Raw genomic sequence first — 115,343 nt, forward strand, 5'->3', positions numbered from 1 at the left:
TATATTTTTGCTACCTTAAATATTATTGGATTCAATTGAATTTTTGCTAATTTTAAAAGTTTTGGATTAATTAAAGGCACTACTTTTACTCCTATAAAAATCCCTATCATTGCATTTGAAACATCATTTGGATACAAAGCAAAAATAAGTTTTCTAGAATTAATTAATTTACCAACTAAGTTTTTTTCAATATTTGTCCCTAAAATATACACATCAAAGTCAAGAGGTATTTTTCTATTTACGTTTATAGGAACTACTATATAACTTTTCATAAGTTCTTTAAGTTTATGTGCATATTTTTTTGATTTTGAATCATACAAAACTGCAATTTTTATAGTCTTTTTTTCTTCATATTCTTTATTTAATTTTATAATTTTAGGATAAAGCTTTGACTCTATTAATAACAAAGAGTTCATATCAATAGCTAAAAGAAAATTTAATAATAAAATAACAAATATTACAATCTTCATTACCACTCTTTGGTTAAATTAATATAAAGTTTTCTGTCTGTATATGGAATTTTTGCATGTTCAAACACAAAAAAATATCTATTACCAATAATATCGCTAGGATAAGCTATCATATAGTTTTTATGGTTTGTAATATTTTCAACCCCAATATTTATACTAAAATCATTACTTGGAGAATATCTAATATTTGCATTTAAGGAAAAATACTCATCAATTTTATCAATAAAATTTGGTAATTTAACTTTAGAACCATAAAAAACTGAAGAGAAAAAAGAAAGCTTTTTATTAATGATATATTCTAAATAACCTTTATATTGATGATGTCTAACTCCCTGATATTCAGTTATATTTACATTATTTATAACTTGAGAATATTTAGATTTGTTATTATTATATGCATAAGATAGATAAACTTTTAGTTTTTGCCATAACTTTTTATATGATATTTCAAAACCTTTAATTATATAATCTCCTAGATTTTCATAAATTCTTTTTCCTGAAGAGTCAAAGTTTCTGCCAATAAAGTTCTTATTTAATCCTCTATAAATTACAAACTTTAGTTTATCTTTACCAAAGATTCTTTGCAACCAAATAAATTCAACCATTGCAATACTTTCAGGCTTCAAGTTTTCATTACCATTAAAAGAAGTGGCACTTCTTGCATATAATTCTACCCAAGAAGGAACTCTAAATGATTTATTAAATAATAGTTTAAAAGTTGTTTTTTCATTCAAATTATAAACACCCCCGAGCTTATAAGAATTAGCTCCTCCAAAATCACTATAATTATCATACCTAAAACCATAAACAAAAGATATTTTTTCATTTAAAGTAAACAAATCTTCTATTCCTATTGCTTTTGAAATTCTTTTTATTCCTTCTTTTAACACATTATTATCTCCTGTAAGTTTTTCTTTATTATCAAAAATAGGAATATATTGTAAATAATAGTAATCATAAGGTTTTGCATATTTAGCTTCTAAAATAAAATTTATATTGTGTTTATCTGTTTCATATTTTATTAAATTTTTTGCATAAAACTCTATTTCATTAATTTTAGCACCTATTATAATATCTTTTGAAGGGTCATTATGATCAACACTTTCATTAAAATCATAAGGAAAAGTTCTAAACTCACCATCCCAGATATAATTTTTAACTCCTAAATCAAAACTTACTTTTAGATTATATTTAAGATAATCTGAATAGTTATAATTTAAATATTGATATAAAAAATTAATAAATTTATCCCTTCTAAGAGGTGTAACTCTTTCAATTCCAAAAAAATCACCCTTTTTATAATACTCAGTTCTATAACTTAAAGTACTTTTCTCTTTTGTATATTTTAATCCTATTCCTACATTTTTTTCTAAAGTATTAGCTCTAGTTTCATTTCTAAAAGGAATAGCCTTAAGTTCTTGCAAGTCTATTAAATAACTTTTAGGAGAATATACTTCTGGGTTTGAATAAAGATAATGAAAATCAGCTAATAAATTATTATTTATTTTATCAAATAGAGCAAATGTTGTTTGATTTTTATTACTTAAATAAAAATTAACCATATTATCATCAATATTATTAAGAGTAATTACATTAAGAACTCCTAAAAATGCATTTTCTCCATATAGAACTGAATCAGGTGTTTTTGTGAATTCTATTCTTTTAATTAAAGATGCTGGAAAATTATAATAATAAAATTGATTATTATATAAGTTATTAGTAACTTCAACACCATTTATCATAAGTTTTATTTTATCTCTATAAACAGATTTATTCCCTCTAATAATTAATTGTCTTTTTCCGCTTGAAGTCATTGCAATTTCCACACCGGGAATATATTTTAATAAATCTAGTAATGTCCTAGCTCCGGACCTTATTATAAAATCCCTTCTTATAATATCTACATTTGATGGTGTTTTATCTATATTTAATTTATTTTGAGTGGCAATTTCACTAACTTCATTTAAAGTCTTTAAAAATTCTTCTTCATCTGAAGCAAACAATAATAAGAAACTTAATATTAATAAAATAATCTTTTTCACTTATTTCCTTTTAAAATAAGCTATAATTTTGGCATTATTATAACCAATTTTTTTTTGAAATATTAAAATCATAAAAAGGATAATAAGAAGTTTTAAATGACAGCAACTATTGGTGGATTTGATGGAATGCATATTGCTCATCAAGAATTATTAAAAAAAGCTGAATTTATGATTGTTATTGAAAAAGGGAGCAATTTAACTCCTGGTCTTGATAGATGTGAATATACAACCCTTGAATCTGTTTTTTTTGATTTAAATAATATAAAATATCTAAGTCCATACGAATTTATAAAAATTTTAAAATCATTAAAGGTTTCAAAAATAGTAATAGGAGATGATTTCAGATTTGGAAAAGAAAGAAAAGGTGATATAAATTTATTAAAAAAACATTTCAAAGTTGAGGTAATCAAAGAAATTAAAATTGATGGAATTGGAGTACACTCTCATATTATTAGAGACTTTATAAGAAGTGGCAACATAAAAAAAGCTAATATTTTTTTAGGCCACACATACAAAATTAAAGGTATTCAAATAAAAGGCCAAGGGCTTGGAAGTAAAGAACTTGTCCCAACTATAAATATAGAACTTATAAAAAACTATTTAATCCCTAAAAAAGGAGTTTATATAACAAAAACAAATAATTTACCTTCCATTACATTTATAGGTAACCGCTCAACTGATGGAAAATTCTCTATAGAAACACATATATTAAGTTCTGAGTTCCAAGTTCCAAGTTCCAAGTTGAAAATGTTGAGAATGAAAAGCAATTCCAAGCTCCAAGTTCCAGGTTCCCAGTTAATAAAAATTGAGTTTTTAGAGTTTTTAAGAGAAAATAAAAAGTTTGACAGCTTATCTAAGCTTAAAAAGCAGATCAAAGAAGATATAAAAGTTGCATCAAATATTTTGAAACAGTGCTACACTGATTACTAATATTGTTACAGCAATTGTAATTAGTAAATCAAATTTCATTTGTACTCCTTCTTTTTATTTGTACTGCAAGTATAAATAATTTTAAAAACATTTTAATAACACTTGTAAAGGTTAGTAAAGGTTAGTAAAGGTTAGTAGAGGTAATATAGGTTAGTAAAAGTATTAAAGGTTAGTAGAAGTTATATGGGTTGTAGATGTTATAAAACCTCTAATACCTTTATTACATCTATTACCCCTACAACCTCTAAAACCTCAAAAACTTTAATAATGGTATAATTTCAATAAAAAGGGCTTTAATGGCTTTGATTGATTTGCTTAGTGTTTGCAAAAGTTACGAAGCTCAAAAAATACTTTGTGATGTTGAGTTTCACCTTGATGAGGGTGAGAGAGTAGCCCTTATTGGAAAAAATGGAAGTGGAAAATCCACTTTAATGAAAATAATTGATGGCACAATAGAACCTGATAGTGGCGAAATTATTACAAAAAATGGAATAAAAATAAAAAGACTAAAACAAACTCCAAAGTTTAAAACTGGGCTTACAGTTAGAGTTGCAATTGAAGAAGAATTAGTTGAGTTTAAAGAAGCTTATAAAAAATATCTAAAGCTTACCGAAGAGTTTGCAAAAACCCCTGAAAACAAAGCAATTCAGAGTGAAATGGATAAAGTTAGCAAATTCTTAGATTTTCATAATGCTTGGAATTTAGACGATAGAATTGAGAGAATCTTACAAGAGTTTGATTTAAAAAAGTATGAAAATAAAGATATTAGCCTGCTTAGCGGAGGAGAACAAAGAAGAGTAGCTCTTGCAAGTTTGCTTTTACAAAAACCAGATGTAATACTTCTTGATGAACCAACAAACCACCTAGATGTTTATATGACTGAATTTTTAGAAGAAATATTACTTAAAGACAAATATACTTTTATTGTGATAAGTCACGATAGGTATTTTATTGATAGAATAGCTACAAGAGTAATTGAGCTAGAAAACTGTAAACTTCGCGAGTTTAAAGGTGGATATGCTGATTATATAAGACAAAAAGAAGAACTACTTAAAGCTAAAGAAAAAGGGTATGAAAATGAACTAAGACTACTTAAAAGAGAAGAAGAATGGCTTAGACGTGGAGTTAAAGCAAGACTTAAAAGAAATGAAGGAAGAAAAAAAAGAGTAGAAGAACTTCGAGAAAAAGTAAAAAAAGATAGAAGCGAAATTCGTCAAATTGAAATGCAACTTAAAAGAGAACTTCTAAATAGGCAAGATGAAAAAATAAACAAAAAAAAGGTAATGTTTGAGATTGAAAACATTACTAAATCAATTGGAAACAAACTTTTAATAAAAAACTTCACTACAAGAATATTACAAAAAGATAAAATTGCAATTGTTGGGAAAAACGGAAGTGGAAAATCTACACTTCTAAAAATGCTAACTAATGAAGAAATCCCTGATAGTGGGATTATAAAGATAGGTGAAAACATAAAAATTGGTTACCTAGATCAGCGAAAATCTATGCTTGATGATAATAAAGATTTGATTGAGACTTTTTGTCCACAGGGAGGCAATCATGTAAATGTCAGAGGTCGCAATATGCATGTTTATGGATATCTTAGAGAATTTTTATTTCCACCTGAATATTTAACAAAAAAAATTGGTGTTTTAAGTGGAGGTGAAAAAACTAGAGTTGCATTAGCTTTGCTTTTTACAAAAGATTATGATGTATTAATTCTTGATGAGCCTACAAATGACCTTGATATTCCAACTATTAATATATTAGAAGAGTACTTAATAGATTTTGAAGGAAGTGTAATATTTGTAAGTCACGACAGATATTTTGTTGATAAAATTGCTAAGAAACTATTTATATTTAAAGGAAATGGTGAAATTGAAGAAAGTCACATTCCATATACTGAATATCTTGAAATTGAAAAAGAACTAAAATTAATTGAAAATGTAAAATGGAAAATGGAAAATGAAGAAGAAAAAAAAGAAAAACCTAAACCAAAAAAACAAAAGAAACTCTCTTACAAAGAACAGCGTGAACTAGAAGAATTGCCAAAACTTATTGAAGAGCTTGAAAATACAATTGCTGAAATAGAAGAGTGTTTAGCAAACCCTGATTGTTATCAGAAAAAAGGACTTGTTACACTTTCAAATGAGCTTGAAGAGATAAAAAAAATTTATGATGAAAAGGTAGAAAGATACCTTGAGCTTGAAGAAAAAAAGGAGGTGCTTGAAGAATGAGAATTTTATTAATATTTTTAGTTTTTTTTAATTTAGCTTTTTCTAATCAATTAAAAAATAGTGATAGTGAATATTTACTTGAACATGCAAACAATCCAATTGACTGGTACCCTTGGAGTAAGAAAGCATTTGAAAAAGCAAAAAAAGAAAACAAATTAATTTTTTTAAGTATTGGTTATTCAACCTGTCATTGGTGTCATGTTATGCTCAAAGAATCATTTACTGATAAAAAAGTAGCAGAAATTTTAAATAAATATTATGTTTCAATAAAAGTTGATAAAGAAGAGAGTCCAGAAATTGATAGGTATTATCAATGGGTATATAAAAAAATATATAATCAAACTGCTGGGTGGCCTCTTACAATTATAATGCTACCTGACAAAAAAATAATTTTTATTTCCACTTATGTTCCAAAAAATGATCTCTTTGCAAAAAAAGGACTTTTAACTCTTCTTCCATACTTTGCTAAGCTTTGGAAAAATAATCCTCAAGAACTTATACAAAAAGCTCAAAGTTTTGAAAAAAAATTACATCAAAAAAAAATCATAAAAAAATATAAAGATCCTCTAAAAGTTCTTGAAAAAGAAATAAATGAAAGTTTTGACTTTATATATGGCGGATTTAAAGGACTTCATAAATTTCCTGAATATAATAAATTTCAACTTTTATTAGATATTTATCTTATTACAAAAAATAAAAAATACCTAAAAATGTTAAATTTAACTCTTTCTAATATAGCAAAAAGTGGAATGTATGACCAAATTGAAGGAGGTTTTTTTAGGTATACTGTATATGACGATTTTAGCATTCCTCATTTTGAAAAAATGCTCTATACAAATGCATTAATGATTGATATATACTCTACAACTTACAAATATACAAAAAATCCTCTTTATAAAAAAGTAGTAATTCAAACTATTAGTGAATTCGACAAAAAATACCGTTCATCTAATGGTTTATATTTTGCAGCAAATTCAGCAGACTCTCCAGGCGAAGGAGACTATTTCACATTCTCTAAAGCCGAGATTTACAAAGCTTTAAAAAACATACCCAATAAAAAAGAGATTTTAGAATATATAAATTTTGAAGAAGATGGTAATTTTAATAAAGATAAAAATCACATATATTTTAGTCCAAAACCAGCCCCTAAAAATATTAAAAAGTTTCTAAATAACTTAAAAGAAATAAGAAAAACCCATATATATCCATTTATTAATAAAAAAAAGATTCTTAGTTGGAATGCAATGATGGTTAGTGGGCTTTACAAAGCTTCAATAATAAATGAAAAATATCAAATCAAAGCTACAAAACTACTAAACACTATCCTTAAAACTTACTACAAAGAAGGTATTTTATATCATGGATTTGTAAAAAAAATTACAAAAAAAGCTGATTTAGAAGATTATGCTTATTTAATTAGAGCGCTAATTGACGCATATGAATATACAGGCAATAAAAAATATTTAAAATTTGCTGAAATTTTCATTAAAAAATCTTTAAAATTTAAAAAAGACAATTGGATTATGAGTAATGATTTTCCAGCAACCATTGAAGAAAAATCATATCCAAGTGCACTTAGTATACTTTTTAGTGATTATATTGATTTTGCAAGTTTAAATAATGATTTTAGTTTATACGAGTTTGTTTTAGAAGAACTTAAAAAATATCCTTTATCTTTACATTATGCATATATGGCAATTGCTAAACTCAAAATAAAATATAATGATTATATAATAAAAACAAAAAATGTTAAAATAAATTATCCATTACAATTTCCATTTGTCTTATGGAAATATAAAAGTTATGATTTTTATCAAATATGTACAATTTATGCATGTTTAGTTAATACCAAGGATTTTGATGAAGTTAAAAAATTTTTTGAAAAAATTAAATATTAAAAAAACACAAGATATTATCAATGAAATTACTCTCTATTCTGCAACCCTTAGTTTCTATACAATCTTTTCACTTGTACCAATTATTTTGATAATATTAAGCATCTTCTCATCAAGTCCTTTTTTTGCTGAACTTTATAATAAACTTGAACACTTTATAACATCAAATATTCTTCCTTCAAATCAAGAATTAATAACCGAATATTTAAAAAATTTTCTTTCAAATTCATCAAAAATGGGAATATTAGGAGGTTTTTATATATTAGCTACTTCAATTTTATTTTTCGACAACTACGAAACAATTATTTCTAAAATTTTTCATCAAAAAAAAAGAAATTTGTGGGAGAAAATAAAACTTTATTGGACAATGCTTACACTGTTTCCTGTACTTTTTGCAGGAGCTATGTATTTGTCTATTAAATTTCAATTTTTTTTAAATAAATCTGAACTAACTTCTTGGATAAATTTTATAAAAATAACCCCATTTTTTATTATCTGGCTAACTTTCTTTTTAGCTTATAAGCTAACTATTGAAAACAAAAAAACTATTTCTGCTTTAATTGTTTCACTTTTGACTTCTTTTGTCTTTATAATTTTAAAAAGTATTTTTATATATTACATAATAATAAATACTACATATAAAAATCTATATGGTTCTATCTCTATTTTAATGTTTTTGTTTTTATGGATTTATATCAACTGGATAATTTATCTAAGTGGAATTTATTTAATTAAATGGATTGATGAAAAATTAATCTTTGATTCATTAGATAAAAGCTTAGTCTCAAAATATAGATGGTATAATTCCATAAAAAAGGAGAAAATAATGGACATTACAAAAATAAAACCTGGAAATCCTGAAGAAGCTGTAAATGCAGTAATCGAAATTCCCCAAGGAAGTAATATAAAATATGAAATTGATAAAGAAAGTGGTGCTATTTTTCTTGATAGAATTCTATATGGAAGTCAATTCTATCCAGCAAACTATGGATTTGTACCAAATACATTAGCTGATGATGGAGACCCAATCGATATATTAGTGCTATCTAGTGAGAGTGTAGTACCTGGTACGGTAATCAAAAGTAAAGTAATTGGTGTTCTTATTATGGAAGATGAAAGTGGAAAAGATGAAAAAATTGTAGCAGTTCCTGTTACAAAACTTGATCCAAAAATGGCGAAAATTAATGACTTAAGTGACTTACCTGAAATTGAGCTAAACCAAATTAAACATTTCTTCGAAACATATAAAGATCTTGAACCTGGTAAATGGGTAAAAGTTACTGGATACGCTGGTAGAGAAAAAGCAATTGAACTAATTCAAAAAGCAATCGAAAACTACAAAAACTAAACTTAAACTAAGAATGGAGAATAAATTTATATTAACTCTCCATTCTACATTCTAGACTGCTTTGTTACTTTTCTACACATCCAATCTTAATATCCGACTAAAATTATCTTTTTATTAAATTTTTGTTTTATTATAGAAAAAAGGCACAAGGAGAACTAATGGTAAACGAAGTATATTATCCTAAAAAAGAGTTATTTAATAATCCTGCATTTAAAAATATGTGTGAATATAAAGAATTAGTAGAAGAATTCAAAAAAGATTATGAAGGAACTTGGGCAAAGTTAGCTCGTGAAAAAATTACTTGGTTTGAAAATTTTAAAGAGACTCTTGATGAAAACAATGCCCCATTTTATAGGTGGTTTATTGGTGGAAAATTAAATGTATCTTATCAATGTATTGATAGACATTTAGATAAAAGAAAAAACAAAGCTGCAATTATTTGGGAAGGTGACAATGGAGAAAAAAGAATAATTACCTATTTAGAACTTTTCAAAGAGGTTAATAAATTTGCAAACTTACTAAAAAGACTTGGTGTAAATAGAGGCGATAGAGTTGTTTTATATATGCCTATGATACCAGAAGCAGCTTTTGCTATGCTTGCATGTGCTAGAATTGGTGCAATTCATAGTGTAGTATTTGGAGGGTTTAGTGCAGAGGCACTTAAAGATAGAATAATAGATGCACAAGCAAAAGTAGTAATTACAGCCGATGGTGCCTTTAGAAAAGGCAAACCTTATATGTTAAAACCAACAGTAGACGCGGCACTTGAAGGTATTGATTTTGTAGAAAAAGTTTTAGTTGTTAAAAGAAACCATGAAAAAATTGAATGGGTTGAAGGTAGGGATGTTAGTTATAATGATTTAATTATTCAAGAGTCAAGTAAATGCGAACCTGAAATAATGGATAGTGAAGACCCTCTATTTTTATTATATACATCAGGAAGTACTGGAAAACCAAAAGGAGTACAACACTCTCAAGCTGGATATATTTTATGGGCACAACTAACAATGGAATGGGTATTTGATATAAAAGAAAACGATACATATTGGTGTACAGCTGATATCGGTTGGATTACTGGACATACATATATTGTATATGGTCCACTTGCAGCAGGTGCAACAACGTTAATGTTTGAAGGTGTATTAACTTATCCAGACTCTGGTAGAGCTTGGAAAATGATAGAAGAATATAGAGTTAATCAATTCTACACAGCTCCAACAGCTATTAGACTACTGCACAAAATGGGAGCTGATGAACCTAAAAAATATGATTTAAGTTCTTTACGTATTCTTGGAACTGTTGGTGAACCAATAGACCCAGCTGCTTGGAAATGGTACTATGATGTAGTTGGTAATGGAAGATGTTCTATTGTTGATACTTGGTGGCAAACTGAAACAGGGGGACATATGATAAGTCCACTTCCTGCTGCAACACCAATAAAACCAGCAAGTGCAACATTCCCTCTACCTGGAATTTTTGCAGAAGTTATTGATGAAAATGGAAACAAAATGACACCATACGAAAAAGGACTACTTTGTATTACAAAACCTTGGCCAAGTATGATTAGAACTATCTGGGGGGACCCTGATAGATTTATAAAAAGTTATTTCGGGACAGCTAAAAAACAAGGAAAACCTGTTTATTTCTCAGGTGATGGTGCAATAGTAGATGAAGATGGATATATCTGGATTACAGGAAGAGTTGATGACGTTATTAATGTATCTGGTCATAGACTTGGAACTGCAGAAATAGAAGCAGCAGTTAAAAAACATCCAAATGTAGCTGAAGTTGCAGTTATAGGAAGACCTGATGAAATTACAGGTGAAGCTATTTTTGCTTATATAGTTCTAAAAGAAAATACAGCTGAGGAATCTGAATTTATAAAAGAAGTAAATGATATTGTTTCAAAAGAAATTGGAAACATTGCAAAAATTAAACACTTTGCTTTTGTTCCAGGACTTCCTAAAACAAGAAGTGGAAAAATAATGAGAAGAATTCTCCGTGCTATTGCAAAAGGAGAAGAAATTAAACAAGATACATCAACTTTAGAAGATCCTAAAGTAGTAGAAATGATTATAGAAGTAGTAAAAGGACTTTAGTCCTTTTACACTAAAACTTCCAAATAACCCCTATTCCTAAATATTGATTTTCAGTTATACTCTCTGGTTCAAAAATTAGATATTTCTTGCCATTTAAAATTAATAATTCATTATTAGAACGATTTATATGCCAATATTGATATCTATAAAAAAATTTTAAATAAACATTTTCATATTTTACGAAAATTGGCAATTCTATAAATCCTCCATCAGTACTTCCTAAATCTAAAACAGGCTCATTTCCAAGTTTTACTTTCATTTGCGGATTTATTGCCAATTTGTATCCAGCTTCTGGAATAAATATTATTTTTTGAAAAACAAATGGATAAGAATACTTTATCCCAAAATATCCAAAGTAATATACCTCATCATAATCCCATGCATTTGCACTTTTTCCTCTATTCCACTCTCTATATCCACCAAAAAAATAAAAATATCTACTTCCAAATCCACCTTCTAAAGTTAATAAATAAAGTCCTTTTTGTTTATTCTTTATAGGTTCGCCTCCCCAAGTAGCCCCCTCATAAATACTCTCTCCACCTGCCATTTCAGCTTTTAAATAATAGTTAAAGTAGTTAAATTTATTAAAATGTTTTACTCCTATACCTAAAATATCACCAAAACTACTATAGTCCCTATCAATTACTTTTCCATTCACATACTCTTTATAATCAAGCTTTATTGTATAAGTATAAAAATCTGTAGTAGCATAAGAAAAAACTACAATAAAAAAAATTAAAAACCTACTCATCAAAAAAATCCTTGCTGAAATATTTACCAATATCAATTCCCAAAACAACTTTATTTTTATATTTTTTTTCTAAATAAATAACTGCATTTATAAGCTCAGGTGATTTTATTCCATAGTGTATACTCATAAAAGCCTCCACAAATGCTGCAAAATGATCAGCTACCTTTACTAAACTTCCATCAATTCCTTTCATTCCAAGCAAATCTTCAGCTTCATCAACTTTTTTTACTTTATTGTCAATAATTAATTTATTTGCAAATTCATCAGTTATAAATATTTTTAACTCATCCCTTATATTTTTAGGAACTAATGGTAAAATTTTCTCTTCAATTAAAAAACTTTCATATTCTTTAAGTATTTCATCTAGGCCTTGTACTTGATGTTTAACAGGTGCGATAATATCTCTTGTTAAAGCTTCTGGCAAATCGTGAAAAAGTCCTGTAAAAAAGTTATAATAAATTTTATGAGGATTTCCTCCATACTCTTTTGTTAAAAGAAAAGAAACAATAGCAACAAAAAGCATATGTCCAAGTACACTAGTTTGCGGAATTCTTGGTGTATTAGCCCATCTTTTTTGAAATCTCAAGTTCCCACATAATGACACAAAATTATAACTTTTCTTTTTAAGTGATAATACTTTAACACCTTCTAAATCATAATAATCTTCAAGTTCATTTTCAATATTTTCTTTAATTTCTCTCATTCCATAAATATTTGGTGCAAAATTATAGATTATATCAAACTCCCACTTACTAGCTAAGTAACTTGCGGCAGATAGTATTCTCTTTTCTTTTGAATTATCAGAATTAAAAATCCTAATAAAATGCTCTAACTCCTCATCAACCAAGCCTTTTAATCTACCAATAACAAATTCATCAAGCTCTTTACCTTTTTTCTTTCTTAAATAGTGATAAACTGGTGACTTTAAATCAGTGAGAACTGCTCTATAAAAAACCGAAGCAATTCCTAAATGTATTAACTTATAAAAATCTATATCTTTTTCAAAATGTGCCAAAATATAAGCTATAATCATCCTATGTGCTTGCTTGTCAAGCTCAATAAATCTGACAGGGCGAGGTAAGTCATTCCATCTTTCAATTGAAGCAGTAGTAAATAAAAGTTTTACTAATTTATTTTTCATAGTTTTTATTTTCCCTTTTTAAGGAATTATATAAAAATTTAACTTCTAAATCCTACTACTAATGGAAATTTTAATTTTTTAGCAAATTTTTTCAAATTTCCTATTTCTTCATCAAATATATTTCTATTAATTTTTTTACTAATTTCTATAACTACAGCAGATACACTCAACAATTCAAATTTTCTTTCTATTCCAAATCTATCCATAGCTTTAATATAACCCTTTTCTCTGTCTTTTTTTGAATATAAAGATTCAACCTCTATTTTAAATTTTTTTTGTATTTTTTTTATTATTTTATAAACTTCGTCAAATTCATAATTCTTAAAACCTACAAAAAAATCATCTCCCCCGATATGTCCAATAATAGAAGCATCATTAATATATTTTTTTAATATTTCACTAAATAATAAAATAGCCCTATCACCCTGTCTAAATCCATAGATATCATTAAAAGGTTTAAAATTATCAAAATCAAAATATACTATATAATACTTATTATCGTTATTTTGAAATACTTCAAACATAAAATTATCAATAGATTTATTTCCAGGAAGTCTTGTAAGAGGATTTTTTTCTTCTGCAATTTGTAAATTTTTCTTATAAGATAAATGTAATAAGTTATTCAAATTCAAAAAACCTTTGTATTTATTGTTTTGTGTTACAAAAATTCCATAATTTATTTTTTCTCGATTTATATTATATATCTTTAATATTTTATCTATATCCCAACTAGCTTCAACAGATATTGACTCTTTAATTTTCTTTTTTAGTTTCTTTTTCATAGAATCATTGTAAGCTAAAGACATCCCATAAGGAGAAAATATTAAATCTCTTATATCACTCTCTAAAAGAATTCCTTTTATATCTTTACTTTTATCTATTACAGGAATAAAATATGCATTTTTGTTCTTTTTGAGATAATTAAACACAGTCTTGTAAGAAAGCTCTTCAATAAAAATAGGCTCAACATATTCTACATATTTATTTTTAAGTTCGAATGTATTTTCTCTCAAATCGCTTTTATATAGTTTTTCTATTTCAGGATATTTTTCTTTTATATTTTTATAATCAATATCTGGTTTTTGAATAAAATAGCCTTGTAAAAAGTCAACACCAATTTCTTTGCATGTAAAAAATTCTTCTTTACTTTCAACTCCCTCAGCAATAACTTTCATTCCCATAATATGAGCCATATTTACAATGTGAGAGCAAAAAAGCTTTTTTTTACTGTCATTAGTTATATTTTGAATAAAAAATCTATCTATTTTTATAAAATCACTTTCAGCATAATAAAGCAATTGAAGTCCTGCAATTCCAGTACCAAAATCATCTATTGCTATTTTAAATTCACTTTGTTTATATCTATTAACCATATTTGTAACTAATGATGGATCTTTTATAGTATCTTTTTCACTAAGTTCAAATACCAAAATCTCTTTATTTAAACTAAAATCCTCTAAAATTTTTTCAGTATTTCCTACTTTATAATCAGGCATTAATAAAATTCTATTATCAAGGTTATAAAAAAGCTTTAAATTATCTATTTTTATTTTAGAAAATTTTTCAATTACTTTATACCTTAAAAACAAATCAAGCTGATATAATACTCCATTCCTAAAAGCTTCATCAAATAAATGAAAAATTGAATAAAATCCACAATCTTCTACTTTTCTAAGAAGCGCTTCTACAGCAAAAATTTCACCACTTTTTATATTAACAATAGGCTGAAATGCAAAATCAAGTTTTTTTACAACTTTATCCAATCTATCGCCAAGCATAAATGCCCTTTTTTTAAGGATATTCTAATTTAAAATAATTACAAAATAATAACATTTATTCATTTGATATAATTACATTAAAAAGGTTTATAATGAAACTATGGGGCGGAAGATTTAGAAAAGCTACTTCAAAAATACTTGATGAGTTTAACGCATCAATTCCATTTGATAAAGAGCTATATATTGAAGATATTGAAGGTTCAATTGCTCATTCAAAGATGCTTGCAAAGCAAGGAATTATTACTCAGGATGAAGCTGAAAAAATAAAAGAAGGTCTACTTCAAATCAAAAAAGAAATTGAAAATGACGAGTTTATCTTCGATATTGCCGATGAAGATATTCATATGGCTATTGAAAAAAGACTTATTGAAATTATCGGAGATACTGGAAAAAAACTTCATACTGCAAGAAGCAGAAACGACCAAGTTGCTGTTGACTTTAGAAGATGGGTTTTAAAAAGAAATAAAGAGTTTGCAAAAAAAATAAAAGAGCTAATTGAAGTATTCGTTAATATTGCAAAAGATCACACCGATACCATACTTCCTGGAATGACTCACCTTCAACATGCTCAGCCAATAAGTTTTGCATACCATATGTTAGCATATGCTAGTATGTTTAAAAGAGATTATGACAGATTTATTGAAAGCTACAAAAGAAATAACATTAATCCTCTTGGATGTGCAGCACTTGCAGGAACTCCTCATCCTATTGATAGAAATGAAACTACAAAAGCATTAGGTTTTGATAAACCTTCAATTAACTGTCTTGATACAGTAAGTGATAGAGATTTTGCACTTGAGATACTTTTTAATATTTCAATGCTAATGATGCATGCAAGTAGAATCAGTGAAGAGCTTATTATTTGGTCTACAAGTGAATTTGGTTTTATTACGTTAAGTGATGAATACTCAACCGGTAGCTCTATTATGCCACAAAAGAAAAATCCTGATGTACCAGAGTTAATTAGAGGAAAAACAGGTAGGAGTTATGGTAATTTAATAGCACTTCTAACTGTAATGAAGGGCTTGCCTCTTGCATATAATAAAGACACTCAAGAAGATAAAGAACCAGTCTTTGATAGCGTAAAAAATGCTTTAATTTCAATTGAAATTTTAAAAGAAACTTTAAAAACTATGACAGTAAATAAAGAAAATATGTATAAAGCTTGCAAAAAGGGTCATTTAACTGCTACAGATTTGGCTGATTATTTAGTAAAAAAAGGCATCCCATTTAGAGAAGCTCATCATATTACCGGTCGTGCTGTAGCTTTGGCTGAAAGCAAGGGAATAGATTTAAGTGATTTAAGTCTAGATGAATTAAAAAGTATTGATGATAGAATAGAAAATGATTTAGATTTAAGCCTTGAAAACTCAATGAAATCGAGAAAAAGCTTAGGAGGTAGCGCTCCTGAGAGAGTAAAAGAACAAATTGAATATTTTGAAAAATTTTTAAAGGAGAGTGAATGATTAAAATAAGACACATTGAAGGACATAAATTTGAAGCAACAAATGAAAAAGAAGTTTTAATTATTGACACAGATAAATACTCACCAGTAGAAATGTTTATTACAGGTATGGGGAATTGTTCTCTTTTTGATGTAGTAGAAATGGCAAAACATAAAGGATTTGAAATCAAAAATACAGAAATGGAAATTGAATACAAAAGAAGAGACACTTTTCCAAAAATTTTTACTGAGTTTCATTTTATTTACAAATTTGATTCAAATGCAGACAATATAACAGCAAAAAGATGGGTATTAAGTTCACTTGAAACATATTGTTCGACAATTAATACTGTTAGAAACACAAGTAAAATATTTTATACCATAATTCATAATGGTGAAACAATAGCATATAAAGAGTCTATTATTTCAGGAGGCGAGGCACTTGAAAATTTTCACGACGATGATGATGGATTTGGATGTGCATGTTGTAATTCGTAAGGTTAATAGGGGTTAGTAGAGGTTGTAGGGGTTGTAAGGGTTATAGAGGTTATAAGGGTTATAGAGGTTATAAGGGTTGTAGAGGTTATACCCCCTACTACCTCTAATACGTCTATTACCTCTAATACCTCTAATACCTCTAATACTTATAAAATACACCAAAAGGATAAAAATGAAAAAAATATTGGCTTTATTAGGACTTAGTTTAGCACTGTTTGCTGGTAATCACGGACAAACAAATGACCCAGATTTAAAACTAGCATTAGAGGGAAAATATAAAAAAGCTCTTAAAGGCTTTAAAAAAAGATGTGAAAAAAATGACGGATATGCTTGTGGTATGGTTGGATATTTTTATGATAAAGGCTTTGGTGTAAACAAAAACCACAAACTTGCTATCAGTTTTTATAAAAAAGGATGTGCTTTAAATGACTCTGACAGCTGCACTCTCCTTGGATATGAAGAATATAAAAACGGTAATACAAAAAAAGCAAAAGAATTCCTAAAAAAAGCTTGTAATCTTGGAAATAAAAATGCTTGTGATTATCTAGGGAAGATTTAATATCTTCTCTGCTGTTTCGATAAATAATAACATCAATTTAATAGCAAAAAAAACAAAAACAATAGATGCTACTTTATTAATAAAATTTAGTAATTTCTCTTCTAATTTAATTTTTGAACTAGTTATAGCTGCTAATAAAAATGCTAAGCTTATTCCAAGATATAAGCTCACACAACTTAACATAACATTCTTACTAATAAATGGAGTAACTACTACAGCAAAAAAAATCATAGCCTTTGGATTAGAAAGATTAAGAAGCAATGCTTCTTTAAATATTAAAAAATCATTTTCAACTCCACATTTTTTAGCCTCTAAAGTGACTTTTTCATTAAAAATACTAAATGATATCTTCAAAAGATAAATACTTCCAAAAAGTGCTACGAAAAATAAAAAATATGGATTTTTGCCAATTATTCCAAGCCCTATTGCAACAAGAAAAAGATAAATAATATTCCCAAATAAAATACCACTCACTGCAAATAAAGAAGTTCTTAATCCTTTACACAAGCCTTGCCTTATAACATAAAAAATATCAGGCCCTGGAGTTAGTGCTGCTATAAAACCTATAACCCCAAGCGTAAAATACTCAATCATAAATAACTCTCCAAAATTTGTCTCAGTTCTTTATCTTTTTTTTCTCTTGCTAATTTTACATACTTTCCATCAAAAATATCAGGCTTACCTCCAAAACTCAAAAGCATATCTAAAATATCAAACTTTCTTTTTTCAATTGCCCATTGAATTAGTTCATAATTATTAACATTTGGATCAGCTCCTTTTTCTAAAAGCATTTTAGCAATTTCTAAATGACCATTTTTTATCGCTTTTCTCAAAGGATACTCATCAGTTGTATGATAGTCTGCTCCTAATTTTATTAAATACTCAACAATATCTTTATGTCCATTTGCCGCTGCATATTTTAAAGGAGCTTCAGAGTTTGTATGAATATCTAGTCCCAGCTCATACAAATATTTTAATATTTCTAAATGACCATTTTTTGCTGCAAGCACAATAGCCAAATCAAATCTGGCCCTAACATTTGCACCTTTTTTAACTAAAAATTTTAATACATCTAACTTTCCATTAGCAGCCGCATAAATAAAAGCTGCTGATTTATTTGCATTTACATCAGCTCCTACTTTCAACAAAAATTTAGCAATATCTAAATACCCTACCCCACAAGCATATTGAAAATAAAAGTCCTCAAAAATCCTTAAGTTTATTCCTTTTGAATAAAAATATTTTAAAAGCTCTAAGTTCTTCATCTCAATTACCCAAAAAGCAACTTCAAAAGATAATATAGGCGGTGTTTTAAAGTTTAATTCATAAAAATTTTTTGCTTTTTTATCTTCATTTTTTTTTAATAACTCAATAAGTTCTAGCTCTTTTTCTTCCACAAAAAACCTTTTTGATATAATTTTAACAAAAAGTATATATATGGATCTAAAAGAAATAGAAAAACTAAAAGACACTCTTTTTGAAAATATAGATGAAGAACAGTTCTTAAAAAAGATAACAAAAGAACTACTGAATTCTAAAATAAAAGAAGAAACAATTTCACCATTAATTTTAACACATCAAGAATTTATTGATGTATCTCTTAAAAGAATAATAAAAAAAATAAAACAAAATTTAGTAACATTAGCAGAAAAAAGAAATCGTCCAGTTTTTGATAAAATTTTTGATATTAAATTAGATTATTTAGCCGCATATCTATTTAAAAAAGATATTGCAGGCAAAAAAATCATCCATAAAACAATAGCTAAATATATTCTTAATATTATCAAAAAAAATCATATCTTATTAAATAATTTTGCTTCTACACTTAATAGAACTACTATTCAGACCAAATATGGAAAATTCAAATACCCAGAGTTATATCCATATGATAGGCATAAATTCGCATCTCCTATACCACTTCTAAAACAAGAAATTACTAAAATAGACAATATAAAAAAGATTCTTGACAAATTAAATAAAGACTATGAAAAATTTTCTAAAAGTTTAGAAAAAAAGAAAATACTTTTAACCGATATAAAACTAGCTTTAAAAAGAATAAAGACCAGTATTTTACCTATACTGAAAAAAACAAAAAAAGAAAATGAATATAAAGAAAGAGAATTTATATTTACAATGCAAAAAAAAAGATTTGAAGTTTTATATTTTGAAACCGAAAAAGAAATAAAAAACTTAGAAGTTCAGGTAAAATCTCTAAAGAAAAATATAGAAGGTTTTAAAGAAAAAAATAAAGATATTTTAAATTTAGAAGAAAAAATAATAGACACATTAGCTATAAATTTATCTAAAACTAAAAAAAAGGTAAACTAATGAAACCTTTTATCGTTATGGATATCTTAAAAAAAGCAAGAGAGTTAGAGGATGTTATTCATCTAGAAATTGGTGAGCCTGATTTGCTTCCAAGTGATAAAGTCAAAAAAGCTATAAACTCAGCCATAAATTTTAACAAATTCTTTTATACTGAAGCTAAAGGACTAAAAAACTTAAGAGAGAAAATAGCAAATCATTATAAAGTTTTTTATAATGTAGAAGTAAATCCTGAAAACATTATCATAACAACCGGTACATCAACCGCATTTTTAATAGCTTTTCATTTTGCCAAAATTATTGCTTCGCCATCACCGGGTTATCCGTGTTATGAAAATTTTGCTAAGCTTCTTAATAAAAAGTTTATAAAAATTCCTTTTGACTCTGAGTATAAGATAAATTTAAACAATATTCCAAAGTGTGATACATTAATGATATCTTCTCCTAATAATCCTACAGGAACTATTTATTATACTGATGATATGAAAAAGATTTGCGAATACTCTCAAGAAAACAATATTTTATTAATTTCAGACGAACTATACCACGGACTTGTATATACTGATGACTATACTACTGCACTTAAATATAATAAAAATGCAATTGTTATTAATGGATTTAGCAAGTTTTTTTGTATGCCAGGACTAAGAGTTGGCTGGATGATAGTGCCTGATAATTTAATTAGAACAGCTGAAATAGTTGCTCAAAATATCCTTATCTCAGCCCCTACTCTTTCTCAATACGCTGCCTTAGAAGCTTTCGATTATGAATATTTAGACTCTATAAAAAAAGAATTTCAAAAAAGAAGAGATTTTATTTATAATGAATTAAAAGATATTTTTAAAATTAAAAAACCAGACGGTGCCTTTTATTTATGGTGTGATATAAGTAAATATTCTAACAATTCTCTTGAATTTAGTAATGAACTGCTTCAAAAAGCCAAAGTAGCAGTAACCCCTGGAGTGGATTTTGGTGATTTTACAAATTTTATAAGAATCGCATATACAAAAAATATAAACGAACTAGAAATCGCAGTAACAAAAATAAAAAAATTTATTAAAAATATATGAATTTTTATTGCCTTTTTGTATGTTTTTGCTTATAATTCCATTGCGCTATGTGTTAAGTAGGGACACGCAAGCCGAACGGACATAGCGTAATAGATATTACAAGGAGTAAAAATGAAAAAAATCGTAGCACTTATGGCAATTTTCGCAGCATTTGCATTCGCAGCTGATGGTGACACAATGATTAAAGCATACAGTGTTGTAGCTGCTGTTGTAGGTCTTGGTCTTGCAGCACTTGGTGGTGCAATCGGTATGGGACACGCTTCTGCAGCAACTATCGCTGGTACTGCAAGAAACCCTGGAATGGGTGGTAAACTTATGGGTACAATGTTCATCGCATTAGCGATGATCGAAGCACAAGTTATCTATGCATTAGTTCTTGCACTTATCGCTCTATACGCTAACCCATTCTTAGGATAATTTTTTATCCTTTTTTCTTTTTTATTTTTCTTCATTTTATCTCTGACTCTTTTTTAAAATTAATTTATCAAAAATTTCGTTAATTGGTATATTTGTTATTGGTGTATTCGTTATTGGTATATTGGTAAATTTGTTATTAGTGATGAATGTTGAGTATTGAGCAAATATTATTCTCCATTCTATACTTTATCATTACCAACTAAAGTCGGCGTTACTAAGTCCTATATCTCAAATCCTAAATCCTATAATACTTGGAACTTGGCTACTTGGCTACTACAAAAAGTCCCCTTGAATCGGGTCATTGTTTGTAACCCGAATGTATCAATAGCGATGCATTCGATGAGTCTCAATCCCCTTGAATCGGGTCATTGTTTGTAACTCAGTTTGAAAGAGTTTAAAAAAATCTACCCTGATTGGTCTCAATCCCCTTGAATCGGGTCATTGTTTGTAACGACTCTATTATTCATATTTTAAAAATGCAGACGGAGGTCTCAATCCCCTTGAATCGGGTCATTGTTTGTAACTCTGGTGGGCCGTTGAGTTCAAAGACGGGGAGAAAGTCTCAATCCCCTTGAATCGGGTCATTGTTTGTAACCAAGATGGTTTAATAAGGATAAATGAAATATTAGGAGTCTCAATCCCCTTGAATCGGGTCATTGTTTGTAACTTGTAGCTCCTATTGGGACAAGTCAAGGTTAGCCGAAAGGTTGTCTCAATCCCCTTGAATCGGGTCATTGTTTGTAACACTTCCTTATGAGTATGAAGATAAAGTATATATTAAGTCTCAATCCCCTTGAATCGGGTCATTGTTTGTAACGCTAACTTTGCCTAAATTTTGGACTTTTTTATTTTTTACAAACCTTAAAGTTAGCTTAAAGTATTAATTTTAAGAAAACTTTAAGGTTAAAAGTCCGAAATTTAGGGACATTTAATTTTGAGAAAACCTTAAAAAAAACTTAAACAAAAAATTTTCAATCAACTTTTATCATTATACCAAAATTATAAATATTTATTAGCAATTTTTTTTATTTCTTCATATATTTTATCAAAATCAGCACTATACACTCTTGTATTAAAAACAGTAGTCATCATATTAGTATCTCTTTTAAATCTTGGGACTAAGTGGAGATGTAAATGCTCAGGAATTCCAGCCCCAGCATCAAATCCTATGTTCCAGCCCATATTAATACCACTTGCACCAAACTCTTTTAATATTTTAACTCCTTTTTTTGCAAGTTTTGCTATGTGAGAGACTTCTTCATCACTTAAATCTTCATACTCTCCTACATGTCTATTTGGAATTATCATAAAATGTCCTGGATTATAAGGAAATCTATTCATTACAAAAAAGCAAATATCATCTCTATAAAAAACTTCATTTTCATCATCAAACTCTCTTGAGGAAGCTATATCACAAAAAACACAATCATTTCTTTTATTAGTGTGATACTCTCTTCTCCATGGAGCATATAACCTATCCATTAATCTCACCAATTTTATTTTTTATAGACTCAATTTTCTGTTTCATTCTATTATTTTTATTTTTTCTAATATCCATTTTTATGGTTGTATATACCCTATTACAATCACTCTCTAATAATTTATAAGCCCTATTAATAACTCTCGTAGCTTCTTCAATTTTATCAACCTCAAAAATAGTCCCCATTGGAGTTAATTGATAGTTTATATCACTATCTTTGAACATCTTAATAATTCTACTTACATATTCACTAACACTTTCACCTTTATCTGTTGGAAACATAGCAAATTCTACTAATACACTCATAAACTCTCCTTTTTATAGATATTTTGTGCATTTTTATAAATTTTTAGGGACCCCTTTAGGAGCACTTTTGCGTAATTTTTGCGAAACAATTATATAATAAAAAAAGATGACACAAAAAAATTAATTTCAAGATACTTTTTTTGGATTTGCTTCATAATTTAAAACATCTTCAAACGAATCCTTAGTCCCTTCAATTCTTGAAGAAAAAACTGCTTCTTTTATAGTAAGAGGTGCTAAAAGTAATTCTTTATTTGGAATAATTTGCAAATATCCATCATATTTTGCTAAAGCTCTATTAGCTTTTGAGATATTATCAATCAAATCTACCAAATCAATATTATCCACAGGTAACTTTTAGGAAATATAAGGTTTCATTTTTTTCCTTCATTCATCAATTTCTAAATAATGTCCTTTAGATATTTTAGCATTTTTTAGTTTTTCTAATACCAATACTCCTTAAATCCATCAAAATCTTTTGCAACTACATATTCTACATCACTTAAAACTTCAAAATGTTTTTTAGCACATTTAATTTTATAATTTTCTCTATTCCTTCTCTCCTCTTCTAAAAGACTACCTTTACTTTCAAGCACAAAATATAGCTTCTCTTCTTTATCTACTTCAACTACAATTGCAAAATCTGGATTATAACTTCCAACAGGAGTATTTATTTTAAAATTTGAAGGTAATTTAACAAAAATTTAATATTTTCATTCTTTTCAAACTCTTCTACAAACTCTTTTTCAATTTCACTATCACAAATTACATAATCTGTTATGCTTTTTTGAGATTCTTTTAAATTTTTCATATAAGCAATAATCTCTTCTTTATCAAAAATTTCTTGAATAGCATACTCTAAATTTCTTATTTTTTCATATTTCACACCATCAACAACTAATTTATTTAGCTCTCCTTTAATAATTCTTAAGACTTCTTCAATAAATTTTTGAGGATTATTTTTAAAATGGGCTAATTTTTTAGTAGAAGTTAAAATTTTTATAATATCTTTTCTTTTTAGATTTGTCTCTTTTTGTAAAATATCTATAATATTTGGAAGTTCAAAATCAATCTCTGCTATCTCTTCTATGTTGTTTTTCTCATCTACTGTATCAATTTCACTTCTTTTTACATCAATTTTAGCTTTTTTATATTCATATTTAATATAACTAACTTTCAATTCTTCATCAATTCTTTTAACACACCTTTTTATAAGTAAATCTATATCAAAATCTATTTTATATATTGTTTTATGTTTAATTTTTTCCCATAAATTAATGAATTCTTCACTTAAAATAACCTCTTTTTTTAACTTAACTGCTTTTCTCTCATCTATATTTTTAATCTCAATTTTTCTGCCTATTGATTTTTTTATTGTTTTTATAATTTCTTCTTTTTTGTCTTCAAACTCTTTTGGCAAATCTAAATTATCAATCTCTCTTTTTAATTTTTCTGTAACATCCCCACTTTTATCTATATAGCTATTTTCTTGCAAAAATTTAAACAACTCTTCACTCTTTTCTTCTAAAATAGGATAAAAGATATGCTTTTCAATAATTCCAAATTTAATTCCTAAATCCTCTTCATACTCTCTTTGTAACTTTTTAGCAAACTCTTCATAACTCTCATTTGCAATAACTGTAAGTCTATTTACATCAAATCCATAAACTCTCTCACCATTATTATTTACACAAAGTCTAAGTCCTCTTCCTATCTCTTGTCTCTTTTTCATAACAGATTTTGTCTCATTAAGAGTGCATATTTGAAATACATTAGGATTATCCCACCCCTCTTTTAAAGCAGAGTGAGAAAAGATAAATCTCAAAAGCTCATCTAAACTCAAAAGTTTTTCTTTATTTTTCATAATCTTCTCATAAGTTGATTCATCCGCTTTTGAATCTCCTTTTGTATCTTTCAATTTACCTTTGCTATTTACCGAAAAATATCCATCGTGAATCTCTTTTATATCTAAACTATTATAAACTTTATCTTTTAGCTCTTTATATTTTGGTTTATTTATAAGCTCTTTAAATGCTTTTTCAAAAAATAGTGCAAATTTTCCCTTTTTAGCATTACCATCTTTATCATACTCTCTATAATTTGCAACTTTATCTATAAAAAATAGACTTAAAACTTTAATACCTTTTTTTAAAAGCAATCTCTCTTTTTCTAAATGCTCTTCAATTGTTTTTTTAATCTGTAAATATTGTAGTTTTTCTTTATCAACCTCTCCTATTACCTCACTAAGTCTTAAAATTTTGCCATTTATAAACTCTATATATTCATTTCCCTCTCCTGCATAAATCTCTTTTACAATATATCCCTCATAAATATCTCTATTTGTTATTTCAAATAAATCACTATTTCCTTTAATTGTTTTTGTTTTTCTTTTAACTACCCCTTTTTCTAAAACATCAATTTCAATTTTTGCTCTTATACCTTTTTTATTGTCAACAGAAATAAACTTAATATAAGGAGTGTTTGAATTATCGCTTAATTTAATAGAAGCCACTTCAATCTGTTTTACTAATTTCTTTTCATAAGCATCAACTGCATCAAGCTTATACATTAAATTATATTTCTCTTTATGAGTTGCTGAGTATCTCAAAATAAAAAGTGGATTTAAACTTTTAATAGCTTTTTTAGCCTTTTGAGTAGAATCTACACTTTGAGGTTCATCAATTATTACAATAGGATTAGTGGAAGCTATTAAATCTATTGGTTTTTCTCCAAGAGTTGCTTCTTGTGGATTATTGATTTTATTGATATCTTTATTAAAAGCATCAATATTTATTATCATGATTTGGGTATCATTGCTTCTTGCAAATTCATTAATTTGGTATAGTTTATTTGAATCATAAATAAAATAGTTATAAGGTATGTTATCATAAAGCATTTTAAAATGCTCTTTTGTAATATCTAAATTTTTCTTAACTCCCTCTTTTATAGCAATACTTGGCACTACTATTATAAACTTTTTAAAACCATACTTTTTATTAAGCTCAAAAATAGTTCTTAAAAACACATACGTTTTACCCGTGCCTGTTTCCATCTCTACTGAAAAATTCAAATCATTTTTTTTAATAGATTTTGTAATTTCAAGTGCATTTCTTTTTTGAATTTCTTGAATATTTTTTAAAAGTTCATCTTTACTCAAAGTAAGTCTATTGGCTATTCCTATATCAATTTGAGTATTGCCTAAAATATTTCCTGCTTTTATTTCAAAAAAAGAATCAACTTTTTCTTGACCTTTAAAAATATCTACAATAGAATATATTGCATTAAGTTGATAATCTAAATTATCATAAAATTTTATTTTCACTTTTAGCCTTTATATTTCTAATAAAAGTTTTATTTTATACAAAACATCAACAACTATAAACTCATTAGCTTTTTCAATAAATTGAAAATTCCTTGCTTTAAAATCAAGAGATTTTACTTGGTCTGCTAAAATAGCTCCTTTTATTTTTCCATCAATTATAACTTCAAAAGGATAACCTTTAATTTTTGAAGTAATAGGGCATATAATAGCTAATCCTGTTTTTCTATTATAAAGGAGAGATAACTATTGCTGGTCTATGACCTTTTTGTTCGTGTCCTTTTTGAGGATTAAATTCAACCCAAACAATATCACCTTTTGAAGGTGATATAAATCATAACAACTCTTTTCCTTTATTTTCAAAATCAATACTACTATGCAAGTTATTTTCATTTATGTTATCTAACATATCATCTAATGTTATTTTTGGAGTTAAAATTAATTTATTATCAATAATTGTTAAATTTAATTCATCATTCTCTTTTAAAGAGAGTTTATTTATAATATTTTTACTAAGTCTTATTCCATAACTATTTCCCCATCTACTAACTTTTACATTCATTTTATCTCCTTATAGGATATACAAAATTATACCAAACTCTGAGAATAATCATTATTTTACAAAGTTATAATCTTATCAAACAGATTCATCTGCCTAAAAAACTCAATTATATTTACTTTCTCTTTACTATTTAAAAAGCTATCATCTCTTAAAACTAAACTGCTATATTCACTATCATACTCTTTTGTTAATTCAACTATTTTTTTAGCTATCTCAATATCAACTTCATCTAAATAAATTATTAAAGTGCCTTCTACAATATAAACTTTTTTATTGTTAATCTCTTTTTCTTCAATAGGAGTAGTTAAATCAATTCCATATTTTAAAAGTATTTCACAAATTAAATCCTCTTCACTTCTATCTTCTTTTATAATCTCTTCACTTTCAAGCAATAATTTTTCTAAATTATCTGCATTTTTATCCCACTCTTTAAAGTTTGAAGAATCAAGCTTAAAGACTTTAAAGCCTATATCTAAGTTCTCAATTCCCTCTTTATCTTTAAAATCTTCTTTTATCTTCTCTCCAGATCTTCTAATTCTCTCTTTTCCAATCTCACAAATATTTTTATATCCAGCTTTATATGCTTCACTCTTTTCATCTGTTGGCTCTGGAAGTTGCACCATTATAAATCTTCTATTGCCTCCATCTTCTGCGTTTAACTCCATTACTGCGTGTGCTGTGGTAGCTGAGCCAGAGAAAAAGTCGAGGATTATGTCGTTTTCATCTTCTTTTATCATTTTTATTAATTTTTTTATTAAATTTACAGGTTTTGGATAATCAAAATATCCATTACCCTCAAATAAAGACTTTATCTCCCTTGTTGCTATTCTGTTTCCAAATTCTTCTGACATTAATGTATCACTTGTGAATGGTTTTCCTACTTCTTTTTTTACCAATTTATAACTATTTCCATCTTTTTCAACTTTGAAATTTCTATAATTTTTAGTATAAAGACGATTATTTTTTTCTACAATTAAATTGTTTTTAATGCCCCACTCCACTAAATCTTTACTCCATCTCCAACGCCATACAGTAGAAGGTTTATTTTCTATATGTTGACCGGGCCTAAAAATTTTTCCATTAAATTTTATTTCATAATCAAGAGATTTAATATAACCCAAAGTCCCAGAATCCAAAGGATGTATTAAAGCATATTTACCCATACCATCGTTATCATCATATACAAAGTGCTATTCTGAAATATTTTCATCCATACTAAAAATAGTTCCTAAATTTTTAACATAACACAAAACATAATCATGTCTATTCTGTATTAATTCAGTAGTTTTTGGAACTGTTCCAACCATTCTTGGAAATTCAGCCACAAAATTCTCCTCCCCAAAAATCTCATCCATTATTTTGCGTAAATTATGCACTTCATTATCATCAATTGAAATAAAAATCACTCCATCATCATCTCTAAGTAAATTTCTTGCAAGTTTTAATCTTGGATACATCATATTTAACCAATTACTATGTTTTCTTCCGCTTGTCTCACGATTTGTAGTTAATGCATTTCCCTCTTCATCTATTTGTCCTGTCATTGCAAGGTAGTTTTTTAGATTATCTTTATAATTATCTTTATAAATAAAATCTTTCCCCGTATTGTATGGCGGGTCAATATAAATCATTTTTATTTTTTTATAATAAGCTTTTTGTAAAAGCTTTAAAACTTCTAAATTATCCCCCTCAATATATAGATTTTTAGTAGTATCCCAATTTTTGCTTGAAGTTTTATCTGGCCTTAGTGTTGCATTTGTTGGAGTAAGTGCTAATTGATTAGCTTTACTTTTTCCAAACCAAGTAAAATTATACTTCTCTTCACTCTCATCAACAAACTCCCCTAAATTCTCTTTTAATTTATCAAAATCAATTCTTCCTTCACTAAACACATCTGGAAAAATCTCTTTTAATTTTTCGATATTCTCTTTTACTAAATCTAAACTATTTTATCAAGTTTTTTCATTTAAAATCCTTTGTTAATTAACATTATACCACCAATTGCAAATGCAAATGCTCCAAGCAATGCATATCCATTTATTAACATATTTTATCATTTCTGTGTCCTATTTATTGTAGCCAGATAACTCTCCTTATTTTAAATTTTCTAATACTTTTTCTTCTATTATTTTTCTATTGTTTATAGCATATTTATCATTAAAAAAGAAATAATGCCCTCCATTTAACATAATAAATTTACTCTTAAAGAACTCTCCTTGTTTTTTTAAAGCTTCTGGCACAACAGCTGTATCTTCCTCTCCTCCAAAAATCAGCACTTTCCCCGTGTAATTTGCAAAAATCTCACTAAAATCTTCATCTACTACTCGTTTGAATGTTTCATACATATTTTCACTCATACCACGTGCATCTTTACTTACAAAAAACTTCCTAAATTTACTTAGACCCAGTTTTTTAAATATTTTAAATGTTTTTATTTTAATTCTTACACCAAGCGGCTTTGGCATAACTATACCAGCACTTGCAAGAAGGACTAAGAAGCTTGGTTTTAAAAGCGTAGCAACTTTCCCACCAAAACTATGCCCTATTATAATGTCTTTATTAATATTTATACTTTTTAAAAACTCATCTATTATTTTTGCATAATCAAAGCTATTTAAAACATAAGGATTTGGGCTTTTCCCAAATCCAGGCATATCAATATATATATGTCTAAATTCTTTAAAATTATCACTAAAACATTTCATAATTTCTTTATTACTCCCCCATCCATGCAAAAAGATTATATCTTTTTTACCGGATGGATTAATAATATCATAGCTTATATCAAACTTCTTATTTTCAACTTCAATACTTCTAAGTGCCATTAAGAACCCAGTTTTTGTGAGATTTCAACTATTTTTTCAAGATGTTTAATTGCCTTGCCGCTTTCAATTACCTCAGCTGCTATCTTTATCCCCTCTTCAATTGAATTTGCTTTACCATCCACAAAAAGAGCTGCTGCTGCATTTAAAAGCACTGCATCTCTCTTAGGCCCTTTTATCTCTCCTGATAAAATTCCTCTTGTAATTTTTGCATTTTCTATTGCTCTGCCACCTATTAAATCTTCTTTTTTTCCAACCATTCCAAAACTATCCGGTCTAATCTCCATATCCCTAATTCTCACACCATCATAATAAATAGCTTTTGTAGGTGCTGAAATACTAATCTCATCCATTCCATCTAAACTACTTACTACCATTGCTCTGTTAATATCCATTAGAGTCAATGCATTTGCAATTGGTTCTATAAAATCTGGTGAAAATACACCAAGAAGATACTTCTTTGCCCCTGCCGGATTTGTAAGAGGACCTAAAATATTAAAAATAGTTCTGTGAGGAATGGATTTGCGAATTGGCATTATATGTTTCATTGCAGGATGGTGATTTATTGCAAAAATAAATGTAAACCCTACTTCCTCTAACATCTTTACTTGATTCTTTGGCGATAAATTTAGATTAATTCCAAGAGCTTCAAGCATATCAGCACTTCCTGATTTGCTTGTAATGCTTCTATTTCCGTGTTTTGCCACAAAACTACCTGCAGCTGAGAGTAAAAGTGCAGTAGTTGAAGAAATATTAAAGCTATTACTTTTATCTCCTCCAGTACCCACTATATCTATCAGTTTTTCTCTTAATTCTTCACTTACCGGAAGTTTAATAGAGTGCTCTCTCATAACCTCAGCTGCTGCTGCAATTTCTGCTGAAGTTTCACCTTTTTCATATAGACTCACCAAAAAATCTCTTGCTTCTGCTTCACTCATTTCGTTTTTAAAAAGTTTTTCGAATTTTTCTTTTGCTTGAGTATAGTTCATTTTTTCTCCTTTAACTAACAAATTTTCCGCTTCTTTTTCTATCAGCTTCCATTATTTCTATCTCTCTTGCACCACTAACTACTATTCCCTCATCAGGTCTATAGTCTAAGTCTTTATTTTTATCTGGATAATCAACTACACTTAAAATAACCTTCATAGCATTAAGACGCGCTAAATGTTTATTATCACTTCTAATAACAGTCCAAGGGGCATAATGTGTATGAGTAGCTTTTAGCATTTTATATTTCATTTCTGTAAAATCATCCCATTTATCTTGAGCTTGAAGGTCAATTTCACTAAGTTTCCATTGTCTGAGTGGGTCTTTTCTTCTTTTTTCAAATCTTTTAGCTTGAACTTCCTTTGAGATTGAGAGATAAATTTTAACTAATATTGTCCCTTCCATTACTAAAGATTTCTCAAACATTGGACACTCTTGCATAAAAACTTCATACTGTTCAGGCGTACAAAAACCAAAAACAGGCTCAACCATAGCCCTATTATACCAGCTTCTATCAAAAAACACTATCTCACCGCCTCTTGGGAATTGCTCTACGTATCTTTGAAAATACCATTGTGTTTTTTGAACATCACTTGGTTTTCCAAGAGCCACTACTCTATAATGTTTTTCATTCATATATCTTACAATTCTTCTAATAGTCCCTCCCTTACCAGCCGCATCTCGACCTTCAAAAAGCACTATCATTCTTTTTTGTGTATCTTCAAGATATTTTTGCATTTTTATAAGCTCTGCTTGGTAAGGTTTTAATTCTTGTTCTTGTAAGTATTTTTTAATAGCTTTTTTATTTATTCGTTTTAATTCTATATATTCGTTTATCAAATCATTTAGTTTCATTTTTTTATTTCCAACTAACACATATTCAGGATTATACAGTTCATTTATATTGATTTTTTCCATTTGAAACTCCCAAGAGTTTTTGATATTATACTAAAAAAGGTAATTTATGGTTATATCCGTTTGTAATATAAAAGGTGGTGTTGGAAAAACTACAACCGCCGTAAACTTAGCAACAGCTGCAGCACTAAAAGGTATAAAGACTCTACTTGTAGATATGGATATTCAAAAAGCAACTCCTATATTTTTTGAAACAAAAGAAATAACAAAAAATACATATCAAACAGAATATGAAAAGCTAACAATACTAACCTCAAATAAATTACCTAAAACAAACGAATATGACTTTGTTGTAATTGATACTCCAGCAGGTCTTAATAAGAAAAATAAAAAAGTAATAAACTTAAGTGATTTGGTGATAGTCCCAGTAATCCCAAATATCCTCGCATTAAAAACATATAACGAACTAATAGAAAAAGGATATAAAAACTTAAAACTTTTACTAAATGGTGTAGAAAAAAAAGAAACTCATAAAAAAATAGTAAAAATGATATTAAACTTGCCGTCTTTTCAATATTTCAAAACTTACATCCCAAAAAGCGAATCTATAGAAAATATGCTTTTTATCAAAAAAACATATTTAAACTCGACCAAAAAACAGCAAAAGCATATATTAAACTATTAAATGAAATAATTTAAAATTTCCTATCAATTATCTTATTTGCTATTAACTCAAGCTCTGGCATATTAAATGGCTTTATTACTTCTTTAGCTTCTTCTACCAAACTTTTTGCTTCATTGTAGCATTTTTTAACTATTTCATATTTTTGCATCTTATCCCTAATCCAATTAATCTCATCAGTATCTAATTTTTTCTTATAAAGTGATTTTAATTTTTCTACCTCTTCATTATTCATAGCTTCAAATAAATAAATAAAAGGAAGTGTAGTTTTCCCCTCAAAAAAGTCGTGCATTGCTGGTTTTCCAAGAGTTTTTTGATCCTCAGTTACATCAAGTAAATCGTCAATTATTTGAAAAGCAATTCCTATATTTTTTCCATACTTCATAAAAACTTCTTTATCCAAATTAGCCAAAACTGCACTTGCACCGCAAGACGCTTCAATAAGTGAAGCCGTTTTTTTATAAATCATTTGCATATACTTATTTTTGTCAAAATTAATTGAACGCGAAAGCTTAATATCTTCAAGCTCACCTTGAGAAAGTAAATATACAGCATTTGAAATAATTTTTGCTATCTCCTCACCAAAATCAATTAATTCATAAAATGCTCTAGAATAGACAATATCTCCAAGCATTACAGCAGTATGATCTCCATATTTTGCATTAATTGAAACAGCACCTCGTCTTGTATCTGATCCGTCAATTACATCATCATGTAAAAGACTTGCTAAATGTATAGCTTCTACCACTGCAGCAAGTTTAGTAGCTTTTGGGTTTATTATAGTTATAAGTTTACCTCTTATACCTTTTCCCTTTTTTATATCTCTATATTCTTCAAATTCCCAAAACATCTCATCTAAAATCTTAAAATAGTTCATTTCATTCCTTTAAATCTACCTTTACATCTTTTCCATTAAATAAATATATTTTAAATGTTGCAATTTTATCATTAAAATCTACAAATTCAATCAAAAAATAAGGATAAAAGTTTTTTGGCATTATTTTTACTCTAAAAGTATTTAGTGGAGGGTCTTTATATAATTCTACTTGTCTTGGAAAATTATTATATTTATACAAAACTACCAAAATATCATTTTTGAATAAAGTCCAACGCATTTCAAATGGAAAAGTTGAGCCATCATAATATACAGTAAATTTAGAGAGCTGATCTTTTTTAAGACTTAGAGTATAAGGAAAATTAATAAAAAAAGCAAAAAGAAATAAAGGGAAAAAAAGAATAAAAAGTTTATTCATTTTTTGTAAGAATATTTGCCATAGTATGGATGTAAAAATCCATTTCCGCATTTTCTAAATCATTTGAACGGTTAAAAATCACTTCATTGATTTTTTTCTCTACCTCATCACCATAACAATCTTCTACTAATACCTCAAGAGCTGCTAAGCGCTTAAATACATTCTCAAGCTCTTCTATTACTAAGTTTTTATTAGCATGATACATAATCTCAAAAAACTTGTCTTTTGGGCTTTTATTTTCATCAAATGGATCAAACATTTCATCTCCTTTTTGTTTAGAATTTATCATAAATAATTTATTTTTGCAAGAAAATTTTAGTTGAATTATTTGGAAATTGGTATATTGGTGTATTAGTATATTTGTGTATTTGTATATTAGTTATTGGTAAAATATTATGTTTACTACAAACCAATCAACCAATATACCAATCAACCAATATACCAATCAACCAATATACCAATCAACCAATATACCAATCAACCAATATACCAATCAACCAATATACCAATCAACCAATATACCAATCAACCAATATACCAATCAACCAATATACCAATCAACCAATATACCAATCAACCAATATACCAATCAACCAATATACCAATCAACCAATATACCAATCAACCAATATACCAATCAACCAATATACCAATCAACCAATATACCAATCAACCAATTTTCAATTAATATTATGGTATAATGCACATAAAAAGGCAGTAGATGGTGAAAATTGGTGTCGTTACAATAAGTGATAGAGCTAGTGCTGGAATTTATGAAGATAAAAGTGGAAAAGAGATTGAAAGCTTTTTAAAAGAAAATATAACTAATGATTACGAAATAGTTTACAAACTTATTCCTGATGATTTTGATACTATTGTAAAAACTCTTAAAAATTTAGTAGATGAGAAATGTTCATTAATTCTTACAACTGGCGGCACAGGTCCAGCTAAAAGAGATGTAACTCCTGAAGCTACAAAAGAAGTTTTAGAAAAAGAGCTTCCTGGATTTGGAGAGCTTATGAGAATGCACTCTCTAAAATATGTTCCAACTTCAATCTTAGCAAGAGGTACAGCAGGAGTTGTAAAAAACAGTTTCATTTTAAATCTACCTGGAAGTCCAAAGGCAATTAGAGAAAACCTTGAAGCAGTATGGCCAGCTATTCCATATGCTATTGATTTAATAGAGGGAGATTATATTGAGTCACCAACAGCTTTTAGACCAAAGAAAAAGTAAATTTTATAATTAAAGCAATGCTTCAATTTTATTTTCAAGCTCTCTAATTTTTCTTTTTAATTGTTCATTTTCCACACGAAGTTGAGAGTTCCTATTTTTAATCGCTTTTAAGTCATTTTTAAGTTTATTTACTTCTTCGTTTAAAAGTTCTAGGTTTCCAAGAGAACGTTGAAGTTGTATTTGATATTTTTTTATTAAAATTTCAGCATCAGCCAATGCAGTTTTTAGTTGTTTTCGTCTTTCTTCCGCTTTTTCATATTGATGTTTATAATAATACATCTTAAATAATAGTATTAATATAACTAAAATAGTAAGGGTGAGAAAAATCCAACTAAATATCAATTTTCTCAACCCTTCTTTGGTGTCTTCCACCTTCAAATTCACTATTTAGCCAACCTTCAAGGATTGATTCAATTTCACCTAACCCTACAATCCTTGCACCAAAACATAAAATATTTGCATCGTTATGACGTCTTGCCATTGAAGCAGTGTAATGGTCATGGCAAAGAGCAGCTCTTATACCTTTGTGTTTATTTGCTGCAAGACTCATACCAATACCACTACCACAAATTAAAATACCTTTACTTCCAGGATTCGCTAACACAGCTTCTGCAACTTTATGCGCAAAATCTGGATAATCTACACTTTCACTAGAATAAGTTCCTAAGTCTTCTACTTCAATTCCTTTTTTTTGCAAGTAATCAATTACAAATGCTTTTACTTCAAATCCAGCGTGATCAGTTCCTATAAAGTATTTCATTTACTCCCTTTTTTTATTACAATTATACAAAAAAAGGAAATTTTATGAAACTGGGTGTAAATATTGACCACATTGCAACTCTTAGAAATGCAAGAAGAATAAACGAACCCGACCCACTTATGGCTTTGCATTTTTTAAAAGAAGCAGGCGCTGATCAAGTAACTATTCATTTAAGAGAAGATAGACGTCATATAACAGATTTTGATGCAAAAAGAATAATAGAAAACAGTTTCTTACCTGTAAATATTGAATGTTCTATTAATCCTGAAATCATAGATATCATTTGTAAACTAAAACCTCATAGAGCAACTCTAGTACCAGAGAAAAGAGAAGAAGTTACAACTGAAGGTGGTCTTGATGTAATTAGACTTGAAAAAGAAATAAAAAACGTTATCGAAAAACTCAAAGAAAATGAAATTGAGGTATCTTTATTTATTGACCCAGATTTTGAACAAATTAAAAAATCAGCAGAAATTGGTGTAGAGCTAATAGAACTTCACACTGGAAAATATGCAAACTTACATTTAGCTCTTAATACAAACATAAACCAAACCCCATTTAAAGTATTTGAAAAATTTGATAGAAAAACGTTAAAAAAAGAACTTGAGCTTGAATTAAAATTAATTAAAGATGCTGCAAAACTTGGAGTAGATTTGGGTCTTGAAGTTGCTGCAGGACATGGACTGAACTTCCAAAATGTCAAAGAAATTGCTAATATCAAAGAAATAATTGAACTTAATATTGGTCATAGCATAATTGCAAACTCAGTATTTTTAGGATTAAAGAATGCAATAATAAAAATGAAAGAGTTGATAGGATGATTTATTAGCTTTTTTAAATAAATAATTCATCTTCTTTTTTTCCAATAGTTTCTTCAAGAAAGCTTTCTCTATTTTTGAGTTTGATTATTGTAATGAAATCGAGTTCTTCGTCTATTATGTCTTTTAATTCTTTTTGAAGTTTTAAAAGTTTACTAGGAGTTATTTCTCCGCGAAAAACAGACTTTTGGTGATGAGAGAGATATTTTTTGCAAGTTTTAAAAACTTTATTTACTCTATTTTTTCCAGCTTCACTCTCTTCATCAGCAATATCATACATCAAAAAAACATAATTTATTTTATAATCTTTTTTCATTTTTTTTCCTTCAAACTAAAAGGTCTAAATTCTTTACCCTCTATTAGATATTTTACAAGTTTATATCCGTCAAGTGTTATAGCTCTTTGGTAACTTACTTTTCTTTTTAGTTTAGAGTGGCTAAACTTTTCATTTAATTTTTCTTCAAAAGCTTTTATAAAGATTTTTTTACCATCTTCATTTAAAAGTGCATAATTAAATTTCCGCTCAAAATGTTTTTGTAGTTTTAGTTTTTTCCTATTCACTAATTCAAAAATAACCTTAAACACAACAACTGGTTTAAAAGCTTCGCTTAGATCAAGACTTAGACTAAATCTACTACTGCTTGGTGAATGCAGGAAACTAATAGATTGATCAAGATGAGTCTGATAAATTGCACTGATTGTTTTAGTATAAAGCAATGTATTTCCAAAACTAATCAAAGCATTTATAGGATTGTCCGGTGGTCTTTTTACTCTTTTGTTCATCAAAAAGTCATTTGGCAAAAAATATCTAAAACTTTCATAAAATCCAGCCCAGATTTGCCCTTCAATAAATAAAATTTTATTGATATCCTTTGCTTTTTCTAAAAACATAGGCACCCTAAATTTTAAATAATCCAAAAACTCTTTAATTTCACCCTTACCGTGTCTATAATAATGATACAAAACTTCATAAATATTTTCACTGATTGCTAAAACAATTGCTTTTGCTATTTTTAACCTATCCCTTTCATAAGCTAATGCTTGTTTAATAGTTAGTTCACCACTTATATATTTCCTCCTCGGAAAAAAAGTGCCACTATAATTTCCATAATAGTTAAAAAAATGCAAAACTATCCCAGCTCTACTGCAAAAATCAAAAAATTTTGAATTAAGACTTACTTCATTCATAAAATATAACTCCCTCACCTGCTCTATAGGAATATACTTCCATCCTTTTTCGTTTTTAAAGGCTATTGAATTATCTTTTCTTTTAATCTCGCCAATTGAAAAGATGTATTGAGTTTTCATTTGTTTTCCTCTAATTCAATTAAACTTCCCCATTCTTTTTCAATACTTTCACTAATAAATTCTTTATCAAGAATTAACATAAAAATAAGAAATATCAAAGCTTTTTTTCTCTCAATATTTTTATCTTCATCTTCATAATAGGATATTTTAATATCTTTTAAAAAGTTTATAAAAGCACACTCTAATAATTTTTTGTCTTTTTCATCTAAACCTTGAATTCCTAAATTTTCTGCTACTTTTTTAATATATTTTTCCCATTTTTTTGGTATTTTATCTTGTTTCCATTTTCTAATTAAAGCCGCCAACTTATCTGCATCCTCTTCATCATAAGGCATACCTGCATCAATCAATTCATAAGCTAAATTCTTACTACTTCCTTTAATTTCTAATAATTTTTCCAATGTCTTTTTCACAATTTTTCACACCTCCTTTTTTTATAATTTCAATGCCAACAAAATCATCAAAAAGGAGTAAAAAATGGCAAAAACAAAAAATTGTGCACCAAATATGCCAAGTACAACAGGCAATCCATCAGGAAAAGGAAGAGGAAATTGTGCCCCAAAAGGTGGCAAAAAATAATTTTCCTCTTTCTTATTTACACTTTCCATTTTTCATTTTCAATTTTAAATTTCAAATGTAGCCCATTGTCTGAATTTTGTAGCCTTTTTGCTATTTACCCTATAACCCACCAAGATTATTACACCAAGATTGTAATATTCTATATTTCTTGAAACTTTTCTATTACCTTCCATTCTAACTGTTCGGAATTTCCGAATAGTTGAATCTCTATCCAATTCACCGCTTTGAAAAATGTTTTTTAAATGTTCACTAATGGTCGATTTTGCAGTTCCAAACAACTCACACATCTGCTTTTGTGTAATCCATACCGTTTCGTTTTCCACTTTCGTTTCAATCTCAATTTTACCGTCAATAAATCTAACTATATCGTTCATTTTATTTATCCTTTGCTATGTGCAATTTTTCTTTTTAGTTGTTCATTTTTTGCAACAATTGAATTACAAAAAACAATATTCATAATAAGCACACTTTTTGCATTTATTCTCAAACTTTGGTGTTGGTATTTTTCCTTTTAAAATTATCTCAATATCCTCTAAAATTTCTAAAAGTTTCGTTTCATTTTCATCAGTTAGTTCAACATAATAAATTTTTTTATCAGTTTTTTTCTTTTCAAACACTTCAAGCCGACCCTTTTTTTCAATTCCAATTTGTTTGAGTTTCCATAAATAAAAAATAAGCTGCCATTTTGCAGCTTCTATGTTGCTGTCACTTTTTTTAACTTCCACAATATAATCTTTTGTAATCTTATCTACTTTTATTCCTTCAAAAGCCACCTCATCGACTTTGTTTTCATTTATCTCGTGCAATACCTTACCGATTCTAACATCTTCGCTATTGTCTTCAAGGTTGATTTTATGGTAATGTAGCCACATTTGGGTTTTACAATGAAAGTAATAATTTATAATAGTTCCTGTTACCATAAATTTAACTTTTTAATTAATTCTTTTGGTGAAAACACATCAATTGAAGAAAACCTGAAATCCTTTATATTATTTGTAACAATCATTTCACAATCAGCTTTTAGGGCACAAATATACTGCAATGCATCCTCAAAATCCTTAAATTCATTATTTTTACAAATTTCAATTGCAAATTCTATTTCATTTTTTTCAATACTTACAATTTCAAACATATCTTTGATATTTTCAATTTTTTCAATAGAATCCAAAAAAGAGAGTTTTACTCTGTGCCTTAAAATATAAAAAATATTCGTTAAACTATCGCTATTAATAAAAAGTTCAGTATTATTATCATTTACATAAAAATTTAAAAGCTTTAACGAATCCTTATGCGTCATTCTTTTAGAATCTAATAAATCAATAATAATATTTGTATCAAAATATATTTTATTCATTTTCAGCTTTTTCTTTTAAAATTTCTTTATAATTAAAATCTACTAATTTCCCATTAGCAATTCCTACAATATTTTCTAATGCTTTTTTTCTTTTTTGAATTTTTTTTATAATTTTGTGCCTATTTAAATATTCATTCAAAGCATCAGCAATAACTTGAGATTGCTTTAAATGATTATCTCTAACAAACTCTTCTAATTCAAAAACTATATTTTTAGGAAGTGTAAAAGTTTTTCTAACTGATTTTTGTTTCATAATCATACTATTCCTTTATATAAAAAGTATGAATTATTATAACTCTTAAAATTTTTAATGTCAAATCATAAAAACATATCCTCCTGATATTCATTAAACTTATCTCTTAATAACCTAAAATTTTCATCGACAAACTCTTCAAAATCTTCAATCATATAAATCCCGCAACACTCATCACTAAACTTATTTATTTTAGTGGTATATTTATTAACCTCAAATGTAAAAAACTGCATATAATAATTTATAAAACTTTGTCTGATTTTTCTTTTTGCATAATTTTTTATACTTTTAACCTCTTTTAAAGCCCTCCAAACAAGCATCCCGTCTAAAAATCCATTTTTTACAAATTCACTCTCCCCTATCTCACAATATTTTTCATCTCTCAAATCAATTTTAAAAGGTAAAAATATAGTCAAAGTATAAGTTTTAATAAGTTTCATCTCATTTTGTAGAGCCCTAAAATTAAGTTCTCTTGCAAATGACTTTTGATGCTCTTCTTTTGTTTTGACATCTATAATCTTCTGAGTCTTTTTATATACCCTCTCAAGCACCGCTTCATAATACTTTTCATACTCTTTATTTTCAAAAATTGAAAAACTGTTTTTGATATTAAATTCAAGACGCGGGTCGTTTTTATATATTATAGATGCTTCATCTATATCAAAAAAATATATTTTTGAAGTTTTAAGTCCGTTTCTATTTACCCTACCTGCAAACTGCTCCTCATTTTCAAGAAGCGAAATATCTTTAAATCCCACATCCATATCAATATCCACTCCAGCTTCTATCACCTGAGTAGAAATAAGCAAAATATTTTTATCTTTTTTGCATTCATTTATTACATAATCACGATAAAGCTTATTATCATCTCCCGTAAGCACAAAAGTTTCATATTTTTTATTCTCCTTCATAAACTCATAAAAGCCATTAGCACTCTCTTTTTTTATAAATTCTACAAGTATCTTTCTATCATTTTGTTTTAATATCAGCTCTTCTAAATCTTCAAATTCCACATTTCCAATAAACTTTGCTTTTACTCTCTCTTTAAATACTTTTTCTTTAAAATAATTTTTATTCAATAAATCATAAAAACTATTTTTATTTAAAAGTTTATCAATCTTAGGCAAAGTTGCAGACATAATTATAATTTTCATATTCAAAAGTTTTGAAAACTTCTCAAACCAAAAAGCCATCATTTGCCACAAATCAATATTATAGCTTTGAATTTCATCTATAATCACAACACTATCCACAAGCTGCCACAAAGAAAAATTATCTTCTTTTGAAATTCCAAATAAAATCTCAAAAAAATTCACATGCGTAGTTATCGCAAAATCATAATCAAACATAATCCTCTCAATATATGCAAGTTCATCTGAATATTCATCTCTAATTTCAATAGGAGTAATTGAATTTATAATTTTAGTTTTGATATTTAAAGCATTTTCTATTGAATTTTTGCTTTGATCTACCAATGTATTAAACGGAAAAACATAAATTATTTTTTTAGGATTAAGATTTAATGCAAGATTTAGTGAAATATAAGTTTTTCCTGCACCTGTTGGAGCATTTAGATAAAATACTGATTTTGAAGTATCAAGATTACTAATCGCCTCTTTGAAAATCTCTTTTCTTACAAAATCAATCTCTTTTTGCGGTTTTAAACTTTTGTAAAACTCATTAAAACTTCTCTTTAGACTCTTTACATCCAAACTGCTAAACTCTTTGTATTCAATATCAAGCATATATTCAGTAGTAGCGAAATAATCACTGCTTATAAGCAAAGAAAAAACAAGCTTTGCAAAAATATAAATCTCTTCACTAAATTTAAACTCAACATAAATTTTTTTACCGATTTCATACTCAAAACTCTCAACAAATTCTTTAAAATCATCAAGCTTTGAGTGGTGTTTTGAAATTAAATAACACATCAACAATAATAAAAAATGCTTCTTTTCATATTCTGCGTCATCTTCTTCACTCATTACCTCATAAATATATCTTTCATAAAACATCACAGCTGAAAGCATAGAATGATTCGTATCACTTTTTGAAAAAGCCTTATCTTTAAACTCTTCATTACCCATTACAAAATACTGAAAATTTGGATTAACTTTTCCTTCATCATGCAAAACAACTGCATCTTTTATAATCCTAAATCCAAACTCTTTATCTTTAAGCTCAAAAATCTCAAAAAATCTATCAAAAATCTCTTTTAAATTCTTCTCTTTAACAATCAAATCAAAATACTTTTCAGTCAGTTTCCTATGCTCCCCAAGTTTTTCTGGAGGTTTAATTGGGTGGATGTGGGAGAGAACTAAAATTATTTATCCTTACTCTTAAATAATTCACTTAAATCAATTCCATATCCATTTTTCATATATTCATAATATTTTAATTTAAGTTTTTCTAAAATATTTTTATCCAAATTAACCAAATGTTTCTTTAAAGAAAATTTATCCGTATATGAAACTAGGTTATAACAAAAATCTCTAATAAAAGCAAAGTTTTCTTTATTAAAAAAAAACCTATTATTCAATAATATTTCCAAACTAATAACATCACATAAATATTCACAAGATATAGAAAATTCTTCTTTATTTACTTCAATTATTATTTGTTCATTTTTTACTTCAATAATCTTAATATCATTTTTTAAAAGCTTTATCTTTTCATAACAAGAATTTAACGCCTCTTTTTTATCAATAAAAAATTTATTATTAATACTACCAATATCAGTATACATTAAATAAACCCTTAAAAAATCAATTGAAATAAAATAAATTTGTTTATTACCACCTCTAATGACTAATCCTGTAAAATAAATATTTTCATCTTTATACAAAAAAACAGGTGAACCACTAAAACCACTATAATCTATAAAATCATTATCAAAAAATATTTCAACTCTTTTTATAAATGAAGTAATATTTTCTACAACTTTTCCAAATAAATAATTTCTATTTAAACTCATTTCACTTTTTACAACATTACCTTCATCATCAAATTTTACTGGTATAACTTCATTTTTACTTCTATCATCTAAACAATAACCGGCAATAAACACTATATCATTATTCTCTGCACTTTTACCCATATCTTTTTCTATTCTTAAACCATTAGTATCCAAACTAATTAATTTCCTATTTAAAATAAATTTTTTAGCAAATGTTTTGTTAAAAGTAATTATTGCAATATCATTCAAATCTTCACTACCTAAACCTAACTTTTCCAATTCCTCATTTTTTGGTAAAATTGAATTAAAAAAAATGTTATGAATTTCTTCTTTAATTATATTTTCAGTATTTTTTAAATCTATACCTTTTCTTAAACTTCTTATTATGAAAAAGCTATCAATGTTTTTTTGTACATTATCAAAACTCTCATTTATAAATAAATCTTTTCTTATAAAATTATGTCTTGCAGTTAAAAAATATAAATCTTCTCCATGTAAAATAAAAAAACCTGTACCAAAAATCCCATAATATCCATCATAATTAAATGTTATTGGTCTTATGGAATCTTCAATAACTTTATTAAATTCACTATACCAAATATTATTTATAATTCTTGTAATAATACATTTTTCACTTTCTTTACACACACCAAACCCCTTTCCCATCAATCTCCCACATCTCATCCCCTTCCACAATCCAACTACTCAAAACCATCTTTTCAAACTCATAAATAAGATATTTTTCTTTTAGTCTAATAGGCAAATATTCTTCATAATAAAAAATTTTTGTCCGGCTTGGTTTAATAAATTTGATTTTATCTCTTGGCACAAGGCTTATACATTGCATAGGTTTAGTGGCTTTTTGAAGAGTGATTTCTTCAACATTATCGATAATAGCTGGAAAGTCGTTTTTGCCAAGGTATGGAATATAATAAAATTCTTTCTCAAAAAGCCTTTTTTTAAGTTCCACAAACTCATCACTCTCATTTTCCATTATCAATATATCCCAGCTTGGATTTTCAAGGAGCTGTTCTCTAATGATTAAATTACCGCCCTTTTCATCGCTTGCGTATCCTACGCTATTATTGAATACATGGATTTTTTTTGTAAAATAAGGTTTTTTTGGAATGATTGAGACTTTAAAATCTTTTAGTCTTTCATAAAATTCAGGTAAATTACCCTCACTGTTTCTATATCCTCTAAGTCCTAAGATTGCACCAAAAATTCCAAGAAGTGCTACTTTATGAATATGAGAATATGTAAAATAGGCATAGCTATTGACTTCTGGAATTTTAAAATGTGCAAACTTTCCTCTTAAATTAAATTTTATTGCTTTCATTCAAAAATACTTTTTACTTTCCATTTTGTTTTTACTTTAAGTTTAAAAGGATCTATAAAAACTTCTACTTTTGCATCTTCATCCACTAATTTTTCAATTTCACTAAGATCAATTTCTCTATTTTCACTATTAAAAATTATATATTCACTAAGATCCGGCAAATACTTCTCACTCTCATACTCCACAAACAAAGCAAACTCATTATCACATCCAAATTTTGAATTTGTTGCAAATCTTGTAACCGCTAACCTTACAACTCTTTTAAAGTTTTCAAAATCTTCATCAGTGTAACCTTCAAAATCTTCAAGCAAACTTTCATACTCTTTATAATTATTCGGATTTACACTAAATCCATAAAAATAATGAGCTTCATCCACCATAATTTTTGTCCCAAGTGTTGATTGATTTACATCTTCTCCCTCTTTTACTTTTTTAGCATCACTAAATGGGCTTAAAATGTCTTGAATTTCTACATTTGTATCTTCAAATTTATTAAATCCCTGTCCAAACTGCACTGTACCTGTGATTGAGAGGTTTTGTCCCTCTTCTGCAAAAGTAGCACCGAAATTTTTTACATCACGACATTTAAAAAGATTACTTAAAACCTCTTTTGAAGGTGTTTTTTTAGTTAGCTTACCAAATAATTCTTCATATCTCTCTTTAAGTGTTTTAGGACGCAAGCTGCCATCTTTATCTTCAATATAACTTTTAATATACATTACCTTTTCACCCTCAGCTTCCCACATTTTCTTTATAGGATATTTAAGTGCCTTATCACTCCCAAAAATCTCCCCATTACTTGTAGTTTTCGGTCTACCTGTAAAATCAGCATTCCAATTACTCATTATTGCTCTAATTCCTATAACTCCGTAAGCTCTTTTCATCTTTCATCCTTTAATATATTTTTTTACTAATTCACTAATAATATAACTTTTTCTTTTTTGTTTTTCTAATATTTTTTCTAGTTCTAATTGATATTCATTATTTATCATATATTTCTTATCTTTTCTTTTTTCCTTAGTAGTTTCAAAAATTTCTACAATTATTTCTTCGCTTAATAAAAAATCAAATAATTTTTCATTTATTCCTTTCACTTTTTCTTTCTTTATACTTTTAAAATTACCTGACTTATAAAATTTTTTAATTATTTTTAATATTTCTTTTTCTAATTTAATTTCTTTGTCAAGATTTTTCTCCATTCTAGATTTAATAGTTTCAGAAATATGACAATCAGAATCAAATTGATTTTTAGAAAAAGAAAATTTCTCTTTATTTTTATCATTACAAAACTTTTCCAAAATAGACTTCTCAAAAAAAGTATTCTCATTAAAAATAGATTCAACAAAATATGGATAATTTATATAGGAATTTTTTATTCTATAATTTGAAAAATCAAATTTATACTTTTTATTTATCTTCCTATTTAAAACCAATTTTTCCAAAACACCATTTTGTGTAGAAAATATATTTTCAAGTAAACAAGTATTATCGTTTATATCTTTTAAATTATCTTTACTTAATAAAAGTATTAAATAAAATATTATAGATATTAGATCTAAAAAATTTTTCAATTTCTCTGTTCTATTCCCTCTTAATAAATCATAAAAGATACTATTCATATAATCAGATTGTAAAAATTCGTTTAATAAAACAGAAATTATATCTTTATCTAATTTATATTTAATACATCTTTTATTTATTTCATTTTCATCAATAATTATTTTTTTTATTTTATGTAAATAAATACTAAAATACTCAAAACTTTCTATATTCTCACATTGACTTAAAGAATATAAAAAATCTATTACAAGAAAATAATTTTCTAAGAAATCATATTTTAAATAAAGCTTACCTCTTTCATAATCAAATAAAGGATGTTGTTGTAAAAACTTTAACTTTTTACCATAAATATCAATCTCTTTTAATTGAGTATCAATAACTTCCACTCCAAATTTTTTTATTATTTTAACAATCAATTTAATTTGTTCATCCACAGATAATACTTCAGACTTTAAATATTCTCTATCTAATATAAGAGACAAAAGTTTATCTAAACTAATATCTTTACACAAAAAATCACTATTTATATCAATTTCTTCTTTAAATTTATCATTAATTTCAAATTCACTTACTATCATTTCTATAATAAAAGGAGAAAAAATTTCTTCACAAGAAGAGATTTTATTTAATAAAGAAAAAACTTTTTCACTTTTATTCTCTAATTTTTTTTCTCTTAAAAAATCAATTACCTTTTGCTTATCAAAACCTAATAATTTTAATTTCTTATATCCTAAAACTTCATCCCAATCATTAAAAATATTACTTCTAATAGTTAATATAATTTTAGTCTTCGCTAAATCACCATTCATTTCTACGAAAATATTATTTAAAAAATCCTTAAAATTAAACAAGTCAGATTTTAAAATTATCTCGTCAATTCCATCAATTATAACTAATAAGTCTCCATTATCTAATAATAAATTTAATAACTCTTCTTCTAAAGGTGTATCAATTTCCTTGTTAAAATATTCTTTCAAAAATGAAGCAACATTATTCAAATTATTACTATCAACTAAATCTGAAGAATCAATAAAAACAACATCTCTCTCTTCTACATCAGACATAAATTTTTTTACCAATGTAGTTTTTCCAACTCCTCCACTTCCTTCTACAACTAAAATAGGATCTTTAGAAATTAAAAGCCATTCAGTCATATATGAAATAACATCGTCTACTTTTTCTCCTTGGAATACTTCTACTAAAGGATTAATAAAAATTTTTCTATAACTTTTTTTTTCAGCTAAGGCATCTTTTATTTTTTCTTTAATAGGAGAATAAATATATTTTTTTATAAAATCTTCTAAAGAAAAAAATTTAGCATTCTTCTTTAAATTTTCAAAACTTGAATCTATATTTAATTTATTTATCTGTGTTTCTTCTTGAAATAGAATATAAAATTTTTTATTTTTTAATTTTTCACCATACTCTCTAAATATTTTATTTATCATTTTTGCTTTAGCTGAATACCTCGATAAATAAATAAATATCTCAGAAATTTCATCGTCTTTTTTTAAAAATATTATTTCAAAGAAATTACTACTACTAAAAGATTCTTCAGACTTTTCAATTTCTAAATAATGATAAGGATAAAAAGTTTTCTTATAAATCTCTAAAATATTTGCAATAGTTTTATTAGATTTTAAATATATAAATTGAAAATATAACTCTTTAATTTTTTTTCTATAAAAACTTTCTTTTTCTCTATTTAATTTTATTATACCAACCTCATTATTATTAGTAATACCTCTAATAGGAATATCGCCATTATTAAGAATTTTCATATCTCTTTTAGTTTTTAACACAAAAGGAACATTCAAAAATTCTATTATGAGAATTTTTTTCCCTCAATCTCTTCTTCTATAAAATTCATACTTTCTTCCAAAATACTAATAACTTCCTTCTCTTTAAATTCAATAAAAGAATCAATTTCTTTGTTAATATCTAAATAATCTATATCAAAATTATTTAACAATTTCTTAATCAAATCTTTTTTTATTTTATAAAAATCATTCTCCATAAAATATTTAATTCCTTTATTTTCTCTATCTAAGTAATAATCGTGAAGTTTAAATTCTTTATCTGCTCTTCCAATAATAAGATATTTATTCCCATACAATTTTAAATTTAACAACGATGCTATATCTTTTAATAATTCATCCATTTTTTTAAATTGTTTTTTTTCTTCTTCTTTGTGAGACCAATACCAATATTCCTTAAATTCTATATTTTCTTTTTCTTCCTTTAATAATTCATTAATATCAATCATTTCTCATCCTTTCTATAAAAAATATTCTCACTCAAAATTCCAAGCAAAAGCTTATCTTTGTAATCTTTTAGTTTTAACTCTTTTTCAAATGCCATTAAAAGAGCTATCCCATTATTTAATTTTTGAAAATTTAGAGGAATTGCGTGCTTGTATTTGAAATAAAGTACCTCAATTTCATCTTTAAGTTTTTTACTCTTACCAGCTCTTAAAAAAGGTTCTATCATATCTGCTTTTTTATCTTTTTTTTCACTTTTTTGTAATAAATACATAATAACTTGCCCCGCTAAAATAAAAAACTCATCTTCATTAAGTTCAGTTAAATTTAAAACCTTCTCTTCAATTCCATCAAGTGTTTTTAAAATATTCATACTCTCTCCTTCATATTCCTTAACTGAAAAATAGAAATTAGCAACCTCTTTTGCCTTAAAAACATCTCCCTTTCTTAAATAATAATCTACAAAATCAAAACTAAACTTATTTAATGTTTTTAAATCAACAAAACCTTTTTTAATGTTTTTAGCGATATCCCTTGTAAGATATATTAACTGCTGAAATCTATTAGAAAGTTTTGAATATACTTCATCGTAAAGATTGTTTTTTAATTGTCCATTATACAACACATCATCTAAAAACATAAAAAGTTCATTAGTATTAAAAATTTTCCTGTCTTTAACAACCTGTCCGTCTTTTTTTAGATTCAAATAATTTTTATAAACAAAAGGCTTTTTAAGCTCATTTCCTAAAACCAAAATATCAAAATCAGTAATAACTTCTTGAGATACATCTTTACTGAATGTGTGCCTTAGATAAAGCCCTGATTTATCTTTTGTGGGAAAAAACTCATATTCTTTTTTAGGATTATAAAGTAAAAAGTCAAAAAAATCTTTTTGAATAAAAACTTCATTTCTATCCACTAAAAAAGGAAGTTCAAATCCTCTTGTTTTATGCTTCAAAAACGGTTTTTTATCTGCAACACTAAGATTAAATCCACTCATTCCATAAATTTTATTATCAATAAGATAGATATATTTGTTTTTATTGTAAATTTTTAAAGCATAATAAATCTCGGACTCTTTTTGATAATCATCAAGTTCAGTATCAAAAAACACCTTAATATAAAAAATTTCAAACTCACTTTTTTTGAGGTTCAATTCATCAGCAACAGATTTTATTTTATCGAAGAGTTTAAATATTTTATCTCTGTTTTGCTCTATTGTTTCTTCTCTTTTTGCTGAGAAAATGTAATCTTTATAAGGTTTAAAAATCTCTCTTTCAATTTTACTTTTTAGAAATTTTTCATAAGTTTTAAGAGTTTCAAAATAATTTTCAAAAATTTCGAAATTCTCTTTTTTCCACTCTTTAAATTTCACAAAAAAGGAATAAATGTTATTTGAATGAACTTTTTTCTTAGAATCAACAGGTTTATCCATTGTAAGCAAATTACTGTAATAATCCCTCTTTACAAACCACTCATATTCATCTGACTTGATATTGCCATCTAAATCTTTAAAACCCAGACTTAGTTCTTCTTTTTTATCATATTTATAAATGAAATATTGAGTATTTTTGCCAAACTTTATATAAAGACCGTTTTTTAGTCTGTAATTATTAAAAATTGCTTTTTTAAAATCTACTTCAATATTTTCAATAACTTCCCTTATCATCCCTCTCCCTCACAAACACAGCAACTTGAATATCAAGTTCGTCTCTATCAATTTTTTGAATATATGCATCAAATATATTCCATCCGGCATTTAGCAAAACAGAAATAGAATAGTTTGCATTTCTTGGAATGTATCCAAGTTTAAAGTCTTTATAATAAACTTCCACTGCATTTTCATCGTGAATATTACTTTTCTCTGCTTTTAATTGCACTTTATCTCCTGCTTTTATCTCATCCATTACAAACAATGCTTCGTAATATTCTATTCCTGCTATTTTAAAACTTTTATATACCTTTTTCATTTTTTTCTTTTATCTATTTTAGTAGTAATTTTACATCTTTTATCTGCCATTTTGTGTTGTTTTTATATTTTTTTACATTTTCCATTGTCCCCGACCACCATACATCGATTAGTTTTAAGGTATTAGAGGTTGTAGAGGTATTAGAAGTATTAGAGGTAATAAAGGTTCTATTATATACTTCTACTAACCTCTACAACCCCTACTAACCTTTACTAACCTCTATTAACCTTTTTTCATTTTCAATTTTCCATTTCAAAAACCCTCCTCCTACACTACTGTTTTTATGTCCAAGCCCACTGCCTATAGCCATAAATGCTAACTTTTGAGACACCTCATCACTTCTTGGGACTATAAAAAACTTAAATCCAAAAAATTTAGCCCCTTTATAAAAAAATGTCTGAGGTTTATCATTTTTTATTTGTAAATACTCCATAAAATTGTTGCTTGGATTTAACTTTTCATTACATATCATTTCATATTTTCTAAGAAGATTATCTTGAAGAGCATTCATAACTACCAGCAAATCCCCACTTTCAAAAAAACTCCAAAACTTGCCACTTTTCATTACAATAAACACAGGATTTAAAGTAAGCATTGATTTTATTTTTTTATACTTTATCTTTTCAAACCCAACTCCTTCTACCTTAAAAATATTATCTTCATATAAAAATAGCGAATTTATTAATTTTTCAGCTAAATCTTTTTTAAATGTCCTAAAAATAATTCTTCCTTCTTTTTCAAAAATACCATCTTTATTTGCCTTTCCAAGATTTGAAAAAACATAATTTTTTGGTTTGTTTTGCTTATGTTCATTAAACCCGCTCTTTATCAAGGCAGTTGATATCATTTTAGAGATAGCTTCAGGAGATCTTTGAAAGTGAATGGATGATTTTAAACTAACTTTAATATCTAATTGATAAAACTTCATAACTTCCCCCTTATAAAATTTTAACAAAAAAATAAATTTTTTTCTACTTTTCCAATATAAATTTTATTGACACACTATAATAATCCCGATATAATAACAAAAAATAAAGCTGATTGATAATTTTTTGTTTAAAGTAACTTTAGTTGGAAAAAACCTAATTTTAGGATATAATTTTTTAAAAACGCCTAAATCTAATGTATTTAACCGATACAATTGGAGTATTGAAACCTGACATTAGCAAATAACGGTACAGGAAATACTACTATTTAACCGATACAATTGGAGTATTGAAACCTGACATTAGCAAATAACGGTACAGGAAATACTACTATTTAACCGATACAATTGGAGTATTGAAACAGTAGTAGTTAATGTAGATTTAAGCTTAATTAAAGATTTAACCGATACAATTGGAGTATTGAAACTTGTCTTTAATTATATACAATTTGCCCTCGTCTATAATTTAACCGATACAATTGGAGTATTGAAACATGATAAGTTTTGAAGATGAAAAATATGAAGAACTAATTTAACCGATACAATTGGAGTATTGAAACTCTTTTGTCTCTACTTTTATATCTCCAAAGTTAAATTTAACCGATACAATTGGAGTATTGAAACAAATGAGTTAGAACGATACAAATCTTTTATTTTTATTTAACCGATACAATTGGAGTATTGAAACCGAAATGTCGATTTTATGGGGGTTTGATGCACTTTTATTTAACCGATACAATTGGAGTATTGAAACTTATCAACAATTTTACATACTGCTATTGCATTTTATTTAACCGATACAATTGGAGTATTGAAACATGTTTACACCCGTTTCCCTGCTTAATTGCACCATATTTAACCGATACAATTGGAGTATTGAAACATGTCGAATACCCTTTAAGCAGACACGCAGGATATAATTTAACCGATACAATTGGAGTATTGAAACCAGTTGGATAATATTCCTGGTGTAGGTTCTATTAATTTAACCGATACAATTGGAGTATTGAAACAGATTTTTACAAGTTTATTGATTTAGATAACATTAAATTTAACCGATACAATTGGAGTATTGAAACTGTTAAATTCTATGCACTAATTGAGTTTGATACAATGATTTAACCGATACAATTGGAGTATTGAAACATCCCTGCTTTAAAAGGTGCGACAATAGTAGCCCCAATTTAACCGATACAATTGGAGTATTGAAACATACCTATCCATCTTCTATTAGGAAACTTATCTTTCATTTAACCGATACAATTGGAGTATTGAAACGTTAATTCTTATTGGCGGGGGACATATAAAAACGATTTAACCGATACAATTGGAGTATTGAAACTTTTGTGTTTGAGGATTTTGATTTGCATCTTTAAATATTTAACCGATACAATTGGAGTATTGAAACACATCTATATCCACATCAATGTCCAACTCTTCACAGATTTAACCGATACAATTGGAGTATTGAAACCTGATGAAGAGTTAACTATACTAAATAGTTTAACAAATTTAACCGATACAATTGGAGTATTGAAACTTGTGGGTGTTTTAGTAATTGTAAAGTGTGCTTCCCCATTTAACCGATACAATTGGAGTATTGAAACACCCATTCGGCAGTTTTTGATAGCCGTTTGAAGCGATTTAACCGATACAATTGGAGTATTGAAACTATAAAACTACTGTTTCATCAGCACCACAAGTTGTAAATTTAACCGATACAATTGGAGTATTGAAACAACAAATTAGCAAAGTTATAAACATTTTCCAGCTCTATTTAACCGATACAATTGGAGTATTGAAACGTATATGTCTGGGGGGCACAGCTTGAATAGTTGCCTATTTAACCGATACAATTGGAGTATTGAAACCATTCAATAGTATATTCTACTTGGAAATTGCCATCTATTTAACCGATACAATTGGAGTATTGAAACTCGTAAAATCCTTTTAAAATATCTTCAATTATTTGATTTAACCGATACAATTGGAGTATTGAAACTCAATAAGATTTCTTAATATATCACTTGCACTAATATTTAACCGATACAATTGGAGTATTGAAACAGTTTTTACTTTAGTTAATGTTTTTAATCAATTCATTTAACCGATACAATTGGAGTATTGAAACTTATCTAGGAATTAAATAAATGAGGAAGTTATTAAATTTAACCGATACAATTGGAGTATTGAAACACAAAGAGCTGATAAAGATGTTTATACGCTTAAATTATTTAACCGATACAATTGGAGTATTGAAACATTGTTAAATTATGCACTATATTATCATAATCTCTAATTTAACCGATACAATTGGAGTATTGAAACACAAAGAGCTGATAAAGATGTTTATACGCTTAAATTATTTAACCGATACAATTGGAGTATTGAAACATACTTACACCCGTTTCCCTGCTTAATTGCACCATTATTTAACCGATACAATTGGAGTATTGAAACGCATTTTGATAAACGAGTTGAATTTTGAATGTTTGTATTTAACCGATACAATTGGAGTATTGAAACGGTATATTGTCTTGAGCGGTAAATCTTGCAAAATCATTTAACCGATACAATTGGAGTATTGAAACATTATAGGCTCAGGCTGGTCTAATAACTCCCTTGCAGATTTAACCGATACAATTGGAGTATTGAAACAAGCCACCATTAACAAAGTCAAACTTGCCCTCGCTCATTTAACCGATACAATTGGAGTATTGAAACATACTACCAGCTATACCACCTAACACTTGGAAGTCTAATTTAACCGATACAATTGGAGTATTGAAACCGATAAATAGTTCCATTAAACAATTCTCCAAATCTATATTTAACCGATACAATTGGAGTATTGAAACAATAAAACTTCATTAGCTCTTTTTACTACCACTTTAATTTAACCGATACAATTGGAGTATTGAAACTCGAATGTCCTATCTCTAAGTAAATATAAATCACATTTAACCGATACAATTGGAGTATTGAAACCTCCCTTACTTTTCTTTTTTATTTTTTTATACTTTTCATTTAACCGATACAATTGGAGTATTGAAACCAGTTGGATAATATTCCTGGTGTAGGTTCTATTACAATTTAACCGATACAATTGGAGTATTGAAACGAATAAGATTATTGTTAATATTATAGTTGTTTTATATTTAACCGATACAATTGGAGTATTGAAATAAAAAGAAAAAAGTTTCTAATAATTTTTAAAACTTAAACTTTTTAATTTCCAATTCTTCATTAAAATCAATATAATAAAAAATCTCTTCTTGTTTTCCTATTAATGTTTTAAGTCCAAGCATTGAAGAAATAGAGCCTATCAAATTTACCATTGGTGGAAGTTGACCTTTTACTTGAAGAGAGTTTGTAGCAAATATTTCAAAAGATGTAGTTTTAAAAACTCCCACTTGTCCCCTAAATTCCTCAACACTTGCATAAATCCAAGGAATACCTAGTTTTTTTGCAAACTTATCAATTTTTTTTCTCACTTCAAAATTATCTGTTGCATCAAAAACTAAATCAACATCAACTTCCAAGTTCTCATCAAAATATCCATCGATCGCAACAATTTCAGTAGCCTTACATCTTTTTATTTTATTACATAAAACTTTGCTTTTATTCCCTCCAACATCATCTTCACTAAATTGAAACTGACGATGTATATTATGAACTTCTATTCTGTCAAAATCAATTAAATAAATTTTTTTTAACCCTATACAACTAATAGTAGTTGAAATAATATTGCCAAGACCTCCACACCCAACTACTAAAACTGTTTTATTTCTTAATTTTTCTTGGTTTTCTTTTCCTATTATCATAATTTGTCTATTAAATAAATTTTCCATTTTTACTCTCCATTATATATCAAATTGTCTAATCTCTTCATATACTCTTAAAGCCTGAAAATGCTCTTTTACATCATGACATCTAACAATACTCGCTCCATTTCTAACTGCTTGGGCATGCAATATCAATGTCCCAGGAAGTCTCTCACTTGGATCAGTTGAAATATTTTCTTTTTTCATAATCATATCAATCATAGATTTTCTACTAGCTCCAATTAATAGTTCATATCCAAAATGCAAAAAGTGCTCAAGGTGTTTTATTAGCGCTAAATTATCTTCTAGTCTTTTCCCAAAACCTATTCCAACATCAAGTATAATTTCTTTTATACCAAAATTTTTAGCTTTTTCAATTCTTTCACTAAAAAATTCATCAACTTCCAAAACTACATTCTCATAAAATGGATTAACTTGCATATCCTTAGGAGTTCCTTTTTTATGCATAATTACAACATTAGCACAATATTTACTAACAACTTTAGCATATTCATCACTTTCAAGTCCAGTAATATCATTTGCTATTTTAAAACCTCTATCAAGCGCATATTCTAAAACTTTTGCTTCAAATGTATCGATACTAAAGATTACTTTTTCATATAACTTATTTTTATAAATTTCGTCTATTATAGGTTTTACTCTGTTTAGTTCTTCCTCAACTCCTACATATTCGCTTCCTGGTCTAGATGAAACTCCCCCTATATCAATTATTTTAGCTCCATTTTCTATCATATTTTCTATTTGTGTAATAGCTTTTTTCCCTTTAAACCTACTTCCTTCAAAAAAAGAGTCATCATTTGCATTAATAACACCCATAATTTTAAGAGGATATTTTGGCAAACTAGTAAATTCTTTCAACTCATTTGCTAGTTCTTTTAGTTTAAATGGCTGAGCTAACTCTTTTTTAGTCAAAATCTCAAGCTGTTTTTTATTACACATTAAAAGAGCATCAAATATTTTATTTTGACAATTTGGTACACCTTTTGGAACTGCAAGTTCAGCCCCAATACTTAATGCATCTTGCTTTAAAATATTTGCCGCACCACACGTAATATCTTTTATAAAAAAACAAAATTCACTTTTTTTCTTTTTCATTATTTCTATTCCAGGCTTATCAACACCAATTTTTTGCAAAAGTTTACCTAAATCTACATCGCAGTTCATTTTATATATTTTCATTTTCTCTCCTTAAACTCAAGCATAACCATAGAAAGAACTGCTTTGAGGTCGATATTTAGCTCAATCATTAAAATTGCATCGTTTATTATTTTTAGTTCATCTTCATTTTTAGCTAGTTTTAACAGAGATTTTAAAATACTTTTTACATCTTCTTTTTCTAAATCTTTTTTTAAGAGTTCAAAAATAAATGAATTGGAAATATTTTTAACCTCTATTTCTTTTATTTCTTTTTCAAAAAATCTCCTCTCTAAGATAAGCCTAGAAAGTATAGTGTCAAGTAAAGCATATTTTGATTTCGCTAGTAGTATGAATTCAATATTTTTTGGAGATTCTTCAAGGAGTTTAAGCAGCGCATTTTGAGCATAAACATTATACTTCTCTGCTACAATAAGTATAACTTTTTTTTCTTTTTCTGCAATATAAGCTGACTTTTTTATAACTCTTACATCTTCTATTTTTAGTTCATCTCTTAAAACAATTTCGTCATATAAAGTATCTTTAATTACTTTTTCAAAATCATTTGTTATTATAACTTTATTCAAAGTTCAATTTCTCCAAAAATAGAAGCTTTAATAGATTCATTTACAATTTCTGCTAAATCGAGAAGTTTTTTATCAAGTTTTTCATCAATTGATTTTAAATAAAAGTTTTTTGAAAGGTCTGTATCCATTATCCAGAAAAAAGATTGGGGTTTTCTTCTCACAAATTTTAAAAATGGTGTTTCTTTTCCAATATACCAAAAAATAAAATCTCCAAAAGAAATATTTAGCATATCCTCTATCATATCAAAGTGTTCAGGATGTCTTGCAATTTTAATTTGAGGTACTATTTTTACTAGACTATAAAAAGGTATAAATGAAGGCTTGAATTCATTAAAGTTATTGATTTTATTTATTAAGTATTCAGCATACCATTCTCTCTCTCCATCAGTAACAATTAAAACACTTTTACCCTCAATTATATGCGAAAGAAAATCGGATAGAAGAGGAACAAAATCAAGTCTTCGCTCTTCCATCCACTTCATACTTTTTTTACGAATTAAATCGATTATAAAACGATTTAAATCCATTATTTATCCAATTCATAAGCTTTATGTAGTGCTCTAACAGCCAACTCTCCATATTTTTCATCTATTACCATAGATATCTTAATTTCACTTGTAGAAATCATTATAATATTAATGTTTTCTTCAGCTAAAGTTTTAAAAGCAGTAGCTGCAACTCCGCTATGAGACTTCATTCCAACCCCAACAACACTAACTTTTGCTATAGATGTATCATATTCTATATTATCAGCTTTTTCTTGATACTCTTTAAGCACCTCTTTTGTAAGTTCTAGTTCTGTTTCTGGTACTGTAAAAGTTAAACTTGCTTTATTGTCTTTACCTACATTTTGAACAATCATATCAACATTTATATTTTTATTAGCTAGTTTTTCAAAAATTTCCGCACTAATTCCAGGTCTATCTTCTACTCCAAAAATGCTAACTCTTGCTTGATTCTTATCAAGTGCAACTCCACTAACTAATACTTTTTCCATTGCTTCATTCTCCTTTGTTATTAATGTTCCTTTAACTTCTGGTTTAAATGAAGATTTAACTTCAATATCTACATTTAGTTTTTTCGCTAGCTCAACTGAACGACTTTGCATAACTTTAGCTCCAAGAGAAGCAAGTTCAAGCATTTCATCATAACTTATTACATCAATTTTTTTGGCTTTTGGTTCAATTCTTGGGTCAGTTGTATAAATACCATCAACATCTGTATAAATTTCACATTTATCAGCATTAAGTGCACCTGCAATAGCAACAGCTGTTAAATCACTACCACCTCGTCCTAAAGTTGTAACATCACCTTTTTCATTAATTCCCTGAAATCCTGCAACTATTACAACTTTTCCTTCATTTAAATATTTTTGCATTTTTTCTGGATCTATATCCATAATTCTAGCTTTTGTATGATCACTTGTTGTTTTAATTCCAGCTTGTCTACCTGTTAGGGCAATTGCATCTATCCCCATTGCTTGAAGAGCAATACTAAGAAGCGCACTTGTAACTCTCTCTCCACTACTAACTAATAAATCTACTTCTCTTTGAGGTGGGGTTTTACTAAAATGATTTGCATATTCAAGAAGTTTATTTGTCTCTCCTGCCATTGCAGAAACTACAACTACAACATCATTACCTTTTTCTTTATAACTTTTAACTATATTTGCCACATTTTGAATTCTATCTAGATTTCCAACACTTGTACCACCAAATTTTTGAACTACCAACATCCACTTCCTTTCACTTTCCATTTTTTATTATATTTTCCACTTTTCACTTTCCATTTTCCATTGTTAAAGGTATCCTTCTTTTTTAAAATAATCTATTACTGTTTTATATACAGGTCTTTTAAATGACTTTACATATTTAAACACATCGTTTACTGGCACAAATTTATATTCTCTAAACTCTGGAACTTCAGTATTTAAATTTATTTTAGCTTCTGGTTTGAGTCTTACTAAAAAATATTTTTGAGCTTGTCCATCATATGGATACATTTTTTCAGCTATTTTTTTTGGAAAATCATATTTGAGCCATTCTGGCATTTCTGATATTATTTCAACTTTGTCTGTTCCTATTTCCTCTTTTAATTCTCTTAAAAGAGCTTGTTTACAACTCTCACCTTTGTCAATACCTCCTTGAGGAAATTGCCATGCATCAATATCGGTTCTTTTAGCTATTAATATTTCAACCTTTTCCGGATATTTAGGTGAAAGTATTATAGCTGCAACATTTGGTCTATATTTTTTCAACACTTCACCTTTTTTTAGTAAAATTATATCTAAAAATGGAAAATGTAAAATGAAAAATGAAAAATTATTATATATTCATATTCCTTTTTGCGATAGTAAATGCAACTATTGTGCTTTTAACTCTTATACAAATCTAAATCACTTAAAAAAAGAGTATTTTGAAGCTTTAAAAACTCAGTTTTTAAATGATATAGAAAGTTTAAAAGTAAAAGAGTTTGAGACTATTTTTATAGGAGGGGGTACTCCATCTACAATGAATATAGAATTTTATGAAAAGCTTATGAAGTTACTTTTTCCATATATAAAGAATGCACTAGAACTAACTATTGAGTGTAATCCAAATGTATCTTTTGAGTGGCTAAAAGAAATTAAAAATTTGAGTTTTAATCGTATAAGTTTTGGTGTTCAAAGCTTTAATGAAGAAAAGCTAAAATTTCTAAATAGAAATCACTCAAAAACTCTTGCAATAAAATCAATAGAAAATGCTAAAAAGGCTGGTTTTGAAAATATAAATATTGATTTGATTTATTCAACTGCAATTGATTCAAAAGAACTTCTTAAAAATGATTTAGATATTGCCTTTTTCTTACCAATAAACCATATAAGTGCATATTCTTTAACTATTGAAGAAAATACAAAATTTGAAGGTGATTACAGCAAGAGAAAAGAAGATGAAGAATTAGAAGTTTGGTTTATAGAGAAAATAAAGAAAAGATTTTCTCAATATGAAATATCTAATTTTGGAAAACCTTGTATTCATAATCTAGGCTATTGGCAAGGAAAAGAATATATTGGCATAGGAGCAGGAGCGGTGGGATTTATTAAGTTGCCAAGTTATAAGTTCCAAGTTCCAAGTAATAAAGAATGGAGAATTTTTAGGTATTATACGCAAAATAATGTTTATGAATATATTAAAAATCCTATAAAATATAAAATTGAAAATCTAAAAAACGAAGACATAAAAAAAGAGAAAGTATTTTTAGGATTACGTTCAATTGTAGGGTTTGATGAAAATATTTTAAATCAGGAAGAAAAGAAAAGAGTTGAAATTTTAATATCAGAAAATAAACTCTTCAAAAAAGAAAATAAAATCTATTCTTATGATTTTTTACTAGCCGATGCTTTAACGGAATATATTTTAGATTAATTTTTCACTTTTAATTTTACATTTTTCACTTCGTTTTTACCAAGGAGCGATTGCACTCCAAAATTTAGAAAACCAGTTTTGTTCAGTATATCTTTTTAAATCTCCTTGAGTTTCATAAGCAATTTTTGCATCTGCTATATACTTACTATCAATTGTATTATCAGGACTAATATCCTCAGGTCTAATTACTCCACTAATTTTAATGATCTGTTTTTGTCCATCTACAAAAATTTCTCTTGTACCATATATATAATAATTACCATTTGCTAAAATTTTTACAATTCTTGCACTAATAGTTGTCTCAAACTTCTCATTTCTTTGTTGAGTACCACTTCCTTGAAAAGTTCTACTTGAATTCATTGAAGGCAAATTCAAACTAAGGCCTGTTTTACCAATATTTTTAGTATCTCCTCTCCAATTTAAAGCCCCACTTACACTCATATCAAAAAGTCCACCAGCATCAGTGTTTGCTTCATTTAATTTTTTACTAGCTTGTGAAGATTGTGTGATTTGTTCTGTAATTACTACAGTTACAACATCATTTACTTGCTTTGCTTTTGTATCTGAAAATAGATTATCACCATTTGTAAAAAGTGAGCCCGGATTACTGAGAGTTTCTTTTTCTTTACTTGGCATCTCTTCTACATATTTAGGAGGAGTCATTGAAACTGTTGGGTCCATAGGATGAGATGCACATCCTAAAAAGAATAACATAGGAGTAATTAGAATTAAGGATTTCTTCACTTTTTATCCTTTTTTACTCAAAAAGCAAAAAGTGTTCCAAATAATCTACCCTATTTCCTCCTTTTTGTTTTGCAAGAATTAATGCCTCTTCTGCTCTTTTTATCAAATCTGATAGACTGTCTCCTTTTTGTAATTCTGCAATACCAATACTTGTAGAGATACAAATTTTTTGATTATCAAATGCCACTTCATTCAACACTTTATTAATACGGTCTGCTAGTTTTAAAAACTCCTCTTTGTTTGAAAAGCTTAAAATTACAAATTCATCTCCTCCAAATCTCCCAAGAATATCCATTCCTCTAATCTGAGTTTTTAACTTTTGTGCAACCTCATTTAAAATTTTATCTGAAAGTTTATGACCATATTTTTTATTAATATCCTTAAAATCATCAATATCTATAATCATTAAAGATACAGGCATATTTTTTCTTTTTGAAATATCAAAATATTTTTGAGCAATTTCAAAAAAATAACCTCTTTTATATACATCTGTTATTTCATCAAATTGAGTCAGTTTTGAAATTTTTGAATTTAACAAATCTATTTTTAGTTTAAGTTTTGACATAAAAAATGACATTGAAACTGAGAATATAAAAATAAGACCAAATACAACACTTAAAATATAAGGAATAATATCATTTTGAACAAATAAAATACATTTTAAAAATACAAATAAAACAACAACAAAAAACGTTGATAACAACAAATCTTTTAAAATCATTTTAAAAAAAGTTGTTTTTGTCAACTAAGTACCTCCTTTTAATCCCTTTACTCCCTGTTTTATATTATCCATTCTCATAAAATATTCCCCAACTAAAAACGCATCAACTCCATTTTTATGAAGCTTTTTTACAGTATCAAAACTATTAATTCCACTCTCTGCAACTATTATAACATCTTTAGGTAAACTAGGTATTAATTTTTTACTAAGGTCCATATCCATTTCAAAAGTTTTTAAATCTCTATGATTAAAACCAATAATATCAGCTCCAATTTCCAAAGCTTTTTGCAAATCATCCTCATCATGAATTTCAAATAAAACTTCCAGCCCTATATTTTTAGCAAAACTATATAACTTTTGTAATTGACTTAAATCAAGTGCTTTTGCAATTAACAAAATAAAATCAGCACCAGCCCAGTAGCTTTCGGCAATTTGAAACTCATCTATAATAAAGTCTTTTCTAAGAAGTGGGATTTTACTAAATTTATTAATCTCTTTTAAACACTCCAAACTTCCTTGAAAAAAGAAAGGTTCTGTTAAAATACTCATAGCATCAGCTACTTGTATATAATCTTTTGCAATTGATATTGGATCAAAATCCTCTCTTATAACACCCTTACTAGGACTTGCTTTTTTTACCTCCGCTATTATTCTATAAGGATTATCAGGTGTTGATTTTAAAGCTTCCTTAACATCTCTAAAATCTCTTTTAATTTTTAAAAATTTATCAAAGTCTTCTTTATTTTTTCTTTTCTCTAGGTAAACTTTTGTTTTGTTTATAATCTTTTCTAAAATCATTATCTTCCTTTTTTAAGTTTTTTTGTAAACATTCTTTTATCATTTTTTTGTGATATTCAATTTCTTTGTCTTTTATTTTTATATATTTAATTATTTCATAAGCCTTCTTACATTTATGTAATTTATAATATCCCCAAGCAAGTGAATCAATATACTCTTCATTATCAGGATTTTTTAAAAGAGCTTTTTGCACAAATTTTATTCCCTCTTTTGGATTTATATTAAACTTTATTAAAAGATAACCAATAAAATTATATAAATAATCACTTGGATAAATTGTTGATAAAAACTTAAGTTTATTTACAATATCTTTTATCTCATTTTTTGTAGGATGGTCTTTATATAAAAGCTCACAATATTTAAGTAAAAATTTAGGACTCGCTGTTTTTTCGTACAAATTAAGCGAAATAAAGGCTGCTTTTCTATACTCTTTCATTTTTGAATACAAAAATATCAAATATTCTTTATCAAGATTATATTTTAAAATAAGTTTTTTTGCTTTTTGATACTCATTATTTTGAATATAAACATTAAGAGCCAAAATATAGTATTTTTCATCAAACTGCCCCATTTTTTCATATATATTAGCTAAATTATCATAATCATATAAACTCTTATAAATATTAGCAAGTCTATTACAAATATCAAAGTCACATCCGTACAAATTCAAATGAGTTCTAAGATAAGCTAATGCTTCATTATATTTCTTAAGCTTTATCAAAACATCTACTAAATCAAGCAATACATTTTTAGAAGAATTTAGTGCATATAAAGACTTTAAATAGTGTAATGCCTCTTCATATTTTCCTTCTGTAAGTAATATATAACTCATCATCGAATAAAAAAATTCTTTTTTCTCATTCATTTTTGTAAGTAAAATCTCTTTTGCTTTATTAATTTTATTCTGATTTATTAAGGCAAAAATTTCATATTCAAGTATCCTATAGTTACATTTTTCTTCACAATTTTGGGCTATTTTTATAACCTCATTATATTTTTTTTGTCTAAATAAATTTTCTACCTTTTTTTCTAAATATATAGGCTTTTTTGTTTTTTCATATAAAAACTGATAAATTAAAACAGCCTCTTTATAATTTCCATTTTCTTCATTTACAAGAGCTTTGATAATATATTCATCTTCATTTGGAATAACCTTTTTCCCAATAGGCGGCTGCTTTACACTACATCCTGCCATTAATAATAAAACAATAAAAATAATAATTTTACATTTTACATTTTTCATTTTTCACTTTCCATAATTATTCCCGGACATTCTTTTTTTAATTCATTTAGATGTGTTTTAAAATAATCCCAAAAAGGAAATGTCCTACATTGTTTTGGACGTACTGGATAAATTTTGCAACCATTTTCAAAAAATATACAAGCAAATCCGTCTTTATAAGGCTTCTCTTTTAAAGAAAATTTATATCCTACTTTTATTAAAAATCTATCAATAAATAGATTTTTATCAATTTTTAAAAAATTTGCAATATCTTCAATTTCTTTTATATTAACCCAAATATACCCACTCTCTCCCGTGCAGCAATTTCCATCACACCTATTGCAGGCATCTTGATCAAACTTATAAGGAAAACCTTCTTTTTCAATAATTCTCAATTTCTTCTCTCCCTAAGTTTAATTTTATGCTATTTGTATTTGCTTTTTTATAAATATTACTTGCTTCCTGTGAATACTCACTCCCTTCAAACCCTATTAATGGTGAGTGTATTTTTACCATAGATTTTGCATGCCTTTTAGCTCTTATCATTACTAAACTAGCATTTTTTTTAAGTCTTGGATGCATAAATCTTATATCTACAACCTTTAAAGGCTTAGGCAAGTTTTTTATAATATCATCAATTCTCTTTGCATCATAACAAAAAATAAACTCACCTCTTTCTTTAAGTGATTCATTTACTTTTTTAAAGAATTCTCTCATAGGTAAATACTCTTCATATCTTGCTATACGCTTTATTTCATTGTCACTTTTTAACGTACCTTGATAAAAAGGAGGATTTGAGATAATAAAATCAAACTCTCTTTTAAAATTTGTACTTAAAAAATCATCAACAATCAAATCTGCTTCTAAATTATTCTCTTTTAAATTTTTTTTAATAAACTCTCCCATAATTTTTTGTTTTTCTATTATAGTTAAATTAATTTCAGGAAAATCCCTTTTGACAAGAAGTCCTAAAACACCACAACCCCCACCAACTTCAAGGACTCTTCCTTTTATATTAAATTTACCTATAAAATCATATAAAAACATAGTATCACTATTGTAGCAATACCCATCTTTTGGTTGAAAAAGCTTTAATTCACTATTGTTTTTAAACTTCTCCATTATTCTGTAAATCCTAATTCATCTAAAATAGATTTAATATCTTCTTGATAAATTCTTTCTTCATCAATATGCTTTGCATTTTTTACTTTTTCTTTAATTTCATTAACCACAAAATGTCCTTTTTTTGTAAAATTATAACTAAAAAGGCGATAAATGATAATAATTCCGGCAAGACTATCTTCTTCTAGACTTCCAAATAAAGTTTTAGCTGAAATTAATGATAAACCGATGATAATTTGGTGCGCTGAAGTTGCAAGCACGGTTGATGATGTATGTATAGCAACAGACTCAGAGGAAGTTATAGATGTATGTAAAAAATATGGATTTAACGGAGTATTAACTGATAAAAATCACCAAAGCGGAAGTGATAGAATAAAAGAAGCAGCTGATATTTTGGGATTAAAAGATACAGACACAGTTATAAATATGCAAGGAGATGAACCTTTTTTAGAACCTGAGATTTTACAAAAAGTAAAAGAAAAACTAATAGAAATAAAAAATAGAGATTTTGCGATGGTCAGCTGTTATAAAGAAATAGATGAATTAAGTGCAGAAGATCCAAATTTAGTAAAGGTAATTCTTGATAAAAATAATGATGCAATATATTTTTCAAGAAGTAAAATCCCATATAACCGTGATAATATTCCTCATATATATTTTGGACACATTGGAATTTATGGGTTTATTAAAAAAAGCCTTGATGAGTTTGTAAAAATGAAAGGAAACTTAGAACACATCGAAAAGCTAGAACAATTAAGAGTAATTGAAAACGGCAAAAAAATTGCCATGATTAAAGTAGAAACCAAAAGTTTTGGGATTGATACGAAAGATGATTTAGAAAAGGCAAGAGAATATGCAAAAAAAATGTAGAATGAATAATAAAAAATTAAAATTAGCTATAAGTATTGGTGACTTAAATGGTATTGGAATTGAAATAGCTCTAAAATCACACAATACTATTAAAGAATTTGTGAGACCAATTTATTGCATAAATGAAAAAATGTTAATTCAAGCTGCTAATCTACTTAATATAAACATTCCAAATGATTTTGAAATAGCAGAGGTTGATGGAGATTTTGAAATAAAACCGGGAGTTGTCGATAAAGATGCAGGAGAATATTCATATAAAAGTTTTATAAAAGCTATTGAATTAGCAAAAGTTAAAAAAGTAGAAGCTATTACAACTCTGCCTATCCATAAAGAAGCTTGGAGTAAAGCTGGAATAAAATATAGGGGACATACTGAAGTTTTAAGAGATATATTCAAAAAAGATGCAATAATGATGCTTGGATGTCCTAAAATGTATGTAGCACTTTTCACTGAACATATCCCATTAAAAGAAGTTCCTAAAAAAATAAAAAAAGAAAAACTTACTAAATTTTTCATAGATTTTTATAACTCTACTAAGTTTGAAAAAGTGGGAGTCCTTGGTCTTAATCCTCATGCAGGAGATGGAGGAGTTTTAGGAGATGAAGAGATAAAAGAAATTTTGCCAGCTATAACTAAAGCAAACGAAATATTAAAAAGTAATATCTTCTATGGTCCTCTTGTACCTGATATTGCTTTTACATCAAAAAAAGGCGTATTTATTGCTATGTATCATGACCAAGGCTTAACTCCATTAAAAACTCTTTATTTTGATGAAAGTATAAATGTTAGTTTAAATTTACCTATTTTACGTACATCTGTAGACCACGGTACAGCTTTTGATATAGCATATCAGGGAAAAGCTAAAATTAATAGTTTTATAAATGCCATAAGGTATATAGAAAAAACTCAACTTTGATATATATCAAAACACTTTTATATCTATTTTATTTAGATATAATGGTATAAAATAAAAAAGGAACAAAAATGGATTTTCCAAAATTAATCAAATACCAACATGAAAGCTTTATAAAATTTATTTATGCAAGTGTAATGGTAAAAGAAGCAGATGTAAGACAAAAACTAGAAGATATAGCAATATTTAAATATCGTCATATGGTATGGGCAATGCAAGATACAGTGAATGCAGGGGTTAAATTTAATATGGACTTTGATGAAAAAGAAATCTTAAAAATAAAACAAGAAAGAGAAGAAGATTTACTTGAAGTATTAATTGATGATTTAGACAATAACTTAGCACTTTATGAAGGTATTGATAATCCAACAATTAATAGATTTAGAAGTGATGACACTTATTTTATTGAAGAACTTAGAAAACTTGATATAGAAGGTAAAGTTACTTCATTTAATGAAAGTAAAATGCTGCCTGGAATTGAATTAGATGAAAATGCTAAAGCTGCTCTTGTGTTTTTCTTAATGGAAGAAACTTTTAAAGAATATGAATTAATTACAATTTACAGTTACCTAAAAGTTCATAGTAATAGTGCTATACCTAAATCAGCTTTTACTGATTTAGCATATGACTCTATTTATCATTTAAAAAGATTTGCTACACTAGCAAGCAAAATGGGAATATTAACTCTTCCAAGGCCAATTCCTTATGAAAAATATGAAAACATTGGTATTGTAGAGTTTTTAAAAGAAAATATTGAAGAAGAAATGGATGCTGAAAAGCAATGTTTAATATTAGCTGAAAAAATAGGTAACAAAGAGTTAAGTGATTTCTTACTATTTATTTCTCGTCAAGAAGTATATCATGGAGAGTTACTTCAAAGAGCACTTGATGCTATAAATAATACTACTTCAAAATAATTTATAATAATTATTTTCCTCTCCTATCCTTCTGTTACTTGAAATAAGTGATAAAAAAAATAAAAAAGAATTTATCAAACAATAAAATATAAGGTTTTATCAAAATTTAATGACAGTCACTATAAAGTAAATCAAAAAAAGAGAAAGAGGAAATTATTAAGCGAATTTAGCTAATACTTCCTCTGCTTCTTTGTATCCAAGTTCAAAAGCTTTTTTATTGATTTCAACAGCTTTTGCAGGAACTGTTTCAATCATAGCTTGGAATACTAATTCTTTATCAAGATCAAGCATTTTTGTTGCAATCGCAAGTGCTACAACTGATTGAGTAATAACATTACCTACTTTTTCTTTAGCAATTGTTATAACTTCAATAGGGAACATTTTCCACTTAGCTTTATCATCATCTGTTGGATAAACTAAATTTGGCTCGTATACTATAATACCGCCCTCTTTTACACCATTTTTAAATAAGTTATATGATTTATCTGCAACACTTAGCATAAAATCAATTTCCCCATCTACTGCATAAGGATATAAAATAGCTTTGTCATCTAGAATAATATCAACCTTAGTAGGCCCTCCCCTTACTTGAGAAGTATAAGTACCTACTTGCACTCCATATTTTCCAGCTTTCACATAAGCTCTAGCTAAAATTTCACCAGCTAGAAGAACACCTTGTCCTCCAACTCCTGTAAATCTTAATTGTTTTCTCATTATTAACCCCTTACTCTCTCAACTAGTTTATAATACTCTTCACAATATTCTGGTTCTTCTTTTTGATATAAAATACCTCTTGGGAATTTTCCTTGTTTTTTAAGTTCATATTTTTCATCTTCACTTAATTTATCCCATTTAGCTTTTGGAATTAAGTTCTCTTCAATCCAATCCATATTTTGTTTTGCTTGAGCCATTTTATTTTTTCTACCTAAGTTTACGTGGCAGTTTGAATGAATATCAAAGAAACTAAATCCTTTATGCTCAAAACCTTTAATAAATAGTCTCTCAAGTTTTTGAGCTTCTGATACACTTTCTCTTCCTACGAATGTAGCACCTGCACCAATTGCTAAATCACAAGCATCAAAAGTTGGATCAATATTTCCATATTGAGTTGTAACTGACCACATACCTTTTGGTGTAGTTGGAGATACTTGAGAGTTTGTAAGACCGTAAATAAAGTTATTAATAAGTACAAAATTAATATCTATGTTTCTTCTACATCCATGAATTGTATGGTTACCACCAATTGCAAGTCCATCACCATCACCTGCAACAACAATTACATGTTTATCAGGGTTTGCTAATTTAATCCCTGTTGCATAAGCTACAGTTCTACCATGAGTTGTGTGAACTGTGTTTGCGTCAATATAACTTGAAAATCTTCCACTACATCCAATACCAGAAACTATACAAATATCATTTTTATCCCAACCAAGTTTTGCAAAAGCTCTAATCATAGCTTTCATAATAATACCATCACCACATCCCCAACACCAAAGTGTTGGCATCTTATCAGTTCTTAAATAATAATCATAATTAAATGCCATTGTTACTCCTTATAGTTTATTTGTTTATTTAGATACCATTTCTTTTATTTTTGCTTTTATTTCAGAAGGGCTTATAGGTCTTCCGTTCGCTTTAAATAATGTATCAAATGTCTCAGCTTTTCTACCACTTGCTCTTTGAACTTCTTTAAAATATTGTCCTTTATTCATTTCAGTAACTAATACTTTATCAAATTTTTTACATACTTCATCAATTTTTTCTTCAGGGCTTGGCCATAAAGTAATTGGTCTAAATAGTCCTACTTTAATACCTTCTTCTCTTAAATCTTTTATAGCTTCTTTTACTGCTAAAGAAACGCTTCCATAAGCAATTATTGCAATATCAGCATCATCTAGCATAAATTCTTCATAGCTTTCAAGTTCTTTTCTCTTAGATAAAATTTTATTAAATAGTCTGTCTATTAATTTTTGACAAGTTTCAGCATCTTCAGTTGGGAATCCAGTTGGACCATGGTGAAGACCAGTTACATGATATCTATATCCCTTAAAGAATGGATTTAGAATCGCTGGCTCATCCTGAGGTACATTATAAGGCTCATATGTTGCAGGATCACCCTCATAAACTCTTCTATTTACAATAGTTTTTTCTACTTCTTCTTTATCTGGTAACACAGCTTTACCAACCATATGACCAAGTGTTTCATCTAGTAACACAAAAACAGGTGTCATAAATTTTTCTGCAATATTAAATGCTCTAACTGTTTCAGTATAACACTCTTCTAAACTACCTGCACAAAGTGTAATTGATTGAAAATCACCATGAGTTGGCGCTTGTGCTTGAAGAATATCACCTTGTTGAGGTCTTGTTGGAAGACCAGTACTAGGTCCACCTCTCATAACGTTAGTAATTACTAGAGGTACTTCTGCCATAAATGCTAAACCAATTTGCTCAGCTTTTAGTGAAATACCAGGTCCTGAAGTATTAGTCATTGCTTTTACACCACTCATACTAGCACCAAGTGCTACTGCAATTCCACCAATTTCATCTTCCATTTGGATAAAAACTCCCCCAACTTTTGGTAAAAGCTTACTCATTTCATGAGCAACTTCGCTTGATGGTGTAATAGGATATCCACCAAAAAACTTACATCCAGCATCAATTGCTGCAAGTGCTGCTAACTCATTCCCTGTAGTTACAATTTCTCTTGGCATTACGCTTCTCCTTTTAACTTTTTAACTTCATTAAGTTTTTTGAATTTGAACTCATCTCTTTCAGCTACAAAAATACAAAAATCTGGACATTCTAGTTCACACTCTTTACACCCAATACACCACTCAGGATGTGTAACTTTTACCATTTGACCTAAAATACTATGTGGATCTGGAACCATTTCAAGAACTCCAGTTGGACAAAAATCTACACATAATTCACAACTTTTGCATTTACTTTCATCAACCCAAACAGGTGTGTTTTCTGGAGCTTTTAATCTGAAATCTATATTCAAAGCCATTTAATCTCCTTTTTTTTATTTATTTTATAATAACAAAAAAGGAAAAGAAAAAAGCCGATTTCCAAAGTATAGAAGCTATTTTGAGTAAAAATGTAACACTTTGAATATTTACTATTGTGTCTGTCACTATATATTACAAACAAAAAAACCCAAAAAATTGGGCTTATTTTTTTCTTTCTTGAAGAGCTTTTGCTACAGTAGCACCAATATCAGCTGGTGATTCTACAACGTACACTCCAGCTTCTCTTAGTGCTTCCATTTTTTCTTGTGCAGTACCTTTACTTCCACTTACAATTGCACCCGCATGCCCCATTCTTTTACCTTTAGGAGCAGTTTGTCCTGCTATAAACGCAATAACTGGCTTAGTGATTTTTTCTTTGATAAGCTTTGCTGCTTGAATTTCAAGATCCCCTCCAATTTCACCTATCATTACGATAGCTTCTGTTTCAGGATCTTCTTCAAACATTGGAAGTAACTGTTTGTAACTTAAACCAATTATTGGGTCACCACCTATACCAACAGCAGTTGTGATTCCATATCCTTGTTTTACAACTTGATTACTAGCTTCATAAGTTAAAGTTCCAGACTTAGAAATTAGCCCAACGTTTCCTTTTTTAAAGATGTGTCCTGGCATAATCCCGATTTTACACTCTTCTGCTGTAATAATACCTGGACAGTTTGGACCTATTGTCATCATACCTTTTTTAACAGCATAATGTTTTGCCATCATCATATCTTTTACAGGAGCACCCTCAGTAATAATTACAGCTAGTTCAATTCCAGCATCTGCCGCTTCCATAACAGCATCTGCAACAAATGCAGGTGGAACAAAAATCATACTAACAGTAGCTCCTGTAGTTTTTACAGCTTCTTCAACTGTATTAAATACAGGCTTTCCAAGGTGAGTCATTCCTCCTTTGTTTGGAGTTACACCTCCAACGATTTGAGTACCATACGCCATACATTGTTCTGCGTGAAAAGTACCTTCTTTTCCTGTAAATCCTTGCACAATTACTTTTGTATCTTTATTTACTAAAATACTCATTATAGCTCTCCTTTCGCAGCTTTTACAGCTTTAACCGCTCCATCTTTTAAATCAGTTGCTGGAATAATATTTTTAATATTTGCATTTCTAAGAATTTCAGCAGCTTCCTCAGCATTTGTTCCATCAAGTCTAACTACAACTGGTACATTTACCTCTACTTTCTCAGTAGCTTGTAAAATACCATTTGCAATTCTGTCACATCTTACTATTCCACCAAAAATATTTACAAAAATAGATTTTACATTTGGATCACTTAAAATAATTTCAAATCCTTTAGCAACTGTATCTGGATTTGCTCCACCACCAACATCTAAGAAGTTAGCTGGTTCTCCACCTTCGTGTTTAATAATATCCATTGTAGCCATAGCTAGACCTGCACCATTTACCATACATCCAACATTTCCATCAAGTTTAATATAGCTTAGGCCGTATTTTTTAGCTTCAACTTCAGTTGATTCTTCCTCATCTAAGTCTCTCATTTCAGCAATTTCAGGATGTCTATATAAAGCATTATCATCAAATCCCATTTTAGCATCAAGTGCTAAAAATCTTCCATCACCAGTTTTAATTAATGGGTTAATTTCAATTAACTCTGCATCGTTATCTACGTAAACATTATAAAGTGCAGTTGCAAATTTAATAAATTCTTTTTGTTCTTCTTTAGATAGTCCTAATCCAAAAGCTAATTTTCTTGCATGAAAAGGCTGAAAACCAATAGTTGGGTCTATTGCTACTTTAATAATTTTTTCTGGTGTCTTAGCTGCCACTTCTTCAATTTCCATTCCACCTTCAGTAGAAGCCATCATTACAGGCATTTCAAGTGCTCTATCAAGTACCATTCCAAGATAATATTCAGCTTTAATATCTGCGCCTTCTTCTATATAAACTTTTTTTACTACTTTTCCTTCTGGTCCAGTTTGATGAGTTACAAGAGTCATTCCAATCATATCTTCTGCAAGCTTTTCTACTTCGTCAAGACTTCTTGCAAGTTTAACCCCACCAGCTTTTCCTCTACCACCAGCATGGATTTGAGCTTTAACAACCCATAAGTCTCCTCCAAGACTTTCAGCTACTTTTCTAGCTTCAGGGCCACTAAATGCAACACCTCCTCTTGGAGTTGGCACACCATATTTTCTGAAAATCTCTTTTGCTTGATATTCATGTATATTCATTTAATCTCCTTTCATTTTTTTATACTAATAACTTGGAACTTGGCTACTTATTTTCCCACTCTTTTCTACCTTGCTCGTACAAATCATTTCCATAACTATCATTAACTACCACTACAGGAAAATCCTCTACTTCAAGTTTTCTTACTGCTTCAGGTCCAAGCTCAGGATATGCAATAACTTCAGCTGATTTTATTCTCTCTGCTAAAAGTGCTCCTGCTCCTCCAACTGCTCCAAAATAAACAGCTTTATGTTTTTTACAAGCCTCTTTTACTGCTTCGTTTCTCTTACCTTTACCAATCATTCCTTTTTGGCCTTTTTCAATTAAAATTGGAGCAAAAGAATCCATTCTGTAACTTGTTGTAGGACCTGCACTACCAATAGGTTCTCCAGGTTTTGGAGGAGTTGGGCCTACATAATAAATTACCGCTCCTTTAAGCTCAAAAGGAAGCGGTTCTCCTTTTTCAATTAAGTCTACTAATCTTTTATGTGCTGCATCTCTTGCAGTATAAATTGTCCCAGTAAGATAAACTATATCCCCTGCTTTTAATTTTATTACATCTTCATCAGTTAATGGAGTTTTTAATCTATACTCAGCCATTTTTTCCCTTTATATTGTAATATGTGTATGTCTACTGCTATGACATTGAATATTTACAGCAACAGGAAGTGATGCTATATGACACATTCTGTTTTCATATGTTTCGATATGAACAGCAAGAACTGTTTCGGTTCCACCCATTCCCATTGCACCAATTCCTAGTTTATTTAATTCTTCTTTTAATTCAGCTTCAAACTCAGCTAACTCTTTATCTGGGTTAACACTTCCTATATCTCTAAATAGTGCATGTTTACTCATAACCGCTGCCATATCAAAACTTCCTCCTATACCAATACCTACTACTAATGGAGGACAAGGATTTGGACCTGCATCACTTACAACTTTTTTAACAAACTCTTTAATACCTTCTTTTCCTTGAGCAGGTGCTAAAACTGTAGCGCGACTTACATTTTCACTTCCCCCACCTTTTGCAGCAAATTCAATCTCAATTTTATCTCCAGGAACAATGTCAAAATAAATTACTGGTGGAAGATTATAACCTACTTTTTCTTTTAAATTTGCTCTTGTAAAGCAATCACAAGTTGAAGCTCTTAAGTATCCTTCTTTATATCCTTTTTCAGTACCTTCATAAATAGCTTGCTTTAAACTTCCGCCTTCTACTTTAACATCTTCACCAACTTTTACAAAATATATTGCAAGACCAGTGTCTTGACATAAAGGTTTCCATTCTGATTCTGCAATTTTAGCATTCTCTAGAAGTTGTGATAATACTGCACGACTTACTTCACTTTTTTCATTTTTATAAGCTTCTTCTAGTGCTTTTTTCATATCAGGTGAAAGATGAGTTGCTGAATAAACAATCATATCTTTTATTGCTTTCACTATAGTATCATATTTTATTACTCTCATTTGCTTCCTTTAAAGAAATCTTTTTCTAAAATATCTATCATCTGTTTAACAGCAACAGTCGATTTTCTAAATTGCTCTTTTTCACAAGGATTAAGTGTAACTTCTATTACTTTTTCAGCTCCATCACGCCCTAGCATTACAGGAACACCATTTACAACATTATCAACTTCATATTCTCCTTTAAGTAACACTGCACATGGAAAAATCTGTTTTGAATCTCTAAGGATTGCTTCTACCATAATAGCTGTTGACTTTCCTGGAGCAAAATATGCACTTCCTGTCTTAAGATATCCAACAATTTCTGCTCCTGCGTGACGAGTACGTTCCACTACGTCATCAATCTCTTTTTGACTTAATAAATCACTTAGTGGCACTCCTGCAACTGTAGAATATCTAGGCAGTGGCACCATAAAATCACCATGCCCACCAATTACACTAGCTCTAATTTGACCAGCACCATATCCAAGCTTTTCATAAATAAAATACGCCATTCTTGCACTGTCTAAAATTCCAGCCATTCCAATTACTCTCTCACGAGGAAAACCTGATATTTTGAGGGCAGTATAAGTCATTGCATCAAGAGGGTTTGATACTACAATCAGCACAGCATCTGGAGCAACTTCTTTTACTTGCGAAACTACATCTTTCATAATTTCAGCATTTTTTAAAAGTAAATCTTCTCTTGTCATTCCAGGCTTTCTCGGAAAACCAGCAGTTATAACTACTACCTTAGAATCAGCTACATCCTCATAACTTTCAGCTGCTCTTACAATGGAATGGCTTCTCACGGCACTTGCTGCATGACTCATATCAAGAGCTTTACCTTTTGCTCTATCTTTATCTCTATCAACAAGAATTATCTCATGAGCAAGCCCTTGCATTGCAAGAGAATATGCCACTATACTTCCTACATTTCCTGCACCGATAATTGATACTTTATTAGACATATTTATCCTTTAAATAAAAGATAATCCCAAAAGGGATTATCCTCTTAAAGCATCAATAATTTTATTGAAAGTTTCACTTGGTCTCATAAATTTTTCTAGCTTCTCTTCATTAGGATGATAATATCCTTCAATATCAGCTGGTTTACCTTCTACTGCTGCAATTTCAGCAAGTATTTTTTCTTCATTTTCTTTTAATTCTTTTGCAACTGGTCTAAATTTAGCTTCAAGCTCGCTATCACCGCAATTCGCAAGTTCTTCTGCCCAATATCTTGCAAGATAGTAATGGCTTCCTCTATTATCAAGTTGTCCAACTTTTCTTTTTGGAGTTTTGTCATTTTCAAGATATTTACCAACTGCTCTACTTAGAGCTTCAGCAATAATTTCAGCTTTTTCATTTGCACCTTGTTTTCTAGCAAGTTTTAGTGATTCAACAGTTGCAAGGAACTCACCTAAACTATCCCATCTTAAGTGACCTTCTTTAATGAATTGCTCTACGTGTTTAGGTGCACTTCCTCCAGCACCAGTTTCATAAAGTCCTCCACCTGCAAGTAATGGAACAATTGATAGAGTTCTTGCACTTGTACCAACTTCAATAATTGGGAATAAGTCTGTTAAATAATCTCTAAGTACGTTTCCAGTTACACTAATTGTTCCAAGTCCTGCTCTAAATCTAGGAAGTGTAAATTTCATAGCTTGCTCTGGAGCCATAATATAATACTCAACTCCAGTTAAATCATGTTGTGGTAAATATTCTAATACTTTTCTAATAAGCTGCGCATCATGAGCTCTGTTGCTATCAAGCCAGAATACAATAGGATATCCACTGTCTTTTGCTCTTTCTACTGCAAGTCTTACCCAGTCTTTAATAGCAATATCTTTTGCAGAATATGCTCTAAATACATCCCCTTTTCCTACTTCAAATTCAAAAATAGTATTTCCATCTTTATCAAGTACTAAAAATTTACCATTGCTTGGTGCAAAGAAAGTTTTATCATGGCTTCCATACTCTTCAGCTTTTTTAGCCATAAGACCAACATTTTGAACTGTTCCAATTTTTGTTGGGTCATATTGACCATGTTTTTTAATATCTTCAACAATTTCTTTATACATTCTCGCATAAGTTCTATCTGGAACTGTAATTACTGTATCTTCTACTTCACCGCTTGGTCCCCAACCTTTTAGGCCATTTTTAATAACAGCTGGAATTGAAGCATCAACAATTACATCATTTGGTCTGTGAAGGTTTGTAATTCCTTTATCACTATCTACCATATATAGTCTTGGTTGTTCTTTATAGATTTCTTCAAGAGTCTCTTTAATTGCTTTTTGTTTATCTTCTGGAAGTTTTTTAAGTTTGTTTTCAAGATCAATTAATCCATTTCTTGGATTGAATCCAATCTCTTCAAGTTCTTTACCAAATTTATCGAATAGTTTTTTATAATATACTCTAATTGCATAGTCAAAGAAAGTTGGGTCACTAACTTTCATCATTGTAGCTTTAACGTGTAAACTAAATAGAATATCTTTTTCTTTTGCTTCTTTAATTGTTTTATCAAAGAATTTGCTTAGCTCTTCTACACTTAAAGTTGAAGCTGAGAATACTTCACCTTTTTCTACTGCTACTTCTTTAAGTTCTTTTCTATTTCCATTTTCATCTTCAAATGCAATAATTACACTTTGGTCTTTATCTGAAGTAAAGCTTTGTTCATTTTGATAAAAATCATTTTTTTCCATATGAGCTACATATGATTTACAATCTTTATCAACTGGTTTCATTGAATGTGGATGCATTTTTGCATAGTTTTTAACAGGTTCTGCTAGTCTTCTATCAGAGTTTCCTTCTCTAAGTACTGGGTTAACGTTACTTCCAACACATTTTAAATATTTAAGTTTAATTTTTTCTTCTTCTGCATTTTGTGGTTCTTCTGGAAAATCTGGAAGTGGATATCCTTGGCTTTGAAGTTCTTTAATTGTTGCAACAAGTTGTGGTATTGATGCTGAAATGTTAGGTAGTTTAATTACATTTGCTTCTGGTTTTTTAACTAGTTCACCTAAATATGCTAGCTCATCAGGTTGTCTTAAATTCTCAGGTAACATATCACTAAACTCAGCTATAACTCTTCCTGCAAGAGAAATATCTCTTAATTCCCAATTAATCCCTGCATCTTTTGTAAATGCTTCCATTACTGGAAGTAAACTAAATGTAGCAAGATATGGTGCTTCATCAATTTTTGTCCATACTATTGTTGGCTGTGCCATACTCTCTCCTTTTTTTTGTTTTTCAAATTTTACCTATTTTTGTACAAAAAGTAACAACTTTATTATTTTAGGAAACATTTTTGTCACTAAAAGTAACAATTAAGTTGAAATTAATGGTTAAAAGTAAAATGTTATTTTTCACTTTTAATTTTAACTTTTCACTTAAAATTGCATTTTTTTATTTTCTTCAGATGCTGACTGTAAGAAACAGAAAATAAATGTTTTTTACCACATTTTACAAAATATAAATACTTAACTTTAGCTGGAAAAAACGCTGCTTTTATTGCTTCTTTACTAACTACACATATTGGCTCTGGTGGTAAGCCATAATACCTATAAGTGTTATATTTACTTTTATCATTTCTTAATCTACTTGAAGTGATTTTAATATGAGAATATTTTCCATAATTTAGTGCACCATCCATTTGTAACTTCATTCGTTTTTTAAGCCTATTATAAATAACTGCTGAGATAAAAGGCATTTCTTTTACATTGGCCGCTTCTTTTTGAATTATTGAAGCAATTATTAATTTCTGTTTATATACTTTATAATTCCAAACTCCTAAAAATTTTTCACTAATTTCTTTATGCCATCTTAATGATTTGTTATATAAATACTCGCAAGCTCTTTGTTTTTGCATACCTATTGGCAAAAAATAAGTATCTGGTTTTATAAATCCTTCATCAATATTACATTTAAATCCTGGAAGTTTTAATTTTCTTTCTATTTGTTTATAAATAAAGTAATTGGTTTCTCCTGGAATAATTGTAACTTTTACTAAAGCTGCTTTTGAGTTAGTTAAACGAAATAAAAAATCAAGCTTTGTCATTTTTGTTTCTTTAAGATCTATCCATCCAGCCTGCGGGTATCCAAACATTCTTATAAAAATTTTGTCAAATAAATTTATATCTTCACCACTTTTTTGTAACACTTTTATTGTATAATTTGTGCTACCTTTTGGAACATAAATAACTCTATAAGTTTCTATATCTCTTGTTAAATAAAAAAGGATAAAGATAATGAATAGCAAAAGCCCTTCTATTGCTGCAATTATTTTTGTAACAATATATTTTTTAGTAGTAGTGTTTATTTCATTATTCAAAGGCCTCACCTTTCATAATATAAAATTAAATAATTTATATATAAAAAAAGCTTTTATCAAAATTAATAAAAAACTAATTTTTAGAGCGAATTCTATCACAATAAAGCAAACACAAAAAATAAACAAAGATATTACAACCATTCATCAAAAGATATATTATTTGTCCAAAATTTCAACTTTGTTTGAATTATTAGAATTTACTGATATTAAATATAAAAAAGTAAAAATTCCTTTAATAAAATATAACAATTCAATTTTAAAAGTATTTACGAACAATTTCTTACTTTATGGTAAGATTTTAAGCTATAAAAACAATACCATAATACAAAATTTTAATATAAGATATGATAATACTTATATATCAAATATTAATGGACTAATATCATATAATAAAAATATAAATTTTAAACTTAATTGGTTTTATAACCACAACAAAATAACATTAGACGGAACTCTTGATCAAAATGATACACTTTCTCTTAACATAAATGCTAAAAACTTTAAAACAAATTTTAAAAATATTAAAACTAATATAAAAAACTTATCTGTTTTAATCAAATATCAACTCAAATACTCTCTTTTTCAAATAAAAACCAAATTTGACTATTTAAAAACCTTATATAAAAATATAGAATTTAATGGAAATAATGGAAAAATTGATATAAACAATAAAAAAATAAAACTTGAACTTGAAACTTTAAAAATACCTAAAATTTCATTATTAAAAAATATTAATCTCAATTACTTAAAAGCAACTTATTTTATAAAAGAAAAAATATTAGTTGCAAATAATAATCACTTATCATTTTTATATAAAAACTATAATATAAAAGCAAACGATAACAATTTAATATTTAAAAATAAAAATAATTTAAATTTTTGTAGTAAAAAAGTTTCATTATTTTTTAAAGATTATTTAGTTACAGGAGAAAATGGCATTTTTTCAAAGTATAATAATTTTATATATTTTCAAGTTTCAAATAACCATCTAAAAAACAAACTTTTAAAAATTTATAATGATATTATTTACTTTTATAAAAACAGGATAGAAATTACAAATATAAAAGGAAACTATAAAAATATAAATTTCAAAATATCAAATTCTCTCATAAACCCAACATCAAAAAAAGCAGTAATTACTGATCTTAATATTAATGACATAAAGTTTTCTCCTATATTTATAAATTATGAAAAAGAAAAATTAACTTTAAAAACTATTTCAAACAATATCCAAATAAATAAAACCCTAAAAAATACATTAAAAGATTTTAATATTTCTCTTCCTATAACACAATTAAAAGGAAAAAATAAAGTAAAAGCTAGTTTAAGCTATTTCATTAATAAAAAAAGCTTATCTTGGAATATAGATATAAACTCTACTAATTCAATATTTCAATATAAAAACTACTTATTTTCGTATAAAAGCTTAAACTCAAATATTAAAGACTATAATTCAACTACAATTATTAAGTCTTTTTATATTCCTTTTGAATATGGCAAGCTTAAAGCTAATGCTAAAATTAAAACTAATAAAAATTTCATAAATACTTTTATTTTTATAAAAAAATTGAATATTGCAAATTTATTAGATATTAATTCATATAAAGAAAAAATAGCAATAAATTTAGATGATATGTTTATTTATTTTATAAACTCAAACATTATAGCAGATTTAAAAAATAAGATATTTTTTATTTTATCTATAAAAAATATTATTGACTATACTCCATTTAATAAAATAATAAAAGATGGAAATATAAATATAAAAATATCAAAAAACGCAGTATCAATAAAAGGAAATATTCTATTAACTAAACCTTTAATAATGAACCAAAAAAAACCTGATTCATTAAATGCTGAAATTAATATAAAAAATAATAATGTTACTATTGAAAATAAATTTATAATTGCTAATATAGAAAATTTAACAAATATAAATATTAATCTTTCTAATGTAATATTAAATGCAAAAACATTAATATTTATATATAAAAATTTAAATAATCTTTTCAAAAATAAAAGCAAAACAACAAATACATCTTTAACTATTAATGCTCTAAATTCAAGTTTTATTTATGATTCACATAAATTTTTATCTCAAGAAGCTAAAATAACATACAATAAAAATTTGAAAATTTTTTCAAAATATAAAAATAGTTCACTAAAAGGATACTCAAAAAGAAAATATTTTTTAATGGAAGGTAAAAACTATCAAAAAGAAGAGTTAGTAGCACTTCTTGACTTTTTTAATAACTTTAAAAATATAAATTTAGATTTTGTATTTGTTAAATCTCCTGATGATTTTTACACAGGTAAAATTTATATAAAAAAAGGAATAGTAAAAGAACTTGTTGTCTTAAACAATATTATAGCTTTTCTAAACACCATTCCTTCACTACTCTCAATTAGTTCACCTGGATTTTCAGCAAAAGGATATAAGATCAAAAAAGGTTATATTGATTATTTATACTATAATGATATTTTATATTTAAAACAAATAAAAATAATAGGAGCAAACATCGATTTTATTGGAAAAGGTTATATTGACTTTAATAAGAAATTTATTAATTTAAAATTAACAGCTAATCTCAAAATAAAAATTAAAAAAATTCCTATCATCGGAAAAGGTTTAAGTTATATTTTATTTGGAAAAGATGGAAGTATTAATGTAAAAATTATTGTTAAAGGAGATGTAGACAATCCTAAAGTATCACAAGATATTGGGAAAAATATATTATTAACTCCATTTGAGTTATTTAAAAGAGCAATTACTCTTCCATTTAATATATTTTAACGTGAGTTCGATTTAACAAAAAGTGTTTAAATGCACTCAACAAAAGAGCAAATTTTTTAACGCTTCGTAAAAGCTAAAAAGTGCAAACAGCTATACTGCCCTGCGGGTTTAGTGCACTTTTTTTAACGCTTTTACTTCGCTAAAATTTGCTATTGTTTCGCTTTATTTAAACACTTTTTTTAGTTTCATTTTTATATCGAATTCACGTTATTTTAACAAAGAGAGCTATATTCTCTCTTCGTTATGCTCTGGAACTAATATTAATTGATAGTTCTCTTTTCTTATTACTACACTTCTATTTCTTGGAATTTGCCCCTGCTGTTTTTTCAAACTCTCAATCTCTTTTTGAAGTCTTTCAATTTCTTCTTTTAATTGAAGAATAATTTCAACTCCAGCCAAATTAACCCCAAGTTCTCTTACTAAAGATAAAATAAGCTTTAGTCTATCAATATCCCTTTGAGAATAAAGCCTCATTTTACCTTCAGTTCTACTGGGTTTAATCAAACCTTCTCTTTCATATTGTCTTAATGTTTGCGGATGTATATTTAATATTTTACTAACAACACTTATTAAATATACTGGTTCATCATATCCATACATTTTAACCTCCTTTCTTCCGCAATGCACTCAAATTTATTTATACTACGACGGAAGTTTTTCTTCCATCATTTTCGCTAAATCAGGATCTATTTCTTCAACTTTAGGTAAAATTGGCCTTAGTTCCAGATATAAATCCCCATCTTTTACCCCATAACCTTTAACTCTTAATTTTTGACAACTTTTTGAATTTTTAGGCACTTTTACGTTTATATGCCCTTTAAATGTATCCACACCTATTTTACCACCAAATATCATAGTTTTTAAAGGAACATCTATTTTTTTATATAAGTCATTACCTTTTCTCTCCCACTCATTTGATGGTAAAACCTCAATCTCAAGAATCAAATCACCTTTATGTCCTTGAAAGGTTTTACCTTTTCCTTTAACTCTTAATTTTTGTCCTGTTTTTAAACCTTCTGGAATTTTAATCTTAATAGTTTCTCCATTATAATTAATTGTAAAAACTCCTCCATTTACTGATAAATCAAAAGGCACTTGAATTTTTGCATGTACATCTAAATCTGGAGCAAATCCACCACCAAATCCAAAATCTCCAAATCCGCCAAAACTTCCAAATCCGCTTTTGCCAAATCCACCACCAAAGATTGAATTTAGTATTTCTTCTAAGTCCACATCTTTGTGTTGTCTGTAAAAATCTTGAAAGTTTTGCCCATTAAACATAGTATCACCAAATTGATCATACTGCTTTCTTTTTTCAGGATCCCCTAAAATTTCATAAGCAGTATTAATTTCTTTAAATTTCTCTTCACATTCAGGTCTTTTGCAAATATCAGGGTGATACTTTCTTGCTAATTTTCTATAAGCTTTTTTTATTTCATCTTGGGTTGCATTTTCACTAACACCTAAAACTTCATATAAACTCTTTGCCATTTCCCCTCCTTCACATATGCTACACCTATTATTGATATAGGCGAATTATACAACAAAATTGAGTAAAAGTCAATCAATTTTGTTAAATAAAGAAAAGTTAAGGTATATACTATAATAATTTTTATTACAGAAATATTACATATTTAAAAAATTTGTCTCAAAATAAAAAAAGGCTAAAGAAAATTTTGAAGAGTATTTGTAAGAAGATTTTTTATATTTTCTAATTCTTCTTTACTTTTAGCCTCAAATCTTGTAACAAGTACAGGCGTTGTGTTACTTGCCCTAATAAGTCCCCAACCATTATCAAATATTACTCTTACCCCATCAACATCTACTAACTCTTTTATTCCAAGAGCTACTTTATTCTCATTTAAATATTCTTTAAGGTTTTCTATGATTTTAAATTTTTTATCTTCTGTAGTCTTTATTTTTATTTCATTTGTATTATAAACTTTTGGTAGTTTTTCAAATTCTTTTATAAAATCAAAACCTTCTTTTATAAGCTCAATTATTCTAAATGTAACATATATTGCATCATCTATTCCAAAATATCTATCATTAAAGAAAATATGCCCACTAACTTCTGCTGCTAAATCAGCTTTTTTTTCTTTAAGCAGTGTTTTTAAATTACTATGGCCTGTTTTATACATAATAGCTTGTCCAAATTTATTTATTTCGTCGTACATTACCTGAGTTGCTTTTACTTCACTTATAACACACGGATTTTTCATTTTCTTAGCAAAAAAGTAAGCTAAAATATCTCCTTTATAATTATATTTTTTATCAAGAAAAGCAATTCTATCAGCATCACCATCATATGCAAAAGCAAATTTTTTACCTTCTTTTAATTTTTCTTTTACCCATTTTAGATTTTCTTCTTCAGTTGGGTCTGGGTGATGATTTGGGAAAGTTCCGTCTGGATTTTCAAAAAGAACTTCGTAATTTTCTATACCAATTTTTTCCAGAATACTCCTAAGCACTACACCAGCAGCCCCATTACCTAAATCAAACACCGCATTAAGATTAAGCCCTTTTAAGTGTGAAAACTGATTTGAAATATAATCTATATAATCACTTTTTAAGTCATATTGAATTACTTCAAAATTATCTTCTATTTCAATGTTACTTTTTATTACCTCATCCCCTAAAGTATAAATATCTTTTCCATAAAAAGGAGCTTTATTAATTGTAATTTTAAATCCATTGTATTCTGGAGGATTGTGAGAACCTGTTATTTGAATAGTTCCACCTACATAAGTTTTTCCTTTTTTCTCCAAACACAGTGGTCTAAAGTTTGCAAAATAATTTGCTCCAGTTGGAAGTAACCCTGCACTTATAACTTTTTTTCCTGCTTTATTTAATCCACTAACAAGCCAATTATGAAGTATAGGTGAATGAACTCTTGCATCATAACTTATTAAAACATACTCTTTATCAATTTTTTTACCAAGAAAATAGCCAATTTTTTTTACAATATCCTCTTTTAAATCTTCACCAAAAATACCTCTAATATCATACTCTCTAAAAATATGTTTCATTAGTGTCCTTTTTTGTTAATTTGTATATTGGTGTATTTGAGGTATTAGAGGTTGTAGAGGTATTAGAAGTATTATAACCTCTATAACCTATACTAACCTTTAATACCTTTACTAACCCCTACTAACCTTTACTAACCTCTATTAACCTTTTTTCATTGTCCATTTTCCATTTTATAATGTATCCACCAAAGCAAAGCAAACTTAGCACTTGGTGTAATTACTTTATTTTCATCAAATATAAATTTCTCAATTTCACTTGTCTTCAACTCAAAAATTTCAATATCCTCATCATCTATCCCACCACCATTACTTACTTTTTCATTTTGAGTAACTTCTACATAGTATATACTCTGTCTTGCTGCATTACTTCCTACACTTGCCCAAGCTGAAGTAATTTTTTTAATTTTAGAAACATCTACATCATATCCACACTCTTCCAAAACTTCTTCTTTTGCTATCTCTAAACTACATTTATCTTTATCACAAATACCAGCACATAACTCATAAGTATAGCCATCATTATTTTTCAAATATACAGGAAGTCTAAACTGTTTTACTAAAATAATTGATTCTAAATCTTTATCATATATCAAAACTGCTACGCTATCCATTGATTTGCAGACTTCCCAACGTCTTATTTTGCCTTTATAATTAAAAAAAACTTCTTTTAAATTAAGATATTTTCCTTTCCCTAATTCTTTTATTTTTTCAACTTTAATCATCAAAAAGACCTTTTTCTTTTCTTTCCATTGGCACAAACTCAAAGTCAACTGCCACTGCAAAATTAAATGCTTTATTTAATTCTTTTTGAGATTTTACAAAAATAGTTTTTGCATGTTTTGTATTATCTATAATATAATTTAACTCATCAAAAAAAATCTCATCATTTTTTATACCGGTTATAATTACTTTATCACTTTTGCCATATTCTACTTCTTCTAAAAATGAATTAACAAAAACAGGTCTAAATCTATCAAGCTCAAATTCTAAAGTATATTTAATACTCTTGCTTTCAAAAAAATTTATAGCTTTCTCAAATGATTTTTTATATATAAAAGGCAGATTTATCTCGCTATTTCTAAATTCACTTTTAAAAAGCGAAATTTTATTTATATTAAGTTCTTTTGAAGTTAATTTTGAAGTATTTGCAAAGACTCTACTTTCATCATTTTCACTCATAATTAAAAATTTTTCAGTTAAATTTATTGCTTTTAAAAAATCTTCTTCTTTTTCTAAAACAACAACTCTTTTATCTAAATTCATTTTTTTTATAAGCATTAGGGTTATCTTATCTGCTAAATATATTTTATGCTGTAAATTCTCATACTTAAAGATATTAAATATTGCTTTTTTTAAACTATCTACTTTTATCCAAGCTATCTCTTTATCTAAAACTTCTATATCCTTTTCACTTATAATTGCATAAGCACCATTTTTTATAGCTTGTGCAATATCAGAAATATTTGTTACAAAAAAACAACTGCCCCTACTTACTTCATTGACGTTTTTTGTGAAATGAACAACTTCGCTAATATAAGGGCGATTTATAAGTTCGCCCCCTATTAAGTTTGTAAGTGTTTCAATTTTCATTATTTTATTTGAGTTCCAACTTTTTTAGGATTTTCTGGACGAATTAAGCTTAAGCCGTCTTCATCTTTTGCAGCAAGCAACATTCCTTCACTAACTAACCCCATAAGCTTTGCAGGTTTTAAGTTACTTACTACACACACTTGAGTTCCTTCAAGATCTTCTGGTTTATAATATTCTTTAATACCAGCTACAATCTGACGAGGCTTTTCTTCTCCTAAATCTACTTCAAGTCTAAGTAGTTTTTTTGATTTTTTAACTTCTTCAGCTTTGATTACCGTGCCAACTTTTAATTCCACTTTAAAAAATTCATCAATAGTAATAATATTTTGTGGCTCTTCTTTTTTAGGTTCTACTTTTTTCATTAAAGGTTTTTCAATTTTTGGAAATAACGGAGGAATTTTTTGGATAGTAAAGTCATCAAGAAGAACTCCACTCATAATTTTTTTAAAACTTTCAGTATTAATCTCAAATCCTAAAGCATTAGCTATTTTTTGTGTAGTTTTAGGCATAAAAGCATGAAGATTTACAGCTACAAGTGCTAATAAATTTGCAATAAGTCCAATTAGCGCTGCTGCTTTTTCAGTTTCTCCATTTTTCATAAGTTCCCATGGTTTATATGTATCAATTACTTTATTTCCTATTGCTAGTACTCTCCATAACTCTTCTAAAAACTTATGAATTTGCATTTTCCAAAGATATGTTTCTTCTAAATCTTTAACTATCTCTCTTGCTTCATTTAATTCATTAGCATAATATTTAAGAACACTCTGACTTTCAACTTTTCCATCAAAATACTTATATGCCATTCCAATAATTCTATTTAATAGGTTTCCAAGGTCATTTCCAAGATCATTATTGATTCTATCTATAAGAGCTTTTTCACTAAAATCTCCATCCGCACCAAATGGTACTTCTCTAAGTAGAAAATATCTAAAGTTTTCAATTCCATATGCATCAGCCACTTCTTTTGGATTAATCACATTGCCTTTACTTTTACTCATCTTTTCACCATCTCTTGTCCACCATCCATGAGCTGCTATTTTTTTTGGCAACTCATATCCTATACTCATTAAAAACGCTGGCCAATAAACAGCATGAAATTTCAATATATCTTTTCCAACAATATGAAGTCTTGCAGGCCAATGTTTTTGTACTAAACTATCATCATCACTTCCATATCCAAGAGCCGTAAGATAATTAAACAATGCATCCAACCAAACATAAACTACATGTTTTGGGTCATTAATCTCTTGTGGAAGCTTTACACCCCACTCAAACGAAGTTCTAGTAATTGAAAGGTCTTTTAGCCCCTCTTCTACAAATCTAATAACCTCATTAGCTTTAGCTTCAGGTAAAATTGGTTTTTTATTCTTTAACCAATCTAAAAGTTTATCTTGATATTTTGAAAGTTTAAAAAAGTATGACTCTTCTTTAATTATTCTTGTAGGTTTTCCGCAATCAGGACATAGCTCATCATTGACAAGTTGACTTGGTGCAATGAAACTCTCACAACTTACACAATAATGTCCTTCATAGTAGTCTTTATAAATATCTCCTTTTTTATACATATCAAGAAATGCTTTTTGAACACCTTTTTTATGTTCAGGATCAGTAGTCCTAATAAATTTATCATAACTTATTTCAAACTCATCCCATAATTCTTTAAATTTTGCACTAATTTCATCAGCATACTCTTTTGGAGATTTACCTCTTTTCTTTGCTGCTTCTTCTATTTTTTGACCATGTTCATCAGTACCTGTTAAAAAAAATGTATCAATTCCCTTTAGTCTACTATATCTCGCAATAGCATCAGCTATTATTGTAGTATATGCATGTCCAATATGTGGAACATCGTTTACATAATAAATCGGTGTAGTTAAATAGTATGTTTTACAATCCGCCATGTTTATCCCTTTAACTTTTCTTTATTTTTTTCATAAGTTTCTAAAACTTTATTTATTTCATATTTACTACCAAAAAAGCAAGGAGTAGTATCATGATACCCATTACATTTAAGTGTTAATAAATCTACAAATCCATCAACAGCCTCACCTCCTGCTTTTTTATAAACATAAGCAAATGGAAAAACTTCAAAAAGCTTTCTAAGCTTACCTTTTAATTTATCAGTAGTTGCAGGATACGCAAAAAGTCCCCCTTCTTTTAATAAAATTTGATGTAAATCCGGCACCATTCCACCACTATATCTTAATCTATATCCTTCTTTAAATAAACTATCTATCATTTCTTTATGAAATTCAAACCAATTTTTTTGGGTGCCTCCAGGGCCTATAATTTTTCCTTTTTCTTTAAGTTTTAATTCTTTTACAAATTCAAAATGTTTTTCTTTTTCATTAAGTCTAAATAATTTTACTACATCTTTTGCAACAACCATCTCAACTCTTGGACCATAAACAACATAAACTGCTGCTTTTATGTTCTCTGCACTATACTCACCCTCATAAATTCCAAAAATACTTCCAACACTCAAATCAACATCAATTAAACTACTTCCATCTAACGGATCGTAAGCTACTAAATATGTTCCATTATTTTTACTAACAGGCTTTTCTTTTTCTTCACTCATAATCTCTTTTACACTTTTTACTTTTAATAAATTTTTCTCTACTATTTCATCACTTATTACATCAAGTTTTACTTGAATATCGCCACTTGCATTTTCTGACTCTACTTTTCCAGTATCTTTTGTTTTAATTGCTTCATAAATTTCAACTGCAATATTTTCTATCGCTTTTATAATTTCTGTCATTATTTCTCCTTTGTTTTACTCTCCATACTCAATCAATCTAAATATCTTCAGCATTTCTTAAAATCCAATCTATCACCTCATCTATATTATTCAAATCAAGTATTTCTATATTCTCAGGTATTTTACTTTTATCAATACTATCATCAATAGCTACTGCTTTAATATATCTAAAGTAACTCTCATCAACTTCACCTCTAAATACTGCAAGTCTTGGCAAGGGAAGATATTTTAATCCTTCAACAAGCAAAATATCAAAATCATTTATCATATCTACTATCTCATTAAGAGATTTTTGACGATGAGAAAAATAAGTAGTCCTATTTGGAGAGGTTACAACAACCTCAGCACCTGTATTAAAAAATCTAAAACTGTCTTTTCCTTCTTGATCAAACTTAGCCTTATCTGATGGATCATTTTTTATTATTGCGATTTTGTATGAAGTTATAAGTCTTTTTGCAATTTTTTCTATTAATGTAGTTTTACCTGAGTTACTTGGGCCCGTAAATGCAATAGCTTTTCTCAAATTCTACCTTTTTTTTCATAATTTTATCAAAAAAATAAGTTATAATATTTTAAAGGAATAAAAAATGGATATGGAATTTTTAAAATCTATAATACTTTCTATTGTCTTAGGATTTTTAATAGGACTTGAGAGAAATATCTCCTTTAAAACTCAAAACGAAAAAGGATTTGCAGGAAGCAGAACTTTTGGTTTAATCTCACTTCTTGGATATTTAAGTGCTTTTATTAACGAAAGATTTCAATTTTTTGTTTATTTAACTTTCTTTGGGGTTATTTTATTAAGTGCAGTAGCATATTTTCTAAAAGTTTATCATTATAATAAACAAGGCACAACTACCAATTTTAGTGCTTTAATAGCATTTATTATAGGTATTTTAATATATGAAAAACTCTACATTTTTGCAATAATTACTACTATAGTGCTTATTTTTTTATTAAACCTAAAAACAACATTAAAAACAGTAGAATCAAAACTATCAAGCAAAGATATAAACGCAGCAATTTTACTTTTTGCTATAACTTTCTTAGTTTTACCATATCTTCCTGACAAGATGGTTTATTATATAAACCCTTATAAAACTTGGTTAATGGCTGTAATTATTTCCTCTCTATCTTTTTTAGGATATCTAGCCATTAAATTTGTAGGTGAAAAATATGGGATATTGCTAATAGGCGCAGCTGGTGGATTTGCAAGTAGTACAGCTGTTACATATTCTCTTAGTAAAATATATTCAAAACTAAAAAACCATACCATTTTTACCTATGCTGCTGCAATTGCTATTGCAAATACTATAATGTTTACAAGAGTTTTTGTTGAAATTCTTTTAATAAACCAAAAACTAGCATTATTTTTAGCGTTTCCATATCTTTTTACAACTATAATAGGTGTTTTTTTATCTTATAGATTTTATAAAAACTGTAAATCAAGTGTTCAAACTCCTTCAATTATTAAAAAAAACCCTATCGAACTTAATGAAGCAATAAAATTTGCAATAATATTTGCACTAATTTATTCACTAACTTATTATATAGGCAACAAATATGGCAATGTAGGAATTTATATAATCTCTTTTATATCTGGATTAACTGATGTTGATGCTATTACTTTATCTCTTTCATCTCTTGCAAAAAAAGAAATTTCATTAATTAATGCAAGCTTAGGAATAGTAATAGCAAGCTTATCAAATACTATTTTTAAATTAAGCATAGTCTACTTTTCAGCCCCAAAAGAACTTTTTAAAAAATTACTAAATTTTTTTATTATTATTTTATTGGTGTTTATAATTTCTTTTATTCTAAATTATCTCATTAGCATTTATTATTGAAGAGAGGCCATATCTATTTCTTATTTTATAAATAGCTTCATTTAACTTTTCATATCTTTTATCTTTTTCAAAATCAAATAAATTACTTTCCTTTTTAAATCTACTAGTAACTAAACTTATACTAACAATAGCTTCATCTTCTATATCTGCTCTATAAAAAAGAATACTCATAATTTCTTTTAATGTCAGTTCGTTAAAAATTCTTGAAATTTTTATGTGTGCTTTTGATTTTTTTCCATTTTTATATTTTATCTTTAAATAATAAAATGTAGGATTTACTCTTTTTTTCGTTATCAAAAAAGCAAGATATCTACAAAGTATATGCACTCTTCTAATTACTTCAGAGCGTCTAAAAACAGGATCAAATCTTCTTGAAATCCCAATACTTTTTCTATCTTCATTTTCAATAACATTTTCTTCATCTATTCCACAAACTCTATTATATAAGGTAACTCCATTCTTTCCCCAAGAATAAAAATACTCTTTATTTCTTTTAACATCTCCTAAAGTTACAATTCCTTTTTCTTTTAACTTTTTTTCTATATTTTTACCAATCCCTGGGAACTTATTAATAGGAATATTTTCTATAAATTCATTAACATTCCTAACAACTTTAATTCCATTAGGCTTAGCAAAAGAAGTAGCAAGTTTTGCAATCCATTTACTCTTGCTAGCTCCAATAGATACAGGCAAAGAAAACTTCTCCCAAACTTCATTTTTTAAATCTTTTATAAAAAACTCAATATTTTCATCATCAATCCAACCTTGCAAATCTCCAAAAAACTCATCTATACTATATTGTTCAATAACTGGAACTTTTTTTCTAAGGAAAAGCTTTAATTTATATGAAAGTAAATGATAAAGTTTATAATTTGGGGCTATGACTATTAAATTCGGATAAATTTTAAGAGCCTGTGCTAAAGTAGTTCCTGTTTTTATGCCAAGTTCTCTTGCTTCATAGCTTGCCGTTACAACAATTCCTCTAACTTTTCCGTTCTCTAAAAAATAGTTTTTATTATACTCTTTGTTATATGCTATCAGATCACCAGTAAAAGCACCTTTATTCATAGTAAAATATTTTGTATTTATATTTTTAAAAATTTCCTTATCACTCCTTTTAACAACTACTACAGGTTTATTTATTAAGCTTTTATCTTTAATCCTATGAGCAGATACAAAAAAAGAATCTAAATCAATATGTATTTTCAAAACTGCTCCTTTTTAGTCATTAGTTATTATGCTCATTCTAAATTCTCCACCCAGACCATTCAGACCATCATAAAAATGGTAATCGAACATACCCTACGATAATAGGACAAATTTCTTCATTTTAAATTTTTCACTTTTCATTTTAATAATTCTCCATTCTCAATTTTCAATTTTTAAGTTGACAAAATATTAACAAAAATATATAATTATTCTTAATAAGTTAACAAATTGTTAAGGATATCAATGAGTTTTGAAAAAATAATTGATAAAATAAAAGACATATTATCAATAGAATTAAACAAAGAAAAAATCCTTAATAAAGATGTAGCAAAAGCTCTAAATCTCACTCCCGAAAATCTATCAATGTTAAAAAAAAGAAATAAGATTCCCTATGAAGAAATTGCCTACTTTTGTGCAACAAGAAAAATATCAATAAACTGGTTACTATTCGACCAAAATAGTGAAGAAATTGTAAAAAATACTGATAAATTTTCTGTTATAAAATATTTTAAAAATATAAATGCAAGTGCAGGTGGAGGTGCTATAAATTTTGATGAAAATTATGAAATACTTTATATAGACAAAAAGCTAATTGATAAAAATCTTGATGCCATTCATGTAATTGGTGATTCAATGGAACCAACCATTAAAGATGGAAGCATTATTTTCATAAACCGCAATGATAAAAATATTGCAAACGGTGGAATTTTTGTAATTTCTACAAGCAGCGGAACTTTCGTAAAAAGAGTAAACCTAAAAAGTAACGGTGAAATTGAACTAATCTCAGATAATAAAATTTATCCAGTTGAAACTGTTTTAGCAAATGATATAGAAATAGTAGGAAAAGTTATAAAAATTTTTAGTTAAGTTTTAAATTGATCTCCTATTAAATTCTCTATAAACTCGTCAAGTTCATTTTTATCACTTATTCTAGCAGTTAAAACTCTTCCTGTATAATTTTCATCTTTTATTTCCCAAAACATATAAAATTCAGGAAGCTTTTGTTTTAATTCTCTATAAGCAACACCATATTTTGAATCTTTTAGAGGATTTTGTTCTAGAAAGTAATGATTTTCATCTAGATTAATTTTATATAAAAAAGATCCAGTTTTTGTTTTTACAAGTTCAATTAAGACACTCCACTCTTTTAATGTTTTCATCTATATATCCTTTTGCGGCTTTTTGAATTATTGGTATAAATTCTTGCTTTTTATACACCTTTCCTCCCATTCTTCCAAGATGTTCACTAGGGACTTGACAGTCTATATATTCAATACCATTTTCTTTTAAAACATTACAAAAATAAATAAGTGCCAATTTACTAGCGTCTGGTTTTATATGAAACATGCTCTCACCACTAAAATATTTATTTATAGCTACTCCATAAAAACCTCCTACAAGCTCACCTTCATAATAACTCTCAACAGACATAGCGTACCCAAGTCTATGAAGTTCAGTATAAGCTTCAATAAAACCTTCATTTATCCATGTTCCACTTTCAAACTTTCTTTTTACTTTACTACACATTCTAATTACATCATCAAACCGGGTATTTATTTTAAATTCCCATTTAGAACTTCTTAATTTTTGTCTCAGCCTTTTTGTAGTTTTAACTTCATCTGTTTTTAAAAGCATTCTTTCATTTAAAACAAACCAATGATAAAGTCCATCTTCATCTTGATACCACGGAAAAAAACCATTTGAATACCCTTCAAGAAGACGTTTAGGGTGCAAGTCATAACTTGCACCTACAAAACCATCTTCAAAAGGTTCATATGGTGAAGGAAACTCATAATTATCAAGTAGATATAAAGGAGGTATTTCACTTACTTTTATCATTTTCTCTCTTTAGTATAAATTTATCTCTAACATAATCTATTTTTACTTTTCCACCGCTTTTTAAATCTCCAAAAAGTATTTCTTCACTTAATGGTTCTACGATATTTTCCTCAATGACTCTTGCAAGTGGCCTTGCACCTAAAGTTACTGAATAACCTTTTTTAGCAAGAGCTTCTTTTGCTCTTTTTGTAAGCTTTATTTTTACTTTTTTATTTGCTAACTTATCTTGTAATTCATTTATAAATTTATCAACTACAAGTAATATCGAGTCTTTACTTAAAGGCTTAAACCTAACAATAGCATCGAGTCTATTTAAAAATTCAGGAGCAAAAAATCTATGAATTGCCTCTTCTTTAAATTCAGAAAACTCTTGCATAAATCCAGGCGCATTTCCTTCACCAACTCCAAGATTACTTGTCATAATTAAAATCACATTTCTAAAATCTGCTTTTCTTCCATCATTATCTGTTAAAGTAGCATTATCCATAACTTGAAGCAAAATCTGAACAATATCAGGATGTGCTTTTTCTATCTCATCTAAAAGTAATACAGTATGAGGATTTTTTCTTATAGCTTCAGTTAAAAGTCCTCCTTTTTCATATCCAACATAACCAGGAGGTGAGCCTATAAGTTTTGCAACTGAATGCTTTTCTTGATACTCACTCATATCAAATCTCAAAAAGTTTACACCTAAAAGTAAGGCTAGTTGTTTTGCAATTTCCGTCTTACCAACACCTGTTGGCCCTACAAAAAGAAAACTTCCAATAGGTTTATCTTCTCGAGTAAGTCCTGCTTTTTTTCTTTTTATTACTTTAACTAATTCTTTTATTGCCTCATCTTGACCAAATACTTTAGATTTTAAGTTAGTTTCAAGATTTTTTAGTTTTTCAATCTCATTTTGAGTTGCACTCTCTTTTGGAATATTTGCTATGCTTGCTACAATGCTTTCAATATCACTTTTTGTTATTAACTTTTTACCTCTTAGTTTATATTTTGCCCCTGCTTCATCAATCAAATCAATAGCACTATCAGGTAAAAATTTTTCTCTTAAATATTTCTTAGCCAAGATTGCTGCTGATTTTATTGCTTCTCTTGAATATCTTACATTATGAAACTCTTCATACCGAGATTTCAAACCTTCAAGAATTTTTATAGTATCTTCAATACTTGGTTCTTTTATATCTATCTTTTGGAATCTTCTATTAAGTGCTCTATCTTTTTCAAAATGATTTTTATACTCTTCATATGTAGTAGCTCCAATACATCTAATCTCACCTCTTGCAAGAGCTGGTTTTAATAAGTTTGCTACATCCATTTTACTATCACCTGCAGCTCCAGCTCCAACTATCATATGAATTTCATCAATAAATAAAATAGGTTCATTTTCTTTTTTAAGTTCTTCTAAAATTGCTTTCATTCTTTTTTCAAATTCACCTCTATATTTAGTACCAGCTACCAAACTTCCCATGTCTAGCGAATATATTTTTTTACCTTTAAGAATTTCTGGTACTTCTTTTAGCGCTATTTTTTTAGCAAGACCTTCAACTACTGCCGTTTTTCCAACACCAGGTTCTCCTACTAAAATAGGGTTATTTTTCTTTCTTCTTGCTAAAATTTGCATAACTCTATCAATTTCTTTCTCTCTTCCTATAACATCATCAAAATATTTTGCAATAGAAGTAAGCTCTATTGTAAATTCATTTAATATACTTTCTTTTTTATTTATTTTTTTTGTCTCTTCTAAATCTTTAATTTCTGTTACATATTCAACAATTTCTACTTTTTCAATTCCAAACTCTCTTAAAAGCTGAGTTGCATAACTTGTCTCATCTTCAAGAAGTGCTACAAAAAAGTCAATTTCATCAGCATAAGGCTTATTTATCCCTGAAATATGTTTAAACATTCTTTCAGTTGCTCTATGAAAATTTAGAGTTTCTGTCGGAGTTGTCTCAACCGGTACTTTTTCAATATAAGTATCAAGATAATAATCAAGTCCTCTTCTAATATAATCAATATCAACACCTACATCTTCCAAAATAGCACGAATATTTTTATCTTTTAATAAAACATAAAACGCATGATCAACTGTAATATACTCATTTTTCCTGCGTTTTGCCTCCATTACAATTTCATTTAGTATTTTTCTTAAAGTTTCAGTAATTTGCATCTATTCCTCCTCTATTCTAGCTCTAAGTGGATAACCAGCATTTCGTGCTAAAGTATGAACTTTATTTACTTTCATTTCTGCTATCTCATATGGATAGACTCCAACAACTGCTTTGCCTTCTCTATCCACTTTGAGCGTTAAATTAATAGCTTCTTCTTCAGTTTTACCAAAAACAGTTTTTAATATTTCTATAACAAAATCAAAAGTTGTATAATCATCATTAAGTAAAATAACTTTATAAAGCTTTGGCAATAAAATGTCTATTTCATTCTGAAATTCAATTCTCGTTGCCATCAGCTTCTCCTATCATTTTCCACATTTCTTCTTCCTTTAAAATAATAACTCCAAGTTTTTTAGCTTTTTCATATTTACTTCCCGGGTCTTCTCCAACAATTACAAAATCTGTTTTTTTAGAAACACTATTTGTAACTTTTGCACCAAGGTTTTCTAGTATTTTTTTTATTTCACTTCTAGGTTTACTCATAGTTCCGGTTAAAACAACCGTTTTTCCAGTAAACGGGCTTTGAATTTCTTTTTTTTCAGGGTTTTTTGGCTGAATTAATTCTATTAACTTTTTTAGTTTTTCTTTATTTACTCTAACATATTCAGCAATTGATTTAACCATTTCAGGTCCAAAACCTTCAATTTTATAAAACTCTTCTGGATCATATTTGTAAAAATCAATTCCAAAAGTATCACATATTTTTTTACTAGCAACTTCACCAATATGCTCAATTCCTAAAGCATTGACGAATCTAAAGCACTCAATCCCTTTTACTTTTTTTATAGCATTTACTAAATTTTCAGCTTTTTTTCTTGCAAAAAGAGGCAAAGTTTCTAAATCTTCTACTTTTAAATTAAATAAATCAGTGATATCTTTTACTAGCCCATTTTCATAAAGTGTTCTAGCAACACTCTCCCCAAGTCCTTCTATATCAAGAGAGTTTCGACTTGCCGCATAAACTATTGTATTTACTACCCTTGCAGGGCATGAAAGATTTTGACATTTTATAATTGCTCCTTCATCTAATACTTCAGCTCCACATACAGGACAGTTTTTAGGTCTAGAAATTTTCTTTTCATTACCTTTTCTTTTATGATATAAAACTTTAGTAATCTTTGGAATCACATCACCACTTCTAATAATTATTACTTTATCTCCGATTCTTATATCTAATCTTTCAATTTCATCAAAATTATGCAAAGTCGCTCTCTCTACCACTACCCCGCCAATTTCAACAGGTTCTAACACTGCAACAGGTGTTAAAACTCCAGTCCTTCCAACTTGTACTATAATATCTTTTAAAGTTGTCTCTTTTTCAATAGCAGGAAACTTATATGCTACCATCCATCTTGGATACTTTGTTGTATACCCTAATTCTTCAAGTAATTCAAGTTCATTTACTTTTACTACCATACCATCAAGCATTACCGGTAAATTATCTCTAATTTCTATAAATTCATTATATTTTTTAAGCACACAGTCAACTGTTTTACACTCTTCTCTTTTTGGTGGTTCTTTAAACCCAAGAGAATATACAAAATCCATCAAGTTTTTATACGTTTTGAATTTTTTTATAAACTCTAGCTTATCTTTTTCATACTGAGTAGTGTATTCATTATTATTTAATACTTCTATAGGATACCCTACTCCCCAAGGATAAAATAGTAAAGGTCTACTTGCTGTAATTTTTGGATCAAACTGTCTAAGACTTCCTGCTGCTGCATTTCTTGGATTTGCAAACGTAGGCTCACCTTTTTTGACTCTCTCTTCATTTAATTTATCAAAATCTTCTTTTTTAATTACTACCTCACCTCTTATTTCTATTAAACCTTTATATTCAATCTCAAGCGGTATAGTTTTTATAGTTCTTGCATTTAATGTTACATCTTCTCCTATTTCTCCATCACCTCTAGTCCCTGCTTTTATTAACTTCCCATCTTTATATATAAGATTTAAACTAGCTCCATCAAATTTAGGCTCAATATAAAAACTAAAATTATTCTTATTAAGTTTTATAACTCTATTCACCCACTCTTTAAAATCACTCTCATCAAACACATCTTCCATTGACCACATACGTGTTAAATGTTTTAATTTTTTAAACCCTTCAAGTACTACATCTCCAACCCTCCTAGTTGGAGAAGATGGGTCAATCTTATCAGGATTTTGTGTTTCATATTCTTCAACTTCTTTATATAATTTATCATACTCTTCATCCGTTACAAGTGGATTATCAAGCACATAATAATAATATGCCCATTTTTTTAAAAGTTCAACTGCTTTTTTATACTCTTCGTGATTTTTTATCATCAACACTCCATTTTTTTACTTATTGTAGCATAACTTGCAGCTGCAGTAGTAACTTAGATTATAACAAAACATTATGAAAAATTCAATTGCATATATATCATTTAATATTGACTAAATAAGTCTCAAAAAAATAACAAAGCACAAAAAACTCTTTTAATATTAAAATAAAAGAAACAATTCAAAATTCTATTAATCTTTTGAGACTATAGATTAAACCTATTAATACTTATAAAGTAGCTAAAATTTCTTTCATTAATTGCTTATCTACCCCTTTAAATAAAGAGTTATTTTACAATACTTTGATCCTTAATCTCTAATAAGGTAATTTTTTCTCAATTTTTCTTTTTCATTAAAAAATAAAAGGTTATCATTATCACCATTGTAAAACCCATAATACTAAAGAACTTTTGAACCCCAAAAATATCTACAAAAGGATGAAAAACAATAGGTGATTCAAACTGACCGAAATATAAACTACTTGTAAGGTATCCTGAAGCTTTTACTTGTTTTGTATAGTGAGCATTATGTAATACCAATTCTCATATATTCATAGCCTTTATAATATATTTATAAGAAACCACAGATTTGATTTGCTCACTTGTATATGAAAGTAAAATTTCTTCAACTTTTTTTCTAATTCTTCTATTGTTTTAAATATTATATTTTTTAAAAATTTCTTTATATCTTCAAATCTTCTCTCTTGTGGATTTAACTCTGGCGAATATGGAGGAAGATATTCAATTTTTATATTTTTTGGAATATCAAGTTTTTTAGATTTATGAAAATTCGCATTATCCATTATTAAAACTATATTATCATTTCTAAATTTTTCACTTAAGTTTTTTAAATATTCATTAAAACAAATACTATCTAAATGTGACATATACATTGAAAAATCTTCTTCACTTTTTATATCTGTTGCTTGATATAAATAAAAATATTCATATTTCTGTTGATATGATATTATTGGCTTTATTCCTTTTGCTGTCCATTTCCTTCCTACATCTGTTATCAACCCAAATCTACTCTCATCATAAAATATTATTCTTGCATTTGGATTATTCTCTACTATTTCTTTAATTCTTCTCTCTTTAAACTCTTTTACTTTATTCTCATCTTTATTAATATTCGAAGGTCTGCCCTTTTTTTTTAATACCTAATTTCTTGCACCAATAACTTATTGTTTTTATTGATAATTCTTTGTTATATTCCTTCTTTATCCATTCTTGCATTGATTTTAGACTATCAAACCCTTCTTTTGCTTTTTCTTTGAATTTCTCAAACTCTTCTTTATTTAATCTTGGTATTCTCCCTTTATAATTAAGTTTTAAATTCTCTATTCCTCCTCTTCTGTATAATCCCCAATATTTCTTTACTGATTGTATGCTTATATCCAACTTCTCACTTACATCTTTTAATTGAATATTTGGGGTTTTCTTTAATAGATAAATAACTTTTATTCTTTTGTAAATTCTCTCATCTTTCTCTTTTCTTAACAACTCCTCCAACTCTTCTACACTCTCTTTTATTAATTCTTTATATTTTACTACTCTCATAAAGTTATTATATATAAGTTCTTAGGTATTTTGGAATTGGTATAATTGTAGAATATGGAGGGAATCACCGATTTGAAAATTTAAAAGATTACTTATATATGATTGAAAACTTTAAAAAATAACATCTAATATATAACTTTAATCTTTTCACTAACAATATGGTAAACTTATGCAAAAACAAAAAAAGGATAATAATGGATATTATAACTTTATTTAAAAAACTATTATCTTTTCCTTCAATCACACCAAACGATGCAGGAGCAATAAAGTTTATAAAAGAATATCTTAATGATTTTGAAGTAATTGAAAATGAAAAAGAAGGAGTTAAAAATTTATTTATTTTTAAAAAATTTGGTGAAGGTGAACATCTATGTTTTGGTGGACATATAGATGTAGTACCACCAGGAAATGGTTGGCAAACTAACCCTTTCAATCCTACTGAAAAAGATGGATTTATATATGCAAGAGGTACTCAAGATATGAAAAGTGGCCTTGCAGCATTTCTATGGGCTATGAAAAACGCAAAAAACTTTAATGGAACACTATCTGCTCTTATTACAAGTGATGAAGAAGGTGATGCAATTTGGGGTACAAGATATATGCTAGAAATTTTAAAAGACAAAAATCTTTTACCTGACTTTGCGATAGTAGCTGAGCCAACTTGTGAAGAAGTTTTTGGTGATGCCATTAAAATTGGTAGAAGAGGATCAATTAATGGCTATCTAACACTAAAAGGGCTTCAAGGACATGCAGCATACCCTGAAAAATCGATAAACCCGATTCATCAAATAGCAAAAATATTACCTAATATTGCAGGTATTAATTTAGATAATGGAGATGAATATTTTGCTCCTAGCAAACTTGTAATCACTGATATAAGAGCTGGTATGAAAGTTACAAATGTAACTCCAGGTGAACTTCAAATGATGTTTAATGTGAGAAACAATACTCAAACAAACATTGAAAAAATTAAAAAATATATTGAAGAGAACTTTAAAAACTTAAAGTATTCACTTGAGTTAAAACAAAGTGCTGAACCTTTTATAACAGACCCTAACACAAAAGTAGTAAAAGCATTAGATAAAGCAATAAAAAAAATAACAGGTATTACTCCAAAACACTCAACTGCAGGTGGTACAAGTGATGCAAGGTTTTTTGCAAAATATGACATAAAAGTAGTGGAATTTGGTGTAAAAAACGACACAATTCATGCTCCAAATGAGAGAACCTCAAAAGATGAGGTAGATAAACTGTCTAAAATATTTAAAAATATAATAGAAGAGTGGGAATGAAAGTATACGAATTAAAAAGAGGAGATAAAATTTTATACAATGATGATGTATTAGAGTTTTGTGAAATAAGAGGAGATAAAGCAATTTTTTATAATGAACTAGGAATGGAAATAGAATTTCCTGATTTTTTATACATAGATGAAATTGGAGAATTAATAAAAAGTTCAAACAAAGAAGAGGACTATTCTACTCCTTCTTTGTTTTAATTACTTAAAGCTTACCTTTACAATTTCTCCAAGTTTTAATCCGCTCCCAATTAATTCTACTTTATAACTTGTTATATACTTACTATCAGGTACAACCCAAACTTTATACACTCTAAAATTACTTGGTTTATTATTTATATAAATTTTTTTATTTTTAATATTTTCAATTTCATCAATTGGAACATAAATTACTAATTTTTGTTTTTTAATATCATCTACTTCAACTATTGGTGTACCAGGTGCAATATAATCTCCCTTATTTACCAAAATTTTATTTATATACCCATTAACAATAATATTTTTTTTATTAATTGTATCTTTTAATTTCTCAATAGAACTCAAAGTATTATTTAGCTGAGTCTTTAAGTTTATTAACTGATTTTTCGCACTTATATAATCATAAAACTTAATATTCTTTTCATCAAGAGATTTTGTTTTTAGTTCTTCATACCTTTTATATGTATCATATTTTCTTTTTACTATTAATTCTTGATTTTTTATCTCTTCTTTTAAGAACTTTGCTTGAGTTTTTAAATTTTTTAGTTCAATTTGTTCTTGTTTATCATCAATTTTTACTATAATTCCTTTATACTCTTTTGCTTCTACTTCTTTTTTAATAGCTGTTACACTTCCTGCCACGCTAGATTTAATCAAAAACACATCAAAAGGTTCTACTCTTGCATTAAAAGCAAATAAAACTATCGCGCCTAACAAAATAAAAAACTTTTTCATCTAAACTCCTTGGGATATTTTTTCAAACATTTCACTGTTTCCTTCTATAAAAGCTCTAACTATATGGTTTTTAGAGTTTTTAAAGCCTTCCACATCTGCATATTCTATTATTTCACCGTTATATAAAAAAGCAATATAATCTGCACTTTTAAAAGTTTCTTTCAAATCATGTGAAATTACAACACTTGTAATATTATGATTTTTATTCAAGTCCATAATCATTCTTGTAACTCTATCACTTATAACTGGATCTAAACCACTTGTTGGTTCATCATAAAGGATATATTTAGGTTTTAGTATTATTGCCCTGGCTGTTGCCGCTCTTTTTCTCATACCACCACTAAGTTCATGAGGATAAAGAAAAGCAACCCTTTTAGCTTCTAAACCTACCATCTCAAGAGTATCAAAAACTCTTTTTTTTATTTCTTTTTCTTTCATTTTTGTATGTTCTCTTAAAGGAAAAGCTACATTTTCATAAATAGTCATACTATCAAAAAGTGCTCCTGCTTGAAAAGTAAACCCAACTTTTTTTCTAATTTCGTATAAAGTTTTCAAATCAACCTTTGCTACATTTATATCATCTACCCAAATATCACCGGCTGTAGGCTTAAGAAGCCCTACTATATGTTTAACAACTGTTGATTTTCCTTGTCCAGAGAGTGCCAAAATATAAGTAATCTTTCCATCTTCAATATCTAAGTTTACATCTTTTAAGACTTCTTTTGTTCCAAATACTTTTTTTAAATGTCTAATTCTAATCATAAAATAGCCTTAAAGTTTTCTTAAATTTTATCAAAAATGTGGTATAATATATATAGAACATTTAAGGGGGTTTCAAATGAAAATCAATACTTTAACTAATTATATCAATAATAACTTAAATAAAGTTAATGAAAATATAGAAAAAATAGCAAATCCAGCAAAAGTTAACGAAACTGTAAATAATTTTGTCCAAGATGTATTTAATTCTGAAATAGATACATCTATGCAGGAGATAAATAATTTCAATGAAGCAATTGGTTTTATGCAAATAGCAGACGGGGCATTAAACTCAATCAGTGATAATTTAAATAATATTAAAACTCTTCAAGTAGCAGCAAATAATGCTACATTAAATAGCGATAATTTATCAGCAATCAATACTGAAATACAAAAATATGTCCAAAATATTAATGATATTTTGAATCAAACTACTTATAATGAAAAAAGTGTTTTTGGAGAATTTAATTTTAACGGAATAAGTGTCAATACATCTATGCCAAGTTTCTCAGTGGATAATATTGATGATTTTGAAAAAGCTCTAAATAATGCAAGAAGCAATATTGGTGCATTCCAAAATGAAGCCACATCAAAAGTAGACAATTTAGCAAATTATGTCGTAAATTTATCAAACTCAAAATCTCAAAATGAAGTTAATATTGCAAAAAGTGTTATGGATTTAAAAAACAATGAAATAAAACTAAACGCAACTATACTTGCACAAGCTCATCAATTCAATATATCACAACAAAATTTAATGAATTTACTTAGCTAAAAAGCTCAAATGAGCTTTTTATTTTTTATCAACTATATATGCAAACATTGGAATATAAATAAGTGTCAAAATAGTTCCTACTAAAAGTCCTCCTATTGCAACATCTGCAATTGGTGATAATCTTTCAAGTCCTATAGCTTGTTCGAGTGCTATTGGAATCATTCCCGCAATTGTGCTAAAAGCAGTCATCATAACTGGTCTAAACCTTGTTTTTACGCTCATTATAGCTGATTCAAAAGGTAAATTCCCAACTTTTCTAAACTCATTATAAAAATCTATCAATAATACCGAGTTTTTAATAATTATTCCAAATAACAATAAAATACCGACCATACTTGGCATACATAGAGGTTTTCCAGCAATAATTAAACTCCAAAGTGCACCTATTAACGATAAAGGCAATACAATTATCATAATTATAGATAGCTTTAAAGACCTGTAAACTACCATTAATGTAAGTATTAGCAATATTATCCCAACTGCAATGGCACTAAAAAGTCTACTAAAGGCATTATTCATCTCTTTTATATCACCCATTTGATAGTAGTTGTTTATATTGTGAGATTTTAAAATTTCATTACTATCATCAGTAATTTTACTTATAGGTCTTGTATTTCTATAACCTTCTAAGTCAATTGCATATTTTAGATTGTATCTGTCAATTTTTGAATATGTAAATTGAGTATCAATTTTTGCAATATCTCCTAATGTAATTTCTCCTTTTTTTGTAATAATAGGAATTGTTTTTAGAATTTGAATATTTTTTTCAATATTTTTATCAAATCTAACCCTTATTAAATCCGACTTCATTGATGTATAAGCATATATAACAATTCCTTGGTCTTTCAATGCAATTTGTGAAATAATATCAAGAGGAGTTACTCCATAATAAAGGGCTTTATTAGTATCTATTTTTATTACTACCTCTTGAAAATCTTTATCCCAGCTCTGTTTAATGGTAGTAAGACCCTTTACTTCATATAAGGCTTTTTTAGCTTGCTTAGCTAAATTAGGAAGTTCGTCTAAATTATCACTTCTAAATTGAACATCAAGAGGTGCTTTAATAGTAGATAAAGCAGTTGCACCATAATCAAATACTGCTATGTCTTTAACACCTTTTAATGAAGCGATTTTGTCTCTTAGGTCTTGTTCTAATTGCCAGATGGTTTTGTTACGATGAAATCTATCAGTTGCAATAATTGTCATACTTACACTATTTCCTCCTCCATTAGCTCCAAGTGATAATACTCCTTTTTCTGTACCAATTGAAATAGAAGTTTTTAATACCCAAGGCTCACTATTTAGCCATTGTAATAGTGGTTTTATTCTATTTTTTGTCTCATCTACATTTAAATTTGCAGAAAATTCAAAATTTGCTTTCATTATACCAGTATCCATTGGAGGCATTAAGTCTCTACCAGCTGTAGGTGCTACATTTTTTACAGTAATCACTAACAACATTATAGCCCCTGCTATAAGCAATATTCTTCTTATAAAGTGTTTGCGTGAAAATAAAAGTATTTGAATATAACTTGGAATTAGTCTTGCAAATGTATTTTGATAAAGTTTTTCAAAAAACCTCTCTATTTTTAATTTTTCTGTACCATTTTTGTATAGATATACTGCAAGTTTTGGAATAAAAGTAATTGAAACAAACCATGAAATTAAAAGTGATACAATTAAAGTCTCTACTAAAGGTTTAAAAATCTTCTCAGGATATCCTCCAACAAACATTAAAGGAAAAATTACCACTATTGTAGAAAATGTCCCTGCAAATACTGGCTTTAAAACCTCTTTAGTCCCATTATATATAGCATTTTCATCTCCCTCTTGCATATGTCTTTCGATATTCTCCAATACCACAACTGCATCATCTGTAAGCATCCCAAGAGCTAAGATTATAGCGGTAAATATTACAATATTCAGTTCATTTCCTGTAATATACAAATATGCAATAGTCCCAAAAAAGACCATAGGAATTGAAATAGCAGCAGCTAGAAGCGACCTTAAATTTGCTAAAAATAAGAGCAGCACCAATAATGTATAAAATATTGCATCCCTTAAAGCTTCTAACATATTGTCATTTGAAGTTTCTATAAGATTTCGCTGAGTATCTGATATTTCAATCTTAATATTTGGATACTCTTTTTGAATTTCTTTCATAATCTCTCTTGCCACGTCACTTGTTACAAGGACACTTCCTGAAATTGGTCTTTGAACACTTATAGCTATAGCCTCAGCATTGTTACCTACATAAGCAGAATTATTTGTCTGGTATGTCCACTTTATATCTGCAATATCTGCAAGTTTTATATTTGGTGCTATAAATATATTTTTTAATTTTTCGATATTGTCTTTTTGTCCATAATAGCTTAGTGTAAAAAAGTTTGAATCGTTTTTCATAAATCCAATAGGAGTGTCTTTTATAATAGTTCTAATAGAGTTTATCACTTTATTTAATGTAAGGTTATATTTTTTTAATACAAACGGGTCTATTTTTATCATAACTGCACTCTCATATCCGCCAAACACCTCAACATTTCCAATATTTGGATTTGATAAAAGTTTTGGTTTTATAATAGATGAAGCTATTTTTCTAATTTCAGGCAAAGTTATATTACCATTTGGAATAAGAGCAAAAACATCAATAGGTGCTGTAAAATCTCCTACTAAATAGATTGAGCTTATTACATTAGCAGGTAAGTTTGATTTTATTCTATTTATAGCATTAGTTACATCAACTGCCGCTTCTTGAAGAGTTTTTTTATAATCAAACACAACTCTAACTATTGAAAAGTTTGCTACATTTGTAGATTTTATTTCATATACATTGCTTAATGTTGCAAGTTCTTCTTCAATTGGTTTTGAAACAGTAGAAGCAGCTACTTTTGCACTAGCCCCTGGAATTGTAGTAAAAATTAAAACTTCTGGTCTGTTTGCCTCAGGAAAAAGATTTTGTGGCATTTTAATTAGTCCCAGCACTCCAAAAATAAACATACCAGCAATTATTGAAAAAAGCAAATGAGAGCGTCTGTAAAAAAACTCAAACATCAGAGTTCCTTACATTCACAGGATACCCAGCTTTTATTTTAAGCAAAATATCAGGTGCTGCTTTTATTAAAGGAGAGGTTATTTTCTCTTTACATACAACACCCTCTTTCCCACTTGATATCACAGTTATTTGTTTTATATTTACTTTATTGTCTTTTACTTCAAAAATATAATCTTTTCCATTAATTCTAAAAATCGCATCAAAAGGAATTAAAACAGCTTTTCCTCTAAACATTACTACATCTACATTTACCTTCTCTCCACTTACAAGATTTGGGTCATTCACATCTATTTTATATGTTTTAAGCCCATTTAAAGTAGAGTTTAGAGCCTTAGCTTCATAAAAACTTCCTTTGTATAATACTCCTGTTATTGATTCATTAGTGTTTAAAAACAAATAATTTTTTTCTCTCACACTAATCTTTAAAGCTGGCTTTCCTGGAAAAATAGTTTCATTAATATTCAAAAATTTATTGCTGACAATTCCATTAATCGGTGATTTAATATCAGTGTAAGACAAATCATTTAAAATTGATTGTTTGAGTGAATAAAGAGCATTAAGTTTATTTTCTTCGCCTTTTATTTTAGCTTCTAATGTAGCAATTTTGCTTTTTTCACTCTCAAACTGTTCAATTGAAGCCATTTTTACTTCAAGAAGTTTTTTAGTTCTTATATGAGTTGTTTTTAGAGTATCTAATGCAATCTTGTCAGCACTTATTAAACTCTTTAGTGAATTTATATTCGAATCTACCTCACTTAGTTTCGCTTTTAAAGCACTATTATCTACTCTTAAAACTACTTCACCCTTTTTTACTTTTTCACCAAGAGGTTTTATATAAAGAATCTTCCCTGCAAATTTTGAAGTAATTATTACATTCTCATCACTTTTAACTTGTGCTATATAAGGCAGTGTTAAAGTTACATTACCTTCTTTTAAATACACAACATCAACATTTAAAGGATATATTTTTGCTGTTTTTTCTTTTGAATCTTCTAGATTTTTTTTCTTTATAATCATAACACCACCAACTACTAAAGCTACAACAATTAAAGCACTGATAAACTTTTTCATTTGAATATCCTTTTATAGTTACTTCCATAAATAAAAGCCAAATTAGCTATCATTGAATTTTTTTGGGCGATAAATTCTGAAAGTTTTGCTTTTACATCAGCTAACTCATCTTCATAACCTAAATACTCATCTACATTCATCTCATTTAACTCAAATGCAACTTTTGCTTTTTTTAATAAATCTTCTTTTAGTTTTAATGATTTTTTAGCAAGTTTTATTGCATTTTCCAGATTTTTTATATTGTTTAGCAGTTCTTTTTCATTAGCTTCTAAATCTTTTAAAGTTTTTTGAAAAAGCAGTCTATTTTTCATATACTCAAGTTTTGATTTTTGTATTTCAGAGCTGTTTTTTCTATCAAAAACGCTCCATTCCATATAAATTCCTATACTTGCAAAATTAAGTGCTAAATCTTTATCATTGTCATAAGCTTTTGCAAAAGCTCTGTAGCCATTTGACATTAAAGAAAACTTTGGCAAAAATTTATCCTCACTTGACTTTATAAGATACTTAGAAGCAATTATCTTTTCTTTAATAGGTTTTAGAGACAAAAATTCTTTTTTTTGTGGCATAAAAGCTTTAAAGTTTATCTTTTTATAAACTTGAAGTTTTGTTAGTTGATAAATTTTTGATTTTGATTTATTTATTGCATTTTCGATTGATTTAATCTTTAGTTCAATGCTTAAAAGAGCATCTTTTAGTCTAATAAGCTTAAACTCAGGTATCCTTCCAACTTCAACACCTACTTTTATAGCGTTTATTGTTTTAATAATAGAGCTTTTTTTCTGAAGAAGTGCTTCTTTTAAATCCAAAAGATAATTGTAGTTACTAATCTCTACTATTAAAAGCGCTTCTCTTTTTAAGATATTTATTTGAGACTGATATTTCGAAGCTCTTAATAAATATTCCATCCTTTTTTTATTATCATAAATAGACTTTATAAAAAGTGGCATTGAAATACTAAAACCTATTTTTTCAATGTTTTGAGAAAAAGGATAGCCTCCACCTTGCGTTGCTATTTCATTAACCTCAGTTGGAGGCAGTGGCCTTAGACTAGTAGGAGTTGAAAAATGCTCAATACTGGAAAAAATACTCACTTTAGGATAAAGAGAACTTACCACACTATTTTTACTAACTTTCATCTCTTTTATCATTAGCTCATCAATTTTGCTATCAGGTGTATTCTTTATAGCATCAAGATACTTATCTATTCCTGCAAAACTAAAAACAGCAATAACAAAGATTGCTAATACTTTCATAAACGTTCCTTTACATACTTTAATATTATGGATATAAGTTCACTTTTCAAATCAAAATTTGGGTCTAATTTTTCATTCTCAACAATTCTTGATACTTTTTCTCTTATACTTAAAGTATTAATATAAGTAATAGTAGATGAAATGATAAGTGTTTGAATGAAAAAAGGATTAATATTAGTGTCTTTTAATATTTCTGATAAAATTTTTAAAAGCTTTACAATGTCAATAATAGCTTCTTCTTTTAAATTTCTCATTCCACTACTAAGCTCCATTGAAAATATTTTTGCAAATTCAACATCACTTAAAAAAACTGATACTTTTTCAATGTAACTTCTTAAGTCAACCTCTAACTCTCCTGTCAGTTCTAAATTAAACTTATCAAAAACTATTTTAAATATTTCATTATAAAGGTCTTTTTTGCTTTTAAAATAGTAATAAATTGCTGGTTTACTAACTCCTACTTTTTTAGCTATCACATCAAGAGAAGTGTTTGCATATCCATTTTTTGAAAACTCTTTTTTTGCAATTTTTAAAATTTTATCTTTTGTATTCAAGTCTTCTCCTTACTTACTAGTAAGTAAGTATACAATTAATAAAAAAAATTGTCAAATAATACCAATCCTAAAAAAAAGTTTACATTTTTATTATTTTTCTTACGCCTCTTATCCCTAAACTCGGGACAAGTGATAAGGGATAAGTGATAAGAATGTAAGAATTAATTGTAGATATGGTATAAATAGGACATTTTATTTCAATGCTTTTTATCATTTTCCATTTTCCATTGTCCATTTTCCACTGGTATTAGTTTTCTACCTCATCCCAATGAAGCTCAATTCCTTTGCTAGTAGTTACAAATCCTAAAATTCTAATTTTACCTTCATGTACCATTTTGTGATGTTTTTTACATAATGGAATAAGATTATATTTATGATGAACAGGAATATTTTTAATAAATCCTTCTTTTGCTTTTTCTTTTTCCTCTATATGATGAACATCTTCAACCGGTTTTGAGCATATCGCACAAGTTGTAATAAATAGCTTTTTATTATACCTTGAGCGTTTTTTCTTTATAAGAAGTTCAATCTCACTATATTCCTCGCTTAATTTTTTTCTAATATTTTCAGCGAGTTTCAAAAATTCTTCATCCATATAAATAGATTTTGCAAACTCAATACCATAAACACTGCTACCATTTCCATCTTGAAGTTTTCTATCATAAATTAACTTTTCACCATCAAAATATACCCCAAGATGCTTTGCCACAACATTCTTAAGTTCTTTAATTTCCTCTAAATCCATAAGTTGATGAAGATGTGTTGCAAAAAGAAAATTTGTTTTCTCTTTTGCTAGTTTAACCACAGCACTAGCTACAATACTAAGAGCTGATAAAGTTTCAGTCCCGTGTGCTATTTCATCTCCTAAAACCAACGAATTTTCAGTTGCACGATTAAAAATATTTTTAAGCTCAAGCATTTCCACTGCAAAAGTAGAGAGACCTTTTGCTAAATTATCTTTTGCCTCAATTCTTGTAAAAATGGCCTTATATGGTTTATATTCCATATGAGCCGGTACAAAAAATCCACCTTGTGCTAAAAAAACAGCAATACCTACACTTTTCATAAGAGAACTTTTCCCAGAACTATTAATTCCATACAAAAGCATTCCATCATATTCATTAAAATCCACATCATTTGGAACATAAATTCCATTTTCCTGATTTGCTTCAATTAGTGGATGACGAAGGTCAGTAAATTTTGGCTTAATATCACTTATTATAGGCTTAAAATAGTTTCTCTCTTTTGCTACCTTAGCACTGCTTATAGCTACATCGATTTTTGCAATTTCACTTGCAAACTCATCTAAAAAATCAAACTTTTTCTCTATTTCTTCAAGTTTTGATAGAAATATTTTTGATGTTAGATTAATAATTTTTGATTCAAGTATTATTATCTTTTCACTTAAAACATCAATAATACCACCTGTAATTTTTACACTATTTGTAAGATACTTTATTTTAAAATCTTTAAAAAATATATTTTTTTCATCAACTTCTAAAAATGTATCAAAAAACTTGTCTTTTATTAAATTAAATCTATTTTTAGTAAGCGAAAAATAATGTCCCTCTTTATCTAATATACCTAAATCTACTTTTATATCACCAAGAGACTCTATTTTTTCTTTTATTTTTAAAAGCTCATTAACATAATACTCTTTATCTTCAATAAGCTCGTCAAGCTCTTTATCTACGCCTTTTTTAAAAAAAGATTCTTTTATATCTTCGAGTTTAACATTGAGTTTATCTGTATCAAAATTTTCTTCAATATACTCTATAAAATTATCAAGTTTAGTAGTTTTTTTACGAAGTTTTAGATATATTTCACTTCCGGCTTTTAATGAACTTAATAAAAAGTTTATTTCAAAAGGATGAAGACGCTTTATTTTTATTTTTCTATTAAGTTTTTCAACATCATAAATATTTTTTAGATACTCTTCAAACTCTTTAAATCTATTTAACATAAATTCAACTGCTTTATATCTTTTCTTTAATTCATTCTCATCATGAATAGGATTAAATAGTCTTTCTTTTATAAGACGTCTTCCCATAGGGGTTTTTGTTTTATCTATAAGTTTAAGTACTTTGTGAATTTCTAGCTGTTTTATAGGGTTATTTCCTAAATATACAAATTTATCATCTTCTATTAAAGATGGTTCTTTTATTTTATTAATAAGTTCTTTATTATGAGCAATAATAAATTCTAACAAAATACCCATAGCTTCAGTAATTAGAGGATATTTTTCAAGATTCATAACTTCAATTGGAGTTAAAAGACTTTGAATATTATAAACTCTTCTAAATAACTCATTTTGATAATCTATTTTCATTCTCGTTTTATTGATTATTATGTTTTTATTTTCAAGCTCTAAATAATTTACAATCTCATCACATTCAACATTTTTTAAAGTTAAAATAATTTCATTTGATTTATATGTTTGAAGAAGTCTAAACAGTTCATCAAGTGCAAAAGTTGGGTCATCTTTTGTAGAATAATTCTCATAAATATAACTTTTCCCGGTATTTAAATCTACATTTGCAAACCCTACATGAAAAGCTGAGTATTTTTCTATAATTATTGAGGTTAAGTAGTTTTCTGTATCTTTTGAATATTCAATATTTACACCAGGAGATATTATTTCAGATAGATATCTTTTTACATTTGGAGGAGTGCCTTTTTGTTTTATGAGAATAATTGTATATTTGTTTTCATCAATTAGCCTCTCAAGATACCTATCAAGAGCGTGATTTGGAAAACCTGCCATAAGAGGATTTTTTATATCAATCTCGGGAATAGATTTGTTTTTTTTTGTAAGTTGAATATTTAGTACATTTGAAATTTCTCTAGCTTTACCTACTCCATCTGCCTCATACGTTTCAAAAAAAGTTCCAACTTCCATTAAAACAACCGCATTTGGAAAAACTGAATCATAATATTTTTGAAGCTCAAAATAGATTTCTGTTAGAAGTTTTTTTGAATTAAGCAGTCTATTTATATCCATTTTTGCCTTTTTTTATTTATAATTATATCAAAAAGGAATTTTATGAAAAAGTTAAGTATTGTGATATTATTAGCAACTTTAGGCTACTCATTTAACTGGAATACAATAGTTGGGGTATTTAAAAAAACTGTAAATACTCTTAGCTATACAATAGAAACAAGTGGTGTAAACCCTAGAGTCTATGAATTTGATACACAAGGATATCCAAGAATGCATTGTGTTGTGATTTTTAGAGATGATACCCGCACAAGTCCAGCTATACATTGTATTGAAACTAAACCTGAATATATAAAAATGAATGAAAAATTAACGAAATAAAATTTCCACTCCTCTAATAGTGCCACCTAAATCTCTAAAAAACTCAAACTTTTCTACTTTTCCTTTTAAAAACTTAGTTAATCTATCTTTTTGATTATAACCTATTTCAATTATTGCTGCTTTATATTCTAGATTTTTTGCTTTTTTTATTATCTCTTTTACAATATCAAGCCCATCCTCACCACCATAAAAGGCTAAATCAGGTTCATACTCACTTGGTTTTTCCCAAGAATTTTCTACATAAGGAGGATTCGCCACTAAAATATCACCACTAAAATCAAATAAATTGCATTTTTTAAATTCTATTTCGACATTATGCAATTTTGCATTTTTTTTAGCTACTTCTAATGCAGTTTCACTAATATCTGTAGCAATTACATTTGCATTTGTATGTTTTGCTATCTCTATTGCAATTACTCCACTACCGGTGCAACAATCAACAACTTGGAACTTTGAACTTGTAACTTGGAATCTTTTTATTAATTGTATAGCTCTCTCAACTACAACTTCCGTATCATCACGAGGTATTAAAACACCTTCAGTAATATAAAACTTATCTCCATAAAAATATACTTCTTCAAAAAGATATTCAATTGGATATCCATTTTCAACTTTTTTTTGAATTTCAAAAAACTCTTTTGGAACTGGCTTTTGATCATTTAAAAAAAGCCAAGCTTTGTCTTTCTTTAGTAACTTTTCTAAAATATATGCTCCATTTCGTAAATTTAATGCATCTTTAATTTTCAAATTTTACCTTTTCTTGATCAAGTCCTTTTTTATATTTTTCAATTAATTCAATTACTCTCTTAGCATCTTTAGAATAATTTTCTTTTTTTCTATTCCTCTGCTTATAATAACGTTCATAGTTACCATAAACATTAATCAACTCTTCTATATTCTTAGGAACAAACAACTCTTTTTTTGCTTCAATACTTTCATAAATATTCATACCCTCAATATCAAAATCAACAAACACTAAAACTTCTTTATCTTTTAAAAATTTTTTTGTAATTCTGTTTAATTTTCCACCAAGATAAACCACATTTTCATTAATATTTTTAAAATTTTCGCTATTTTCTACAACAACCCAGTTTCTTATATCTAAATTAACCTCATCTAAACTAAAATAAACTCTAACAAACTTTTCATTTTTTAACTTTAAAACTAAACTACTTGCAAAAATTTCTATATAAACATTTTTTGAATCACTTGAATATTTAACATTTTCTTCTTTTGAAGTTGGATTCAGTATATTTTCAACACTATCAAGAGAATCAAGATTTAAATTATATTTTGCCTTTAAATATAACCTAAGAGAATGTTCATTTATCAACTCTCCTCTTACACTAAACGCAAAATCTTCTGCTTCTTCTTCGCACCAATCTCTAACTTTTCTTATAAATTCTTTTTTGAATTTTCTGTTTTTAATTTGATTTAAAACTTTTCTAACTTCCCATCTCAAACTTTATACCCTCTTCGCTAATTAGCCTAATTACTTCAAACTCTCCATTAGTACTTCTAAATTTATAAATATCAATCTCTTCAACATCTCCTAAAACTGGTAAATCTGGTGTAACATAAATAACTCCTAGCCCTCTTTCATTCACATAATCTCTAAGTAACTTTTGATTTTTAGCTGAAATTACACTAACTTCATCTAAAATTAAAAATAGATTTGCTTTTTCTTTTAAAAATAATTCAAGAAGGCTAACAGCAATTGCTATTTTTAAAAGTATACTACCACCAGTTGAACTTTCATTTTTAATAATTCTCACTCCTTTTTTTACTTCTCCATTCTCATTAAATTCAAGTGTAATATCCACTACATCAGCTAGAGAAAAACTTTCTTTATTTATCTCATTTTTGATTCTCTCAAACAAAACTTCAATCTCTTCAATTAACTTTTTAGAAGCTCTTTTATCAAAAAATAAGCTTTTTTCATTATCCAAAATCTCAATTAAATCAGTCACTTTCTCTTTAATTTCTTCAAAAAGCTTTAAAATATCCCTTTTTGCTTCGTCAAACTCTAGTTTAATTTCTTTAATTACTCCAAAGTCAACTTTTCTTAAATTCCTGTTAACTTTTTTAATTTGAGATAAAAAGTCCTCTTTAGCATCTTCAAAGTTTTGAATTTCTCTATCAAGTATCCCTTTAATTAAGTTTCTTAAATTTTCAACCATTGTTTTATTATGGGTTTCAAACTTTTTCTCTTTAAAAATAATTAATTCATCAATCTTCTTTAATTCATTACTATCAAGAGTATCTATAAGTTCAAAAGCAAAGTTAACATCAAGCCCTTCTATTACAAACCTTTCTAAATCTCTTTTAACCACTCCTAATGTATCAATAAAATTAGCTTTTTTATAACTAAATTCTTTAATATTATCTTTGTAAGCTACAACCAAATCATCCAAAAATTCATTAGTCTCTACTTTATCTTCTACATTTGGTATGTCTTTTGCTTTATTTATACCTTTTTTTATTTTTTCTTTTATTTTATTTAATTCTTTTTTCTCATTTGTAAAGTCTTCAAGCCTTTTCTCTATTTTATTAAGTAAATTTTCTTTAAACTCCAAAAAGCCTTTTTCTCTTTTTGAATAGTAATTTAATTTTTCTTTTAACTCATCCAAACTTTCAATAAATGAAAGCTTTTCTTCATATTCTTTTAAAAACTGACCTGCTTTTAGTGATTCATGTAATTTTTCTTTAATTCCTCTTTCTTTATTTCTAAGCTCTTTTAATTTTTCATCTTTTGTAGCATTTAATTTTTCTTCTTCTTTTTTTACAATATCTAAATCTATTTTTTTCTTTTCTTCATTTAACCATAAATTTAATTCTTTTTTTATTTTTTCTTTTTCTAAAGTTTTCTCTTTATTTAGTTCATTTTGTTTTGTTTTTAACTCTTTTTCCAAAATTTTATAAAGCGAAACTATTTCTTTTTTCTCTTTATTAAGTGTATTAATTAAATCTTTTTGTTTTTTTAGATTTGCTTCTATTAACTTAACTTCTTCATTTTGTTTAATTCTGAGTTTATCAAGTTCTTCTTTTTCTTTTTCCTTAGTTGCATTAATTTTAGATCTAAACTCAATAATTTTTTCTTTTATTCTATCATTATTTTCTTTTAGAACTTCAATTTCACTTCTTTTCTTGATTTCAAGTTCTTCAAACTCTTTATTCAAAATAAATTCATTTTCTCTAAACTTATCTTCTAGAACCTTTAATTTTGTATGTAAATCTTTAATTGCTTCTTCTGCTTCTTGCATTGTAGGAATAGACTTTAGTTTTGATTTATTAAGTTCAATTCCAAAAACTTCACCTGATTTTATTTTTGGCTCTAAATCTGTTAC

At 27.6% G+C, this 115,343-nt stretch carries 111 protein-coding genes, 4 pseudogenes and 2 CRISPR repeat arrays (3 of these 117 only partly in view); of the genes and pseudogenes, 26 read left to right on the forward strand and 89 right to left on the reverse strand.

Going from position 1 to position 115,343, the window contains the following annotated elements; all coding sequences use genetic code 11:
• On the reverse strand, nt 1 holds a 1-nt sliver of the coding sequence (locus tag ACYQ1U_RS02385; RefSeq protein ID WP_459883865.1) for a putative bifunctional diguanylate cyclase/phosphodiesterase. The gene continues 2,345 nt to the left of window position 1, outside the view; only 1 of the gene's 2,346 nt is visible here; its start codon straddles the left edge of the window (only 1 of its three bases is visible, at nt 1); its stop codon lies beyond the left edge, outside the window.
• A protein-coding gene (locus ACYQ1U_RS02390; RefSeq protein WP_459883867.1) for a hypothetical protein crosses the window boundary here: on the reverse strand, nt 1–470 show its 5' portion. The gene continues 10 nt to the left of window position 1, outside the view; the window shows 470 of its 480 coding nt (coding positions 1–470); its start codon is at nt 468–470; its stop codon lies beyond the left edge, outside the window. The genes ACYQ1U_RS02385 and ACYQ1U_RS02390 overlap by 11 nt, the downstream gene beginning before the upstream one ends.
• Nucleotides 470–2,512, reverse strand: a complete 2,043-nt coding sequence (locus ACYQ1U_RS02395) for a TonB-dependent receptor plug domain-containing protein (RefSeq protein ID WP_459883869.1) — start codon at nt 2,510–2,512, stop codon at nt 470–472. Before ACYQ1U_RS02395 ends, ACYQ1U_RS02390 begins: the two co-directional genes overlap by 1 nt.
• 96 nt (nt 2,513–2,608) lie before the next feature.
• Here ACYQ1U_RS02395 and ACYQ1U_RS02400 point away from each other — a divergent pair, with 96 nt between their 5' ends.
• The 6 genes and pseudogenes from ACYQ1U_RS02400 to acs all read left to right on the forward strand — a co-directional run bounded on the left by ACYQ1U_RS02400 (nt 2,609) and on the right by acs (nt 11,021).
• A complete protein-coding gene (locus tag ACYQ1U_RS02400; RefSeq protein ID WP_459883871.1) occupies nt 2,609–3,442 on the forward strand; it encodes a bifunctional riboflavin kinase/FAD synthetase in 834 nt (277 codons plus the stop codon).
• Nucleotides 3,443–3,738: 296 nt separating this feature from the next.
• Complete coding sequence (gene abc-f, locus ACYQ1U_RS02405; protein WP_459883873.1) at nt 3,739–5,679, forward strand: ribosomal protection-like ABC-F family protein; 1,941 nt, start codon at nt 3,739–3,741, stop codon at nt 5,677–5,679.
• Entirely contained in the window at nt 5,676–7,577 is a 1,902-nt protein-coding gene (locus ACYQ1U_RS02410) for a thioredoxin domain-containing protein (protein WP_459883875.1), read from the forward strand. The genes abc-f and ACYQ1U_RS02410 overlap by 4 nt, the downstream gene beginning before the upstream one ends.
• A pseudogene (locus ACYQ1U_RS02415) lies at nt 7,540–8,307 on the forward strand (YihY family inner membrane protein); the annotation flags it as partial. The gene ACYQ1U_RS02410 and the pseudogene ACYQ1U_RS02415, both read left to right, overlap by 38 nt.
• A gap of 93 nt (nt 8,308–8,400) precedes the next feature.
• Nucleotides 8,401–8,922, forward strand: coding sequence for an inorganic diphosphatase (ppa, locus tag ACYQ1U_RS02420; RefSeq protein ID WP_459886370.1), 522 nt, complete (start codon nt 8,401–8,403; stop codon nt 8,920–8,922).
• A gap of 158 nt (nt 8,923–9,080) precedes the next feature.
• Nucleotides 9,081–11,021 (forward strand): acetate--CoA ligase, encoded by a 1,941-nt coding sequence (acs, locus tag ACYQ1U_RS02425; RefSeq protein ID WP_459883877.1) that lies wholly within the window; start codon nt 9,081–9,083, stop codon nt 11,019–11,021.
• 10 nt (nt 11,022–11,031) lie between these two features.
• Here acs and ACYQ1U_RS02430 read toward each other — a convergent pair whose 3' ends face one another.
• Genes ACYQ1U_RS02430 through ACYQ1U_RS02440 form a run of 3 tightly spaced genes read right to left on the reverse strand, consistent with a single transcriptional unit; the run spans nt 11,032 to nt 14,691 of the window.
• A complete protein-coding gene (locus ACYQ1U_RS02430) occupies nt 11,032–11,772 on the reverse strand; it encodes a hypothetical protein (RefSeq protein ID WP_459883880.1) in 741 nt (246 codons plus the stop codon).
• Complete coding sequence (locus ACYQ1U_RS02435) at nt 11,765–12,913, reverse strand: HD domain-containing protein (RefSeq protein WP_459883883.1); 1,149 nt, start codon at nt 12,911–12,913, stop codon at nt 11,765–11,767. Before ACYQ1U_RS02435 ends, ACYQ1U_RS02430 begins: the two co-directional genes overlap by 8 nt.
• A gap of 38 nt (nt 12,914–12,951) precedes the next feature.
• On the reverse strand, nt 12,952–14,691 hold the full coding sequence (locus tag ACYQ1U_RS02440) for an EAL domain-containing protein (protein ID WP_459883885.1): 1,740 nt from the start codon (nt 14,689–14,691) through the stop codon (nt 12,952–12,954).
• An 89-nt stretch (nt 14,692–14,780) separates the two neighbouring features.
• Between ACYQ1U_RS02440 and argH the strand changes: the two genes are divergently transcribed.
• From argH to ACYQ1U_RS02455, 3 genes are all read left to right on the forward strand, one after another.
• Nucleotides 14,781–16,157 (forward strand): argininosuccinate lyase, encoded by a 1,377-nt coding sequence (gene argH, locus ACYQ1U_RS02445; protein ID WP_459886372.1) that lies wholly within the window; start codon nt 14,781–14,783, stop codon nt 16,155–16,157.
• Nucleotides 16,154–16,633 (forward strand): OsmC family protein, encoded by a 480-nt coding sequence (locus ACYQ1U_RS02450; RefSeq protein ID WP_459883888.1) that lies wholly within the window; start codon nt 16,154–16,156, stop codon nt 16,631–16,633. Before argH ends, ACYQ1U_RS02450 begins: the two co-directional genes overlap by 4 nt.
• Before the next feature lie 172 nt (nt 16,634–16,805).
• Complete coding sequence (locus ACYQ1U_RS02455) at nt 16,806–17,192, forward strand: tetratricopeptide repeat protein (protein WP_459883890.1); 387 nt, start codon at nt 16,806–16,808, stop codon at nt 17,190–17,192.
• On the opposite strand, the gene ACYQ1U_RS02460 is transcribed toward ACYQ1U_RS02455, so the two are convergent.
• Entirely contained in the window at nt 17,178–17,786 is a 609-nt protein-coding gene (locus ACYQ1U_RS02460) for a LysE family translocator (protein ID WP_459883892.1), read from the reverse strand. The two genes, ACYQ1U_RS02455 and ACYQ1U_RS02460, sit on opposite strands and share 15 nt — an antisense overlap.
• Entirely contained in the window at nt 17,783–18,589 is an 807-nt protein-coding gene (locus ACYQ1U_RS02465; RefSeq protein ID WP_459883894.1) for an ankyrin repeat domain-containing protein, read from the reverse strand. Before ACYQ1U_RS02465 ends, ACYQ1U_RS02460 begins: the two co-directional genes overlap by 4 nt.
• Before the next feature lie 40 nt (nt 18,590–18,629).
• Here ACYQ1U_RS02465 and ACYQ1U_RS02470 point away from each other — a divergent pair, with 40 nt between their 5' ends.
• From ACYQ1U_RS02470 to ACYQ1U_RS02480, 3 genes are all read left to right on the forward strand, one after another.
• The gene (locus ACYQ1U_RS02470) at nt 18,630–19,520 is read left to right on the forward strand and encodes a hypothetical protein (RefSeq protein ID WP_459883897.1); all 891 of its coding nucleotides are present in this window, start codon (nt 18,630–18,632) and stop codon (nt 19,518–19,520) included.
• Nucleotides 19,520–20,587 carry a pyridoxal phosphate-dependent aminotransferase gene (locus tag ACYQ1U_RS02475; RefSeq protein ID WP_459883900.1) on the forward strand — a complete coding sequence of 356 codons (1,068 nt, stop codon included), beginning with the start codon at nt 19,520–19,522 and terminating at the stop codon, nt 20,585–20,587. Before ACYQ1U_RS02470 ends, ACYQ1U_RS02475 begins: the two co-directional genes overlap by 1 nt.
• Nucleotides 20,588–20,698: 111 nt before the next feature.
• Nucleotides 20,699–21,004, forward strand: coding sequence for a F0F1 ATP synthase subunit C (locus tag ACYQ1U_RS02480; protein ID WP_123351882.1), 306 nt, complete (start codon nt 20,699–20,701; stop codon nt 21,002–21,004).
• A gap of 276 nt (nt 21,005–21,280) precedes the next feature.
• A CRISPR array of direct repeats spans nt 21,281–21,821; the repeat unit is 36 nt; unit sequence GTCTCAATCCCCTTGAATCGGGTCATTGTTTGTAAC.
• Between the two features lie 182 nt (nt 21,822–22,003).
• Here the strand turns inward: ACYQ1U_RS02480 and ACYQ1U_RS02485 are convergent.
• The 11 genes and pseudogenes from ACYQ1U_RS02485 to ppk2 all read right to left on the reverse strand — a co-directional run bounded on the left by ACYQ1U_RS02485 (nt 22,004) and on the right by ppk2 (nt 31,395).
• A complete protein-coding gene (locus ACYQ1U_RS02485) occupies nt 22,004–22,486 on the reverse strand; it encodes an HIT family protein (RefSeq protein ID WP_459883904.1) in 483 nt (160 codons plus the stop codon).
• Nucleotides 22,479–22,790: an MTH1187 family thiamine-binding protein gene (locus ACYQ1U_RS02490; RefSeq protein ID WP_459883907.1), complete on the reverse strand. Its 312-nt coding sequence runs from the start codon at nt 22,788–22,790 to the stop codon at nt 22,479–22,481. The genes ACYQ1U_RS02485 and ACYQ1U_RS02490 overlap by 8 nt, the downstream gene beginning before the upstream one ends.
• A 126-nt stretch (nt 22,791–22,916) precedes the next feature.
• Nucleotides 22,917–23,135 carry a Fic/DOC family N-terminal domain-containing protein gene (locus ACYQ1U_RS02495; protein WP_459883910.1) on the reverse strand — a complete coding sequence of 73 codons (219 nt, stop codon included), beginning with the start codon at nt 23,133–23,135 and terminating at the stop codon, nt 22,917–22,919.
• Nucleotides 23,136–23,230: 95 nt separating this feature from the next.
• Nucleotides 23,231–26,109, reverse strand: a pseudogene (locus ACYQ1U_RS02500) (restriction endonuclease).
• A 9-nt stretch (nt 26,110–26,118) separates the two neighbouring features.
• Nucleotides 26,119–26,437, reverse strand: a pseudogene (locus ACYQ1U_RS02505) (type II toxin-antitoxin system PemK/MazF family toxin).
• A gap of 3 nt (nt 26,438–26,440) precedes the next feature.
• Complete coding sequence (locus ACYQ1U_RS02510; protein ID WP_459883913.1) at nt 26,441–26,668, reverse strand: AbrB/MazE/SpoVT family DNA-binding domain-containing protein; 228 nt, start codon at nt 26,666–26,668, stop codon at nt 26,441–26,443.
• A 56-nt stretch (nt 26,669–26,724) separates the two neighbouring features.
• Nucleotides 26,725–27,831, reverse strand: a complete 1,107-nt coding sequence (locus ACYQ1U_RS02515; RefSeq protein WP_459883916.1) for a DNA methyltransferase — start codon at nt 27,829–27,831, stop codon at nt 26,725–26,727.
• Between the two features lie 27 nt (nt 27,832–27,858).
• Nucleotides 27,859–28,560, reverse strand: a complete 702-nt coding sequence (locus tag ACYQ1U_RS02520; protein WP_459883919.1) for a site-specific DNA-methyltransferase — start codon at nt 28,558–28,560, stop codon at nt 27,859–27,861.
• Between the two features lie 201 nt (nt 28,561–28,761).
• Nucleotides 28,762–29,493 (reverse strand): EstV family lipase, encoded by a 732-nt coding sequence (locus ACYQ1U_RS02525; protein WP_459883922.1) that lies wholly within the window; start codon nt 29,491–29,493, stop codon nt 28,762–28,764.
• Nucleotides 29,493–30,479: an anthranilate phosphoribosyltransferase gene (gene trpD, locus ACYQ1U_RS02530; RefSeq protein ID WP_459883925.1), complete on the reverse strand. Its 987-nt coding sequence runs from the start codon at nt 30,477–30,479 to the stop codon at nt 29,493–29,495. Before trpD ends, ACYQ1U_RS02525 begins: the two co-directional genes overlap by 1 nt.
• A gap of 10 nt (nt 30,480–30,489) precedes the next feature.
• On the reverse strand, nt 30,490–31,395 hold the full coding sequence (ppk2, locus tag ACYQ1U_RS02535; RefSeq protein WP_459883928.1) for a polyphosphate kinase 2: 906 nt from the start codon (nt 31,393–31,395) through the stop codon (nt 30,490–30,492).
• 46 nt (nt 31,396–31,441) lie between these two features.
• Here ppk2 and ACYQ1U_RS02540 point away from each other — a divergent pair, with 46 nt between their 5' ends.
• Nucleotides 31,442–32,017, forward strand: a complete 576-nt coding sequence (locus tag ACYQ1U_RS02540; RefSeq protein WP_459883931.1) for a ParA family protein — start codon at nt 31,442–31,444, stop codon at nt 32,015–32,017.
• A gap of 10 nt (nt 32,018–32,027) precedes the next feature.
• Here ACYQ1U_RS02540 and ACYQ1U_RS02545 read toward each other — a convergent pair whose 3' ends face one another.
• From ACYQ1U_RS02545 to ACYQ1U_RS02555, 3 genes are read right to left on the reverse strand one after another with little or no spacing between them, the layout of a single operon-like run.
• Nucleotides 32,028–32,891, reverse strand: coding sequence for a polyprenyl synthetase family protein (locus ACYQ1U_RS02545; RefSeq protein WP_459883934.1), 864 nt, complete (start codon nt 32,889–32,891; stop codon nt 32,028–32,030).
• A gap of 1 nt (nt 32,892) precedes the next feature.
• Nucleotides 32,893–33,267, reverse strand: coding sequence for a hypothetical protein (locus ACYQ1U_RS02550; protein ID WP_459883937.1), 375 nt, complete (start codon nt 33,265–33,267; stop codon nt 32,893–32,895).
• Nucleotides 33,260–33,526 carry a DUF2018 family protein gene (locus tag ACYQ1U_RS02555; protein ID WP_459883940.1) on the reverse strand — a complete coding sequence of 89 codons (267 nt, stop codon included), beginning with the start codon at nt 33,524–33,526 and terminating at the stop codon, nt 33,260–33,262. The genes ACYQ1U_RS02550 and ACYQ1U_RS02555 overlap by 8 nt, the downstream gene beginning before the upstream one ends.
• A 462-nt stretch (nt 33,527–33,988) precedes the next feature.
• Here ACYQ1U_RS02555 and mog point away from each other — a divergent pair, with 462 nt between their 5' ends.
• Entirely contained in the window at nt 33,989–34,501 is a 513-nt protein-coding gene (mog, locus tag ACYQ1U_RS02560) for a molybdopterin adenylyltransferase (protein WP_459883943.1), read from the forward strand.
• Nucleotides 34,502–34,510: 9 nt separating this feature from the next.
• On the opposite strand, the gene ACYQ1U_RS02565 is transcribed toward mog, so the two are convergent.
• Nucleotides 34,511–34,843 (reverse strand): coiled-coil domain-containing protein, encoded by a 333-nt coding sequence (locus tag ACYQ1U_RS02565; RefSeq protein ID WP_459883946.1) that lies wholly within the window; start codon nt 34,841–34,843, stop codon nt 34,511–34,513.
• A complete protein-coding gene (gene rpiB, locus ACYQ1U_RS02570) occupies nt 34,833–35,261 on the reverse strand; it encodes a ribose 5-phosphate isomerase B (RefSeq protein ID WP_459883949.1) in 429 nt (142 codons plus the stop codon). The genes ACYQ1U_RS02565 and rpiB overlap by 11 nt, the downstream gene beginning before the upstream one ends.
• A 44-nt stretch (nt 35,262–35,305) precedes the next feature.
• Here rpiB and ACYQ1U_RS02575 point away from each other — a divergent pair, with 44 nt between their 5' ends.
• Nucleotides 35,306–36,082 carry a pyridoxine 5'-phosphate synthase gene (locus tag ACYQ1U_RS02575; protein ID WP_459883952.1) on the forward strand — a complete coding sequence of 259 codons (777 nt, stop codon included), beginning with the start codon at nt 35,306–35,308 and terminating at the stop codon, nt 36,080–36,082.
• A 13-nt stretch (nt 36,083–36,095) separates the two neighbouring features.
• Here the strand turns inward: ACYQ1U_RS02575 and cas2 are convergent, their stop codons facing one another.
• The 22 genes and pseudogenes from cas2 to ACYQ1U_RS02685 all read right to left on the reverse strand — a co-directional run bounded on the left by cas2 (nt 36,096) and on the right by ACYQ1U_RS02685 (nt 58,407).
• On the reverse strand, nt 36,096–36,395 hold the full coding sequence (cas2, locus tag ACYQ1U_RS02580) for a CRISPR-associated endonuclease Cas2 (protein WP_459883955.1): 300 nt from the start codon (nt 36,393–36,395) through the stop codon (nt 36,096–36,098).
• Nucleotides 36,392–37,387, reverse strand: a complete 996-nt coding sequence (gene cas1b, locus ACYQ1U_RS02585) for a type I-B CRISPR-associated endonuclease Cas1b (RefSeq protein ID WP_459883958.1) — start codon at nt 37,385–37,387, stop codon at nt 36,392–36,394. Before cas1b ends, cas2 begins: the two co-directional genes overlap by 4 nt.
• The gene (locus ACYQ1U_RS02590; protein ID WP_459883961.1) at nt 37,384–37,800 is read right to left on the reverse strand and encodes a hypothetical protein; all 417 of its coding nucleotides are present in this window, start codon (nt 37,798–37,800) and stop codon (nt 37,384–37,386) included. The genes cas1b and ACYQ1U_RS02590 overlap by 4 nt, the downstream gene beginning before the upstream one ends.
• 222 nt (nt 37,801–38,022) lie before the next feature.
• Nucleotides 38,023–38,340: pseudogene (locus ACYQ1U_RS02595) on the reverse strand (virulence RhuM family protein); the annotation flags it as partial.
• A gap of 63 nt (nt 38,341–38,403) precedes the next feature.
• The gene (locus ACYQ1U_RS02600; protein WP_459883963.1) at nt 38,404–38,886 is read right to left on the reverse strand and encodes a CRISPR-associated protein Cas4; all 483 of its coding nucleotides are present in this window, start codon (nt 38,884–38,886) and stop codon (nt 38,404–38,406) included.
• Nucleotides 38,880–39,320, reverse strand: a complete 441-nt coding sequence (locus ACYQ1U_RS02605) for a type II toxin-antitoxin system VapC family toxin (RefSeq protein ID WP_459883966.1) — start codon at nt 39,318–39,320, stop codon at nt 38,880–38,882. Before ACYQ1U_RS02605 ends, ACYQ1U_RS02600 begins: the two co-directional genes overlap by 7 nt.
• The gene (locus ACYQ1U_RS02610; protein ID WP_459883969.1) at nt 39,313–39,579 is read right to left on the reverse strand and encodes a ribbon-helix-helix domain-containing protein; all 267 of its coding nucleotides are present in this window, start codon (nt 39,577–39,579) and stop codon (nt 39,313–39,315) included. The genes ACYQ1U_RS02605 and ACYQ1U_RS02610 overlap by 8 nt, the downstream gene beginning before the upstream one ends.
• Nucleotides 39,580–39,638: 59 nt before the next feature.
• Nucleotides 39,639–41,813, reverse strand: a complete 2,175-nt coding sequence (gene cas3, locus ACYQ1U_RS02615; protein WP_459883971.1) for a CRISPR-associated helicase Cas3' — start codon at nt 41,811–41,813, stop codon at nt 39,639–39,641.
• 83 nt (nt 41,814–41,896) lie between these two features.
• Entirely contained in the window at nt 41,897–43,177 is a 1,281-nt protein-coding gene (locus ACYQ1U_RS02620) for a hypothetical protein (RefSeq protein WP_459883974.1), read from the reverse strand.
• Nucleotides 43,170–43,868, reverse strand: coding sequence for a type I-B CRISPR-associated protein Cas5b (gene cas5b, locus ACYQ1U_RS02625; RefSeq protein WP_459883976.1), 699 nt, complete (start codon nt 43,866–43,868; stop codon nt 43,170–43,172). The genes ACYQ1U_RS02620 and cas5b overlap by 8 nt, the downstream gene beginning before the upstream one ends.
• Nucleotides 43,865–44,752, reverse strand: coding sequence for a type I CRISPR-associated protein Cas7 (locus ACYQ1U_RS02630; RefSeq protein ID WP_459883978.1), 888 nt, complete (start codon nt 44,750–44,752; stop codon nt 43,865–43,867). Before ACYQ1U_RS02630 ends, cas5b begins: the two co-directional genes overlap by 4 nt.
• Before the next feature lie 3 nt (nt 44,753–44,755).
• On the reverse strand, nt 44,756–47,209 hold the full coding sequence (locus ACYQ1U_RS02635; protein ID WP_459883981.1) for an NACHT domain-containing protein: 2,454 nt from the start codon (nt 47,207–47,209) through the stop codon (nt 44,756–44,758).
• A 44-nt stretch (nt 47,210–47,253) separates the two neighbouring features.
• Nucleotides 47,254–47,694, reverse strand: a complete 441-nt coding sequence (locus ACYQ1U_RS02640; protein WP_459883983.1) for a hypothetical protein — start codon at nt 47,692–47,694, stop codon at nt 47,254–47,256.
• The gene (locus ACYQ1U_RS02645) at nt 47,691–49,358 is read right to left on the reverse strand and encodes a hypothetical protein (protein WP_459883986.1); all 1,668 of its coding nucleotides are present in this window, start codon (nt 49,356–49,358) and stop codon (nt 47,691–47,693) included. The genes ACYQ1U_RS02640 and ACYQ1U_RS02645 overlap by 4 nt, the downstream gene beginning before the upstream one ends.
• Nucleotides 49,339–49,659, reverse strand: a complete 321-nt coding sequence (locus ACYQ1U_RS02650; protein WP_459883988.1) for an HIRAN domain-containing protein — start codon at nt 49,657–49,659, stop codon at nt 49,339–49,341. Before ACYQ1U_RS02650 ends, ACYQ1U_RS02645 begins: the two co-directional genes overlap by 20 nt.
• A gap of 202 nt (nt 49,660–49,861) precedes the next feature.
• Complete coding sequence (locus ACYQ1U_RS02655) at nt 49,862–50,587, reverse strand: hypothetical protein (RefSeq protein ID WP_459883990.1); 726 nt, start codon at nt 50,585–50,587, stop codon at nt 49,862–49,864.
• A 198-nt stretch (nt 50,588–50,785) separates the two neighbouring features.
• Nucleotides 50,786–53,770: direct repeats of the CRISPR family, unit length 30 nt; unit sequence ATTTAACCGATACAATTGGAGTATTGAAAC.
• A gap of 26 nt (nt 53,771–53,796) precedes the next feature.
• Complete coding sequence (locus ACYQ1U_RS02660; protein WP_459883992.1) at nt 53,797–54,435, reverse strand: HesA/MoeB/ThiF family protein; 639 nt, start codon at nt 54,433–54,435, stop codon at nt 53,797–53,799.
• Between the two features lie 12 nt (nt 54,436–54,447).
• Nucleotides 54,448–55,608, reverse strand: a complete 1,161-nt coding sequence (gene folP / locus ACYQ1U_RS02665) for a dihydropteroate synthase (protein ID WP_459883994.1) — start codon at nt 55,606–55,608, stop codon at nt 54,448–54,450.
• Nucleotides 55,605–56,150, reverse strand: a complete 546-nt coding sequence (locus ACYQ1U_RS02670) for a DNA polymerase III subunit delta' (protein WP_459883997.1) — start codon at nt 56,148–56,150, stop codon at nt 55,605–55,607. The genes folP and ACYQ1U_RS02670 overlap by 4 nt, the downstream gene beginning before the upstream one ends.
• On the reverse strand, nt 56,147–56,677 hold the full coding sequence (locus tag ACYQ1U_RS02675; RefSeq protein WP_459883999.1) for a HobA family DNA replication regulator: 531 nt from the start codon (nt 56,675–56,677) through the stop codon (nt 56,147–56,149). The genes ACYQ1U_RS02670 and ACYQ1U_RS02675 overlap by 4 nt, the downstream gene beginning before the upstream one ends.
• Nucleotides 56,677–57,885, reverse strand: a complete 1,209-nt coding sequence (locus ACYQ1U_RS02680) for an aspartate kinase (protein WP_459884002.1) — start codon at nt 57,883–57,885, stop codon at nt 56,677–56,679. Before ACYQ1U_RS02680 ends, ACYQ1U_RS02675 begins: the two co-directional genes overlap by 1 nt.
• A gap of 63 nt (nt 57,886–57,948) precedes the next feature.
• Nucleotides 57,949–58,407 carry an RNA pyrophosphohydrolase gene (locus ACYQ1U_RS02685; protein WP_459884005.1) on the reverse strand — a complete coding sequence of 153 codons (459 nt, stop codon included), beginning with the start codon at nt 58,405–58,407 and terminating at the stop codon, nt 57,949–57,951.
• A gap of 49 nt (nt 58,408–58,456) precedes the next feature.
• Here ACYQ1U_RS02685 and hemW point away from each other — a divergent pair, with 49 nt between their 5' ends.
• Nucleotides 58,457–59,554 (forward strand): radical SAM family heme chaperone HemW, encoded by a 1,098-nt coding sequence (gene hemW / locus ACYQ1U_RS02690; RefSeq protein WP_459884008.1) that lies wholly within the window; start codon nt 58,457–58,459, stop codon nt 59,552–59,554.
• Between the two features lie 36 nt (nt 59,555–59,590).
• Here hemW and ACYQ1U_RS02695 read toward each other — a convergent pair whose 3' ends face one another.
• Genes ACYQ1U_RS02695 through ACYQ1U_RS02720 form a run of 6 tightly spaced genes read right to left on the reverse strand, consistent with a single transcriptional unit; the run spans nt 59,591 to nt 64,161 of the window.
• A complete protein-coding gene (locus tag ACYQ1U_RS02695; RefSeq protein ID WP_459884011.1) occupies nt 59,591–60,298 on the reverse strand; it encodes a flagellar basal body L-ring protein FlgH in 708 nt (235 codons plus the stop codon).
• Nucleotides 60,299–60,311: 13 nt separating this feature from the next.
• Complete coding sequence (locus ACYQ1U_RS02700) at nt 60,312–61,043, reverse strand: GGDEF domain-containing protein (protein WP_459884014.1); 732 nt, start codon at nt 61,041–61,043, stop codon at nt 60,312–60,314.
• Nucleotides 61,044–61,817, reverse strand: a complete 774-nt coding sequence (gene trpC / locus ACYQ1U_RS02705; RefSeq protein WP_459884017.1) for an indole-3-glycerol phosphate synthase TrpC — start codon at nt 61,815–61,817, stop codon at nt 61,044–61,046. It lies immediately after the preceding gene.
• Nucleotides 61,759–63,060 carry a tetratricopeptide repeat protein gene (locus ACYQ1U_RS02710; RefSeq protein WP_459884020.1) on the reverse strand — a complete coding sequence of 434 codons (1,302 nt, stop codon included), beginning with the start codon at nt 63,058–63,060 and terminating at the stop codon, nt 61,759–61,761. Before ACYQ1U_RS02710 ends, trpC begins: the two co-directional genes overlap by 59 nt.
• Complete coding sequence (locus tag ACYQ1U_RS02715; protein ID WP_459884023.1) at nt 63,057–63,434, reverse strand: YkgJ family cysteine cluster protein; 378 nt, start codon at nt 63,432–63,434, stop codon at nt 63,057–63,059. The genes ACYQ1U_RS02710 and ACYQ1U_RS02715 overlap by 4 nt, the downstream gene beginning before the upstream one ends.
• On the reverse strand, nt 63,421–64,161 hold the full coding sequence (locus ACYQ1U_RS02720; protein WP_459884026.1) for a tRNA1(Val) (adenine(37)-N6)-methyltransferase: 741 nt from the start codon (nt 64,159–64,161) through the stop codon (nt 63,421–63,423). The genes ACYQ1U_RS02715 and ACYQ1U_RS02720 overlap by 14 nt, the downstream gene beginning before the upstream one ends.
• A 153-nt stretch (nt 64,162–64,314) precedes the next feature.
• On the opposite strand from ACYQ1U_RS02720, the gene kdsB reads away from it, so the two are divergent.
• The 3 genes from kdsB (at nt 64,315) to ACYQ1U_RS02735 (ending at nt 66,861) form a co-directional block, all read left to right on the forward strand.
• Nucleotides 64,315–65,031 carry a 3-deoxy-manno-octulosonate cytidylyltransferase gene (kdsB, locus tag ACYQ1U_RS02725; protein ID WP_459884029.1) on the forward strand — a complete coding sequence of 239 codons (717 nt, stop codon included), beginning with the start codon at nt 64,315–64,317 and terminating at the stop codon, nt 65,029–65,031.
• A gap of 1 nt (nt 65,032) precedes the next feature.
• Nucleotides 65,033–65,947: a 4-hydroxythreonine-4-phosphate dehydrogenase gene (gene pdxA / locus ACYQ1U_RS02730; protein ID WP_459886374.1), complete on the forward strand. Its 915-nt coding sequence runs from the start codon at nt 65,033–65,035 to the stop codon at nt 65,945–65,947.
• Nucleotides 65,948–66,015: 68 nt separating this feature from the next.
• Nucleotides 66,016–66,861, forward strand: a complete 846-nt coding sequence (locus tag ACYQ1U_RS02735) for a 4-hydroxythreonine-4-phosphate dehydrogenase (RefSeq protein ID WP_459884031.1) — start codon at nt 66,016–66,018, stop codon at nt 66,859–66,861.
• A gap of 156 nt (nt 66,862–67,017) precedes the next feature.
• Here ACYQ1U_RS02735 and ACYQ1U_RS02740 read toward each other — a convergent pair whose 3' ends face one another.
• From ACYQ1U_RS02740 to mltG, 11 genes are all read right to left on the reverse strand, one after another.
• On the reverse strand, nt 67,018–67,575 hold the full coding sequence (locus tag ACYQ1U_RS02740) for a 2-oxoacid:acceptor oxidoreductase family protein (RefSeq protein WP_459884033.1): 558 nt from the start codon (nt 67,573–67,575) through the stop codon (nt 67,018–67,020).
• A gap of 2 nt (nt 67,576–67,577) precedes the next feature.
• A complete protein-coding gene (locus ACYQ1U_RS02745; protein ID WP_459884035.1) occupies nt 67,578–68,405 on the reverse strand; it encodes a 2-oxoglutarate ferredoxin oxidoreductase subunit beta in 828 nt (275 codons plus the stop codon).
• Nucleotides 68,406–68,429: 24 nt separating this feature from the next.
• Nucleotides 68,430–69,575, reverse strand: a complete 1,146-nt coding sequence (locus ACYQ1U_RS02750; protein WP_459884038.1) for a 2-oxoglutarate synthase subunit alpha — start codon at nt 69,573–69,575, stop codon at nt 68,430–68,432.
• A complete protein-coding gene (locus ACYQ1U_RS02755; protein WP_459884040.1) occupies nt 69,575–69,874 on the reverse strand; it encodes a 4Fe-4S binding protein in 300 nt (99 codons plus the stop codon). The genes ACYQ1U_RS02750 and ACYQ1U_RS02755 overlap by 1 nt, the downstream gene beginning before the upstream one ends.
• A 163-nt stretch (nt 69,875–70,037) precedes the next feature.
• Nucleotides 70,038–70,919: a succinate--CoA ligase subunit alpha gene (gene sucD / locus ACYQ1U_RS02760; RefSeq protein ID WP_459884043.1), complete on the reverse strand. Its 882-nt coding sequence runs from the start codon at nt 70,917–70,919 to the stop codon at nt 70,038–70,040.
• Nucleotides 70,919–72,091, reverse strand: a complete 1,173-nt coding sequence (gene sucC / locus ACYQ1U_RS02765; protein ID WP_459884045.1) for an ADP-forming succinate--CoA ligase subunit beta — start codon at nt 72,089–72,091, stop codon at nt 70,919–70,921. Before sucC ends, sucD begins: the two co-directional genes overlap by 1 nt.
• Before the next feature lie 43 nt (nt 72,092–72,134).
• The gene (locus ACYQ1U_RS02770; RefSeq protein WP_459884047.1) at nt 72,135–72,689 is read right to left on the reverse strand and encodes a Fe-S-containing hydro-lyase; all 555 of its coding nucleotides are present in this window, start codon (nt 72,687–72,689) and stop codon (nt 72,135–72,137) included.
• Nucleotides 72,690–72,698: 9 nt separating this feature from the next.
• On the reverse strand, nt 72,699–73,559 hold the full coding sequence (locus ACYQ1U_RS02775) for a fumarate hydratase (RefSeq protein WP_459884050.1): 861 nt from the start codon (nt 73,557–73,559) through the stop codon (nt 72,699–72,701).
• Nucleotides 73,556–74,506, reverse strand: coding sequence for a malate dehydrogenase (gene mdh, locus ACYQ1U_RS02780; protein WP_459884053.1), 951 nt, complete (start codon nt 74,504–74,506; stop codon nt 73,556–73,558). Before mdh ends, ACYQ1U_RS02775 begins: the two co-directional genes overlap by 4 nt.
• Nucleotides 74,507–74,542: 36 nt before the next feature.
• Nucleotides 74,543–76,765, reverse strand: coding sequence for an NADP-dependent isocitrate dehydrogenase (locus tag ACYQ1U_RS02785; RefSeq protein WP_459884055.1), 2,223 nt, complete (start codon nt 76,763–76,765; stop codon nt 74,543–74,545).
• Nucleotides 76,766–76,923: 158 nt separating this feature from the next.
• Nucleotides 76,924–77,868 (reverse strand): endolytic transglycosylase MltG, encoded by a 945-nt coding sequence (mltG, locus tag ACYQ1U_RS02790; RefSeq protein ID WP_459884057.1) that lies wholly within the window; start codon nt 77,866–77,868, stop codon nt 76,924–76,926.
• 178 nt (nt 77,869–78,046) lie between these two features.
• On the opposite strand from mltG, the gene ACYQ1U_RS02795 reads away from it, so the two are divergent.
• Entirely contained in the window at nt 78,047–80,662 is a 2,616-nt protein-coding gene (locus tag ACYQ1U_RS02795) for a YhdP family protein (RefSeq protein ID WP_459884059.1), read from the forward strand.
• A gap of 225 nt (nt 80,663–80,887) precedes the next feature.
• Here ACYQ1U_RS02795 and ACYQ1U_RS02800 read toward each other — a convergent pair whose 3' ends face one another.
• From ACYQ1U_RS02800 to mobB, 8 genes are all read right to left on the reverse strand, one after another.
• Nucleotides 80,888–81,262: a heat shock protein transcriptional repressor HspR gene (locus ACYQ1U_RS02800; protein WP_459884061.1), complete on the reverse strand. Its 375-nt coding sequence runs from the start codon at nt 81,260–81,262 to the stop codon at nt 80,888–80,890.
• A 42-nt stretch (nt 81,263–81,304) separates the two neighbouring features.
• Nucleotides 81,305–82,153: a DnaJ C-terminal domain-containing protein gene (locus ACYQ1U_RS02805; RefSeq protein ID WP_459884064.1), complete on the reverse strand. Its 849-nt coding sequence runs from the start codon at nt 82,151–82,153 to the stop codon at nt 81,305–81,307.
• 173 nt (nt 82,154–82,326) lie between these two features.
• Nucleotides 82,327–83,691, reverse strand: coding sequence for a phosphomannomutase/phosphoglucomutase (locus tag ACYQ1U_RS02810; RefSeq protein WP_459884067.1), 1,365 nt, complete (start codon nt 83,689–83,691; stop codon nt 82,327–82,329).
• A gap of 152 nt (nt 83,692–83,843) precedes the next feature.
• Complete coding sequence (locus ACYQ1U_RS02815) at nt 83,844–84,413, reverse strand: NUDIX hydrolase (RefSeq protein ID WP_459884069.1); 570 nt, start codon at nt 84,411–84,413, stop codon at nt 83,844–83,846.
• Complete coding sequence (locus ACYQ1U_RS02820) at nt 84,406–85,281, reverse strand: hypothetical protein (RefSeq protein ID WP_459884072.1); 876 nt, start codon at nt 85,279–85,281, stop codon at nt 84,406–84,408. Before ACYQ1U_RS02820 ends, ACYQ1U_RS02815 begins: the two co-directional genes overlap by 8 nt.
• Nucleotides 85,281–87,185, reverse strand: a complete 1,905-nt coding sequence (gene metG, locus ACYQ1U_RS02825) for a methionine--tRNA ligase (RefSeq protein WP_459884075.1) — start codon at nt 87,183–87,185, stop codon at nt 85,281–85,283. The genes ACYQ1U_RS02820 and metG overlap by 1 nt, the downstream gene beginning before the upstream one ends.
• Before the next feature lie 2 nt (nt 87,186–87,187).
• A complete protein-coding gene (locus ACYQ1U_RS02830; protein WP_459884078.1) occupies nt 87,188–88,048 on the reverse strand; it encodes a class 1 fructose-bisphosphatase in 861 nt (286 codons plus the stop codon).
• Nucleotides 88,049–88,085: 37 nt separating this feature from the next.
• A complete protein-coding gene (gene mobB, locus ACYQ1U_RS02835; protein ID WP_459884081.1) occupies nt 88,086–88,571 on the reverse strand; it encodes a molybdopterin-guanine dinucleotide biosynthesis protein B in 486 nt (161 codons plus the stop codon).
• Between the two features lie 64 nt (nt 88,572–88,635).
• Between mobB and ACYQ1U_RS02840 the strand changes: the two genes are divergently transcribed.
• Nucleotides 88,636–89,895 carry an MgtC/SapB family protein gene (locus ACYQ1U_RS02840; protein WP_459884084.1) on the forward strand — a complete coding sequence of 420 codons (1,260 nt, stop codon included), beginning with the start codon at nt 88,636–88,638 and terminating at the stop codon, nt 89,893–89,895.
• Here ACYQ1U_RS02840 and ACYQ1U_RS02845 read toward each other — a convergent pair.
• Complete coding sequence (locus tag ACYQ1U_RS02845) at nt 89,866–91,104, reverse strand: Y-family DNA polymerase (RefSeq protein ID WP_459884087.1); 1,239 nt, start codon at nt 91,102–91,104, stop codon at nt 89,866–89,868. The two genes, ACYQ1U_RS02840 and ACYQ1U_RS02845, sit on opposite strands and share 30 nt — an antisense overlap.
• Nucleotides 91,105–91,347: 243 nt before the next feature.
• Between ACYQ1U_RS02845 and ACYQ1U_RS02850 the strand changes: the two genes are divergently transcribed.
• Nucleotides 91,348–91,971 carry a S24 family peptidase gene (locus ACYQ1U_RS02850; protein ID WP_459884090.1) on the forward strand — a complete coding sequence of 208 codons (624 nt, stop codon included), beginning with the start codon at nt 91,348–91,350 and terminating at the stop codon, nt 91,969–91,971.
• On the opposite strand, the gene ACYQ1U_RS02855 is transcribed toward ACYQ1U_RS02850, so the two are convergent.
• The 7 genes from ACYQ1U_RS02855 to ACYQ1U_RS02885 all read right to left on the reverse strand — a co-directional run bounded on the left by ACYQ1U_RS02855 (nt 91,968) and on the right by ACYQ1U_RS02885 (nt 98,980).
• Nucleotides 91,968–92,264 carry a DUF7132 family protein gene (locus ACYQ1U_RS02855; RefSeq protein ID WP_459884093.1) on the reverse strand — a complete coding sequence of 99 codons (297 nt, stop codon included), beginning with the start codon at nt 92,262–92,264 and terminating at the stop codon, nt 91,968–91,970. The genes ACYQ1U_RS02850 and ACYQ1U_RS02855 overlap by 4 nt on opposite strands.
• Nucleotides 92,230–92,943 carry a leucyl/phenylalanyl-tRNA--protein transferase gene (aat, locus tag ACYQ1U_RS02860; protein WP_459884096.1) on the reverse strand — a complete coding sequence of 238 codons (714 nt, stop codon included), beginning with the start codon at nt 92,941–92,943 and terminating at the stop codon, nt 92,230–92,232. The genes ACYQ1U_RS02855 and aat overlap by 35 nt, the downstream gene beginning before the upstream one ends.
• Nucleotides 92,927–95,110 (reverse strand): AAA family ATPase, encoded by a 2,184-nt coding sequence (locus tag ACYQ1U_RS02865; protein ID WP_459884099.1) that lies wholly within the window; start codon nt 95,108–95,110, stop codon nt 92,927–92,929. The genes aat and ACYQ1U_RS02865 overlap by 17 nt, the downstream gene beginning before the upstream one ends.
• Nucleotides 95,111–95,404 (reverse strand): ATP-dependent Clp protease adaptor ClpS, encoded by a 294-nt coding sequence (locus ACYQ1U_RS02870; protein ID WP_459884102.1) that lies wholly within the window; start codon nt 95,402–95,404, stop codon nt 95,111–95,113. It lies immediately after the preceding gene.
• Nucleotides 95,388–97,424 carry an NAD-dependent DNA ligase LigA gene (ligA, locus tag ACYQ1U_RS02875; protein WP_459884105.1) on the reverse strand — a complete coding sequence of 679 codons (2,037 nt, stop codon included), beginning with the start codon at nt 97,422–97,424 and terminating at the stop codon, nt 95,388–95,390. Before ligA ends, ACYQ1U_RS02870 begins: the two co-directional genes overlap by 17 nt.
• A 556-nt stretch (nt 97,425–97,980) precedes the next feature.
• Nucleotides 97,981–98,550 (reverse strand): IS630 family transposase, encoded by a 570-nt coding sequence (locus tag ACYQ1U_RS02880; protein WP_459886377.1) that lies wholly within the window; start codon nt 98,548–98,550, stop codon nt 97,981–97,983.
• On the reverse strand, nt 98,546–98,980 hold the full coding sequence (locus tag ACYQ1U_RS02885) for a helix-turn-helix domain-containing protein (protein ID WP_459884108.1): 435 nt from the start codon (nt 98,978–98,980) through the stop codon (nt 98,546–98,548). The genes ACYQ1U_RS02880 and ACYQ1U_RS02885 overlap by 5 nt, the downstream gene beginning before the upstream one ends.
• A gap of 194 nt (nt 98,981–99,174) precedes the next feature.
• On the opposite strand from ACYQ1U_RS02885, the gene dapE reads away from it, so the two are divergent.
• Together dapE and ACYQ1U_RS02895 are read left to right on the forward strand one after the other, a co-directional pair.
• Nucleotides 99,175–100,272 (forward strand): succinyl-diaminopimelate desuccinylase, encoded by a 1,098-nt coding sequence (gene dapE / locus ACYQ1U_RS02890; RefSeq protein ID WP_459884111.1) that lies wholly within the window; start codon nt 99,175–99,177, stop codon nt 100,270–100,272.
• Nucleotides 100,269–100,478: a succinyl-diaminopimelate desuccinylase gene (locus tag ACYQ1U_RS02895; protein ID WP_459884115.1), complete on the forward strand. Its 210-nt coding sequence runs from the start codon at nt 100,269–100,271 to the stop codon at nt 100,476–100,478. Before dapE ends, ACYQ1U_RS02895 begins: the two co-directional genes overlap by 4 nt.
• Here ACYQ1U_RS02895 and ACYQ1U_RS02900 read toward each other — a convergent pair whose 3' ends face one another.
• Nucleotides 100,479–101,210, reverse strand: coding sequence for an efflux RND transporter periplasmic adaptor subunit (locus ACYQ1U_RS02900; RefSeq protein WP_459884118.1), 732 nt, complete (start codon nt 101,208–101,210; stop codon nt 100,479–100,481).
• Nucleotides 101,211–101,972 (reverse strand): ABC transporter ATP-binding protein, encoded by a 762-nt coding sequence (locus ACYQ1U_RS02905; protein ID WP_459884120.1) that lies wholly within the window; start codon nt 101,970–101,972, stop codon nt 101,211–101,213.
• Nucleotides 101,973–102,048: 76 nt separating this feature from the next.
• Between ACYQ1U_RS02905 and ACYQ1U_RS02910 the strand changes: the two genes are divergently transcribed.
• Nucleotides 102,049–102,744, forward strand: coding sequence for a flagellin (locus ACYQ1U_RS02910; RefSeq protein WP_459884123.1), 696 nt, complete (start codon nt 102,049–102,051; stop codon nt 102,742–102,744).
• 18 nt (nt 102,745–102,762) lie between these two features.
• On the opposite strand, the gene ACYQ1U_RS02915 is transcribed toward ACYQ1U_RS02910, so the two are convergent.
• From ACYQ1U_RS02915 to ACYQ1U_RS02935, 5 genes are all read right to left on the reverse strand, one after another.
• Nucleotides 102,763–105,795 carry an efflux RND transporter permease subunit gene (locus ACYQ1U_RS02915; RefSeq protein ID WP_459884126.1) on the reverse strand — a complete coding sequence of 1,011 codons (3,033 nt, stop codon included), beginning with the start codon at nt 105,793–105,795 and terminating at the stop codon, nt 102,763–102,765.
• Nucleotides 105,788–106,867, reverse strand: coding sequence for an efflux RND transporter periplasmic adaptor subunit (locus tag ACYQ1U_RS02920; RefSeq protein WP_459884129.1), 1,080 nt, complete (start codon nt 106,865–106,867; stop codon nt 105,788–105,790). Before ACYQ1U_RS02920 ends, ACYQ1U_RS02915 begins: the two co-directional genes overlap by 8 nt.
• Complete coding sequence (locus ACYQ1U_RS02925) at nt 106,864–108,123, reverse strand: TolC family protein (protein ID WP_459884132.1); 1,260 nt, start codon at nt 108,121–108,123, stop codon at nt 106,864–106,866. Before ACYQ1U_RS02925 ends, ACYQ1U_RS02920 begins: the two co-directional genes overlap by 4 nt.
• Nucleotides 108,120–108,677 carry a TetR/AcrR family transcriptional regulator gene (locus ACYQ1U_RS02930; RefSeq protein WP_459884134.1) on the reverse strand — a complete coding sequence of 186 codons (558 nt, stop codon included), beginning with the start codon at nt 108,675–108,677 and terminating at the stop codon, nt 108,120–108,122. Before ACYQ1U_RS02930 ends, ACYQ1U_RS02925 begins: the two co-directional genes overlap by 4 nt.
• A 247-nt stretch (nt 108,678–108,924) precedes the next feature.
• Entirely contained in the window at nt 108,925–111,678 is a 2,754-nt protein-coding gene (locus ACYQ1U_RS02935) for a MutS-related protein (RefSeq protein ID WP_459884136.1), read from the reverse strand.
• A 42-nt stretch (nt 111,679–111,720) separates the two neighbouring features.
• On the opposite strand from ACYQ1U_RS02935, the gene ACYQ1U_RS02940 reads away from it, so the two are divergent.
• On the forward strand, nt 111,721–111,996 hold the full coding sequence (locus ACYQ1U_RS02940) for a hypothetical protein (protein ID WP_459884139.1): 276 nt from the start codon (nt 111,721–111,723) through the stop codon (nt 111,994–111,996).
• Here ACYQ1U_RS02940 and ACYQ1U_RS02945 read toward each other — a convergent pair.
• The 3 genes in view from ACYQ1U_RS02945 to ACYQ1U_RS02955 are tightly spaced (each overlapping or abutting the next) and all read right to left on the reverse strand, a layout consistent with a single transcriptional unit that may run on beyond the window.
• A complete protein-coding gene (locus ACYQ1U_RS02945) occupies nt 111,985–112,743 on the reverse strand; it encodes a HemK/PrmC family methyltransferase (protein ID WP_459884141.1) in 759 nt (252 codons plus the stop codon). The two genes, ACYQ1U_RS02940 and ACYQ1U_RS02945, sit on opposite strands and share 12 nt — an antisense overlap.
• Complete coding sequence (locus ACYQ1U_RS02950) at nt 112,733–113,458, reverse strand: DUF7281 domain-containing protein (protein WP_459884143.1); 726 nt, start codon at nt 113,456–113,458, stop codon at nt 112,733–112,735. Before ACYQ1U_RS02950 ends, ACYQ1U_RS02945 begins: the two co-directional genes overlap by 11 nt.
• Nucleotides 113,442–115,343, reverse strand: the 3' portion of a protein-coding gene (locus ACYQ1U_RS02955; RefSeq protein WP_459884145.1) for an ATP-binding protein. It continues 1,665 nt past the right edge of the window; only the last 1,902 of its 3,567 coding nucleotides appear in the window; its start codon lies beyond the right edge, outside the window — the gene reads right to left on this strand; the stop codon is at nt 113,442–113,444. The genes ACYQ1U_RS02950 and ACYQ1U_RS02955 overlap by 17 nt, the downstream gene beginning before the upstream one ends.

The sequence above is a fragment of the Caminibacter profundus genome (assembly GCF_054657155.1).

Bases quoted from the DNA above. Each gene is read 5' to 3' on its own strand.
- hemW (WP_459884008.1), top strand. From the start codon at position 58,457: ATGAAAAATGAAAAATTATTATATATTCATATTCCTTTTTGCGATAGT.
- ACYQ1U_RS02710 (WP_459884020.1), bottom strand. From the start codon at position 63,060: ATGAAAAATGTAAAATGTAAAATTATTATTTTTATTGTTTTATTATTA.
- ACYQ1U_RS02920 (WP_459884129.1), bottom strand. From the start codon at position 106,867: ATGAAAAAGTTTATCAGTGCTTTAATTGTTGTAGCTTTAGTAGTTGGT.
- ACYQ1U_RS02810 (WP_459884067.1), bottom strand. From the start codon at position 83,691: ATGAAACATATTTTTAGAGAGTATGATATTAGAGGTATTTTTGGTGAA.
- abc-f (WP_459883873.1), top strand. From the start codon at position 3,739: ATGGCTTTGATTGATTTGCTTAGTGTTTGCAAAAGTTACGAAGCTCAA.
- ACYQ1U_RS02515 (WP_459883916.1), bottom strand. From the start codon at position 27,831: ATGGGTAAATATGCTTTAATACATCCTTTGGATTCTGGGACTTTGGGT.
- ACYQ1U_RS02510 (WP_459883913.1), bottom strand. From the start codon at position 26,668: ATGAATGTAAAAGTTAGTAGATGGGGAAATAGTTATGGAATAAGACTT.
- ACYQ1U_RS02410 (WP_459883875.1), top strand. From the start codon at position 5,676: ATGAGAATTTTATTAATATTTTTAGTTTTTTTTAATTTAGCTTTTTCT.
- ACYQ1U_RS02550 (WP_459883937.1), bottom strand. From the start codon at position 33,267: ATGAATAAACTTTTTATTCTTTTTTTCCCTTTATTTCTTTTTGCTTTT.
- ACYQ1U_RS02605 (WP_459883966.1), bottom strand. From the start codon at position 39,320: ATGAATAAAATATATTTTGATACAAATATTATTATTGATTTATTAGAT.
- cas2 (WP_459883955.1), bottom strand. From the start codon at position 36,395: ATGAAAAAAGATTATAAAATAAATTATGTTTTTTTGATGTATGATATT.
- pdxA (WP_459886374.1), top strand. From the start codon at position 65,033: ATGAATAATAAAAAATTAAAATTAGCTATAAGTATTGGTGACTTAAAT.
- ACYQ1U_RS02805 (WP_459884064.1), bottom strand. From the start codon at position 82,153: ATGGCAAAGAGTTTATATGAAGTTTTAGGTGTTAGTGAAAATGCAACC.
- ACYQ1U_RS02820 (WP_459884072.1), bottom strand. From the start codon at position 85,281: ATGAAAATTGAAACACTTACAAACTTAATAGGGGGCGAACTTATAAAT.
- ACYQ1U_RS02490 (WP_459883907.1), bottom strand. From the start codon at position 22,790: ATGAGTGTATTAGTAGAATTTGCTATGTTTCCAACAGATAAAGGTGAA.
- ACYQ1U_RS02450 (WP_459883888.1), top strand. From the start codon at position 16,154: ATGATTAAAATAAGACACATTGAAGGACATAAATTTGAAGCAACAAAT.
- ACYQ1U_RS02740 (WP_459884033.1), bottom strand. From the start codon at position 67,575: ATGAGAAAACAATTAAGATTTACAGGAGTTGGAGGACAAGGTGTTCTT.
- ACYQ1U_RS02610 (WP_459883969.1), bottom strand. From the start codon at position 39,579: ATGATTATGAAACAAAAATCAGTTAGAAAAACTTTTACACTTCCTAAA.
- mdh (WP_459884053.1), bottom strand. From the start codon at position 74,506: ATGTCTAATAAAGTATCAATTATCGGTGCAGGAAATGTAGGAAGTATA.
- ACYQ1U_RS02870 (WP_459884102.1), bottom strand. From the start codon at position 95,404: ATGGCAACGAGAATTGAATTTCAGAATGAAATAGACATTTTATTGCCA.
- ACYQ1U_RS02400 (WP_459883871.1), top strand. From the start codon at position 2,609: ATGACAGCAACTATTGGTGGATTTGATGGAATGCATATTGCTCATCAA.
- ACYQ1U_RS02770 (WP_459884047.1), bottom strand. From the start codon at position 72,689: ATGGCTGAGTATAGATTAAAAACTCCATTAACTGATGAAGATGTAATA.
- ACYQ1U_RS02540 (WP_459883931.1), top strand. From the start codon at position 31,442: ATGGTTATATCCGTTTGTAATATAAAAGGTGGTGTTGGAAAAACTACA.
- ACYQ1U_RS02915 (WP_459884126.1), bottom strand. From the start codon at position 105,795: ATGTTTGAGTTTTTTTACAGACGCTCTCATTTGCTTTTTTCAATAATT.
- ACYQ1U_RS02895 (WP_459884115.1), top strand. From the start codon at position 100,269: ATGAAAGTATACGAATTAAAAAGAGGAGATAAAATTTTATACAATGAT.
- rpiB (WP_459883949.1), bottom strand. From the start codon at position 35,261: ATGAAATACTTTATAGGAACTGATCACGCTGGATTTGAAGTAAAAGCA.
- ACYQ1U_RS02720 (WP_459884026.1), bottom strand. From the start codon at position 64,161: ATGGAGAAGTTTAAAAACAATAGTGAATTAAAGCTTTTTCAACCAAAA.
- ACYQ1U_RS02785 (WP_459884055.1), bottom strand. From the start codon at position 76,765: ATGGCACAGCCAACAATAGTATGGACAAAAATTGATGAAGCACCATAT.
- ACYQ1U_RS02935 (WP_459884136.1), bottom strand. From the start codon at position 111,678: ATGGATATAAATAGACTGCTTAATTCAAAAAAACTTCTAACAGAAATC.
- ACYQ1U_RS02485 (WP_459883904.1), bottom strand. From the start codon at position 22,486: ATGGATAGGTTATATGCTCCATGGAGAAGAGAGTATCACACTAATAAA.
- ACYQ1U_RS02750 (WP_459884038.1), bottom strand. From the start codon at position 69,575: ATGCCAAGAGAAATTGTAACTACAGGGAATGAGTTAGCAGCACTTGCA.
- ACYQ1U_RS02815 (WP_459884069.1), bottom strand. From the start codon at position 84,413: ATGATTAAAGTTGAAAAAATAAAAGAATTAGGGAAAGGAAAATATCTT.
- acs (WP_459883877.1), top strand. From the start codon at position 9,081: ATGGTAAACGAAGTATATTATCCTAAAAAAGAGTTATTTAATAATCCT.
- ACYQ1U_RS02680 (WP_459884002.1), bottom strand. From the start codon at position 57,885: ATGTTGGTAGTTCAAAAATTTGGTGGTACAAGTGTTGGAAATCTAGAT.
- ACYQ1U_RS02850 (WP_459884090.1), top strand. From the start codon at position 91,348: ATGAGTTTTGAAAAAATAATTGATAAAATAAAAGACATATTATCAATA.
- ACYQ1U_RS02430 (WP_459883880.1), bottom strand. From the start codon at position 11,772: ATGAGTAGGTTTTTAATTTTTTTTATTGTAGTTTTTTCTTATGCTACT.
- ACYQ1U_RS02775 (WP_459884050.1), bottom strand. From the start codon at position 73,559: ATGAGAGTAATAAAATATGATACTATAGTGAAAGCAATAAAAGATATG.
- ppk2 (WP_459883928.1), bottom strand. From the start codon at position 31,395: ATGGAAAAAATCAATATAAATGAACTGTATAATCCTGAATATGTGTTA.
- ACYQ1U_RS02910 (WP_459884123.1), top strand. From the start codon at position 102,049: ATGAAAATCAATACTTTAACTAATTATATCAATAATAACTTAAATAAA.
- cas5b (WP_459883976.1), bottom strand. From the start codon at position 43,868: ATGAAAGCAATAAAATTTAATTTAAGAGGAAAGTTTGCACATTTTAAA.
- ACYQ1U_RS02940 (WP_459884139.1), top strand. From the start codon at position 111,721: ATGAAAAAGTTAAGTATTGTGATATTATTAGCAACTTTAGGCTACTCA.
- ACYQ1U_RS02640 (WP_459883983.1), bottom strand. From the start codon at position 47,694: ATGATTGATATTAATGAATTATTAAAGGAAGAAAAAGAAAATATAGAA.
- ACYQ1U_RS02745 (WP_459884035.1), bottom strand. From the start codon at position 68,405: ATGGCATTTAATTATGATTATTATTTAAGAACTGATAAGATGCCAACA.
- ACYQ1U_RS02555 (WP_459883940.1), bottom strand. From the start codon at position 33,526: ATGTTTGATCCATTTGATGAAAATAAAAGCCCAAAAGACAAGTTTTTT.
- ACYQ1U_RS02900 (WP_459884118.1), bottom strand. From the start codon at position 101,210: ATGAAAAAGTTTTTTATTTTGTTAGGCGCGATAGTTTTATTTGCTTTT.
- ACYQ1U_RS02830 (WP_459884078.1), bottom strand. From the start codon at position 88,048: ATGACAGAAATTATAAAAGCGATAGAAAATATTGCAGTTGAAATTTAT.
- ACYQ1U_RS02475 (WP_459883900.1), top strand. From the start codon at position 19,520: ATGAAACCTTTTATCGTTATGGATATCTTAAAAAAAGCAAGAGAGTTA.
- ACYQ1U_RS02800 (WP_459884061.1), bottom strand. From the start codon at position 81,262: ATGTATGGATATGATGAACCAGTATATTTAATAAGTGTTGTTAGTAAA.
- sucD (WP_459884043.1), bottom strand. From the start codon at position 70,919: ATGAGTATTTTAGTAAATAAAGATACAAAAGTAATTGTGCAAGGATTT.
- ACYQ1U_RS02840 (WP_459884084.1), top strand. From the start codon at position 88,636: ATGGATATGGAATTTTTAAAATCTATAATACTTTCTATTGTCTTAGGA.
- ACYQ1U_RS02885 (WP_459884108.1), bottom strand. From the start codon at position 98,980: ATGAGAGTAGTAAAATATAAAGAATTAATAAAAGAGAGTGTAGAAGAG.
- ACYQ1U_RS02735 (WP_459884031.1), top strand. From the start codon at position 66,016: ATGGATTTTCCAAAATTAATCAAATACCAACATGAAAGCTTTATAAAA.
- sucC (WP_459884045.1), bottom strand. From the start codon at position 72,091: ATGAATATACATGAATATCAAGCAAAAGAGATTTTCAGAAAATATGGT.
- ACYQ1U_RS02660 (WP_459883992.1), bottom strand. From the start codon at position 54,435: ATGGAAAATTTATTTAATAGACAAATTATGATAATAGGAAAAGAAAAC.
- trpD (WP_459883925.1), bottom strand. From the start codon at position 30,479: ATGAACTATACTCAAGCAAAAGAAAAATTCGAAAAACTTTTTAAAAAC.
- aat (WP_459884096.1), bottom strand. From the start codon at position 92,943: ATGATAAAAGTAAGTGAAATACCTCCTTTATATCTACTTGATAATTAT.
- ACYQ1U_RS02600 (WP_459883963.1), bottom strand. From the start codon at position 38,886: ATGGTAACAGGAACTATTATAAATTATTACTTTCATTGTAAAACCCAA.
- ACYQ1U_RS02645 (WP_459883986.1), bottom strand. From the start codon at position 49,358: ATGATAAGGGAAGTTATTGAAAATATTGAAGTAGATTTTAAAAAAGCA.
- ACYQ1U_RS02675 (WP_459883999.1), bottom strand. From the start codon at position 56,677: ATGGATTTAAATCGTTTTATAATCGATTTAATTCGTAAAAAAAGTATG.
- ACYQ1U_RS02455 (WP_459883890.1), top strand. From the start codon at position 16,806: ATGAAAAAAATATTGGCTTTATTAGGACTTAGTTTAGCACTGTTTGCT.
- ACYQ1U_RS02650 (WP_459883988.1), bottom strand. From the start codon at position 49,659: ATGAAAAAGGTATATAAAAGTTTTAAAATAGCAGGAATAGAATATTAC.
- ACYQ1U_RS02855 (WP_459884093.1), bottom strand. From the start codon at position 92,264: ATGAAAACATTAAAAGAGTGGAGTGTCTTAATTGAACTTGTAAAAACA.
- folP (WP_459883994.1), bottom strand. From the start codon at position 55,608: ATGAAAATATATAAAATGAACTGCGATGTAGATTTAGGTAAACTTTTG.
- ACYQ1U_RS02630 (WP_459883978.1), bottom strand. From the start codon at position 44,752: ATGAAAAGAGCTTACGGAGTTATAGGAATTAGAGCAATAATGAGTAAT.
- ACYQ1U_RS02545 (WP_459883934.1), bottom strand. From the start codon at position 32,891: ATGAACTATTTTAAGATTTTAGATGAGATGTTTTGGGAATTTGAAGAA.
- kdsB (WP_459884029.1), top strand. From the start codon at position 64,315: ATGATAATAATTCCGGCAAGACTATCTTCTTCTAGACTTCCAAATAAA.
- ACYQ1U_RS02865 (WP_459884099.1), bottom strand. From the start codon at position 95,110: ATGCAAATTACTGAAACTTTAAGAAAAATACTAAATGAAATTGTAATG.
- dapE (WP_459884111.1), top strand. From the start codon at position 99,175: ATGGATATTATAACTTTATTTAAAAAACTATTATCTTTTCCTTCAATC.
- ACYQ1U_RS02440 (WP_459883885.1), bottom strand. From the start codon at position 14,691: ATGCTTGGCGATAGATTGGATAAAGTTGTAAAAAAACTTGATTTTGCA.
- metG (WP_459884075.1), bottom strand. From the start codon at position 87,185: ATGGCGGATTGTAAAACATACTATTTAACTACACCGATTTATTATGTA.
- ACYQ1U_RS02480 (WP_123351882.1), top strand. From the start codon at position 20,699: ATGAAAAAAATCGTAGCACTTATGGCAATTTTCGCAGCATTTGCATTC.
- ACYQ1U_RS02470 (WP_459883897.1), top strand. From the start codon at position 18,630: ATGGATCTAAAAGAAATAGAAAAACTAAAAGACACTCTTTTTGAAAAT.
- ACYQ1U_RS02755 (WP_459884040.1), bottom strand. From the start codon at position 69,874: ATGGCTTTGAATATAGATTTCAGATTAAAAGCTCCAGAAAACACACCT.
- trpC (WP_459884017.1), bottom strand. From the start codon at position 61,817: ATGATTTTAGAAAAGATTATAAACAAAACAAAAGTTTACCTAGAGAAA.
- ACYQ1U_RS02575 (WP_459883952.1), top strand. From the start codon at position 35,306: ATGAAACTGGGTGTAAATATTGACCACATTGCAACTCTTAGAAATGCA.
- ACYQ1U_RS02460 (WP_459883892.1), bottom strand. From the start codon at position 17,786: ATGATTGAGTATTTTACGCTTGGGGTTATAGGTTTTATAGCAGCACTA.
- ACYQ1U_RS02525 (WP_459883922.1), bottom strand. From the start codon at position 29,493: ATGGCACTTAGAAGTATTGAAGTTGAAAATAAGAAGTTTGATATAAGC.
- ACYQ1U_RS02435 (WP_459883883.1), bottom strand. From the start codon at position 12,913: ATGAAAAATAAATTAGTAAAACTTTTATTTACTACTGCTTCAATTGAA.
- mog (WP_459883943.1), top strand. From the start codon at position 33,989: ATGGTGAAAATTGGTGTCGTTACAATAAGTGATAGAGCTAGTGCTGGA.
- cas1b (WP_459883958.1), bottom strand. From the start codon at position 37,387: ATGAAAACTCAATACATCTTTTCAATTGGCGAGATTAAAAGAAAAGAT.
- ACYQ1U_RS02635 (WP_459883981.1), bottom strand. From the start codon at position 47,209: ATGAAAATTCTTAATAATGGCGATATTCCTATTAGAGGTATTACTAAT.
- ACYQ1U_RS02905 (WP_459884120.1), bottom strand. From the start codon at position 101,972: ATGATTAGAATTAGACATTTAAAAAAAGTATTTGGAACAAAAGAAGTC.
- ligA (WP_459884105.1), bottom strand. From the start codon at position 97,424: ATGATAAAAAATCACGAAGAGTATAAAAAAGCAGTTGAACTTTTAAAA.
- ACYQ1U_RS02925 (WP_459884132.1), bottom strand. From the start codon at position 108,123: ATGAAAGTATTAGCAATCTTTGTTATTGCTGTTTTTAGTTTTGCAGGA.
- ACYQ1U_RS02655 (WP_459883990.1), bottom strand. From the start codon at position 50,587: ATGAAGTTTTATCAATTAGATATTAAAGTTAGTTTAAAATCATCCATT.
- ppa (WP_459886370.1), top strand. From the start codon at position 8,401: ATGGACATTACAAAAATAAAACCTGGAAATCCTGAAGAAGCTGTAAAT.